The organism is Citrobacter sp. GW821-FHT07H02 (assembly GCF_059418505.1).
In genome coordinates, this window is record NZ_JBWKPZ010000006.1 from 1 (window position 1) to 115,343 (window position 115,343).

107 protein-coding genes and 1 other annotated feature are annotated in these 115,343 nt (G+C 51.7%); of the genes, 60 read left to right on the forward strand and 47 right to left on the reverse strand.

The features are described from left to right. Positions 1-88 precede the first annotated feature (88 nt). Positions 89-412 carry a tail fiber assembly protein gene (locus tag AC07NP_RS09020; RefSeq protein ID WP_494660228.1) on the forward strand — a complete coding sequence of 108 codons (324 nt, stop codon included), beginning with the start codon at positions 89-91 and terminating at the stop codon, positions 410-412. Between the two features lie 53 nt (positions 413-465). Here the strand turns inward: AC07NP_RS09020 and AC07NP_RS09025 are convergent, their stop codons facing one another. Next, on the reverse strand, positions 466-1,050 hold the full coding sequence (locus AC07NP_RS09025; protein WP_097757213.1) for a serine acetyltransferase: 585 nt from the start codon (positions 1,048-1,050) through the stop codon (positions 466-468). 225 nt (positions 1,051-1,275) lie between these two features. On the opposite strand from AC07NP_RS09025, the gene AC07NP_RS09030 reads away from it, so the two are divergent. The 8 genes from AC07NP_RS09030 to AC07NP_RS09065 all read left to right on the forward strand — a co-directional run bounded on the left by AC07NP_RS09030 (position 1,276) and on the right by AC07NP_RS09065 (position 7,883). Then, positions 1,276-2,469, forward strand: a complete 1,194-nt coding sequence (locus AC07NP_RS09030) for a phage tail sheath protein (RefSeq protein WP_494660229.1) — start codon at positions 1,276-1,278, stop codon at positions 2,467-2,469. 12 nt (positions 2,470-2,481) lie between these two features. After that, complete coding sequence (locus AC07NP_RS09035; protein WP_041327772.1) at positions 2,482-3,000, forward strand: phage major tail tube protein; 519 nt, start codon at positions 2,482-2,484, stop codon at positions 2,998-3,000. Between the two features lie 53 nt (positions 3,001-3,053). Beyond that, complete coding sequence (locus AC07NP_RS09040) at positions 3,054-3,368, forward strand: phage tail assembly protein (protein WP_032942881.1); 315 nt, start codon at positions 3,054-3,056, stop codon at positions 3,366-3,368. Continuing rightward, positions 3,365-3,523 carry a GpE family phage tail protein gene (locus AC07NP_RS09045; protein WP_306308100.1) on the forward strand — a complete coding sequence of 53 codons (159 nt, stop codon included), beginning with the start codon at positions 3,365-3,367 and terminating at the stop codon, positions 3,521-3,523. The genes AC07NP_RS09040 and AC07NP_RS09045 overlap by 4 nt, the downstream gene beginning before the upstream one ends. After that, a complete protein-coding gene (locus tag AC07NP_RS09050) occupies positions 3,513-5,942 on the forward strand; it encodes a phage tail tape measure protein (protein ID WP_494660230.1) in 2,430 nt (809 codons plus the stop codon). The genes AC07NP_RS09045 and AC07NP_RS09050 overlap by 11 nt, the downstream gene beginning before the upstream one ends. 13 nt (positions 5,943-5,955) lie before the next feature. Then, a complete protein-coding gene (locus AC07NP_RS09055) occupies positions 5,956-6,420 on the forward strand; it encodes a phage tail protein (protein ID WP_135911792.1) in 465 nt (154 codons plus the stop codon). Then, positions 6,417-7,586 carry a phage late control D family protein gene (locus AC07NP_RS09060; protein WP_494660231.1) on the forward strand — a complete coding sequence of 390 codons (1,170 nt, stop codon included), beginning with the start codon at positions 6,417-6,419 and terminating at the stop codon, positions 7,584-7,586. Before AC07NP_RS09055 ends, AC07NP_RS09060 begins: the two co-directional genes overlap by 4 nt. A gap of 75 nt (positions 7,587-7,661) precedes the next feature. Then, positions 7,662-7,883, forward strand: a complete 222-nt coding sequence (locus AC07NP_RS09065) for a DNA-binding transcriptional regulator (protein ID WP_047090157.1) — start codon at positions 7,662-7,664, stop codon at positions 7,881-7,883. 81 nt (positions 7,884-7,964) lie between these two features. Here the strand turns inward: AC07NP_RS09065 and AC07NP_RS09070 are convergent, their stop codons facing one another. The 12 genes from AC07NP_RS09070 to AC07NP_RS09125 form a co-directional block, all read right to left on the reverse strand. Next, positions 7,965-9,278, reverse strand: coding sequence for a hypothetical protein (locus AC07NP_RS09070; protein ID WP_494660232.1), 1,314 nt, complete (start codon positions 9,276-9,278; stop codon positions 7,965-7,967). 633 nt (positions 9,279-9,911) lie between these two features. Continuing rightward, on the reverse strand, positions 9,912-11,273 hold the full coding sequence (gene trhP / locus AC07NP_RS09075; RefSeq protein WP_203360695.1) for a prephenate-dependent tRNA uridine(34) hydroxylase TrhP: 1,362 nt from the start codon (positions 11,271-11,273) through the stop codon (positions 9,912-9,914). Between the two features lie 113 nt (positions 11,274-11,386). Next, positions 11,387-13,498 (reverse strand): DUF4034 domain-containing protein, encoded by a 2,112-nt coding sequence (locus tag AC07NP_RS09080; protein ID WP_494660233.1) that lies wholly within the window; start codon positions 13,496-13,498, stop codon positions 11,387-11,389. Between the two features lie 11 nt (positions 13,499-13,509). Further along, positions 13,510-14,229 carry a DUF1266 domain-containing protein gene (locus AC07NP_RS09085; protein WP_494660234.1) on the reverse strand — a complete coding sequence of 240 codons (720 nt, stop codon included), beginning with the start codon at positions 14,227-14,229 and terminating at the stop codon, positions 13,510-13,512. Continuing rightward, a complete protein-coding gene (locus AC07NP_RS09090; RefSeq protein ID WP_494660235.1) occupies positions 14,226-15,425 on the reverse strand; it encodes a cytoplasmic protein in 1,200 nt (399 codons plus the stop codon). The genes AC07NP_RS09085 and AC07NP_RS09090 overlap by 4 nt, the downstream gene beginning before the upstream one ends. A 26-nt stretch (positions 15,426-15,451) precedes the next feature. Beyond that, positions 15,452-16,162: a tetratricopeptide repeat protein gene (locus AC07NP_RS09095; protein ID WP_494660236.1), complete on the reverse strand. Its 711-nt coding sequence runs from the start codon at positions 16,160-16,162 to the stop codon at positions 15,452-15,454. A gap of 28 nt (positions 16,163-16,190) precedes the next feature. Then, the gene (gene baeR, locus AC07NP_RS09100; protein ID WP_203360700.1) at positions 16,191-16,913 is read right to left on the reverse strand and encodes an envelope stress response regulator BaeR; all 723 of its coding nucleotides are present in this window, start codon (positions 16,911-16,913) and stop codon (positions 16,191-16,193) included. Beyond that, entirely contained in the window at positions 16,910-18,313 is a 1,404-nt protein-coding gene (baeS, locus tag AC07NP_RS09105; RefSeq protein ID WP_494660237.1) for an envelope stress sensor histidine kinase BaeS, read from the reverse strand. Before baeS ends, baeR begins: the two co-directional genes overlap by 4 nt. Continuing rightward, positions 18,313-19,725, reverse strand: coding sequence for an MFS transporter (locus AC07NP_RS09110; RefSeq protein ID WP_494660238.1), 1,413 nt, complete (start codon positions 19,723-19,725; stop codon positions 18,313-18,315). The genes baeS and AC07NP_RS09110 overlap by 1 nt, the downstream gene beginning before the upstream one ends. A 3-nt stretch (positions 19,726-19,728) precedes the next feature. Next, complete coding sequence (gene mdtC / locus AC07NP_RS09115; protein WP_494660239.1) at positions 19,729-22,806, reverse strand: multidrug efflux RND transporter permease subunit MdtC; 3,078 nt, start codon at positions 22,804-22,806, stop codon at positions 19,729-19,731. Then, on the reverse strand, positions 22,807-25,929 hold the full coding sequence (locus AC07NP_RS09120) for an MdtB/MuxB family multidrug efflux RND transporter permease subunit (protein ID WP_494660240.1): 3,123 nt from the start codon (positions 25,927-25,929) through the stop codon (positions 22,807-22,809). Beyond that, positions 25,929-27,176 (reverse strand): MdtA/MuxA family multidrug efflux RND transporter periplasmic adaptor subunit, encoded by a 1,248-nt coding sequence (locus tag AC07NP_RS09125; RefSeq protein WP_494660241.1) that lies wholly within the window; start codon positions 27,174-27,176, stop codon positions 25,929-25,931. Before AC07NP_RS09125 ends, AC07NP_RS09120 begins: the two co-directional genes overlap by 1 nt. A gap of 277 nt (positions 27,177-27,453) precedes the next feature. Here AC07NP_RS09125 and AC07NP_RS09130 point away from each other — a divergent pair, with 277 nt between their 5' ends. After that, positions 27,454-27,513, forward strand: coding sequence for a type I toxin-antitoxin system Ibs family toxin (locus tag AC07NP_RS09130; protein ID WP_203361243.1), 60 nt, complete (start codon positions 27,454-27,456; stop codon positions 27,511-27,513). A 101-nt stretch (positions 27,514-27,614) separates the two neighbouring features. Here the strand turns inward: AC07NP_RS09130 and yegD are convergent, their stop codons facing one another. Continuing rightward, positions 27,615-28,967, reverse strand: coding sequence for a molecular chaperone (yegD, locus tag AC07NP_RS09135; protein WP_494660242.1), 1,353 nt, complete (start codon positions 28,965-28,967; stop codon positions 27,615-27,617). A gap of 134 nt (positions 28,968-29,101) precedes the next feature. Between yegD and alkA the strand changes: the two genes are divergently transcribed. Then, positions 29,102-29,971: a DNA-3-methyladenine glycosylase 2 gene (gene alkA, locus AC07NP_RS09140; RefSeq protein WP_494660243.1), complete on the forward strand. Its 870-nt coding sequence runs from the start codon at positions 29,102-29,104 to the stop codon at positions 29,969-29,971. Here alkA and AC07NP_RS09145 read toward each other — a convergent pair. Then, positions 29,939-33,268, reverse strand: coding sequence for a diguanylate cyclase (locus AC07NP_RS09145; protein WP_494660244.1), 3,330 nt, complete (start codon positions 33,266-33,268; stop codon positions 29,939-29,941). The two genes, alkA and AC07NP_RS09145, sit on opposite strands and share 33 nt — an antisense overlap. 340 nt (positions 33,269-33,608) lie before the next feature. Here AC07NP_RS09145 and udk point away from each other — a divergent pair, with 340 nt between their 5' ends. The 3 genes from udk to asmA all read left to right on the forward strand — a co-directional run bounded on the left by udk (position 33,609) and on the right by asmA (position 36,803). Next, positions 33,609-34,250, forward strand: coding sequence for a uridine kinase (gene udk, locus AC07NP_RS09150; RefSeq protein WP_192612745.1), 642 nt, complete (start codon positions 33,609-33,611; stop codon positions 34,248-34,250). A 91-nt stretch (positions 34,251-34,341) separates the two neighbouring features. Continuing rightward, positions 34,342-34,923 (forward strand): dCTP deaminase, encoded by a 582-nt coding sequence (gene dcd / locus AC07NP_RS09155; protein WP_162379963.1) that lies wholly within the window; start codon positions 34,342-34,344, stop codon positions 34,921-34,923. 26 nt (positions 34,924-34,949) lie between these two features. Next, positions 34,950-36,803 (forward strand): outer membrane assembly protein AsmA, encoded by a 1,854-nt coding sequence (gene asmA / locus AC07NP_RS09160; RefSeq protein WP_494660245.1) that lies wholly within the window; start codon positions 34,950-34,952, stop codon positions 36,801-36,803. A gap of 45 nt (positions 36,804-36,848) precedes the next feature. Here the strand turns inward: asmA and AC07NP_RS09165 are convergent, their stop codons facing one another. After that, the gene (locus AC07NP_RS09165) at positions 36,849-38,435 is read right to left on the reverse strand and encodes a TerC family protein (RefSeq protein ID WP_494660246.1); all 1,587 of its coding nucleotides are present in this window, start codon (positions 38,433-38,435) and stop codon (positions 36,849-36,851) included. 687 nt (positions 38,436-39,122) lie between these two features. Here AC07NP_RS09165 and AC07NP_RS09170 point away from each other — a divergent pair. From AC07NP_RS09170 to wzzB, 35 genes are all read left to right on the forward strand, one after another. Then, positions 39,123-40,262 carry a polysaccharide export protein gene (locus tag AC07NP_RS09170; RefSeq protein WP_494660247.1) on the forward strand — a complete coding sequence of 380 codons (1,140 nt, stop codon included), beginning with the start codon at positions 39,123-39,125 and terminating at the stop codon, positions 40,260-40,262. Between the two features lie 5 nt (positions 40,263-40,267). Continuing rightward, complete coding sequence (wzb, locus tag AC07NP_RS09175) at positions 40,268-40,717, forward strand: low molecular weight protein-tyrosine-phosphatase Wzb (RefSeq protein ID WP_494660248.1); 450 nt, start codon at positions 40,268-40,270, stop codon at positions 40,715-40,717. Further along, positions 40,714-42,876, forward strand: a complete 2,163-nt coding sequence (gene wzc / locus AC07NP_RS09180; protein WP_494660249.1) for a tyrosine-protein kinase Wzc — start codon at positions 40,714-40,716, stop codon at positions 42,874-42,876. The genes wzb and wzc overlap by 4 nt, the downstream gene beginning before the upstream one ends. 135 nt (positions 42,877-43,011) lie before the next feature. Further along, entirely contained in the window at positions 43,012-43,854 is an 843-nt protein-coding gene (gene wcaA, locus AC07NP_RS09185) for a colanic acid biosynthesis glycosyltransferase WcaA (protein ID WP_494660250.1), read from the forward strand. 2 nt (positions 43,855-43,856) lie between these two features. Then, positions 43,857-44,345, forward strand: a complete 489-nt coding sequence (gene wcaB, locus AC07NP_RS09190) for a colanic acid biosynthesis acetyltransferase WcaB (RefSeq protein WP_276294673.1) — start codon at positions 43,857-43,859, stop codon at positions 44,343-44,345. Beyond that, positions 44,342-45,559: a colanic acid biosynthesis glycosyltransferase WcaC gene (gene wcaC, locus AC07NP_RS09195; RefSeq protein WP_494660251.1), complete on the forward strand. Its 1,218-nt coding sequence runs from the start codon at positions 44,342-44,344 to the stop codon at positions 45,557-45,559. The genes wcaB and wcaC overlap by 4 nt, the downstream gene beginning before the upstream one ends. Continuing rightward, positions 45,534-46,745, forward strand: coding sequence for a colanic acid polymerase WcaD (wcaD, locus tag AC07NP_RS09200; RefSeq protein ID WP_494660351.1), 1,212 nt, complete (start codon positions 45,534-45,536; stop codon positions 46,743-46,745). Before wcaC ends, wcaD begins: the two co-directional genes overlap by 26 nt. A 32-nt stretch (positions 46,746-46,777) precedes the next feature. Then, on the forward strand, positions 46,778-47,524 hold the full coding sequence (gene wcaE, locus AC07NP_RS09205) for a colanic acid biosynthesis glycosyltransferase WcaE (RefSeq protein ID WP_494660252.1): 747 nt from the start codon (positions 46,778-46,780) through the stop codon (positions 47,522-47,524). 15 nt (positions 47,525-47,539) lie between these two features. Beyond that, positions 47,540-48,088 (forward strand): colanic acid biosynthesis acetyltransferase WcaF, encoded by a 549-nt coding sequence (gene wcaF / locus AC07NP_RS09210; protein WP_494660253.1) that lies wholly within the window; start codon positions 47,540-47,542, stop codon positions 48,086-48,088. 29 nt (positions 48,089-48,117) lie between these two features. Next, the gene (gmd, locus tag AC07NP_RS09215; RefSeq protein ID WP_494660254.1) at positions 48,118-49,239 is read left to right on the forward strand and encodes a GDP-mannose 4,6-dehydratase; all 1,122 of its coding nucleotides are present in this window, start codon (positions 48,118-48,120) and stop codon (positions 49,237-49,239) included. 2 nt (positions 49,240-49,241) lie between these two features. Further along, entirely contained in the window at positions 49,242-50,207 is a 966-nt protein-coding gene (gene fcl, locus AC07NP_RS09220) for a GDP-L-fucose synthase (RefSeq protein ID WP_494660255.1), read from the forward strand. Between the two features lie 2 nt (positions 50,208-50,209). Next, positions 50,210-50,689 (forward strand): GDP-mannose mannosyl hydrolase, encoded by a 480-nt coding sequence (locus tag AC07NP_RS09225; RefSeq protein WP_494660256.1) that lies wholly within the window; start codon positions 50,210-50,212, stop codon positions 50,687-50,689. Beyond that, a complete protein-coding gene (gene wcaI / locus AC07NP_RS09230) occupies positions 50,686-51,909 on the forward strand; it encodes a colanic acid biosynthesis fucosyltransferase WcaI (protein WP_494660257.1) in 1,224 nt (407 codons plus the stop codon). Before AC07NP_RS09225 ends, wcaI begins: the two co-directional genes overlap by 4 nt. Before the next feature lie 3 nt (positions 51,910-51,912). Next, complete coding sequence (cpsB, locus tag AC07NP_RS09235; protein ID WP_494660258.1) at positions 51,913-53,349, forward strand: mannose-1-phosphate guanyltransferase; 1,437 nt, start codon at positions 51,913-51,915, stop codon at positions 53,347-53,349. Positions 53,350-53,498: 149 nt separating this feature from the next. Then, the gene (gene cpsG, locus AC07NP_RS09240) at positions 53,499-54,869 is read left to right on the forward strand and encodes a colanic acid biosynthesis phosphomannomutase CpsG (protein WP_494660259.1); all 1,371 of its coding nucleotides are present in this window, start codon (positions 53,499-53,501) and stop codon (positions 54,867-54,869) included. Positions 54,870-54,931: 62 nt separating this feature from the next. Next, positions 54,932-56,326, forward strand: a complete 1,395-nt coding sequence (gene wcaJ / locus AC07NP_RS09245; RefSeq protein WP_494660260.1) for an undecaprenyl-phosphate glucose phosphotransferase — start codon at positions 54,932-54,934, stop codon at positions 56,324-56,326. An 8-nt stretch (positions 56,327-56,334) separates the two neighbouring features. Beyond that, positions 56,335-57,813, forward strand: coding sequence for a colanic acid undecaprenyl disphosphate flippase WzxC (wzxC, locus tag AC07NP_RS09250; protein WP_494660261.1), 1,479 nt, complete (start codon positions 56,335-56,337; stop codon positions 57,811-57,813). A 109-nt stretch (positions 57,814-57,922) separates the two neighbouring features. Continuing rightward, a complete protein-coding gene (gene wcaK / locus AC07NP_RS09255) occupies positions 57,923-59,203 on the forward strand; it encodes a colanic acid biosynthesis pyruvyl transferase WcaK (protein WP_494660262.1) in 1,281 nt (426 codons plus the stop codon). Beyond that, positions 59,200-60,420, forward strand: a complete 1,221-nt coding sequence (gene wcaL, locus AC07NP_RS09260) for a colanic acid biosynthesis glycosyltransferase WcaL (protein ID WP_494660263.1) — start codon at positions 59,200-59,202, stop codon at positions 60,418-60,420. The genes wcaK and wcaL overlap by 4 nt, the downstream gene beginning before the upstream one ends. A gap of 11 nt (positions 60,421-60,431) precedes the next feature. Continuing rightward, complete coding sequence (gene wcaM / locus AC07NP_RS09265) at positions 60,432-61,835, forward strand: colanic acid biosynthesis protein WcaM (RefSeq protein ID WP_494660264.1); 1,404 nt, start codon at positions 60,432-60,434, stop codon at positions 61,833-61,835. Between the two features lie 165 nt (positions 61,836-62,000). Beyond that, positions 62,001-62,894, forward strand: coding sequence for a GalU regulator GalF (gene galF, locus AC07NP_RS09270; protein ID WP_203360729.1), 894 nt, complete (start codon positions 62,001-62,003; stop codon positions 62,892-62,894). A gap of 379 nt (positions 62,895-63,273) precedes the next feature. Then, positions 63,274-64,350 (forward strand): dTDP-glucose 4,6-dehydratase, encoded by a 1,077-nt coding sequence (gene rfbB / locus AC07NP_RS09275; RefSeq protein WP_494660265.1) that lies wholly within the window; start codon positions 63,274-63,276, stop codon positions 64,348-64,350. Then, positions 64,347-65,213: a glucose-1-phosphate thymidylyltransferase RfbA gene (gene rfbA, locus AC07NP_RS09280; protein ID WP_494660266.1), complete on the forward strand. Its 867-nt coding sequence runs from the start codon at positions 64,347-64,349 to the stop codon at positions 65,211-65,213. Before rfbB ends, rfbA begins: the two co-directional genes overlap by 4 nt. 6 nt (positions 65,214-65,219) lie before the next feature. Next, on the forward strand, positions 65,220-66,647 hold the full coding sequence (locus AC07NP_RS09285; protein WP_494660267.1) for a lipopolysaccharide biosynthesis protein: 1,428 nt from the start codon (positions 65,220-65,222) through the stop codon (positions 66,645-66,647). Positions 66,648-66,657: 10 nt separating this feature from the next. Next, complete coding sequence (vioA, locus tag AC07NP_RS09290; protein WP_494660268.1) at positions 66,658-67,758, forward strand: dTDP-4-amino-4,6-dideoxy-D-glucose aminotransferase VioA; 1,101 nt, start codon at positions 66,658-66,660, stop codon at positions 67,756-67,758. A gap of 1 nt (position 67,759) precedes the next feature. After that, positions 67,760-68,335, forward strand: coding sequence for an acyltransferase (locus tag AC07NP_RS09295; protein ID WP_494660269.1), 576 nt, complete (start codon positions 67,760-67,762; stop codon positions 68,333-68,335). Between the two features lie 7 nt (positions 68,336-68,342). Beyond that, complete coding sequence (locus tag AC07NP_RS09300) at positions 68,343-68,735, forward strand: FAD synthase family protein (protein WP_301698410.1); 393 nt, start codon at positions 68,343-68,345, stop codon at positions 68,733-68,735. Between the two features lies 1 nt (position 68,736). Further along, on the forward strand, positions 68,737-69,708 hold the full coding sequence (locus tag AC07NP_RS09305; protein WP_494660270.1) for a glycosyltransferase: 972 nt from the start codon (positions 68,737-68,739) through the stop codon (positions 69,706-69,708). A 1-nt stretch (position 69,709) separates the two neighbouring features. Beyond that, positions 69,710-70,891: an oligosaccharide repeat unit polymerase gene (gene wzy, locus AC07NP_RS09310; RefSeq protein ID WP_494660271.1), complete on the forward strand. Its 1,182-nt coding sequence runs from the start codon at positions 69,710-69,712 to the stop codon at positions 70,889-70,891. Between the two features lie 112 nt (positions 70,892-71,003). Beyond that, entirely contained in the window at positions 71,004-71,876 is an 873-nt protein-coding gene (locus AC07NP_RS09315) for a glycosyltransferase family A protein (protein ID WP_494660272.1), read from the forward strand. Next, positions 71,873-73,060, forward strand: a complete 1,188-nt coding sequence (locus tag AC07NP_RS09320) for a CDP-glycerol glycerophosphotransferase family protein (RefSeq protein WP_494660273.1) — start codon at positions 71,873-71,875, stop codon at positions 73,058-73,060. Before AC07NP_RS09315 ends, AC07NP_RS09320 begins: the two co-directional genes overlap by 4 nt. A 21-nt stretch (positions 73,061-73,081) precedes the next feature. Continuing rightward, positions 73,082-73,930, forward strand: a complete 849-nt coding sequence (locus tag AC07NP_RS09325) for a glycosyltransferase (RefSeq protein WP_494660274.1) — start codon at positions 73,082-73,084, stop codon at positions 73,928-73,930. A gap of 164 nt (positions 73,931-74,094) precedes the next feature. Further along, the gene (gene gnd / locus AC07NP_RS09330) at positions 74,095-75,501 is read left to right on the forward strand and encodes an NADP-dependent phosphogluconate dehydrogenase (protein WP_494660275.1); all 1,407 of its coding nucleotides are present in this window, start codon (positions 74,095-74,097) and stop codon (positions 75,499-75,501) included. A gap of 239 nt (positions 75,502-75,740) precedes the next feature. Next, entirely contained in the window at positions 75,741-76,907 is a 1,167-nt protein-coding gene (ugd, locus tag AC07NP_RS09335; protein WP_494660276.1) for a UDP-glucose 6-dehydrogenase, read from the forward strand. A 145-nt stretch (positions 76,908-77,052) separates the two neighbouring features. Beyond that, a complete protein-coding gene (wzzB, locus tag AC07NP_RS09340) occupies positions 77,053-78,036 on the forward strand; it encodes an LPS O-antigen chain length determinant protein WzzB (RefSeq protein WP_494660352.1) in 984 nt (327 codons plus the stop codon). A gap of 79 nt (positions 78,037-78,115) precedes the next feature. Here wzzB and hisIE read toward each other — a convergent pair whose 3' ends face one another. The 9 genes from hisIE to hisL all read right to left on the reverse strand — a co-directional run bounded on the left by hisIE (position 78,116) and on the right by hisL (position 85,350). Next, positions 78,116-78,727 carry a bifunctional phosphoribosyl-AMP cyclohydrolase/phosphoribosyl-ATP diphosphatase HisIE gene (hisIE, locus tag AC07NP_RS09345; RefSeq protein WP_494660277.1) on the reverse strand — a complete coding sequence of 204 codons (612 nt, stop codon included), beginning with the start codon at positions 78,725-78,727 and terminating at the stop codon, positions 78,116-78,118. Further along, the gene (gene hisF / locus AC07NP_RS09350; protein WP_494660278.1) at positions 78,721-79,497 is read right to left on the reverse strand and encodes an imidazole glycerol phosphate synthase subunit HisF; all 777 of its coding nucleotides are present in this window, start codon (positions 79,495-79,497) and stop codon (positions 78,721-78,723) included. The genes hisIE and hisF overlap by 7 nt, the downstream gene beginning before the upstream one ends. Beyond that, positions 79,479-80,216 (reverse strand): 1-(5-phosphoribosyl)-5-[(5-phosphoribosylamino)methylideneamino]imidazole-4-carboxamide isomerase, encoded by a 738-nt coding sequence (gene hisA, locus AC07NP_RS09355; protein WP_494660279.1) that lies wholly within the window; start codon positions 80,214-80,216, stop codon positions 79,479-79,481. The genes hisF and hisA overlap by 19 nt, the downstream gene beginning before the upstream one ends. Continuing rightward, complete coding sequence (gene hisH, locus AC07NP_RS09360) at positions 80,216-80,806, reverse strand: imidazole glycerol phosphate synthase subunit HisH (protein ID WP_494660280.1); 591 nt, start codon at positions 80,804-80,806, stop codon at positions 80,216-80,218. Before hisH ends, hisA begins: the two co-directional genes overlap by 1 nt. Then, on the reverse strand, positions 80,806-81,873 hold the full coding sequence (hisB, locus tag AC07NP_RS09365) for a bifunctional histidinol-phosphatase/imidazoleglycerol-phosphate dehydratase HisB (protein WP_494660281.1): 1,068 nt from the start codon (positions 81,871-81,873) through the stop codon (positions 80,806-80,808). The genes hisH and hisB overlap by 1 nt, the downstream gene beginning before the upstream one ends. Continuing rightward, the gene (hisC, locus tag AC07NP_RS09370; RefSeq protein ID WP_494660282.1) at positions 81,870-82,949 is read right to left on the reverse strand and encodes a histidinol-phosphate transaminase; all 1,080 of its coding nucleotides are present in this window, start codon (positions 82,947-82,949) and stop codon (positions 81,870-81,872) included. The genes hisB and hisC overlap by 4 nt, the downstream gene beginning before the upstream one ends. After that, positions 82,946-84,250 carry a histidinol dehydrogenase gene (hisD, locus tag AC07NP_RS09375; protein ID WP_494660283.1) on the reverse strand — a complete coding sequence of 435 codons (1,305 nt, stop codon included), beginning with the start codon at positions 84,248-84,250 and terminating at the stop codon, positions 82,946-82,948. The genes hisC and hisD overlap by 4 nt, the downstream gene beginning before the upstream one ends. Positions 84,251-84,256: 6 nt before the next feature. Further along, entirely contained in the window at positions 84,257-85,156 is a 900-nt protein-coding gene (gene hisG / locus AC07NP_RS09380; protein WP_162379918.1) for an ATP phosphoribosyltransferase, read from the reverse strand. Between the two features lie 45 nt (positions 85,157-85,201). Then, positions 85,202-85,324 (reverse strand) — a sequence feature (His leader region). Next, positions 85,300-85,350, reverse strand: coding sequence for a his operon leader peptide (gene hisL, locus AC07NP_RS09385; RefSeq protein WP_001364200.1), 51 nt, complete (start codon positions 85,348-85,350; stop codon positions 85,300-85,302). Its footprint overlaps the feature before it by 25 nt. A gap of 174 nt (positions 85,351-85,524) precedes the next feature. Between hisL and AC07NP_RS09390 the strand changes: the two genes are divergently transcribed. From AC07NP_RS09390 to plaP, 4 genes are all read left to right on the forward strand, one after another. Further along, positions 85,525-86,349 (forward strand): SDR family oxidoreductase, encoded by an 825-nt coding sequence (locus AC07NP_RS09390; RefSeq protein WP_203360748.1) that lies wholly within the window; start codon positions 85,525-85,527, stop codon positions 86,347-86,349. Positions 86,350-86,395: 46 nt separating this feature from the next. Further along, on the forward strand, positions 86,396-87,319 hold the full coding sequence (locus AC07NP_RS09395; RefSeq protein WP_494660284.1) for a LysR substrate-binding domain-containing protein: 924 nt from the start codon (positions 86,396-86,398) through the stop codon (positions 87,317-87,319). Between the two features lie 215 nt (positions 87,320-87,534). Further along, positions 87,535-87,597 carry a membrane protein YoeI gene (gene yoeI, locus AC07NP_RS09400; protein WP_181684280.1) on the forward strand — a complete coding sequence of 21 codons (63 nt, stop codon included), beginning with the start codon at positions 87,535-87,537 and terminating at the stop codon, positions 87,595-87,597. Further along, the gene (gene plaP / locus AC07NP_RS09405) at positions 87,587-88,945 is read left to right on the forward strand and encodes a putrescine/proton symporter PlaP (protein ID WP_494660285.1); all 1,359 of its coding nucleotides are present in this window, start codon (positions 87,587-87,589) and stop codon (positions 88,943-88,945) included. The genes yoeI and plaP overlap by 11 nt, the downstream gene beginning before the upstream one ends. Positions 88,946-89,051: 106 nt before the next feature. Here the strand turns inward: plaP and sbcB are convergent, their stop codons facing one another. Then, a complete protein-coding gene (gene sbcB / locus AC07NP_RS09410) occupies positions 89,052-90,476 on the reverse strand; it encodes an exodeoxyribonuclease I (RefSeq protein WP_494660286.1) in 1,425 nt (474 codons plus the stop codon). Positions 90,477-90,874: 398 nt separating this feature from the next. Here sbcB and phsA point away from each other — a divergent pair, with 398 nt between their 5' ends. From phsA to AC07NP_RS09445, 7 genes are all read left to right on the forward strand, one after another. Beyond that, positions 90,875-93,151 (forward strand): thiosulfate reductase PhsA, encoded by a 2,277-nt coding sequence (phsA, locus tag AC07NP_RS09415; protein WP_494660287.1) that lies wholly within the window; start codon positions 90,875-90,877, stop codon positions 93,149-93,151. A gap of 14 nt (positions 93,152-93,165) precedes the next feature. Continuing rightward, positions 93,166-93,744: a thiosulfate reductase electron transport protein PhsB gene (gene phsB / locus AC07NP_RS09420; RefSeq protein WP_494660288.1), complete on the forward strand. Its 579-nt coding sequence runs from the start codon at positions 93,166-93,168 to the stop codon at positions 93,742-93,744. Continuing rightward, complete coding sequence (phsC, locus tag AC07NP_RS09425; protein WP_494660289.1) at positions 93,741-94,508, forward strand: thiosulfate reductase cytochrome B subunit; 768 nt, start codon at positions 93,741-93,743, stop codon at positions 94,506-94,508. The genes phsB and phsC overlap by 4 nt, the downstream gene beginning before the upstream one ends. A 151-nt stretch (positions 94,509-94,659) precedes the next feature. After that, complete coding sequence (gene dacD, locus AC07NP_RS09430) at positions 94,660-95,832, forward strand: serine-type D-Ala-D-Ala carboxypeptidase DacD (protein ID WP_494660290.1); 1,173 nt, start codon at positions 94,660-94,662, stop codon at positions 95,830-95,832. Between the two features lie 122 nt (positions 95,833-95,954). Further along, positions 95,955-96,425 (forward strand): DNA gyrase inhibitor SbmC, encoded by a 471-nt coding sequence (gene sbmC, locus AC07NP_RS09435; RefSeq protein WP_494660291.1) that lies wholly within the window; start codon positions 95,955-95,957, stop codon positions 96,423-96,425. 136 nt (positions 96,426-96,561) lie between these two features. Next, the gene (locus AC07NP_RS09440) at positions 96,562-97,620 is read left to right on the forward strand and encodes an FUSC family protein (protein ID WP_494660292.1); all 1,059 of its coding nucleotides are present in this window, start codon (positions 96,562-96,564) and stop codon (positions 97,618-97,620) included. Positions 97,621-97,792: 172 nt separating this feature from the next. Then, on the forward strand, positions 97,793-98,128 hold the full coding sequence (locus tag AC07NP_RS09445) for a DUF496 family protein (RefSeq protein ID WP_162379907.1): 336 nt from the start codon (positions 97,793-97,795) through the stop codon (positions 98,126-98,128). A gap of 33 nt (positions 98,129-98,161) precedes the next feature. On the opposite strand, the gene AC07NP_RS09450 is transcribed toward AC07NP_RS09445, so the two are convergent. From AC07NP_RS09450 to pduA, 21 genes are all read right to left on the reverse strand, one after another. After that, complete coding sequence (locus AC07NP_RS09450; RefSeq protein ID WP_494660293.1) at positions 98,162-99,028, reverse strand: L-threonine kinase; 867 nt, start codon at positions 99,026-99,028, stop codon at positions 98,162-98,164. A gap of 92 nt (positions 99,029-99,120) precedes the next feature. Further along, the gene (locus tag AC07NP_RS09455; RefSeq protein WP_494660294.1) at positions 99,121-100,335 is read right to left on the reverse strand and encodes an acetate/propionate family kinase; all 1,215 of its coding nucleotides are present in this window, start codon (positions 100,333-100,335) and stop codon (positions 99,121-99,123) included. Then, positions 100,320-100,772, reverse strand: a complete 453-nt coding sequence (pduV, locus tag AC07NP_RS09460) for a propanediol utilization protein PduV (protein ID WP_494660295.1) — start codon at positions 100,770-100,772, stop codon at positions 100,320-100,322. Before pduV ends, AC07NP_RS09455 begins: the two co-directional genes overlap by 16 nt. Positions 100,773-100,776: 4 nt before the next feature. Then, complete coding sequence (gene pduU, locus AC07NP_RS09465; protein ID WP_192612689.1) at positions 100,777-101,127, reverse strand: propanediol utilization microcompartment protein PduU; 351 nt, start codon at positions 101,125-101,127, stop codon at positions 100,777-100,779. Then, complete coding sequence (pduT, locus tag AC07NP_RS09470; RefSeq protein ID WP_494660296.1) at positions 101,127-101,681, reverse strand: propanediol utilization microcompartment protein PduT; 555 nt, start codon at positions 101,679-101,681, stop codon at positions 101,127-101,129. The genes pduU and pduT overlap by 1 nt, the downstream gene beginning before the upstream one ends. A gap of 2 nt (positions 101,682-101,683) precedes the next feature. Then, positions 101,684-103,051: a 4Fe-4S dicluster domain-containing protein gene (locus AC07NP_RS09475; RefSeq protein ID WP_494660297.1), complete on the reverse strand. Its 1,368-nt coding sequence runs from the start codon at positions 103,049-103,051 to the stop codon at positions 101,684-101,686. Then, positions 103,048-104,160: a 1-propanol dehydrogenase PduQ gene (locus AC07NP_RS09480; protein WP_494660298.1), complete on the reverse strand. Its 1,113-nt coding sequence runs from the start codon at positions 104,158-104,160 to the stop codon at positions 103,048-103,050. Before AC07NP_RS09480 ends, AC07NP_RS09475 begins: the two co-directional genes overlap by 4 nt. 10 nt (positions 104,161-104,170) lie before the next feature. After that, a complete protein-coding gene (pduP, locus tag AC07NP_RS09485; protein WP_494660299.1) occupies positions 104,171-105,556 on the reverse strand; it encodes a CoA-acylating propionaldehyde dehydrogenase PduP in 1,386 nt (461 codons plus the stop codon). Then, a complete protein-coding gene (gene pduO, locus AC07NP_RS09490) occupies positions 105,553-106,560 on the reverse strand; it encodes a two-domain cob(I)yrinic acid a,c-diamide adenosyltransferase PduO (protein ID WP_494660353.1) in 1,008 nt (335 codons plus the stop codon). The genes pduP and pduO overlap by 4 nt, the downstream gene beginning before the upstream one ends. Positions 106,561-106,569: 9 nt before the next feature. After that, positions 106,570-106,845: a EutN/CcmL family microcompartment protein gene (locus AC07NP_RS09495; RefSeq protein ID WP_494660300.1), complete on the reverse strand. Its 276-nt coding sequence runs from the start codon at positions 106,843-106,845 to the stop codon at positions 106,570-106,572. A 3-nt stretch (positions 106,846-106,848) separates the two neighbouring features. Next, entirely contained in the window at positions 106,849-107,340 is a 492-nt protein-coding gene (gene pduM / locus AC07NP_RS09500; protein ID WP_494660301.1) for a microcompartment protein PduM, read from the reverse strand. Beyond that, on the reverse strand, positions 107,337-107,969 hold the full coding sequence (locus AC07NP_RS09505) for a phosphate propanoyltransferase (protein ID WP_494660302.1): 633 nt from the start codon (positions 107,967-107,969) through the stop codon (positions 107,337-107,339). The genes pduM and AC07NP_RS09505 overlap by 4 nt, the downstream gene beginning before the upstream one ends. Next, positions 107,969-108,433 carry a BMC domain-containing protein gene (locus AC07NP_RS09510; RefSeq protein WP_494660303.1) on the reverse strand — a complete coding sequence of 155 codons (465 nt, stop codon included), beginning with the start codon at positions 108,431-108,433 and terminating at the stop codon, positions 107,969-107,971. The genes AC07NP_RS09505 and AC07NP_RS09510 overlap by 1 nt, the downstream gene beginning before the upstream one ends. Before the next feature lie 24 nt (positions 108,434-108,457). After that, positions 108,458-108,733: a propanediol utilization microcompartment protein PduJ gene (gene pduJ, locus AC07NP_RS09515; protein ID WP_162379893.1), complete on the reverse strand. Its 276-nt coding sequence runs from the start codon at positions 108,731-108,733 to the stop codon at positions 108,458-108,460. Between the two features lie 19 nt (positions 108,734-108,752). Then, positions 108,753-109,103 carry a glycerol dehydratase reactivase beta/small subunit family protein gene (locus AC07NP_RS09520; RefSeq protein ID WP_494660304.1) on the reverse strand — a complete coding sequence of 117 codons (351 nt, stop codon included), beginning with the start codon at positions 109,101-109,103 and terminating at the stop codon, positions 108,753-108,755. Then, entirely contained in the window at positions 109,093-110,925 is a 1,833-nt protein-coding gene (locus AC07NP_RS09525) for a diol dehydratase reactivase subunit alpha (protein ID WP_494660305.1), read from the reverse strand. Before AC07NP_RS09525 ends, AC07NP_RS09520 begins: the two co-directional genes overlap by 11 nt. A gap of 13 nt (positions 110,926-110,938) precedes the next feature. Continuing rightward, on the reverse strand, positions 110,939-111,457 hold the full coding sequence (gene pduE / locus AC07NP_RS09530) for a propanediol dehydratase small subunit PduE (RefSeq protein ID WP_494660306.1): 519 nt from the start codon (positions 111,455-111,457) through the stop codon (positions 110,939-110,941). Positions 111,458-111,471: 14 nt separating this feature from the next. Next, the gene (locus AC07NP_RS09535; RefSeq protein WP_203360772.1) at positions 111,472-112,134 is read right to left on the reverse strand and encodes a propanediol/glycerol family dehydratase medium subunit; all 663 of its coding nucleotides are present in this window, start codon (positions 112,132-112,134) and stop codon (positions 111,472-111,474) included. A 10-nt stretch (positions 112,135-112,144) separates the two neighbouring features. Next, on the reverse strand, positions 112,145-113,809 hold the full coding sequence (gene pduC, locus AC07NP_RS09540) for a propanediol dehydratase large subunit PduC (RefSeq protein ID WP_192612675.1): 1,665 nt from the start codon (positions 113,807-113,809) through the stop codon (positions 112,145-112,147). An 18-nt stretch (positions 113,810-113,827) separates the two neighbouring features. Next, complete coding sequence (gene pduB, locus AC07NP_RS09545) at positions 113,828-114,640, reverse strand: propanediol utilization microcompartment protein PduB (protein WP_192612674.1); 813 nt, start codon at positions 114,638-114,640, stop codon at positions 113,828-113,830. After that, complete coding sequence (gene pduA / locus AC07NP_RS09550; RefSeq protein WP_001183618.1) at positions 114,637-114,921, reverse strand: propanediol utilization microcompartment protein PduA; 285 nt, start codon at positions 114,919-114,921, stop codon at positions 114,637-114,639. The genes pduB and pduA overlap by 4 nt, the downstream gene beginning before the upstream one ends. Positions 114,922-115,343: the final 422 nt, after the last annotated feature.

The window sequence follows — 115,343 nt, forward strand, 5'->3', positions numbered from 1 at the left end:
ACTGGTTTTGTCATGAGTCACCTCTGATTGAGAGTTTACTCACTTAGTCGCGTGTCCACTATTCGCGGGTAAGATCACAGGTCACCAGGTGGAGATAACCGAACCGGGTAAATATCCGACAGGGACGACAACCGCTGCACCTGAAAATCAGTGGCAAAAATGGAATGGTAAAGCATGGGTTGATGATGCGGTTGCAAAGCAAAATGCACAGATTGAGGATGCGAAGAATTTAAAAAATACACTTTTAAAAAATGCAAACGAGAATATTGCGACTTTACAGGACGCTGTCGATTTTGACATGGCAACAGAGAGTGAAATCTCGCAATTAAAGGCATGGAAACAATACAGGGTACGACTAAACCGTGTTGATCCTTACGAGGCACCGGAAATCATCTGGCCGGATGAAATTTAACATTCGCATCAAGGGTAGTCATGATGATTAGGCTACCCTTTATGACACCGTTGTTATGATATGTTGTTATGGCTAATGAATCGGGTCGTTTTAGTCGTAACAAGCGTACAATCATCCGGGATGTCACAGTTAACGAATGACATCGCTCCAATTTTCACATTATTTCCAATTGTATGATTCAGTCCGACAATACATGTGTTTGCACCGATATCAACATTATCCCCAATGTGCAATTTGAATGATTTGCCATCGCTGTCTTTTTGACCGATTGTTGTGTTTTGGCGTATGACTAAGTTTTCACCTATGTCTACCAAATGATGAATTACAATTCCATGATGGTGTGGGATTTTTAATCCTTTTCCAATATTTGCACCAAGTGATATTTCGCAGCCAAATTTTTCCATCAGGTGAGCATTGATTTGCTTAGCCGCTTTTTTTTGTAATTTCCCACCGTTCAAATACATCTCATTTGCGAGACGCCACCAAAAAATAAAATTTCTGCCCCGGTGTTTTTTCTCTCTTAAAAGACGGTGCAATGAAAATTTCTCTCTTCTGATAACCTCCGCTTTCCAGTAATTCAGCAGGTTGTGTGTATTGCCAAAAAAAATAAAATTTAAAGCTAAAACGTACTTAAACATGACCAGCCCTGAACAGTAATTTTCTGTATTACATTATGTTTTTGCATCATCCCGATGCACCCTCGCAACATATGATTACATAAAATCATCCAGATTAACTGACAAATATCGTGACTGCCCGAATATTCACCGCTGTTGTGCCAGACCTTAGCCAACCCTGACAAATAGCCCCTCCTCACCACACAACAGAAAATACACTCACCCCTTAACCACGGAGTTAAACGGATGAGTGACTATCATCATGGCGTCGAGGTCATCGAGATTAACGATGGCGTGCGCACCATTTCCACCGTTTCGACGGCCATTATCGGCATGGTCTGTACAGCCAGCGATGCTGACGAAAAAACATTTCCCCTCAATGAGCCGGTGCTCATTACGAACGTGCAGAGCGCTATCGGTAAAGCCGGTAAACAGGGCACGCTGTCGACGTCCCTGCAGGCTATCGCTGACCAGTGCAAGCCGGTCATCGTGGCCGTGCGTGTGGCCGAAGGTATTGAAGACCCGGAGAACCCCGAGGCGGCGCACAAACAGACCATTTCCAATATCATCGGCACCACCGACGAAAACGGCAAATATACCGGCCTGAAAGCGCTGCTGACGGCGCAGACCGTCACCGGTGTGAAGCCGCGCATTCTCGGCGTGCCGGGTCTGGACCCGCAGGAAGTGGCGACGGCACTCGCGTCCACCTGCCAGAGCCTGCGCGCCTTTGGCTATGCCAGCGCGTGGGGCTGCAAAACCATTTCTGACGCCATTAACTACCGCGAGAATTTCAGCCAGCGTGAGATGATGGTTATCTTCCCTGATTTTCTGGCATGGGACACCACGGCGAATGAGACTGCGACAGCCTGGGCAACGGCGCGTGCGCTCGGTCTGCGCGCCAAAATTGACCAGACCGTCGGCTGGCATAAAACCCTGTCAAACGTCGGCGTGAATGGCGTCACCGGCGTCAGCGCCTCTGTGTCGTGGGATTTGCAGGAGCCCGCGACCGACGCCAACCTGCTTAACAAAGCCGGTGTTACGACGCTTATCCGCAATGACGGTTTCAAGTTTTGGGGAAACCGCACCTGCTCGGATGACCCGCTTTTCCTGTATGAGAACTACACCCGCACCGCGCAGGTACTGGCCGACACGATGGCGGAGGCGCACGCGTGGGCGATGGATAAACCCATTACCCCGACCCTCATTCGTGACATCGTTTCGGGCATCAATGCCAAATTCCGCGAGCTGAAAAATAACGGGTATATCGTTGACGGCTCCTGCTGGTATGACCCGGAGTCAAACGAGACTGCGACCCTGAAAGTCGGGAAACTGTATATCGATTATGACTACACCCCCGTCCCGCCGATGGAGAACCTGACCCTGCGCCAGCGCATCACCGATACCTATCTGGCGAATCTGTCGGACTCGGTCAACAGCTAAGGAGCTCAGAGCATGGCGTTACCCCGCAAACTTAAATATCTGAATATGTTCAACGATGGCCTCAGCTACATGGGCGTCGTTGAGTCCGTCACCCTGCCAAAACTGACCCGCAAGCTGGAGAAATATCGCGGAGGCGGGATGCCGGGCGCGGTATCAATTGACCTCGGCCTCGATGACGACGCGCTGTCGCTGGAATGGACGCTCGGCGGTCTGCCTGACGTTGAACTGTGGGCGCAGTATGCCTCGCCGGGGGCTGACAGTGTGCCGCTGCGCTTTACCGGCTCTTTCCAGCGTGATGACACCGGCGCGATTTCTGCCGTCGAGGTGGTGATGCGTGGCCGTCACAAAGAATATGACGGCGGTGAGAACAAGCAGGGCGAAAGCGGCACGACCAAAATGTCGACCGAGTGCGCCTATTACCAGCTCACGATTGATGGCCGCGAAGTCATCGAGATTGACGTCGTTAACATGGTGCTGAAAGTCGACGGCGTCGACCGTCTGGCAGAGCACCGCAGGGCGATTGGCCTGTAATCCCTTACCCGGTCAGTGAGGCTGGCCGGCCACTTTTCCTGATGAGAATACCCATGAAAAATATCAATGAAACTGCCGTTGCTGACACTGAAACCGTCAATCCGAATGTGGTGATTTTTGATACCCCGCTGATGCGCGGTGAGCAGAAAATTGAACAGGTCACGCTGACCAAACCGAATGCCGGAACCCTGCGCGGGGTGTCGCTGGCCTCGCTGGCGAATTCTGACGTTGATGCGCTGATTAAAGTGCTGCCACGTATGACGTATCCCGCCCTGACCGAGCACGAGGTCACGCGTCTCGATGCGTCTGATCTGATTTCGCTGGCCGGGAAGGTGGTCGGTTTTTTGTCGCCAGCTTCGGGTCGCTGACCTTTCCGAAAAACCTGTCGGTCGATGACCTGATGGCGGATATCGCGGTGATTTTCCACTGGCCGCCATCAGAGTTACATTCCCTGAGCGTGACCGAGCTCCTGACATGGCGCGACAAGGCGCTGCAACGAAGCGGAAACCATCATGAGCAATAACGTCAGAATCGAGGTGCTGCTGAATGCCGTCGACCGGGCAAGCCGCCCGCTCAAAGCCATTCAGAACGCCAGCAAATCCCTGTCCGGTGATATCCGCACCTCACAGAAAAGCCTGCGCGAGCTGAATGCGCAGGCATCCCGTATCGACGGATTCCGAAAAGCCAGCGCACAGCTTGCCGTGACCGGTCACGCGCTTGATAAAGCGAAACAGGAAGCCGAAGCGCTCGCCACGCAGTTTAAAAATACGGAGCGCCCGACGCGTGCGCAGGCACAGGTGCTTGAATCCGCAAAGCGCGCCGCCGAAGGGCTGCAGACGAAATACAACAGCCTCACGGAGTCAGTAAAGCGCCAGCAGCGCGAGCTCGGTGCGGCGGGAATTAATACCCGTAATCTGGCAAATGATGAGCGGGGGCTTAAATCCCGCATCAGTGAAACCACCGCGCAGCTCAACCGTCAGCGTGAGGCACTGGCGAAAGTCAGCGCACAGCAGGCGAAGTTAAGCCGGGTGAAAGAACGATATCAGGCCGGTAAATCACTGGCCGGTAACGCGGCGGCGGCGGGCGCTGCCGGTGTCGGCATTGCGACGGCGGGAACGATGACCGGGGTTAAACTGCTGATGCCGGGCTATGAATTTGCGCAGAAGAACTCAGAGCTGCAGGCGGTGCTCGGTGTCGACAAACAGTCACCCGAAATGCAGGCGCTGCGCAAACAGGCGCGCCAGCTCGGGGACAATACGGCGGCCTCTGCCGATGATGCGGCGGGGGCGCAGATTATTATCGCCAAAAGCGGCGGAGATGCGGCGGCGATTCAGGCGGCGACGCCGGTCACGCTGAATATGGCGCTGTCCAACAAGCGCACAATGGAAGAGAACGCCGCGCTGCTGACCGGGATGAAATCAGCGTTTCAGCTCTCAAATGACAAGGTCGCGCATATTGGTGATGTTCTCTCGATGACGATGAACAAAACCGCCGCCGATTTTGACGGGATGAGCGATGCGCTGACCTATGCCGCACCGGTGGCGAAAAATGCCGGGGTGAGTATCGAAGAAACCGCCGCGATGGTGGGGGCGCTGCACGACTCTAAAATCACCGGCTCGATGGCGGGAACGGGAAGCCGTGCTGTTATGAGTCGCCTGCAGGCACCGACCGGCAAAGCCTACGACGCCATCAAAGAGCTAGGGGTGAAAACCTCCGACAGCAAGGGCAACACGCGCCCGATATTTTCCATCCTGAAAGAAATGCAGCGCAGTTTTGAGAAAAATAATCTCGGAACCGGCCAGAAAGCCGAATACATGAAAACCATTTTCGGGGAGGAAGCCAGCTCAGCGGCCGCCGTGCTGATGACGGCGGCCTCAACCGGCAAGCTCGATAAGCTCACCGCCGCGTTTAAAGCCTCGGACGGCAAGACTGAGGAGCTGGTTAAGGTTATGCAGGATAACCTCGGCGGCGACTTCAAAGAATTTCAGTCAGCCTATGAGGCGGTCGGGACTGACCTGTTTGACCAGCAGGAGGGCTCACTGCGTAAGCTGACGCAGACGGCCACGCAGTATGTGCTCAGACTCGACGGCTGGATCCAGAAAAATAAGGGGCTGGCGACCACTATCGGCGTGGTGGTCGGGGGCGCGCTGGCACTAATCGGGGTGATGGGCGGGATTGGCCTTATCGCATGGCCGGTGGTAATGGGGATAAATGCCATCATTGCGGCGGCTGGTGTGCTTGGTGTGGTTTTCAGTACGGTCGGCGGCGCGATTGTCACGGCCATTGGCGCAATCAGCCTGCCGGTGCTGGCGGTGGTGGCTGGTGCGCTGCTCATCCGCAAATACTGGGAGCCGATTGGTGCATTCTTCTCGGGCATGGTGGAGGGGCTTAAAGCTGCCTTTGCCCCGGTGGGGGCGATGTTTACCCCGCTCGCGCCGGTGTTTGATGCCATTGCGGAAAAGCTGGGCGTTGTCTGCCAGTGGTTTAAAGACCTGCTTGCGCCGGTGAAAGCCACGCAGGACACGCTCGACAGTTGCAAAAATGTCGGCGTGGCGTTTGGTCAGGCGCTGGCTGATGCGCTGATGACGCCGCTCAACCTATTTAACAGCTTGGGTGGCAAGGTTGACTGGCTGCTGGAGAAACTCGGCGTTATCAAAAAAGAATCGACCGACCTCGACCAGACTGCAGCCAAAGCGGATAAGGCTTCACCGGGTGGCGGGTATATCCCTGCGACCGCAGGCTATGGCGGCTATCAGGCGTATCAGCCGGTCACTGCGCCTGCAGGTCGCTCTTATATCGACCAGAGCAAAAGCGAATACAACATCACCCTGCAGGGTGGCGCTGTGCCGGGTGGAGACCTTGACCGCCAGCTCCGCGACGCCGTCGACAAACTTGACCGTGAAAAGCGTGCGCGTCAGCGATCCGATATGAGACTCGACTGAGAGAGGGGGCAAAATGTTAATGGTGCTGGGCTTTTTTGTGTTTGAACGGCGCACTCTGCCGCATCAGTCGATGCAGTATTCGAAGGACTACCGCTGGGTGTCCAATGACCGTATCGGCAAACGACCGGCTTATCAGTTTCTCGGGGAGGGTGAGACCTCGCGCACCCTGTCGGGGACGCTGTACCCTGAAATCACCGGCGGGCGTCTGTCGCTGCTGGCGATTGAGCTGATGGCCGACGAGGGGCGTGCATGGCCGCTGATTGACGGAACCGGCATGATCCACGGGATGTACATTATCGATAAAGTGACCCACAACCACACCGAGCTTTTCAGCGACGGTGCGGCGAAAAAAATCGAATTCAGTCTGTCCCTGAAACGCGTCGACGAGTCGCTCGCGGCCATGTATGGCGACCTGAAAACGCAGGCGGATAATCTGGTCACGTCTGCCAGTGAATGGGCGGGAGGGCTGGCAGGATGATAACAGGGATGAATATTCAGGCCGGGGCGCGTGTGGCCCCTGCGTATATGCTCACGCTGGATGGGGAGGATATCACGCAGAATTTCAGCGACCGGCTCATCGGCCTGACCATGACCGACAATCGCGGATTTGAGGCTGACCAGCTCGATATCGCGCTCGATGATACCGACGGGCTGGTCGAGTTGCCGCCGCGCGGGGCATCGCTGACGTTGTGGCTGGGCTGGCAGGGTTCCGCACTGGTCAATAAGGGGAGTTTTACGGTCGATGAAATCGAGCACCGGGGCGCGCCTGATACGCTGACCATCCGGGGACGCAGCGCGGATTTTCGCGGGTCGCTGAACTCGCGGCGCGAGCAGTCATGGCACGACACCACGCTCGGGGTGATTGTGGAGACCATCGCGCAGCGTAATAAGCTGACGGCCAGTGTTGCTAACTCTCTGAAAGCCATCGCCATTCCCCATATCGACCAGACGCAGGAATCCGACGCGGCGTTTTTGTCCCGCCTTGCTGAGCGTAACGGTGCATCCGTGTCGGTGAAAGCCGGGAAATTATTATTCCTGAAAGCCGGTAGTGCGATGACGGCCAGTGGTAAGCCGATCCCTCAAATGACTGTTGAACGTGGCGACGGCGACCGCCATCAGTTCGCCATTGCAGACAGGGAGGCTTACACCGGCGTGACGGCGAAATGGCTACATACCAAAGACCCGAAACCACAAAAGCAAAAGGTGAAGCTCAAACGTAAACCCAAAGAGCAGCATCTGCGTGCGCTGCAGCACCCGAAAGCCACTAAAACATCGACAAAGGCCAAAGAGAAAAAGGCGCAGGAAGCACAGGAAGGTGAGTATATGGCCGGAGAGTCTGACAACGTTCTTGAGCTCACGACCATCTATGCAACAAAGGCGCAGGCCATGCGCGCGGCTCAGGCAAAGTGGGACAGGATACAGCGAGGCGTGGCGGAATTTTCCATTACGCTTGCCACTGGCCGGGCTGATTTATTTCCCGAAACGCCGGTGGCCGTGAAAGGCTTTAAGCGCGTGATAGACGAGCAGGCATGGATAATCAGCCGTGTGGTGCACAACCTTAACGGGAGTGGCTTCACGACGGGCTTAGAGCTTGAGGTTAAGGTTTCTGATGTAGAGTATGAGAGCGAAGAAATAGCGCAGTAATTTACTATATGTGTTTGTTTTATAAGATTAAAATGAGTAAAATCACTGTATTGAAAACGCTCAGAGGTGCTCATCATGTTTCATTGCCCGAAATGCCATTACGCCGCCCATGCCCGCACGAGTCGCTATTTTTCTGACACCACAAAAGAGCGGTATCATCAGTGCACAAACATCAACTGCAGTTGTACTTTTGTCACGACAGAAACCGTTGAGCGTTTCATCGTTTCGCCGGGAGAAGTCGTACCGGCTCCACCGCACCCGACGATGACCGGTCAGCATCAAATGCCCTGGCTGTGAGCCAAAAGAAAAGCCCCGCAATTGCGGGGCTTTGTGTATGGCAAAGCTAATTACACTACTGATAGTAAAAACTGTAAGGAGTTATTCGTAATCGTCTAAAGTCCCTGATATATGACCTTCTTCAATTTGTCCAAGGCCAAATTTACCAACCACAACGTTACTCTTCATTTGTATTAAAACTGACATGCTACGACCAGAAACTCCTTCTTCTTTGTAATGATAGCCACTCGCACTTGCTGATAGATCTGCATAAAAACCATTATCAAACTCAAACTGCTCAATACTAATATCGTCAACTTCATCAAAAGTCGTATCTGATTCTGCCATTGCACCTGAAAGTCCATCAGATTGGAATATGTCATATCGATTGTTTTCAAAGTGTTCTCTGCATCTTTCCGCAAGTTCATCGCCAGGGATTAACTTGAAAGGTAAACCATCAAAGATTAGTTCAAAATGATTAAATATCATATCTGCAGTTAAGTCTTCATTGTCAGAGTTTTCAGCTAAAACTATTTTTTCTAGGCGCTTGGCTAACTCATCATCGTAATAAACAAATTCTACTTTGTCTAAATTCTCATTGTTAAAATCTTTATCTGCTAGCAACTCATTAAAGCTCTCATAACCGAAAAGTGCAGCAACAATATCGCCTAATGAACGTAATGATATTTTAATATCATCTTCATTTAAACTTTCTTCTATTTTCAGCATTAGAAAGTACGCCGAAGGAAATCGGTGTGATGCTAAGGTTGCCCTGGCTTTTGCAGTGCTACTCTCAAATCGAACTCTCTCTAAATCAGCTTGCTTAATTTTTCTCTCTAAATCTAATGCTGACTGTTTTTCTCTGTTTTCTGCATCTTGTGTTATTGCTTCTTGTTCTTTAGCTTTTAGATTTGCTTCCAAAGTTTTGGCTGCTAAACGAGAACTTCTTTGTCTTAAATGCTCTTGTACTTCATTTCTTTTGTCAATATCTAACTGGACTAGTTGCTCAAGGAACTGTTTATTTGGGTCTGCTCTAAGCCTTTCTTTATTGAGTTCCTTTTGCTGATTGATCTTAGCTAATTCAATATTTACAGCCTGCCCATGTAATCTCTCACTAGCCCATCGTTGGATGAAGTTAATTGCTATAGATACCCAAGGAAATGCTAAAAGATAAAATAGGGTGATTAGGAATGGGATTGTAAATAAATAGTTTATTTTAAAAAGAGGAGTTTCGTGTAGATAATTATAGAAAATATTGATGCGTTCGGTAACTTTTCCCTCTCCCCAAAAGAGTATAGATAACTGATACCAGTTACAAGCAATCCAAGTACAAAAAAAGGTTCCAATAAATGGGTCATTTATTCTTGTTTTAGCATTTCCGGCTATTGATGAGAAGATATCGTCTAGAAATTTCATCTTATTTCCATAGTACAGTAATTGAACATTCATGTTACTGAAAAATCAAAACTACTCTCTGTCGTTACTGACGTTATTAGAACCAGTATCGTAGAGTTCCTACTCTGATGATAGCCTGCTTCAGGGGCATTATCACCTTCTTTACTAATACAGAGTGAAAGGATACCACATGTAAGTAAAATGTAATGTTTTTGGTCGTTGGTGAGTATTGATGTGGTGAGTTTCTGTAGAAAAATGGGATAGGAGAGATAATCTGAACTATGGATCTTGACTTTTCTAATCACGTGCAAAGTGAGTTTACTTGGCTGAGTAAATAATCAACAAATTGGTGGGGTTAAGCAATGTCTAAATCGATGTATCAATAAAAAACTAAAGCCCCGCATGGCGAGGCTTTTAGTATCGATGTGGTCAACGTGTGGACATTTGAAGAAATAAATCCATTTATTTCAGTAGATTACAGGCAAAAAAATACGCCTGCGTAAGGGAGATTACGCAGGCTAAGGAGGTGGTTCCTGGTACAGCTAGCATTTATGGGTTATGTTTTTCAGCGGATGGATAATACCCTCAATAAACGAAGCGGTATGTGATCGGTTTCTAAAAATCATTCCATCATGAAAAAATAACATGAATTAATTACTTAGCATGCGGGTTACGCGTGGATTCACCGGCAAAATTACGCATTAACAATGCATAGTTAAGGTCGATATCCTGTGGGATTGGCATCCAGACTGTGTAACCGTCACCCGGTGCAACAGGCATTGCTTCGCCTTTGGCATTTTCCATCTGCTCCAGGGTAAAGTTCACATTGCCTTGCGGCGTCATCAGTTCGAGGCTGTCGCCGACGGTGAATTTATTCTTCACGATTACCGCAGCCAGTTCACCTTTACGCTCGCCGGTAAACTCACCGACAAATTGCTGACGCTCTGAGACGGAGAATCCATACTCGTAATTCTGGTAATCGTCATGGGTGTGGCGACGCAGGAAACCTTCGGTGTAACCGCGGTGCGCCAGCCCTTCCAGTGTTTCCAGCAGTTGCGGGTCAAACGGTCGACCCGCTGCGGCATCATCAATCGCTTTGCGGTACACCTGCGCGGTGCGTGCGCAGTAGTAGTAAGACTTGGTACGACCTTCGATTTTCAGAGAATGTACGCCCATCTGCGTCAGACGTTCAACGTGGGCGATGGCACGCAGATCCTTCGAGTTCATGATGTAGGTGCCGTGCTCGTCTTCAAACGCAGTCATGTACTCGCCCGGACGCTGGGCTTCTTCGATCATGAACACTTTGTCAGTGGGCGCGCCAATACCCAGCGTTGGTTCAACGTTCTGGACAGGGATCGGTTCATATTTGTGGACGATATTACCGACCGCATCCTCTTTCCCTTCCTGCACGTTGTATTCCCAACGACAGGCGTTGGTGCAGGTTCCCTGATTTGGGTCGCGCTTGTTTATGTAACCGGAAAGCAGGCAGCGGCCGGAGTAGGCCATGCACAGCGCGCCATGAACGAAGATTTCAATCTCCATTTCGGGCACCTGGTTGCGGATCTCTTCAATCTCTTCCAGCGACAGCTCGCGGGAGAGGATCACGCGCGTCAGCCCCATTTGCTGCCAGAATTTTACCGTCGCCCAGTTGACGGCGTTCGCCTGTACCGAGAGGTGAATAGCCATTTCCGGGAAGTGCTCACGAACCAGCATGATGAGCCCAGGATCGGACATGATCAGGGCATCCGGACCCATTTCCACCACCGGCTTCAGGTCGCGGATAAAGGTTTTCAGTTTCGCGTTATGGGGGGCGATGTTAACAACCACGTAGAATTTTTTGCCAAGCGCATGGGCTTCATTGATGCCGAGCTGCAAATTTTCGTGGTTGAATTCATTGTTGCGCACGCGCAGTGAATAACGCGGTTGGCCCGCATAAACAGCATCTGCGCCATAAGCGAAAGCGTAACGCATATTTTTCAGCGTTCCCGCCGGGGAAAGGAGTTCCGGTTTAAACATAGTTTTCTCGTTCTGATGACAGGTCAGATCCGTCCCAACGGGTGGGACGGTTAGGGGAGTGCCCCCACTTTAAGGGCGGGCATTGTAGCGCTAGCGGGCCTGTGAGTAAACGGCTACACCATCGGGTTGACCTGGCCGGGTAATTCCGAGGCCGGGATACGCACGGTATGCCAGGTATAACGCATGCGTTTCCAGCGCGTATCGAAATGCAGCTTGTAAAGACAATCTCTGACCAGCTCATTGTCGGGGTACAGCGTGTCGGCAAAGTGGGTCCAGCGAGCACTTTTCTTTATATTAAATAACTGCTTATCTTGCTTGTTACCGTACAATCGCGCGAGTGTCACCATCGCCTGAAGCGTGCCTTTGTTCGCTTCCTCCTCGAGCAGCGCTAAATGAGCATGTGCCAGCGTCAGATCGGAAACTTCAAAAATGTTGAGCAGGAATAAATCCTTAGCCTGTTCGTGACCCAACTGATGCGCCTGCCAGAGACTATCGAGGAGATTTTTTTCGTAGCCTGCCCATTTTGCAGGATCGCTTTCTTCTATGCACAGTCGCTGATTGCAGATAGCGAGACTGAAATAAATATCGCGTAAATCCGCTTCGTACCCGCTATAGCCGCCATTGGCGATAAGAGGCCAGGGCGTGTTGTCGCGCTGGGCGATGTGGTCACGCAGAATCTGTGCGGCATGCTGATAATAGTTCAGCGCGGTGGCGGTTTGATAAGGCACAAGGGTGCCATTGTCCCGATTGTTATATTCATCCGCCAGCCAGTGTAGTGCGCCGGGAATATTACGCTCTGCGCCAACCTCGGCCAACGGTACGCAATACTCAGAACGGTTGAGCCAGCCGAAAGAGCGAATGGTCCATTTCCAGGTCGCGCTGTGTTGTATAGCTGAAACGCGGTCCAGCCAGGCATTGCCCCGTTCGGTATTTTTCTCAAAGCCAAACAGTCCCGCGAGCTGGAAATAACCGCGATAAATTACCGCTGCCCAACCTTCAGCGCGCTCTGAATTTTGACAAATAAAATTATAGATCCAGTGGCTGTCGGGGAAATCACGTAGCGCAAACTTGATGGCCTGATAAGTGAAGTAATTGTCTAACTTCTTTTTCTCCATCACTGCATGTTGAATGCAGCCCCAGAGAGCCTCTTCATCGTCTACATCGTCATAGCAGTTAAGCAGCCACCCCAGCGCATTGTGGCGATCTTCCTGATTCCGGGCATGGCAGGCAATGGCTTGCGCTTTCGCGATGGTTTTGATTCTGATCTCAGGTTCGTCAATCTCTTTGACGCTCAGGTCGCGATACTCATCCCACCAAATCAGTAGCTCCAGGTGTTCGCGTTCGCTATCAGAGAGATGAGCACAGGCCCCGGATGCCAGAAACGCATTAATCTCTTGATGGGTGCCGTTCCAGCGCGGCATGCGAAACGGAAGATACTCGCCCAGTGCAGAGTATGCCGTTGGGAAAATCCTCAGACATACTGTGAGCCAGTAATTGGGGCTGAAGTCATCCTCAGTGGTCAGCAACACAGACGGCAGCGGCAGGGAAGGGCAAACGGCGTTTTCCAGCGACAAACCGGAATGAGCCATCAGTGCATTGATTTCCTGCGGCGAACGCTGGTGGTAATCGGCAAGTTTCGGCACGCCTGCGGTGCCGGCGGTGTCATTGCCTTCAAGAAAATCTGCCATCCAGTCGGGAAATCCAAATACCTGCGCGTTGGTGTTGGCGAGTGAAGCGGCCATCCACTGGCGCGGATCGCAGTCGATAGCGTTGATGGCGGCGATCATCATCTGTTCATTACAGGCGCTGGCGCAAATCCACATGGCGTGCGACGTGTCGCGCGCCCAGCCGTAGCTACGGTACAACCATGCGCGATGGTTCCAGTACTGCACTTCGGCAAGCCAGGCGTGTGTGGAGCGCGGACGCGCGTTTTGCCAGGCTTTAATAAGCGCCAGGCCCTCTGGTCCGGCTTCAACGAGCTGCTCCAGATCATAGAGGGGGTTACACATCTGCGTCCAGGCGAGGAAATAGCGTTTTTCCGCTTCCCGACTGGTGAAACTTTCCGTCAGCGCATGGTTAAACAACTCGTCCAGCTCGTCATAGCGAGCCTGACGCAGAAAACTGGCGATATCGGCGATGAACCACTCCCGTTGCCCGCTGTTTTCCGCCATTTTGTGGTTGCACATTGTCGCGGTAGCATTGAGTACGCGATCGTTCAATTCCATATGTTCGTCTCTCAATTGAGTTCAAAAATTTTAAAGTCATTCCACGGCAATTCTCGCCAGTGGCTGAGTGGATCTTCCAGATACTGCATGACTTCCTGGAGATCGCGCCCGGTGATTGTCGTCGGTGTGTGGTGGAGTTCCAGCCATGTCTGGCGGGCGCGAACGTAAGCAGTAGCGTAATCTTCCCAACTGTGAAAGCAGTCCTGAGCACGCTGGGCGTTGAGGAGTAAAACCAGCCATGCCTGATCGTCGCGACACCAGCCTAATCCGGCGATGCAACGCGTTAAAAAGGCGGTACGCGCGCAGTCGAAAGCCAGCGCGTCACGCACCTGTCCCCGGGCGGCTAACTGCTCATAAAACCCCTGCGGCGTCTTACCGACGCCGGCAGGCCAGCGCTGCAAAATATCCGCAACCTGCTGGCGTAGCGTCTCCTCGTGAAGATCTTCCGCCAGCCCCAGCTCTTTTTTCACCTGTTGCGCCAGCTGTTGACGTTTATGCTCATCAATGGGCAACGCCAGCGTGACGTTTTCCGTTTTCAACCCGTTGCGCAAAATGAGAATATCCGCCAGCGCCAGTGCCCATTTGCGCCGACGGGTGTCGCGGCGTCGTTCTGCCAGCCGCTCTTGTTCTTGTTCCTGCGCAGTGGGTGTTTTTCTTCGCGCCGCTTTTTTGCATTTCCAGATAATCAATACGATGGCGACCAGCAGTGAAAGGAGCAGATGCAATGTCATTTCCTCTCATCAGCGGTTAAATAGCGGGTGGTTTGCAGCGTGACGCTTTCAATTTCAAACGGTTCGCAGGTGGTGTTTTTTCCGGCAACGGTGGGATGCCACAGTTGCTGTGGGTATAACATTTCGGCTGCCGTGGCGACCGTGGGGTCGATCGTCTGTAGCTGGTGTAGTTCACCCGGCGAGCTATGTAGTAGCAGCCACTGTAGCGCAACGGGCGGATCTGTGACGTGTCGCAGCAGATGAAAATTGTTGTGCAGCACGCTAAGCAGAAAACTTTCATCAAAGATATCGGTAATGAATTTCCAGCCCTCGTGCTCCGGTGTTTTTTCGTAAACAATTCCCATACCTTCACAGTCGGCATGGCGCGTCGGTTGTGGCGCGATGTGGCGCAGTAAATGCAAAACATCGGTGGCGTATTTTTTCACCGGATAACGGTTTTGTTTGCCTTTGATCTGCTCGATTTCCAGCCCGTTAGACTTTACCTGCATGCTAATGGTGACGTGAGGAATGTTATTTTCGTCGCGCAGGCTGAACAGGCGCATTGCCCCCTGTTCAATTTGTCTGGCGTAGTAGTCACCGTAGCCGCCTGCCAGGGCGTTGTTATCCTGAAATTGCCCCACGCAGTGCTGCATGTGCCAGGACTCATAGGCCATTTCGCAGCGCAGCGCCGGATGCGTGGCGTCAAATTCAACCAGCGTCCCGCAGGTCACGCTGAGCACCCTTTTTAGTACCTCCTGGGTGGCGGGTTGCCAGCCTTGTTGACGGCGGCGCTGCATTTTTTTATGTTCCGCTTCACGCATCGCCAGGGCGGTAAAACAGTTGATACGCTGCAGTTTACCCGCCAGCCGGGTGTCATTTTGACGGGAGAGAAACTCCACCAGATTGCGCTCCGTGGCGTGCAATTCCGGATGCTGCGGATCGAGATAGTAGAACGTTGTGCCGCCGGTGAGTTTTGGCGGCAACCATCCGGGCATTTCAGTTTGCGCGCCGAACCAGGTGGCATAATCAAGCGCGTTTCGAATGGGGGAAACGAGAGGAAAACTACCGATAGCCCAGCGATAAAAGTGGTTGGTCAACCAGCGGCGAATGTCTTCGCCGTCGCCGCGCTGTTCACTGCGCGACGTAATGGTTGCCATGACATCGGTGGAATTGATGACATTGCGGGGCTGGTATGTCTTAATGCTATCTTCACTCATGGCTTTCCCTGCCGGGTTGGTAAACGTCAGTCAACGCGTAGATAACGCCCGTCGGCGCTGACGTTAGCACCAAAGCCGCATTGGGAGGGATCATCTGTTTTCACATCGATAGCGTCGGGCGAGACGGTTAACGAGATATCACAATGGATGTAATCGCCTTCTCTGAGTGCGATAACACCGGCATTGTCTTTTAGCGTGACCTTCTCAGAAAACTCGCCCATGTTGGGACCGTAATATATCGCCATCATGCCTAAATAATAGCCCTGAAAATCTACCTGGTAGTCGGATTTATTTTCCAGCGGTTTTATGATAAGCGTTTCCCACGTGCCCATCCCTGCGTAATTCCAGTATTCGCCCGCAGCAGTTGAGGGGGCGGGCAACGCCGCGAGTTTATCTTTGATCAGTCCCAGATTGTAGACAGACTTGCGATCGTCTGGTTTGATCATCAGCCAGGCGCGGGCTTTACGCCACTCGCCCTCGCGCATCCAGGTGAGGGCAACATTGTTGTACGCCGTGGCGATGGCCTTGCTGTCAAGTCGACAGCTTTCGCTCCAGGTCACCTGTTTTTCAAACGCTTCACGCGCGCCGGCGTAGTTTTTCGCTTTGTAGAGTTGCTCCCCCTGACGGGCGTAGTCAGGGATTTTTGCGCAGTCGGCGACAAATTGTTGCTCAGAGATTTCTGCGTGAACGGTGCCTGAGATCAGCAGAAGCAGTAGCGCGCTATTTCGTAAATCCATGACAATCCCTTGGTCCTTTTGAATGACGTTAAACAATCCGACAGGCATCGGCTTCCCAGCGATACCCAACACCATAGACGGCACGAATAAATGACTGCTCGGCGTCCAGGGATTCCAGCTTACGGCGCAAATTTTTAATGTGGCTGTCGATGGTGCGATCGGTCACCACACGATAATCATCGTAGAGGTGATTGAGCAGTTGCTCGCGAGAAAAGACCTTACCTGGCTCGTGCGAAAGGGTTTTCAATAAGCGGAATTCGGCAGGCGTTAAATCGAGCATCTTACCGCACCAGGAGGCCTGAAAGCGGCCTTCATCGACAATCAGCGGGCTGTCGGCGTCCAGTTGTTGCAGTTCTTTGTGGGGGCGACAACGGCGAAGAATGGTTTTGACACGGGCGACCACTTCTCGCGGGCTGTACGGTTTGCAGATGTAATCATCGGCGCCTATTTCCAGCCCCAGCAATCTGTCTATCTCTTCAATTTTGGCCGTCACCATGACGATCGGGATTTCAGAAAAACGGCGGATTTCCCGACACAGGGTTAAACCGTCGGTGCCGGGTAGCATGAGATCCAGCAGGATCAGATCGGGCGGTGTTTGACGCACGTAAGGCAGCACCTGATCACCGTGACCGATCAGGGTCGGCGCATAACTCGCGGCGCGCAGATAGTCGATAAGCAGTTGTCCCAGTTTGGGTTCATCTTCCACAATCAAAATACGTGGTGTGTTTTCATCAATGGGTAACTCTGTCATACATCTCTCTGTAAATCGCGTTCCAGCGGTAACTCTACTGTAATGCTAACCCCGCCAAAAGGCGAATGGGCTGCGCGGATGTGGCCATTATGCGCCTGCACAATGTTGACGCAAATCGCCAGCCCCAGCCCGGAGCCGCCACTGGCGCGGTTGCGGGAGCCTTCCGTTCGGTAAAAACGTTCAAACAGTTTCTGTAGCTGTTCGTCGCTGACGCCGGGCGCGGAATCAGCGAAGGTCAACAGCAACGATTTGTCGCGTTGTTCTGCGGAAATATGCAGACCGCCACCGCTATCGGTGTAACGCAGACTGTTTTCCAGCAGATTATTGAACAACTGCATCAGACGATCCCGGTCGCCAAATACGCAGACGCTGTCGGGCAAAGACAGCTGTAGCGTCAGCCCCCGACTGGTGAAACGCTCGCGAAACGCACCACCGGCAACTTCCAGAAGCGGAATAAGATCGACCGAGGTTTTTTGGTACGCCAGCGCCCCCTCATCAGACATCGACAACTGATGCAGGTCGTTTACCAGCTTGGTCAGTGTGCCGACTTCGGCCTGTAGTGAGGCCACGGATTCCGGCGTGAATTGCCGCACGCCATCCTGAATCGCCTCCAGTTCACCGCGCAGAACGGCCAACGGCGTGCGCAGTTCGTGCGAGATGTCAGCCATAAAATCGCGGCGCATTTGCTGATTTTTTTCCAGCGTACTGGCGAGCTGGTTAAAGTCCTGTGCCAGTTTGCCCAGCTCATCTGTGCTGGTGGAGGCGACGCGGGTGGTGAAATCACCGGCTGCCAGCTTGTGCGTACCTTCCACCAGGCGTTTTACGGGCGCCAGCAGTCCACGCGCCAGTGAAAACGTCGCCAGCGCGGCCAGCAGCGTGGATAACGCCACAATCAGCCAACTGGTTCGCCGCTGCTGTTTATCAAAATTAATGTCGGTATTGCGCGTTAAGCGCTCGACAGGGGAGGCGATGACTGCGCCGACTTCCATGCCATTCACGAGGATAGCCCGCCGCGTGCCGTCGTGCGGAACGGGGGCTCTGGGGCCCACCAGGACGCGGGCATTTTGGTCGACGACCCAAAACTGGGTGCGCCAGCCGTGCGGAGGCATCCCCGGGCCGGGTTTGTCATCGTCATTATCATGTTCTAAAGAACGCAGGATCTGGAATACAAAACGATCGTTGTTGCGTAAAAAACGCCAGTTGCCATGTAGCTGGTACTGCTCGCCCAACGCGTCGCTCAGCAGTTGCAAACGCTGCTCGTTGCCCTGTTTGATGTAGTCAATGAATCCGCGCTCGAAGCTAATGCGTACGGCCCAGTGCATGGTGATGAGCAAAACAATGCAGGTGGCAAAAATAGCCAGGAACAGTTTGCCGGTGATACCGGGTCGCCAGAATTTCATTACAGGCTCCTTTTTCGCCGCGAAATGACCGTGTTTTTGTGTGTGTCGTTAGGGACCCGGGAAAAAATGATCGCCGGGAGTGCAATGATGAACGCCATACAAAGCCAGCTGTACATAAAGACGGTTTGCGTTGCGCCTGCCCCAGCGGTGAGGTGTTGTTGACCAAACATCCCCAGCAATAATCCGGCAACGGTCACGCCAATACTCATCGACAACTGCATGATCATCGACAGCAAACTGTTGCCGCTGCTGGCTAGGTCGTCCGGAAGGTCCTTCAGCGTCAGGGTGTTCATCGAGGAGAAACGGGTTGAGTTCACCATCCCCAGCAGGAACAGTACAAAAGGCAGGAGGTAATACCAGCCCAGCAGCGCCGTGACCATAAGCAGCAGACTGACCAGCGCCAGGCCGAGGGTGGTGGCGACCAGTACCCGGCGATAGCCAAACCGGTTGACCACCTGCACCACTACCCGTTTCATCCCCATACTGCCCAGCACCATTGGGATCATCATCAATCCGGCATGGAAGGGCGAGAAGCCCAGGCCAATCTGCAAAAATACCGGGGTCATGAAGGGGAGCATGCCACTGCCGATGCGTCCGGTGAAACTGCCAAGCAGACCGAGCGAAAAGGTGTGAGTACGGAACAAGTCCAGGCTAAACAGGGCGCGCGCATTGTTCTTCGCATGCCGGAGATACAGCAGGATTGCAACGCAGCCGCTGGCGATGAGTACCGCCAGCGCAGCGTGAGAGATCCCTGACCCTTTGCCGCCATCAAGCGCCAGCGTGAGGACCGCCATGCCGACCGCCAGCAGAAGAAATCCGGACAGATCAAAACGCCGCGTTTGCATCGTGTAGTTTGGCATCAGCAGCAATGTGGCGATAGCCCCGACGATCCCAACGGGAATGTTGATCAGGAAAATCCAGTGCCAGGAGGCGTACTCCACCAGAATTCCCCCTAATGCCGGGCCGAGCAGCGGACCAACCTGACCGGGCAACGTCACGAATGTCATTGCCGCCATATACTGTTCGCGTGGGACGATTTTCATCACTGTTAGCCTGCCGACGGGCACCATCATTGCACCGCCAATACCTTGTAGCACGCGCGCCATCACCAGTTCATTGAGCGTGTTGGAACCTGCGCAGAACAGCGATCCCAGCGTAAACAGGATGATGGCGGAAAAGAAAATGTTACGCACGCCGATTTTGTCCGCCAGCCACCCGCTGGCGGGGAGCATCACGGCCACGGTCAGCACATACGACACGATAACCATGTGCATATGCAGCGGGCTTTCCCCAAGGCTTTTCGCCATCGAGGGCAGCGCGGTGTTCACAATCGTGGTATCCAGCGACTGCATAAAGAAGCCGAATGCCACAATCCAAAGTTGCCAGCGGGTGCTGTCGGGAAGTTCTGTCATTTTCTATACCGGGACGGTTTTGCTGTTTTTACGTGAAAAACGTAGCCGCAGACGGTCAAAAAAGAGATACACCACCGGGGTGGTATAGAGCGTCAGGAGTTGGCTCATGACCAGCCCTCCGACAATGGTAATCCCCAGAGGCTGGCGTAACTCTGAGCCGTCTCCGCTTGATAACACCAGCGGCAGCGCGCCAAACAATGCTGCCAGCGTGGTCATCATGATGGGGCGAAAACGCAGTAAACAGGCCTGAAATATCGCCTGTTCCGGCGTCAGATTGCCTGTTCTCTGCGCCTCCAGCGCAAAATCGACCATCATGATGGCGTTTTTTTTCACAATGCCAATTAATAGCATGATCCCTATCAGGGCAATTAGGCTGAACGGGGCATCAAAAAGTTCCAGCGCCAGTAGCGCGCCGACGCCAGCAGAGGGGAGCGTGGAGAGGATGGTCAGCGGGTGAACATAGCTTTCGTATAACATCCCCAACACGATGTAGACCGTGGCGATCGCCGCCAGAATCAGAATCACCTGGGCGTTCATGGTGTCCTGGAACACCTGCGCGGTACCGGCAAAACTCCCGCGAACCGTGGAGGGCACCCCAAGCTGTGTCATGGCGCGGTTGATCGCGTCGGTTGCCTGGGAAAGCGATGTTCCGGTCGGCAGGTTAAAGGCGATGGTCGAGGCGGCAGATAAGCCCTGATGGTTTACCGACAACGGCGCGTTAGCGGGCTGCCATTTCGCAAAGCTCGAGAGCGGAATGGCTTTCCCGTCATTGTTAATCACGAACATTTTATCCAGCGCGCTGATGTCCTGGGTATAACGCGGATCCACTTCCATCACCACTTTGTACTGGTTCATCGGCTGATAAATGGTCGAAATCTGCCGCTGACCAAAGGCATTGTTCAGTAAACTGTTCGCCGCCTGAACGTCGATACCCAACCGTGACAGGGTGTCGCGATCGTAAATCAGATCCATCTCCGCGCCGTTGTCCTGTTGGTCGGAGTTAACATCGGCCAGTTGCGAAAGTGAGGAGAGCGATTTGCGAATTTTGGGCTCCCATTCGCGTAGCGCCGCAAGGTCATCTGACAGCAGCGTGTACTGATAGCTGGCGTTGGCCTGGCGTCCACCGACGCGGATATCCTGCACCGCCATCAGAAACAGATTGGCGCCGGGCTCTTTTGCCAGCTTTACCCGCAGCCTGTCGATGACCTGCTGAGCGGTTTCGTGCCGCTCATCGCGTGACTTCAGGGTGATAAACATCATGCCGCTGTTGACCCTCGAACCGCCGGTAAACCCGGTGACGTTATTCACCGCCGGATCGTCACGGATGATTTTCATAAAGTCTTCGAGTTTACCGCGCATCGCCTGGAACGAAATGCTCTGATCGGCCTGAATGCCGCCCATCAACACCCCGGTATCCTGTTCAGGGAAAAAAGTTTTCGGGATCGAAATATAAAGCCAGATATTCAGCGCGATGGTGCCAAGCAGGACAACGCCCACCAGACGGGTATGTTTTAACACCCATTTCAGTGAGTTGCCGTAACCTTGTTGCAATGCGACCAGCAGGCGTCCAAAACCCCGCTTGCGCGTCTGCTCGCGCGGTTTGCCGGATTTGAGCATCCAGCCGCACATCATCGGGGTTAAGGTCAGCGAGACGAGCAGTGAAATCCCTATCGCAACCGACAACGTAACGGCAAATTCGCGCAGCAGCCTGCCGGGTAATCCCCCCATCAGCAGCAACGGCAGAAATACCGCCACCAGCGAAAGACTCATCGAGAGCACCGTGAAACCGACTTCCCGCGTTCCCTGTAGCGCCGCCTGTAAGGGTTTCATTCCCGTCTCAAGGTGGCGGGATATGTTTTCCAGCACCACGATGGCGTCATCGACGACAAAACCGGTCGCAATAGTTAACGCCATCAGCGACAGGTTATTCAGGCTAAAGCCGCACAAATACATGGCGGCGAAAGTACCAATCAGTGAAACCGGTACGGCGACGGCAGGGATCAAGGTTGCACGCCCGGAACGCAGGAATAAAAACACTACCAGCACCACCAGGGCGACGGAAATGATCAGCGTCTGTTCGACCTCTTCCAGCGAGGCCCGAATCGTCGGAGAGCGATCCTGGGCGATTTGTAAATCAATGGAGGCCGGGATCAGCGTTTGCAGGTCAGGGATCTTCGCCCGAATACCGTCCACCGTCTGAATAATATTGGCTTCCGGCAGCTTGCGGATCATCAACAAGATCGCCGGTTTCGCGTTGGTCATCCCGGCATTACGCACATCCTGTACCGAGTCGGTGGCCGTGGCGACATCGCCCAGGCGTACGGCCGCGCCGTTGTTGTAATGAATGATCAGCGGCTGGTATTCCGCAGCGGTTTTCAGTTCATCATTGGTCTGTATCTGCCAGCGCTGGCGCTGATCTTCGAGCGCGCCCTGGGGTTTTCGCACATTGGCATCGCTGATGGCGGTACGCACATCGTCCAGCGAAACGCCCTGGTTAAACAGCGCCTGTGGATTCAGCCCAACGCGCACGGCGGGTAACGAACTGCCGCCGACGTCCACATCGCCCACGCCGTCGATTTGGGCGATGGTCTGGGCAAGCTGCGTTGAGGCAAAGTCATACAGCTCGCCCTGAGTCCAGGTATCCGATGTCAGCGTCAGGATCATGACCGGCGCATCAGACGGATTGGCCTTACGGTAGGTAGGGCGGCTGGGCATTCCGCTGGGGAGCAAACTTTGTGCGGCGTTGATCGCCGCCTGCACGTCACGCGCGGCACCGTTGATATCGCGGTCAAAATTAAACTCAAGAATAATGCGCGTGCTACCCAGTGAACTACTGGAGGTCATTTCAGTGATGCCGGCAATCCGCCCCAGCGCGCGTTCCAGCGGCGTGGCGACCGAAGAGGCCATTGTTTCCGGCGAAGCACCTGGCAACGAGGCGCTGATCATGATCACCGGGAAATCTACCTGCGGCAACGGCGCGACCGGCAACAGCCGGAAGCCCAGCACGCCGCAGAGCGTAATCGCGAGAGCGATCAAAATGGTGGCGACCGGACGATAAATGAAAAGGGCGAAAAATTTCATTTACGCTTCCTCTTCCCGGCGCGAAAAGTGGTTTTTCATCGACAGCGATAAGCGGTCAAACAGCAGATAAATGACTGGCGTGGTGAACAGCGTCAATACCTGGCTGACCAGCAGACCGCCGACCATGCCAATACCCAGCGGACGGCGCAATTCAGCGCCTACGCCGGTACTTAGCATCAACGGTAATGCCCCCAGTAATGCTGCCAGGGTCGTCATCAGGATCGGGCGAAAACGCAGCAAACAGGCCTGGAAGATGGCTTCCTGCGGCGCCATGCCCTGTTCGCGCTCAGCGGCAAGGGCAAAGTCGATCATCATGATGGCATTTTTCTTGACGATACCAATCAACAGAATGATGCCGATGATGGCGATAACATCCAGTTCACTGCCTGCAATCATCAAGGCCAGTAGCGCGCCGACGCCTGCCGTTGGCAACGTGGAGAGAATGGTGATGGGGTGAATAAAGCTTTCGTACAGCACGCCGAGCACGATGTACATCGCCACCACCGCCGCCACGATAAGCCAGACGGTGTTGCCGAGAGCGGCCTGGAAGGCGAGGGTGCTACCCTGGAACTGGGTCGTGATATCCGCAGGTAGATTGAGCGTTTTTTCGGTGTCCAGAATCGCCTGTACCGCATCGCCGAGCGCGTAGTCCTCCGGTACGTTAAAGGAGATAGTCGTGACCGGGAACTGATCGAGGTGGTTAATGGAAAGCGGGGCAAAACGCTGGCCGATGCTGGCGATAGCGCTGAGCGGCACTATGCCGCCATCGCGACCGGTGAGGCGCACGGAATCTAATGCCGCCAGCCCCGGCGTGTTTTCCGTGTTGTGTTCAAGGACCACGCGATACTGGTTTGCCTGGGTATAAATCGTCGAAATCAGCCGCTGGCCGAACGCGTTATACAGGGCGTTATCGACATCAGCCATGCTGATCCCCAACCGGCTGGCGCTGTCGCGATCGACATTGACATACGCCACCAGACCTTTGTCCTGCCAGTCGCTGCTCACGTCAGAAAGCTGCGGCAACTGCTGCAGTTTCTCCACCAGTTGCGGCACCCAGGTACTTAGCGCATCCAGCGATGTCGCCTGCAGCGTGAACTGATACTGCGTGCGGCTCACCTGGGTATCGATGGTGAGATCCTGCGTCGGCTGAAGATAGAGATCCACGCCCGGCACGGTGTCTACCGCTTGCTGCAGGCGCGAAATCACCTGCGAAACGCGATCGTCGCGCTCATCAAGGGGCTTCAGGTTGATTTGCAATCGGGCGCTGTTCAGTGCCGGATTAGTGCCATCCACGCCGACAAACGCGGTCAGGCTTTCGACGGCAGGGTCTTTGAGAATAAGGTCGGAGACCTGACGCTGACGCTGCGCCATGTTGGCGAACGAGCTGGATTGCGGCGCCTGCAGCGTTCCCTGAATAATGCCGTTATCCTGGATTGGAAAGAAACCTTTCGGAATAAATATCCACAGCATCACGCTCAGGAGCAGCGTGCCCAGCGCGACGCTGAGTGTCAGCCAGGGATGATTGAGCACTTTCGCCAACAGATGACCATAACCGGCGATAATGCGTTCAAACATTCTTTCCGAGGCGCGGGAGAAACGGTTTTGCTTGCGCAGTGATTCCTGACTCAGCATCCGGGCGCACATCATTGGGGTCAGCGTCAGTGACACCACGGCAGAAATCAGAATGGCAACCGCCAGCGTCACGGCAAATTCGCGAAACAGTCGTCCGACAATATCGCCCATAAACAGCAGCGGGATAAGCACCGCAATCAATGAGAATGTTAACGAGATAATGGTAAAGCCGATCTCGCCCGCCCCTTTGAGCGCGGCCGCCAGCGGTTTCTCGCCTTTTTCGATATAACGCGAAATGTTTTCAATGACCACAATGGCGTCATCCACCACAAAACCGGTGGCGATGGTGAGCGCCATCAACGTCAGGTTATTGATGGAGAAATCGAGAAATACCATCACGGCAAAGGTGCCGATCAGCGACAGCGGTACGGCGACGCCGGGAATTATCGTGGCGGGAATATTGCGCAAGAACAGGTAGATAATCATCACGACCAGCGCAATAGCCAGCATCAGTTCGAACTGGGTGTCTGTCACCGAGGCGCGAATATTGGTGGTGCGATCGGAAAGTACCGTCACCTTGACCGATTTCGGCAAACTGTCGGTCAGTTGCGGCAACATCTGGCGAATACTGTCTGCGGTAGAGATAATATTCGCGCCGGGCTGGCGCTGCACATTCATCACGATGGCTTGTTCTTTATTGGCCCAGGCACCTAGCCAACGGTTTTCTGCACCTTGTTCAACGGTGGCGACATCGCCCAGGCGAACAGGCGCGCCGTTTTGATATGCCACGATCAACTGGCGATATTCATCCACGGACTGCATCTGATCGTTGGCGGAGAGCGTGACCGCGCGCGTGGGACCGTCGAGGCTGCCTTTTGCTGAATTGACGTTCGCGCCGGTGATAGCGGTACGGATGGTTTCGCTGGTAAGACCCAACGCAGCGATGGCCTGCGCATTCAGCTTCACGCGTACTGCCGGGCGTTGTCCCCCCGAAAGCGTCACTAAGCCGACGCCGGAAACCTGCGAAATTTTTTGCGCCACCCGTGTTTCGACCATATCTTCTACCTGCGTCATCGGAAGGGCACCAGAGGTGACGGCGAGCGTCATAATGGGCGGATCAGCCGGGTTAACTTTGCTGTAAACCGGTGGGTTCGGGAGATCGTCCGGTAGCAGATTGGTGGCGGCATTAATGGCGGCCTGCACTTCCTGCTCGGCGACATCCAACGGCAGTGAAAGCTGGAACTGTAGCGTCACCACCGATGCGCCGCCTGAGCTCTGCGACGACATCTGTTTCAGACCTGACATTTGTCCAAACTGGCGCTCAAGCGGGGCGGTGACGGCGGAGGTCATCACATCGGGGCTGGCGCCAGGATAGAGCGTCACCACCTGAATCGTCGGATAGTCCACTTCGGGCAATGCGGCAACGGGCAGGAACCGATAGCCGATAATCCCGGCCAACAGAATTGCCACCATCAATAGCGTTGTGGCAACAGGGCGCAGAATAAACAGGCGGGAAGGGCCGCCCGTTCTGCCTGGTGGTAACACCTGCATCAGGAGTTCGCTCCTTTTTTGCCATATTCTCGCGTAGTGGCTTTACCGTCAGTTGGGGTTGCGGATTGCGCCTCCACCACTTCAACTTTCGCCCCTTCCGTCAGACGGTCAATACCGTCGGTGACGACACGATCACCAACGGATAATCCGGCGCTAATCACCACTTTCTGGCTGTCCTGAATACCGGGTTTCACCTGATGTTTGCTGACCCTGTTTTCGTCATTCAATACCCAGACAAAATGGCCTTCGTTACCCATTTGTACGGCGGCAGTCGGAATTACAACGGCATTGTGCTCGGTATCAACCAGCATTCGCGCATTGACGAACTGATTTGGGAACAACGTATCATCCTGATTATTAAAGCGCGCTTTGATCTTAATGGTGCCGGTAGTGGCATCAATCTGGTTGTCCAGGCTCAGCAATACCCCTTCGCTCAGCTTTTGCGCGTTGGTGCGATCCCAGGCCTCAACCGTGACGGTTTTCCCCGCTTTTTGTGCCTGTATCACCGTGGCGATATCGCTTTCCGGCAGAGTAAAAATGAGATCGATAGGGTGTGTCTGAGTGATAACGACGATCCCGGTGGTGTCGCTACTGGCGATCTGATTACCGATATCCACCTGTTTCAAACCGACGCGACCGTCAACCGGTGCGGTAATGCGGCTCCAGTCAAGCTGGAGCTGCGCGCTGGCGACGCTGGCCTCATCAGCTTTAATCGTGCCCTGGGTTTCGCTGACCAGCGCCTGCTGGGCGTCCAGCTCCTGACGAGAAACGAGATTGGTTTTCGCCAGCTGTTGAAAGCGGGCTAAATCACGGCGGGCATTCGCCAGTGTGGCGTTGTCTTTGGCTAATTGTCCCTGGGCCTGCGCTAACGCGACCCTGAACTGGCTGGGATCAATCTCCGCCAACAGATCGCCTGCTTTGACCTGTTGTCCTTCCTGAAAGTGCAGCGCCATCAGTTGACCGTCCACGCGGCTGCGCACCGTCACCGTATTGGCCGCCGTCACGGTTCCCAGCCCGGTCAGATAGCGCGGCACTGCTTGTTCTACGGCAGTCGCCGCCTGCACCGGCGCTAACGGGCCGGAGCGCATACCGCGTCGACCTTGCCCGGCGGGGTGTTGTGCATGCGCGGTTGCGCCTGGCGTTGTTCCCTGTGTTTCACCACGATTATGCCAGAACCAGACTGCGGAAATGGCCGCCGCAGCGACCACAATAGCGAGCACCCAGCGGGATTTGTTACTGCCTTTCATCGTTATAAGTTTCTCATCCTGAAACGTTTCGCGGAATGATACTAGTTTAGCCAGCGAACAAGGGAGAATAATGGAGGAATTATGAAACACTGTCTGGATTCGTCTGAATGGCGACGGGCTTTGCGAGGCGTTACGCAACAATTATCGACAAAAAGAGAGGGCGCTGGGTATTACGTTAAAGTGACGACACGGCGAAGGAGGTAAGCCACTCATTTCAGCAGGACGCTGAAACGGGAAAGCCCCTCCCGAGGAAGGGGCCTTAAATAAGGAAAGGGTTATGATGAGGTTAGTCATCATACTGGTGATACTCTTAGTCATTAGCTTCCAGGCTTACTAAGACACCAGGGGGAGGGGGAAACCTCTCCCTTACCCTCACTCCTGACGTTAAGCGTTGGCAACGATAAAGTCAATCCACACGCTATTCAGCTTGCGAGGTGATTAGCGAAAAACCACGTCCGCCCAGCGCGCCAGACCGGCGGTCACGGAACCAAAATCATCACCCCCGGCAATCGGAATTCCCGGTAGCTGTTCGGCCAGCGCTTTTTTGAGCAGCGGTGAACGCGCGCTGCCGCCGGTCAGGTAAATCACATCCGGGTTTTCCTGTGCGTTATCCAGCGCCAGTTGAACCTGTTCCAGAATTCTTGCCAGTGGCTGGTTCAGCGCTGCTTCCAGCCCCTGCTGACTGATTGCCGCCGCGAGTTCGTCACTGATGAAAGGCAGCGACGTGGTGACATGGGGCTGTTCGGAAAGAGCAATTTTGCTCTCTTCCGCACTGCGCACCAGGCGATAGCTCAGGCGTTGACGCCAGACTTTGAGCAGCAGCGCGACTTTGTCTGCGTCACGCGCGTCACGCACCAGATCGTTAAGCAAGCGACCGTTGGCGGTGCTGTAAAAATCACTTTGCGCAGGGACATCGTTTATCGCGACGGCATTCCACCACGGCAGGATTGGCAGCGCGATGCCTTTTTCTGTTTCGCCCCCCATGCCGAGCAGCGGCATCAGGTTTTTAAACGCCAGAGCGATATCAAGATCGTTACCGCCGACGCGACATCCGCTGTGTCCGAGCAGACTGGTTTCGCGGTCAGCGCGTTGATGCCACTGGGGGCCCATCAACAGCAAGGAGCAGTCCGTAGTACCGCCGCCAATGTCGACAACCAGAACCCGTTTTTCTTCTGTCAGCGTGGCTTCATAATCCAGCCCTGCAGCAACCGGTTCATACTGAAATACCACCTCCGCAAACCCCGCGCGTTTTGCCGCACGTTCCAGAATCCCTTGCGCCTGGGCATTGGCGTCGTCTCCGCCTAATCCCTGAAAGTTGATCGGGCGACCAATGACCGCCTGGCTTATCGATTCTGGTAACTGACTCTGTGCCTGAAGACGGATGTGCAGCATCATGGCGCACACCAAATCCTCGAACAGCGCAACCTGCTGCGGCTTAAGTCCGCTGGCACCTAAGAAAGATTTGGGCGATTTAACGAAGTAAACCTCTTCGGGATCGTCAATGTACTGGGCCAGAGAGGCGAGTCCAAACTGTACGCTGCCCGCGTTGACATCAATGTCTTCTTCACGGTTGTAGCGCATCGCGCGACGCAACAACGCCTGCGTTTCTGCATCCGTTGCCGGAACATCGTGATGGCGGTACAACCATTCACTCACCGCTTCGCGCGTGGGAGCGCACAGCATAGAAGGCAACAACGTGCTGTTATTTTCCATTCGGAGCAGGCGTGGTTGCCCGTCCTGCATAACGGCCACTGAACAGTTCGCCGTACCGTAATCAAAACCAATAAACACTGAAAAATCCCCATGCCAGTGAAGAAGGGGCGTGACTTTAACGAAATGTTGCCGCCCCGACAACTGGAATATGAAAGCAAGGCGTAACGTGGATAAACCGTTTATGCTGAAGATTCACCGTTCAAGGAGTCGCAATGTATACCCTGAGCTGGCAACCGCCGTATGACTGGTCCTGGATGTTGGGTTTTCTCGCCGCGCGTGCGGTTGATGGTGTGGAGACCGTGGGGGTGTCGTCCTATGTGCGAAGTCTGGCTATCGGGGAGCATCGGGGACTGCTGACCGTGGTGCCAGACCCGCAGATGCATTCGTTGCAGGTTACCCTGAGTCCTGGTTTACAGCCCGTGGCAGCGGAATGTCTGGCGAAAATCGAGCGGCTCTTCGATCTTCGCTGTGATCCGTTGCAGGTGAGCGATGCGCTTGGCGAACTGGGGGCTGCGCGCCCGGGGTTACGTCTGCCGGGCGCTGTTGATGCGTTTGAACAGGGCGTGCGGGCGATTCTGGGGCAACTGGTCAGCGTGGCGATGGCCGCTAAACTGACCGCGAAGGTGGCTCGCCGCTATGGCGAGACCCTGGAAGATGCCGAGGAATATGTCTGTTTCCCCGGTCCTGAAACGCTGGCCGCTGCGGACCCGGTTGAGCTTAAAGCCCTGGGGATGCCGCTCAAACGCGGTGAGGCGCTGATCCATCTGGCTCAGGCAACGCTCAATGGCGCATTGTCGGTCACGCCGCCCCCTGACATTGAGCTAGGCGTCAAAGCGCTGCAAACGTTTCCCGGTATTGGTCGCTGGACTGCCAATTACTTCGCGCTGCGCGGCTGGCAGGCAAAGGACATTTTTTTGCCAGACGATTATCTGATTAAACAGCGCTTTCCCGGCATGACGCCCGCGCAGATTCGGCGCTATGCCGAACGCTGGAAGCCCTGGCGCTCCTACGCGTTGTTGCATATCTGGTATACGGAAGGCTGGCAGCCGTCAGTTGATGGCGAAATAGCTGGTGCTAAGTAGCAGATCCAACGGCTGAGCGTCGGCAATGATATCGCCATAAATCAGGTCAACCCCGATGCCCGAAAGCGCATCCATGATAACCGGCGTTTGCACCGGACCGACCAGCGTTTTGATCCCCAGTCGCTGTGCATTGCCCTGGATGATTGAAACCAGCATTTCGTCCATCAAATTCCCGTGCAGTCTGGTGGCGAGTTCACTTTCAAGCAGCAGATAGTCAGCCATGTGTGGGGTCAGATGGCTGAAGAGTTCCAGATCGCGACCGACCTGGCTGAAAATCATTCGGCATCCCGCCTGGCGCAGTTTTTGAATGGCAGAAGCGGTCTCTGTGGGATGTGTGATCATGACATCGGCTGGCACCACCAGGTGCAGCAGACGTGCCGGAAGCGGGCTGAGTTCAAGGTGAGTGAGCAACTCATCGATCAGGGTCGCGCTGATTAACCCAGCGGCGGAGAGGGGGAGGGCGACGCTCAGCCCCTTGCTGGCAACCGACGGGGCCGCATGGTGGAAAAACTCATGCAATACACGGCGGTCAAGCGCATGATTGAGCGCCGGATCCACCAATCCCGCGCGGAAGGCTTGCTCTTCCACGACGTCGCCTTCACGGGTCCACAGGCGTAATGAAATCAACCAGAAACTGCATGTTTCAGGGATCCTCGGTGATGCCACCCCCCGTGCCATCATCAGCAAATGATGGTCTTTAATCATATGCCACTGCTCATCCAGCGACATCATTCCCCGTTCTTTGTGAGTCTCTTCTTGCTGAGGTTCATACACGGTGACGCGACCACGGCCATTGTTTTTGGAGGCGTAACAGGCGATGTCAGCCTGTGACATGACGTCCGTTGCCAGATAATTGCGTTCGTCAATCCGCGTTATCCCGGCGCTGGCGCCAATCCGGTGCAGGCGTCCTTCCCACATAAAGTGATAATCGTTGATAGCGTTAATCATTCGCGTTGCGATGAAACGGGCGCTTTCGATATTACAGTCTGGCAGTAACAACCCAAACTCGTCTCCGCCCAGCCGCGCCAGCACGTCGCTGGAGCGGATCATACTGAGCATAAGCGCTGAGATCTCGCGCAACAGCGCGTCACCGGCGGCATGGCCTGCGCTGTCGTTGACAGCTTTGAAACGGTCAAGGTCAATAAAGATTAGGGCATGGCGTTGGTGGGCGTCGTGAACGGTTTGCAGCAAACGCTTCAGGTGGTTTTCGAAACTGACCCGGTTAGCCAGGTGGGTCAGGGCGTCATGGGATGCGCTGTAACTGAGCTGGCGCAGCATTTTACGCGATTCAGTGACGTCCTGGATAACCAATACTGACCCAATATTGCCCCCGTCCAGCGTACTGAGCGGGGTAATGCTGTAATGGATATCGTAGTTGCCGCCAGTACGGCAATGCAGTACCACATCCTGCTCAATCGCGGAGCGGGACATGTCCGCGCTGTAGATATTTTCCATTAACGGACCGTTGTCGCCAAAGGTAATGCGCAGCACGGTCAGTAGCGGTACCCCCATTGCGTCTTTTTGCTGCCAGCCACTCATCTTTTCCGCCACCGGGTTCATAAAGGTGACGTTCATGTCGACATCAATACAGACCACGGCTTCCCCGATGGAGTCCAGCGTAATGTGCAGACGCTCTTTCTCCTGGTATAGCGCTTCGTTCAACTGCTTCACTTCGGTCATGTCCATATTGATGCCGAGTAAGCGTTCCACTTCGCCGTCTTTATTTAATACCCGGTTTGCCAGCGAGCGGATATGGCGGATGCCGCCTTTTACCGCAATACGAAACTCCAGTTTGAAGGGGCGGCGGGCGGTAAGTGCGTCCCGGATCACTCGTTCTGCGTGATCGCGATCTTCTGGCAACACACAGTCATACCAGACTTGCCACGAGGGTTTGATATTCGGCGGGAGCTCGTAGAGATCGAACATGCGCTTATCCCAACTGAACACGTCAGGCTCCAGTTCCCACTCCCAGATGCCAATGCCGCCGGCTTCATTTGCCAGCGTGATCCGCTCCATCAGGCGTTTATTTACCCATTCGGTTTGCTTCAGGTCGTTGATATCTTCAATCTGCGCAATAAAGTAGAGCGGAGTGGCATCGCTATGGCGCACCAGCGAGACGGTCAGCAGCGCCCAGACGACTTCTCCGTCCCGGGTGTAGTAGCGTTTTTCCATCGAGTAACTGTTGATATTGCCGCTAATCAGCATATTGAGCTGTTCAAGATCGTTATTGAGATCTTCCGGCCAGGTCAGTTGCTGGAACGTGAGCGCGCGTAGCTCATCCTGGCTATAGCCAAGAAACTGGCACAACGCCTTGTTCGCTTGCAGCCACTGGCCTTCGGTACCGACCAGCGCCATGCCGATGGCGGAGTATTCCATGGCGTTGCGAAAGCGCGCCTCGCTTTCAGAAATGTGTTTACGCTCAGTCCGAAACGCATACATCACCATGGTCATCACGTTGGCGGGCAGCAGAATCATTAAAAACGGCAGCCAGGGGACGTTCGCCATGATGTGGGTTTTGGGCGTTGAGAGCAGCGAGGGGTCGACAGCCATCATTAATGACACCATCATCACGGTCGCGAGGAAGATTAAAAAGGCTTCCACTCGTGGCAGACGTACCGCGCTCCACATCAGTAACACGATGACGCTGGTAAACGGCCACGGCAGATATTGCATTGAGAGCCAACTCAGCACCAGCGTGACGGCCAGCGTCAGCAGCGTCTCAAGCAATAAACGCGGGTCACGGTGGCGCAACAAATAATGCGGTTTAAACAGCAACCCCAGGGGAACCAGCGCCAGCGCGCCGATAGATTCAGAAAGAACCCAAATAAGAAAGGCTTTTAACTGCGTGCCTTCAGGCACCAGCAGCCAGATAAGGAGTCCGCCCATCAGAGGCGGAACCACCGCGCTGCCAATCGCCAGACGGATCCAGTCGCTCAAATTTTGTAATGGGTTATACCAGGGCAGGAGTTTACGCAGCAATAGTGCGCCGATGACGGCTTCGAAAATATTAATGGCGGTATAGGTAAAGTTCAGCGAGGTGTCAGGGAAAAGCAGTAACGCCGCGCCGAGACTGCCCAGCGAGCAGAAGAGCGCAATACCTGGCCACATGCGACCCGCGTGACGGTAAAACGCCACCATCATAATGGAGGTCGGGAACCACAAAGGCGCCAGCTGTGTACCAAAACGCGATAATTCGAGCGAAAACAGCGTAAAGATAAAGGCCACCAGGCTTAAACTGACAAGACGCAGTAAAGGGTGGGGGAGGGTAACTAAAACATGTTGGAATTGTTTACTCATTACCGCGTTATCCGAATAGCCCGTACCGTCACGGAACACCCGGACGCGTCAGTTTTTATCTGTGGTTATGCTAGTACAAACAATTTACAATTTATACGCCAACTGCTCATAAAATGACACGATTAGGTTAATAATTCCTTACGATTGGAAATAAGCTTCCTGCCTGCTTCAAAGTTGACCATTTTAATTTGCGAAAGGGAAATATTGGGGCGTAATTTAGCAGGCGCTGCGCCATCTGCTATCTCGACTGGTATCGCGCGCCTGAAATCCCTATAATTGCCGCGTTTGGCGTTTCTACGCCGCCCTCCCTAACATCCAGGTTAATCAGGTCGCTAAATTTATGACTGATCAGTCTCATCAGTGCGTCATTATCGGTATCGCTGGCGCGTCCGCTTCCGGCAAAAGTCTTATTGCCAGTACCCTTTATCGTGAGTTGCGTGAACAAGTCGGTGATGCACATATTGGCGTTATTCCCGAAGACAGCTATTACAAAGATCAAAGCCATCTGTCGATGGAAGAGCGCGTAAAAACCAACTATGACCATCCTAATGCGATGGATCACAGCTTGCTGTTTCAACATCTGCAAACGCTCAAACGCGGCACTGCGATTGAACTGCCGGTGTATAGCTATGTTGAACATACCCGTATGAAAGAAACGGTTCGTGTGGAACCGAAAAAAGTCATCATCCTGGAAGGCATTTTGCTGCTGACGGATGCGCGGTTACGTGAAGAGATGAACTTCTCTATTTTTGTTGATACCCCGCTGGATATCTGCCTGATGCGTCGCATCAAACGCGACGTCAATGAGCGTGGCCGTTCTATGGATTCGGTCATGGCGCAGTATCAGAAAACCGTCCGTCCGATGTTCCTGCAGTTTATCGAACCCTCTAAACAGTATGCGGATATTATCGTGCCGCGCGGCGGTAAGAACCGCATCGCTATCGATATTCTGAAAGCGAAAATCAGTCAGTTCTTTGAATAAGTTCAGCGAATTGTGTACCGTTCAGTGATAACCTGGTTCGCCCTTGACGCACCATGCGTCAAGGGATTGATGCTCAAAAGGAGAAAGTACCATGCGTTTGTGTGACCGAGATATTGAAGCCTGGCTGGATGAAGGCCGTTTGTCGATCAACCCGCGTCCTCCTGTCGAGCGCATCAACGGCGCGACAGTCGATGTGCGCCTGGGCAATAAGTTTCGCACCTTCAGTGGCCACACGGCCGCATTTATCGACCTGAGTGGTCCTAAAGCGGAAGTGAGCGCCGCGCTGGATCGCGTGATGAGCGATGAAATCGTGCTGGATGAAGGCGAGGCCTTTTTCCTGCATCCTGGCGAACTGGCGCTGGCTGTGACCTATGAATCTGTTACGCTGCCGCCGGATCTGGTGGGATGGCTGGACGGTCGTTCTTCGCTGGCGCGTCTGGGGTTGATGGTGCACGTGACTGCGCACCGTATCGATCCCGGCTGGTCGGGGTGTATTGTGCTGGAGTTCTACAATTCCGGGAAATTACCGCTGGCGCTGCGCCCTGGCATGTTGATTGGCGCGCTGAGCTTCGAGCCGCTTTCCGGCCCCGCAGCGCGTCCTTACAATCGTCGTGAAGATGCGAAGTATCGCGATCAACAAGGCGCGGTTGCCAGTCGGATTGATAAAGACTAAGCCTTTTCCGATCCATTGAGGATAGCATGAGACGATTTCTGACGACGCTGATGATCTTACTGGTCGTGCTGGTGGCCGGTTTTTCTGCGTTAGTTATGTTGGTCAATCCAAATGATTTCCGCGCATATATGGTGCAGCAGGTTGCTGCGCGTAGCGGATATCAACTCGAACTGGATGGGTCACTGCGTTGGCATGTCTGGCCACAGCTTAGCATCCTCTCCGGGCGGATGACCTTGACGGCGCAAGGTGCAAGTGAGCCGTTAATTCGCGCAGACAACATGCGTCTTGACGTCTCCTTGTGGCCGCTTCTGAGTCATCAACTCAAGGTTGAGCAGGTGATGCTGAAAGGGGCGGTGATCCAACTGACCCCGCAATCGGAAGCGAAGCTCGGTAAAGATGCCCCGGTTGCGCCAAAAGACAATACATTACCGGATATCGCCGAAGATCGCGGCTGGTCGTTTGATATCGCCAGTCTACGCGTGGCAGACAGCGTGCTGGTTTTCCAGCATGAGAACGATGAGCAGGTCACGGTTCGCGATATCCACCTGCAAATGGAGCAGGATACCCAACATCGCGGTTCGTTCGAGTTTTCCGGACGCGTCAACCGTGACCAGCGCGATCTCAATCTTGCCCTGAATGGTACGGTTGATGCTTCTGATTACCCGCATAATCTGGAGGCCTCGATTCAACAGTTCACCTGGCAATTGCAGGGGGCCGATCTACCTAAACAAGGGATTCAGGGACAAGGACAATTACAGGCACAGTGGCAGGAAGAAGACAAAAAACTCTCTTTTAGCCAGCTTAATTTAACGGCCAATGACAGCACGCTCACCGGAAAAACAGAGATAACGCTCAATGATAAACCGGAATGGGTGATTGACCTCCAGTTTGGCAAGCTCAATCTTGATAATCTTCTCCCACGCACTGAAGAGGCGCCAGGCGCAAACGGTATTGCGCAGCAGGGGCAGAGCCAGCCAACGCTCGCGAGACCGGTGATCTCATCGCGGATTGATGAACCGGCTTACAGCGGCTTGCACAGTTTTTCTGCGGATATCTCGTTGCAGGCTGCCGATGTTCGTTGGCGGGGGATGGAATTTACCGATGTTGCCGCCAAAATGTCGAATCAGTCAGGGCTGCTGAATATCGATCAGCTAGAGGGGAAACTTGATGGCGGTCTGGTTTCGCTGCCGGGTGAACTGGATGCTAGGGCGCAGGAGCCGCAGGCGGTATTTCATCCCCGTCTTGAGAATGTTGAGATTGGTACCATTCTTAAAGCCTTTAATTACCCCATCTCTCTGACCGGGAAGATGTCGCTGACCGGGGAATTCTCTGGCGCGGATATTGATGCGTGGGCGTTTCGCCATAGCTGGCAGGGTCAGGCGCGTGTTGAAATGAACGACACGCAGATGGAAGGGATGAACTTCCAACAGCTGGTGCAACAGGCTGTGGAACGTAGCGGCGGCGATGTGCAATCACAACAAAGCTTCGATAACGCCACGCGTCTGGATCACTTTGAGAGCGATGTCACGCTCAGCAAAGGCGAGCTGACGCTCAACGATATGCAGGGGCAATCCTCGCTGCTGGCGCTTTCCGGTAAAGGGACGTTGGATCTTATCGATCAGACCTGTGACACCGAGTTTAATATTCAGGTACTCGACGGCTGGACAGGGGACAGTAAGCTGGTCACTTTCCTGCAAGAGACGCCGGTTCCGCTCAGGGTTTACGGGAGCTGGGATTCACTGAATTACACCCTAAAAGTAGACCAGGTCTTGCGTAAACATATGCAGGATGAAGCGAAACGTCGTCTCAACAACTGGGCAGATCGCAATAAAGATAGCCGCAACGGTAAAGACGTGAAGCAGTTGCTTGATAAGATGTAAGCATTAACCGGATGGCCACCCATTTTGCGGGCCATCCGGTTACCATCACACCTCGTAGTCCAGATCTTCCTCATCATGACGCAGCGGAATCAACTGCACCTTTTGCACCCGGTGGCTTTCGACCTCTAGCGTTTTTAACAGATAATCGCCGATCTGAACTTCTTCACCGGGTTTCGGTACCCGCTGTAGATATTCCATCAGTAGCCCGGCGATAGTGTGGTATTCACGTTTCTCGTCCAGCGGCAACGGGACATATTGCACAAGGTCTTCCAGCGGCATATGGCCATTGGCGGTCCAGGAGCCATCCGGGTTCTTCTGAATGTCGTGACGGGCGTCGATCTCCTCGATTTCGTTGGGCAGGTTCCCGGCAATCGTCTCCATCACATCACTGAGCGTGACAATCCCTTCAACAGAACCAAACTCATCCACCACAAAGGCAAAGTGGGTGCGGGCGTTACGGAACTGCTCCAGGGCGGGAAGCAACGGCAGCGTTTCCGGGAACACCAGCGGCTGGCGGATCAGCGCCCGCAGGTCGAGCGGCTCGCCGCGCAGCGATTGTTGCAACAGGTCGATGACGTGCACCACGCCAAGCAAATCTTCTTGCTCATTTTCTGCGGTGACCACCAGACGGGTATGCTGATTTTTCTCCAGCAAGGCACGCACATCTGCTTCGGGAGCGCTGAGATCGATATGTTCAATATCGTGGCGCGAGGTCATGATACTGCTAACCGTACGTTGATTCAGATTCAGCACCCGCTCAATCATCCGTCGTTCTTGCGGATTGAAGATCTGGCGATTGTCGTGATCCGCCAGCATTGAGGCGGTTTGTGCATCCAGTTCTGCATCTTCTTTTTGCCCGCTCAACAGGCGCATGACCGCTTCTGTGGTGCGCTGGCGCAAGGTATGGTTCGCGGACAGAAAGCGACGACGATTAAATATAGCCAGTTGGTTAAGGGCTTCAATCATCACTGAGAACCCGATGGCGGCGTACAGATACCCTTTCGGAATGTGGAACCCAAACCCGTCAGCCACAAGGCTGAACCCGATCATCAGCAAGAAGCTAAGACACAGAATAACGATAGTCGGGTGGCTGTTAACAAAGCGCGTCAGGGACTTGCTGGCAAGCAGCATCAGGCTAATGGCGATAATCACGGCTGCCATCATAACGGCAAGGTGATCGACCATCCCCACGGCGGTAATGACCGAATCGAGCGAGAAGATGGCGTCCAGTACCACAATTTGCGTCACTACCCCCCAGAACTTCGCCCCCTTCCGCTGAGTGGGATTATCGCTGTCTTTCCCTTCCAGCCTCTCGTTCAGCTCCATGGTGGCTTTAAACAGTAAGAAGAAGCCACCAAACAGCATAATCAGGTCACGCGCGCTGAAGCTAAGCTCATGTATGCTGAAAAGAGGGGTGGTCAATGTGACCAGCCATGAGATTGACGCCAGCAGCAGCAGGCGCATGGTCATTGCTAACAACAGCCCGATGATACGCGCGCGGTCACGCTGCGCAGGAGGCAGTTTTTCTGCGAGGATAGCAATAAAGACGAGGTTATCAATGCCGAGGACTAACTCAATCACAATAAGCGTGACAAGTCCGGCCCAGATTGACGGATCGGCAATCCATTCCATAGTAAAAGTAATACCCCTGGTTATATGACAATTGTCACAATTCGATCATGGATAAAGCTGGGCCAAATTGCAATGCCGTAACGCGATTTCTCTTCCTTTTATATCAACGGGCGGCAGCGGAAAATTGACGTCAAAATAACCACACTATTTTTACAGGGAAAGCATAGAGTACAGAATTATATTTAGGATATATCGCAGATGGTTGGTTGAAATGAATATTGTCAACATCAATAAAATCCTAAAATTATAAATAAACAGGTCTTAATATTAATCTTAAAAAGAGTGAAGTACGGACTTGTTACCTTGCCTGCTATTACGTTAGCTGCAACAATTCTGGCAGCATTACCACCAGGCAATAAAAATATTCTTCCGCGACGAAGCAGATACGGTCTGCGCTTTATTATTTTCTGCAATGTTGCTCCGTTGGCAAGAATATGAAAATAGAGAGGGTTGCAAAAACATAAGTGAATCAGTGTATTGGTAGCTAGAAAGCCAAGGGCGGTAGCGTGCCTGGCTGCCTGAAGATGAGCCTCAATTATTCTGTCAATAGCCTGTGGACGAAAGCCGATATTTTAGGACTGATGCCAGTTAAATTCCTGGTCAATTAACTGCAAGGTAAATATGAACAGGTGAAGTCGCTATTTAAATTGCACAGGATAATTACTCTACCAAAGTGATAAATAATCAATGATGAAATCCAAAATGAAATTGATGCCATTATTGGTGTCGGTAGCCCTGATCAGTGGGTGCACAGTACTTCCGGGCAGCAATATGTCTACGATGGGAAAAGATGTCATCAAACAACAGGGCGCTGATTTTGATCTCGACCGAATGGTGAATGTCTATCCGTTAACCCCACGTTTGGTTGAACAATTACGCCCGCGACCCAACGTGGCGCAGCCCAATATGTCGCTAGACCAGGAGATCGCCAGCTACCAGTACCGGGTCGGTGCAGGCGACGTGCTGAATGTGACCGTCTGGGACCACCCGGAACTGACCACGCCAGCGGGGCAATATCGCAGCTCCAGCGACGCCGGTAACTGGGTACAACCCGATGGCACCATGTTTTATCCCTACATTGGCAAAGTCAGCGTGGTCGGAAAAACGCTGGGTGAAATCCGTAGTGATATTACCGGGCGCTTAGCGAAGTACATTGCTGACCCGCAGGTGGACGTTAATATCGCCGCTTTCCGCTCGCAGAAGGCCTATGTCTCCGGGCAGGTGAATAAATCGGGCCAGCAGGCGATCACCAACGTTCCTCTGACCGTCCTCGACGCCATCAATGCCGCAGGCGGTCTGACGGACGCCGCCGACTGGCGCAATGTGGTGCTGACCCATAAAGGGCAGGAGCAGCGCATTTCTCTGCAGGCGCTGATGCAAAACGGCGATCTCAGTCAAAACCGACTGCTGTACCCCGGGGACATTCTGTTTGTGCCGCGCAATGACGATCTGAAAGTCTTCGTAATGGGCGAAGTGAAGAAACAGAGCACCCTCAAAATGGACTTCAGCGGTATGACGCTGACCGAAGCGCTGGGTACGGCGGAAGGCATCGACCTGACGACCTCCAACGCCAGCGGCATCTTTGTGATCCGTCCGCTGAAAGGCGAGGGCGGGCGTAACGGCAAGATTGCCAATATCTATCAGCTTGATATGTCCGATGCCACCTCTCTGGTGATGGCGACGGAATTCCGTCTGCAACCTTACGACGTGGTGTATGTCACGACCGCGCCGGTGGCTCGCTGGAACCGTCTGATCAATCAGTTGCTGCCGACCATTAGCGGTGTCCGTTACATGACGGATACGGCCAGCGACATTCACACCTGGTAATCGTCATGTTTAACAAAATCTTAGTTGTCTGCGTGGGGAACATTTGCCGTTCCCCAACGGCAGAACGTTTGCTGAAAAGTTATCACCCCGCGCTGACGGTGGAATCCGCCGGTTTGGGGGCGCTGTCTGGTCATGGGGCCGACCCGGCGGCATTCAGCGTCGCGGCGGCGCATAACCTCTCTCTGGAAGGGCACTGCGCGCGTCAGATTTCCGGCCGTATGTGCCGCGACTATGACCTGATTCTGGCCATGGAGAAACGCCATATTGCCCGGTTGTGCGAGATGGCGCCGGAGATGCGCGGCAAAGTGATGTTGTTTGGTCATTGGGATAGTGAACGTGAAATACCCGATCCGTATCGCAAAAGTCGTGATGCGTTTGAAGCGGTGTACTCACTCCTTGAACGGTCTGCCCGCCAGTGGGCGCAGGCACTGAATGCAGGGCAGGGAAAACAATGACAGAAAAAGTAAAACAGTCTGCGGCACCGGTAACGGGCAATGATGAGATTGATATCGGTCGTCTGGTGGGGACCGTGATTGAGGCGCGCTGGTGGGTGCTTGGCATCACGGCGGCGTTTGCGCTGTGCGCCAGTATCTACACCCTCTTCGCCACGCCTATCTACAGTGCCGATGCGCTGGTGCAGATTGAGCAAAATAACGGTAACTCACTGGTCCAGGATATTGGCTCGGCGCTGTCGAATAAACCGCCAGCATCAGATGCAGAAATCCAGCTTATTCAGTCACGCCTGGTGCTGGGAAAGACGGTGGACGATTTGGATCTGGATATCGCCGTCACCAAAAACAGCTTTCCGCTGTTTGGCTCCGGGTGGGATCGCCTGATGGGGCGTCAGAATGACACGGTAAAAGTGACCACGTTCACCCGCCCGAAAGCGATGAATGAGCAGGTGTTTACCTTGCACGTGCTGACCGACAAAAGCTACGAACTGACCAGCGACGGCGGTTTTAGCGCTCGGGGTCAGGTGGGACAGTCGCTGAGCAAAGAGGGGGTGACCCTGAACGTTAGCGCGATTCATGCCGCGCCAGACAGCGAATTCACGGTGACGAAATTCTCCACCCTGGGGATGATCAACACGTTGCAAAACAACCTGACGGTGACGGAAAACGGGAAAGATACGGGCGTATTAAGCCTCAGTTTTACCGGGGAAGACAGAGAGCAGATCCGCGACATTCTCAACAGCATCACCCGCAACTATCTGCAGCAAAATGTTGCGCGCAAATCTGAAGAGGCGGCAAAAAGCCTGGCGTTCCTGGCGAAACAGTTGCCTGAAGTGCGTGACCGTCTGGACATCGCAGAGAACAAACTGAACGCCTTCCGTCAGGATAAAGACTCGGTCGATTTGCCGCTGGAAGCGAAAGCGGTGCTGGATTCGATGGTTAACATCGACGCCCAGTTGAACGAACTGACCTTCAAAGAGGCGGAAATCTCCAAGCTGTACACCAAAGTGCATCCGGCTTACCGCACATTGCTGGAAAAACGCAAGGCGCTGGAAGAGGAAAAAAACAAGCTGAATGGCCGCGTGACGGCGATGCCGAAAACGCAGCAGGAAATTGTCCGTCTGACGCGTGACGTGGAATCCGGCCAGCAGGTCTATATGCAACTGCTGAATAAACAGCAGGAGCTGAAAATCACGGAGGCCAGCACGGTAGGTGATGTCAGGATTGTCGACCCGGCCATTGCACAGCCCGGCGTGTTGAAGCCGAAGAAAGCGCTGATTATTCTCGGCAGCATTATTCTCGGCCTGATGCTTTCTATCGTTGGCGTTCTGCTGCGCGCCTTGCTTAATCGGGGGATTGAAAGCCCGCAGGTGCTGGAAGAGAACGGGATCAGCGTTTATGCCAGCATTCCGCTGTCGGAGTGGCAAAAAGCGCACGATAACGTCAAAACCGTTAAAGGCATTAAGCGCTATAAGCAGAGTCAGTTGCTGGCGGTGGGTAATCCCACTGACCTGGCCGTTGAAGCGGTGCGTAGCCTGCGCACCAGTCTGCACTTCGCCATGATGCAGGCGCAAAACAATGTGCTGATGCTCACCGGCGTGAGTCCTTCCATCGGCAAAACGTTTGTCTGCGCCAACCTTGCGGCGGTCATCAGCCAGACCCATAAACGGGTACTGCTGATCGACTGTGACATGCGCAAGGGCTACACCCATGAGCTGCTCGGCACCAATAACGTGAATGGTCTGTCCGATATTCTGGCGGGAAAAGGGGAGGTTGCCAGCAGTGCGAAGCCGACCTCTATCCCGAATTTCGACCTTGTTCCGCGTGGGCAAGTCCCGCCGAACCCTTCCGAGCTGTTGATGAACGAACGTTTTGGCGAGCTGATTCGCTGGGCCAGCGCCAACTATGACCTGGTGCTGATTGACACACCGCCGATCCTGGCGGTGACTGACGCCGCCATTGTAGGGCGTCATGCCGGTACCACGCTGATGGTGGCGCGTTACGCCGTCAACACGCTGAAAGAGGTGGAAACCAGCCTGAGCCGCTTTGAACAAAATGGGGTTCCGGTCAAAGGCGTGATCCTCAACTCCATATTCCGCCGGGCATCCGGGTACCAGGATTACGGCTACTACGAATACGAGTACACGTCGGATTCAAAATAAAAAATCGTGAGTGGCCTGCTAATTCAGTAGGCCTGATAAGCAAAGCGCCATCAGGCATAGCTGCCGGATGGCGGCGTAAACGCCTTATCCGGCCTACACGCTGTGCCATCAGGCAAAACTTCCCTGGAAACGAGCATGAAAACAGACAACCCATTGATTTCAATTTATATGCCAACCTGGAACCGGCAACAGCTCGCCATTCGGGCGATTAAATCGGTATTGCGCCAGGATTATCGTCACTGGGAGATGATCATCGTGGATGATTGTTCCACCTCGTGGGAACAGTTGCAGAAATTTGTTGAAGGGCTGAACGATCCTCGGGTGCGCTATATTCACAACGACGTCAACTCCGGTGCCTGCGCCGTGCGCAACCAGGCCATCATGCAGGCCAATGGCGCCTACATCACCGGAATTGATGATGATGATGAATGGACGCCGAACCGTCTGAGTGTCTTCCTTGAACACGCGCATCAACTGGTGACGCACGCCTTTTTATATGCCAACGACTATGTCTGTGAGGGCGAGGTCTACTCGCAGCCTGCCAGTTTGCCGCTGTACCCTAAATCGCCGTACTCGCGTCGTTTGTTCTACAAACGCAACATTATTGGTAATCAGGTGTTTACCGGAGCATGGCGTTTTAAAGAGTGCCTGTTCGATACGTCGCTTTCGGCGGCGCAGGATTATGACATTTTTCTGCGCATGGTCGTCGAATACGGCGAGCCGTGGAAAGTGGAAGAGGCGACGCAAATTCTGCACATCAATCACGGCGAGATGCAGATCACCTCATCGCCGAAAAAATTCTCCGGCTACTTTCATTTTTACCGCAAGCATAAAGACAAATTCGACCGGGCCAGCAAAAAGTACCAGCTGTTTACGTTGTATCAGATCCGCAACAAGCGCATGACATGGCGCACGTTGTTGACGCTTTTATCTGTACGTAACGGCAAACGGCTGGCCGACGGACTACGGGGGCGCTAAGCATGCTGGAAGATCTACGCGCAAACAGCTGGAGCCTGCGTCCGTGCTGCATGGTACTGGCGTACCGTGTCGCCCATTTCTGCTCCGTCTGGCGCAAAAAGAATGTACTGAACAATCTGTGGGCGGCACCGGTACTGGTGCTGTATCGCATCATCACTGAAGGCTTTTTCGGTTATGAGATACAAGCCGCGGCCACCATTGGCCGCCGATTCACCATCCACCACGGTTATGCGGTGGTGATTAACAAACATGTGGTGGCGGGCGACGATTTTACCCTTCGTCACGGCGTCACTATCGGTAATCGCGGCGCTGACAATATGGCCTGTCCGGTGATTGGCAACGGCGTGGACCTGGGCGCCAATGTCATCCTGCTCGGCGGCATCACCATTGGTCATAACGTGACGATTGGCGCAGGCAGCGTCGTGCTCGACACCATCCCGGACAATGCCCTGGTGGTGGGTGAGAAAGCGCGCGTGAGGATCATTAAATGAACATTCTGCAATTTAATGTGCGGCTGGCGGAAGGCGGCGCGGCAGGCGTGGCGTTAGATCTTCACCAGCGCGCGCTGCAAAAAGGGCTGACCTCTCGCTTTGTGTACGGCTATGGCAAAGGCGGCAAGAAAAGCGTTAGCCACCACAACTATCCGCACGTCATCAAGCACACTCCGCGTCTGACCTCGATGGCGAACATTGCGCTGTTTCGTGTATTCAATCGCGATCTGTTCGGCAATCTGAATAATGTATACCGCAGCGTAACCCGCACTTCTGGCCCCGTGGTGCTGCATTTTCATGTGTTGCACAGTTACTGGCTGAATCTTGCTGAGGTGGTGGCGTTCTGCGAAAAGGTCACTAACCACAAGCCCGACGTGACGCTGGTGTGGACGCTGCACGATCACTGGAGCGTTACCGGCCGCTGCGCCTTTACCGACGGCTGCGAGGGGTGGAAGTCGGGCTGTCAGAAATGCCCAACGCTGAGTAACTATCCGCCGGTTAAGGTGGATCGCGCGCATGATCTGGTGGATGAAAAGCGCCAGCTGTTTCGTGAAATGCTGGCGCTGGGCTGCCAGTTTATCTCTCCCAGCCAGCATGTGGCAGAGGCCTTCAATAGTCTGTATGGCGCAGGACGTTGCCGGGTCATCAATAACGGTATTGATGTGGCAACCGAAGCGATTCTCTCAACGTTGTCTCCGGTCGTTGAAACCCAGGGGCGTCCGAAAATTGCTATTGTCGCGCACGACTTACGTTATGACGGCAAAACAAATCAACGGTTGGTACGCGAGCTGATAGCGCTGGGCGACAAGGTGGAACTGCACACCTTCGGTAAGTTTTCGCCGTTTGCAGGGGCAAACGTCATCAACCACGGTTTTGAAACGGATAAAGGGACGCTGATGAGCGCCCTTAACCAGATGGATGCGTTGCTGTTCAGCTCCCGGGTCGACAACTATCCGCTGATCCTCTGCGAGGCGCTGTCCATCGGCGTCCCGGTTATCGCGACCCACAGCGAGGCCGCGCGGGAAGTCTTGCAAAAATCAGGGGGAAAAACCTTCGCCGAAGAGGAGGTGGCGCAACTCGCGCAGTTGAGCAAATCAGCAATCGCGAAGGCGGTATTCGGGAGCACACTGGACGCGTTTCGTGAACGCAGCCGTGCGGCGTACAGTGGGGATCAGATGCTGGAGGAGTATGTCTCGTTCTATCAGAATCTGTAGTTATCTGCTGCTGCCGCTTATCTATCTGTTGGTTAACGTTAAAATTGCGCAGCTGGGCGAAAGTTTTCCCATCACCATCGTCACCTTTCTGCCGGTTCTGCTGTTGTTATTTGTAGAACGCATCAACATAAAAAAACTGATGATCGCGTTAGGTGTAGGAGCAGGGTTGACGGCGTTTAACTATCTGTTTGGTCAGTCGCTGGATGCCAGCAAGTACGTGACATCAACCCTGCTGTTTGTCTATATCGTCATCATTATTGGCATGGTCTGGAGCATTCGCTTCAAAACGATTTCACCGCACAACTACCGTAAGATCCTGCGCTTTTTCTACCTGGTGGTGGCGCTGGTGGTGTTGCTCGCTGCGGCTGAAATGGCGCAGATCATTCTCACCGGCGGCAGCAGTTTAATGGAAGGAATTTCGAAATATCTTATTTACAGTAATAGCTATGTTCTGAATTTTATTAAATTCGGTGGTAAGCGAACAACGGCATTGTATTTTGAACCCGCATTTTTTGCTCTGGCCTTAATCTCAATTTGGCTCAGTATCAAACAGTTTGGTATCAAAACACCTAAAACTGATGCTATGATTCTGGCAGGGATAATATTGTCAGGATCGTTTTCAGGGGTGATGACATTTATTCTGTTTTACTTACTGGAGTGGGCGTTTCAATATCTGAATAAGGACGCGATAAAGAAAAAATTACCACTGGCGATAATCTCATTAGCCGTATTTTTGGTCGGTTTGATATTTGCATTTCCTTACATCTCGACCCGCCTCGGTGATTTAGGTACTGAAGGCTCATCATCCTATTATCGTATTATCGGTCCGTTAGTGATGGTGGGTTATTCGTTGAGCCATATTGATGGTGTTATCAGATTTGGCTCGCTTTATGAATATGTTGCATCATTCGGAATTTTTAACGGTGCAGATGTCGGTAAAACAATAGACAATGGGTTGTATCTGCTGATTATTTATTTTTCCTGGTTCGCAGTGTTATTGACGCTGTGGTACATGTGGAAAGTCTTAAAAATGACATTAAATGCGTTTGGCGATAATCAGAATTTTCGGGTGCAGCTTTATCTTTTTACGCCGGTGTCGCTGTTTTTTACCGGTTCGATATTTAGTCCGGAATATGCATTTTTAATTGTGTGTCCGTTTATTTTGCGCAAAGCGCTTAGTGTCTGAGTCATCAGGCGCAATGTTACGAGGTCATTCACATGTTGCTCAGTATTATCACCGTCGCCTTTCGTAATCGGGAAGGTATCGTCAGAACGCATGCGTCGTTAGCGCATCTGGCACAGGCGAAGGAGCTCAGCTTCGAGTGGATCGTGGTGGATGGTGGGTCAAACGATGGAACCCGTGAATTTCTCGAAAATCTGAACGGGGATTACCACTTACGCTTTGTCAGCGAGCCGGATAACGGTATCTATGATGCGATGAACAAAGGGATTGAGATGGCGCGCGGTCGCTTTGCGCTGTTCCTCAACTCTGGCGATATTTTTCATCCACAGGCTGCCCGTTTCGTCCGCCAGCTGCAATCGCAAAAAGATGACCGGATGATTACCGGCGACGCGCTGCTGGATTTTGGCGATGGTCATAAAATAAAACGTAGCGCGAAACCCGGTTGGTATATTTATCACAGCTTACCGGCGAGCCATCAGGCGATATTTTTTCCGGTGAGCGGTCTGAAAGTTTGCCGATATGATCTGCAATATAAGGTTTCTTCCGATTATGCCCTGGCCGCCAGAATGTATAAGGGCGGATACGCCTTTAAAAAACTGAACGGTCTGGTGTCTGAATTTTCAATGGGTGGGGTGTCTACGACGAATAATCTGGAATTATGCCAGGACGCGAAAAAAGTGCAGCGCCAGATACTACGCGTGCCGGGTTTTTGGGCTGAATTGTCATGGCACTTACGCCTGCGCACAACAGGTAAAACGAAGACCTTATATAACAAAACGTAAATATAAGGAGATGTGATGCAGGATCTCAGTGGTTTTTCTGTGCCAAAAGGGTTCCGGGGCGGCAATGCCATCAAAGTGCAATTATGGTGGGCAGTACAGGCGACATTATTTGCGTGGTCGCCACAGGTGATGTATCGCTGGCGTGCATTTTTATTACGCTTATTTGGCGCAAAAATCGGAAAAAACGCAGTAATTAGACCGTCAGTAAAAATTACCTACCCGTGGAAATTAACCCTGGGAGATTACGCCTGGGTCGGGGATGACGCGGTTTTATATACGCTGGGTGATATTACGATAGGTGCGCATTCTGTTATTTCACAGAAAAGTTATTTGTGCACCGGTAGTCACGATCACCGCAGTCAACATTTTGATATTAACGCCACACCGATTGTGATTGGCGAGAAATGCTGGCTGGCGACGGATGTTTTCGTTGCCCCTGGCATCACCATCGGCGATGGCACCGTGGTTGGTGCGCGCAGCAGTGTTTTTAAGTCGCTACCGGCAAACGTGATTTGTCGTGGCAATCCGGCAGTGGTGATACGCGAACGCGTTCAGGCTGAATAATTTCTAATAAGTACAGAAGGAAAACAGACATGTCAAAAGTCGCTCTCATTACTGGCGTCACCGGGCAGGACGGTTCTTACCTGGCGGAGCTTCTCCTGGAGAAAGGTTACGAAGTGCACGGTATCAAGCGCCGCGCTTCGTCGTTCAACACCGAGCGTGTGGATCACATCTATCAGGACCCACACGCCAGCAACCCAAAATTCCATCTGCACTACGGCGATCTGACGGACTCCTCCAACCTGACGCGCATTCTGCAGGAAGTGCAGCCTGATGAAGTCTACAACCTGGGGGCGATGAGCCACGTCGCGGTGTCCTTTGAATCGCCGGAATACACCGCTGACGTCGATGCGATGGGGACGCTGCGCCTGCTGGAAGCAATCCGCTTCCTCGGTCTGGAAAAGAAAACGCGTTTCTATCAGGCCTCCACCTCTGAGCTGTATGGCCTGGTGCAGGAAATCCCGCAGAAAGAGACCACGCCGTTCTATCCGCGTTCTCCGTACGCGGTGGCCAAACTGTACGCCTACTGGATAACCGTAAACTACCGTGAATCCTACGGGATCTACGCCTGTAACGGCATTTTGTTTAACCATGAATCGCCGCGCCGTGGCGAAACCTTCGTGACCCGCAAAATTACCCGCGCGATCGCCAATATCGCTCAGGGTCTGGAGTCGTGCCTGTACCTCGGCAATATGGACTCTCTGCGTGACTGGGGCCATGCCAAAGACTACGTCAAAATGCAGTGGATGATGCTGCAGCAGGAGAAACCGGAAGACTTCGTGATCGCCACCGGTGTGCAGTACTCCGTACGTCAGTTTGTTGAAATGGCGGCAGGACAACTGGGGATCAAACTGCGTTTCGAAGGGGAAGGTGTGGACGAGAAAGGCATCGTTGTCTCGGTGACCGGTCATGATGCGCCGGGCGTTAAAGTCGGTGATGTGATTGTGGCGGTTGACCCGCGTTATTTCCGCCCTGCGGAAGTGGAAACCCTGCTGGGCGATCCTTCCCGCGCGCACCAAAAACTGGGCTGGAAGCCGGAGATTACCCTGCAGCAGATGGTGTCAGAGATGGTCGCAAACGATCTGGAAGCAGCGAAGAAGCACTCACTGCTGAAATCTCATGGTTACGAGGTTGCCATCGCGCTGGAGTCCTGAGGATGATGAAACAACGTATTTTTGTGGCGGGCCATCGCGGGATGGTGGGCTCTGCCATTGTCAGACAACTGGAACAGCGCGGCGATGTGGAACTGGTATTGCGCACCCGCGACGAGCTGAATCTGCTGGATAGCAAAGCGGTGCAGGCGTTCTTTGCCGACGCGCGCCTCGATCAGGTGTATCTGGCGGCGGCAAAGGTGGGCGGTATTGTGGCGAACAACACGTACCCGGCTGATTTCATTTATGAAAACATGATGATAGAGAGCAATATCATCCACGCCGCGCATTTGCATAACGTCAATAAACTGCTGTTCCTCGGCTCATCCTGCATTTATCCAAAACTGGCGACACAGCCGATGGCGGAGAGCGAACTGTTGCAGGGAACGCTTGAGCCGACCAACGAGCCGTACGCCATCGCCAAGATTGCCGGGATCAAGCTGTGCGAATCCTATAACCGCCAGTATCACCGCGACTATCGTTCGGTGATGCCGACCAATCTGTACGGTTCGCATGACAACTTCCATCCGAGCAATTCGCACGTGATCCCGGCGCTGCTACGTCGTTTCCATGAGGCGACGGTACAGAATGCGGCGGATGTGGTGGTGTGGGGCAGCGGTACGCCGATGCGCGAATTTCTGCACGTGGATGATATGGCGGCTGCCAGCATCCATGTTATGGAACTCGACCGCGAAGTCTGGCAGGAGAATACCCAGCCGATGCTGTCGCACATCAACGTCGGTACCGGCGTGGATTGCACCATTCGCGAACTGGCGCAAACCATCGCGAAGGTGGTGGGCTACAAAGGTCGCGTGGTATTTGACGCCACGCAACCGGATGGCACCCCGCGCAAACTGCTCGATGTAACCCGTCTGCACCAGCTTGGTTGGTATCACGAGATTTCGCTGGAAGCGGGCCTTGCCAGCACGTACCAGTGGTTCCTTGAGAACCAGCACCGGTTTCGGGGGTAAGCATGTTTTTACGTCAGGACGATTTTGCCACCGTGGTGCGCTCCACACCGTTGATTTCCATTGATCTGATCGTGGAAAACGCGCGGGGAGAATGTCTGCTGGGCAAACGCCTCAACCGGCCCGCACAGGGCGACTGGTTTGTGCCCGGCGGTCGGGTGCAAAAAGATGAGCCGCTGCACGCGGCCTTCGAACGCCTGACGCAGGCTGAACTGGGCTTACGTTTGCCGATGTCCGCTGGCGAATTTTATGGTGTCTGGCAGCACTTCTATGACGATAACTTCTCGGAAGAGACATTCTCGACGCATTACGTTGTGCTCGGTTTTCGACTGCGCGTTCAGGAAGCCGACCTTCAGTTACCGGATGCCCAGCACGATGCATACCGTTGGATGACGCCAGCGGCGCTGCTGGCAAGCGACGACGTGCATGACAACACTCGCGCCTATTTTATGCCGGAACGCCAGGCTGGGGTGCCGGGCTTATGAAAATTTTGGTGTATGGCATCAACTACTCACCAGAACTGACCGGCATTGGTAAGTACACCAGCGAGATGGTGGAGTGGATGGCGCGTGAAGGCCATGAGGTTCGGGTGATTACCGCGCCGCCTTACTACCCGCAATGGAAAGTCGGCGAGCGCTACTCCAGCTGGCGTTACCGCCGGGAAGAGGGCGATGCCACCGTCTGGCGCTGCCCGCTGTACGTACCAGCGCAACCGTCAACGCTGAAGCGCCTGCTGCATTTGGGCAGCTTTGCGCTGAGCAGCTTTTTCCCGTTACTGGCGCAACGTCGCTGGAAGCCGGATCGCATCATTGGCGTGGTGCCCACGCTGTTTTGCACGCCGGGGATGCGTCTGCTGGCGAAACTCTCCGGCGCACGCACGCTGCTGCATATTCAGGATTACGAAGTGGACGCGATGCTCGGCCTGGGGCTGGCCGGGAAAGGCAAGCGCGGTAAGGTTGCCAGACTGGCAACGGCGTTTGAACGTAGCGGCCTGCATCACGTTGACAACGTCTCCACCATTTCCCGCTCAATGATGAATAAAGCGCAGGAGAAAGGGGTGGCGGCAGAGAAGATCATTTTCTTTCCAAACTGGTCGGAAGTTGCCCGTTTTCGCGACGTTTGCGACGACGATGTCCGCACACTGCGCGCACAGCTTGAACTGCCGCTTGATCGCAAAATCATTCTTTACTCCGGCAACATTGGCGAAAAACAGGGGCTGGAAAACGTGATTGCTGCGGCGGAACAACTGCGTGAGCTGCCGCTGTTGTTTGCGATTGTCGGTCAGGGTGGCGGCAAAGCGCGGCTGGAAAAAATGGCCCGCGAACGCGGCCTGGAAAACATCAAATTCTTCCCGCTGCAGCCTTACGCCGCGTTACCTGCGCTGCTGAAAATGGGCGACTGCCATCTGGTGGTGCAAAAGCGCGGCGCGGCGGACGCAGTTCTGCCCTCCAAGCTGACCAATATTCTGGCGGTGGGCGGCAATGCGGTGATTACCGCAGAAGCGGGGACCGAGCTGGGGCAGCTCTGCGACAGCTATCCGGGCATCGCCGTTTGCGTAGAGCCCGAATCGGTCGACGCGCTGGTGAGCGGTATTACGCAAGCGCTCGCCATGCCTGAAAACAACACGGTGGCACGTGACTATGCCGAACGCACGCTCGATAAAGAGAACGTGTTACGTCAATTTATTGCAGATATTCGGGATTAAATAATGAATCAGACCAAACTCTATCCGGTCGTGATGGCGGGTGGCTCCGGTAGCCGCTTATGGCCGCTTTCCCGCGTACTTTATCCAAAACAGTTTTTATGCCTGAAGGGCGATCTCACGATGTTGCAAACGACCATTTGTCGTCTGAACGGCGTGGAGTGCGAAAGCCCGGTGGTGATTTGTAATGAACAACACCGCTTTATCGTCGCGGAACAACTGCGACAGCTGAACAAGCTGACCGAGAATATCATTCTCGAACCGGCAGGGCGTAATACCGCCCCTGCAATTGCGCTGGCGGCGCTGGCGGCAACCCGTCACAGCCCGGAGAACGACCCGTTGATGCTGGTGCTGGCGGCCGATCATGTGATTGCCGATGAAGAGGCGTTCCGCACGGCGGTGCGCAACGCGATGCCGTATGCCGACGCGGGCAAACTGGTGACGTTTGGGATCGTGCCGGATCTGCCGGAAACCGGCTATGGCTATATTCGTCGCGGCAATGTCACTCCTGGTAAGCACGATGCCGTGGCTTTTGACGTCGCGCAATTTGTCGAGAAACCCGATCTCGAGACCGCGCAGTCGTGGGTGGCAAGCGGCGACTACTACTGGAACAGCGGGATGTTCCTGTTTCGCGCCGGGCGTTATCTGGAGGAGTTGAAAAAATACCGTCCCGATATTTTTGACGCCTGTGAGAAAGCGATGAGCGCCGTTGACCCCGATCTTGATTTTATCCGCGTGGAGGAAGAGGCGTTTCTCGCCTGCCCGGAAGAGTCGGTCGATTACGCGGTGATGGAACACACGGCGGATGCCGTTGTTCTCCCGATGGACGCGGGCTGGAGCGATGTGGGGTCGTGGTCTTCGCTGTGGGAAATCAGCGCGCATACGGCGGAAGGCAATGTCCACCATGGCGATGTGATCAGCCACAAAACCGAGAACAGCTATGTGTATGCCGAATCCGGTCTGGTCACCACGGTGGGTGTGAAGGATTTGGTGGTTGTGCAGACCAAAGATGCTGTGCTGATTGCTGACCGTAACGCGGTACAGGATGTGAAAAAAGTGGTGGAACAGATCAAAGCTGACGGACGCCACGAGCACCATATTCACCGCGAAGTGTACCGTCCGTGGGGCAAATACGATTCCATCGACGCGGGCGACCGCTACCAGGTGAAACGGATCACCGTGAAGCCGGGCGAAGGGCTTTCCGTTCAGATGCACCATCACCGCGCCGAACACTGGGTTGTGGTGGCAGGTACCGCAAAAGTCACCATTGATGGTGATATCAAACTGCTCGGTGAAAACGAGTCTGTCTACATTCCTCTGGGGGCGACCCACTGCCTGGAGAATCCGGGAAAAATTCCGCTCGATTTAATCGAAGTGCGCTCCGGCTCGTATCTCGAAGAGGACGACGTGGTGCGGTTTGAGGATCGCTACGGGCGGATGTAGCGCCTTTATTGTGCCCGGTGGCGCTGCGCTTACCGGGCCTACAGTTCGGTAGGCCGGATAAGCGAAGCGCCATCCGGCAAATAACGACAAAGCTAATTTTTGGCCATTAACGGGTCAGGGCTAACTGTTGCCTGAAGAAGGGTAAAAACATGACGAAATTAACCTGTTTCAAAGCCTACGACATTCGCGGCAGGCTGGGCGAAGAGCTTAACGACGAGATCGCATGGTGCATTGGTCGCGCGTATGGCGAATTTCTGAAACCGAAAACGGTCGTGCTGGGCGGCGACGTCCGTCTGACAAGTCAGGCACTAAAACTGGCGCTGGCGAACGGGTTGCAGGATGCCGGCGTTGACGTGCTGGACATTGGCCTTGCCGGCACCGAAGAGATCTATTTTGCCACTTTCCACCTCGGCGTGGATGGCGGTATCGAAGTGACGGCCAGCCACAACCCGATGGACTACAACGGCATGAAGCTGGTGCGCGAGGGCGCCCGGCCGATCAGCGGCGACACGGGGCTGCGCGATATCCAGCGTCTGGCCGAGAGCAATGACTTCCCGCCGGTGAATGACGCCAAGCGCGGCAGCTACAAACAGATCTCCCTGCGTGACGCCTATATCGATCATCTGTTCGGCTACATCAACGTCAACAACATCACCCCGCTGAAACTGGTGATTAACTCCGGCAACGGTGCGGCGGGTCCGGTGGTGGATGCCATCGAAGCCCGTTTTAAAACGCTCGGCGTGCCGGTTGAGTTCATCAAAGTCCACAACACGCCGGACGGCAATTTCCCGAACGGGATACCGAATCCGCTGCTGCCAGAGTGTCGTGCAGATACCCGCAACGCGGTGATTGAGCATGGCGCAGATATGGGCATTGCGTTTGACGGCGATTTCGACCGCTGCTTCTTCTTCGACCAAACCGGACAGTTTATCGAGGGCTACTACATCGTTGGCCTGCTGGCAGAGGCGTTTCTTGAGAAGCATCCGGGCGCGAAGATCATCCACGACCCGCGTCTTTCCTGGAACACCGTTGATGTGGTGACGGCGGCGGGCGGCACGCCGGTGATGTCGAAAACCGGTCACGCGTTCATCAAAGAACGGATGCGTCAGGAAGATGCCATCTACGGTGGCGAGATGAGCGCCCATCACTATTTCCGTGATTTTGCCTATTGCGACAGCGGGATGATCCCGTGGCTGTTGGTGGCTGAACTGGTGTGTCTTAAAGGACAGTCGCTGGGCGAAATGGTGCGCGACCGGATGGTGGCGTTTCCGGCAAGCGGGGAGATCAACAGCCAACTGGCAGAGCCGGTATCGGCGATTGGCCGCGTTGAGCAGCACTTTGCGGACGAGGCGCTGGCGGTGGACAGAACCGACGGCATCAGCATGTCGTTTACCGACTGGCGTTTCAATTTGCGCTCGTCAAACACCGAGCCGGTGGTGCGTCTTAACGTTGAATCGCGTGGCGATATTCCGCTGATGGAAGCGCGAACGCGCACTCTGCTGGCGTTGTTGAATCAGTAATGTCAGTGCTTCTCTTATCCAGTCAGGGAATGGCTGGATAAGGGCTAAGAACAGGAACAACGATGACAAATCTAAAAAAGCGCGAGCGAGCCAAAACCAATGCATCGTTAATCTCTATGGTGCAACGCTTTTCAGATATCACCCTCATGTTTGGCGGGCTGTGGGTCGTCTGCCAGGTGAGCGGCTTGCCATTTCTGTATATGCACCTGTTGGTGGCCTTAATTACGCTGGTGGTGTTCCAGATGCTGGGAGGCATCACGGATTTTTACCGCTCCTGGCGCGGGGTCAAAATTTCGACGGAACTGGCGCTGCTGCTGCGTAACTGGACGCTGAGCCTGGTGTTTAGCGCGGGTTTAATCGCTTTCAATAACGACGTTGAGAACCGTCCTGCCGTCTGGATGGCGTGGTATCTGCTCTCAAGCGTTGGACTGGTGGTCTGTCGTTCGTTGATTCGCTACGGGGCAGGCTGGTTGCGCCATCGTGGGTACAACAAACGGCGGGTGGCGGTGGCGGGTGATTTGCCCGCCGGTCAGGTGTTGCTGGAGAGTTTTCGCAATGAACCGTGGCTGGGTTTTGAGGTGGTCGGTGTGTATCACGACGCGAAACCGGGCGGCGTGTCATCGGACTGGGCGGGCAATCTTCGACAGCTGGTGGACGATGCCAAAGCGTCACGCATTCATAACGTTTATATCGCTATGTCGATGTGTGACGGCGCACGGGTGAAAAAGCTGGTGCGAGAACTGGCTGACACCACCTGCTCGGTGATCCTTATCCCTGACGTTTTCACCTTCAATATTTTGCACTCCCGCATCGAAGAGGTGAGTGGCGTGCCGGTGGTGCCGCTGTATGACACGCCGCTCTCAGGCATCAATCGTCTGCTTAAACGTGCCGAAGACATTGTGCTGGCGTCGCTGATTCTGTTGCTGATTTCTCCGGTGCTGTGCTGCATTGCACTGTCGGTCAAGCTGACGTCCCCCGGCCCGGTTATTTTCCGCCAGACGCGCTACGGCATGGATGGCAAACCAATCAAAGTGTGGAAATTTCGATCCATGAAAGTGATGGAAAACGACGCTGTGGTCACCCAGGCGACGCAAAACGACCCCCGCGTCACCCCCGTGGGTAACTTTCTGCGCCGCACATCGCTGGACGAGTTACCGCAGTTTATCAACGTGTTGACGGGCGGCATGTCTATCGTGGGGCCGCGTCCCCATGCGGTGGCGCACAACGAGCAGTATCGCCAGCTTATCGAGGGTTACATGCTGCGCCACAAGGTGAAACCGGGCATTACCGGCTGGGCGCAAATAAACGGCTGGCGCGGTGAGACTGACACCTTAGAGAAGATGGAAAAGCGGGTTGAGTTTGATCTTGAGTATATCCGCGAATGGAGTCTGTGGTTCGACATCAAGATCGTCTTCCTTACCGTGTTTAAGGGCTTTGTGAACAAAGCGGCTTACTGAGGAACGAAATGAGTTTACGCGAAAAAACCCTCAGCGGCGCCAAGTGGTCGGCGATGGCCACCGTGGTTATCATCGGTCTGGGACTGATTCAGATGACGGTGCTGGCGCGGATTATCGACAACCATCAGTTTGGTCTGTTAACCGTCTCGCTGGTGATTATTGCGCTGGCCGACACTCTCTCGGACTTTGGCATCGCCAACTCGATTATCCAGCGTAAAGAGATAAGTCACCTCGAACTGACCACTCTGTACTGGCTCAACGTCGGTCTGGGAATAGTGGTGTGCGTGGCGGTGTTTCTGCTTAGCGACGTGATTAGCAATGTGCTGAATAACCCCGATCTGGCGCCATTAATCAAAACCCTGTCGCTGGCATTTGTGGTTACCCCCCATGGGCAGCAGTTCCGTGCGCTGATGCAAAAGGAGCTGGAGTTCAACAAGATTGGCATGATCGAGATCAGTTCGGTGCTGGCGGGGTTTACCTTTACGGTGGTCAGCGCCCATTTCTGGCCGTGGGCGTTAACCGCGATCCTTGGTTATCTGGTCAACAGCGCGGTCCGTACGCTGCTGTTTGGCTATTTTGGCCGCAAAATCTATCGTCCCGGACTGCACTTTTCGCTGGCATCCGTCTCGTCGAACTTACGTTTTGGCGCCTGGCTGACGGCAGACAGCATCATCAACTATGTGAATACCAATCTCTCAACCCTGGTGCTGGCGCGCATTCTTGGCGCAGGCGTGGCGGGGGGATACAACCTGGCGTACAACGTGGCGGTTGTTCCGCCGATGAAACTCAATCCCATCATCACCCGCGTGTTGTTTCCCGCGTTTGCCAAAATTCAGGACGATACCGAAAAGCTGCGAATTAACTTCTATAAGCTGCTGTCGGTGGTGGGGATCATTAACTTCCCTGCGCTGCTTGGCCTGATGGTGGTGTCGAACAATTTTGTGCCACTGGTTTTTGGCGAGAAATGGCGCGGCATTGTTCCGGTACTGCAGCTGTTGTGCGTGGTAGGACTGCTGCGCTCCGTTGGTAACCCGATTGGCTCGCTGCTGATGGCGAAAGCGCGCGTCGATATCAGCTTCAAATTCAATGTGTTCAAAACGTGCCTGTTTATTCCGGCCATTCTCATCGGCGGTCATCTGGCGGGCGTCATCGGCGTCACGCTGGGTTTTCTGCTGGTGCAAATCATCAATACGGTGCTGAGTTATTTCGTGATGATCAAACCGGTGCTGGGCTCCAGTTATCGTCAGTACATCCTGAGCCTGTGGTTACCGTTTTATCTCTCTTTACCGACGCTGGCGCTGAGTTATGGCCTGGGCGTTGCGTTGCAAGGGCATCTGCCGCTCGGCGTATTGCTGGCAACGCAAATTGCTGCGGGCGCGCTGGCCTTTGTCGTGATGATCGTGGCGTCGCGCCATCCGTTAGTGGTGGAAATAAAGCGCCAGTTTTGTCGCAGCGAAAAAATGAAAACACTGCTACGCGCAGGGTGAATATTGCCGGATGGCGACGTTTACACGTCTTATCCGGCCTACGAATTGACGTGCTGTAGGCCGGGTAAGGCAAGAACCGACATCCGGCAATGAATATTTGAGGTAACAAATGAAATTATTAATTTTGGGCAACCATACTTGCGGCAACCGTGGCGACAGTGCGATTTTACGCGGCCTGTTGGATGCCGTTCATCGCCTGGAGCCCGACGCGGACGTCGACGTGATGAGCCGTTATCCGGTGAGCTCTTCCTGGTTACTCAATCGTCCGGTGATGGGCGATCCTATCTGGCTGCAAATGAAGCAGCACAACAGTGCGGCAGGGATGATGGGACGGGTGAAAAAAGTGCTGCGCCGCCGCTATCAACATCAGGTTCTGCTTTCGCGCGTCACGGATACCGGCAAGCTGCGTAACATTGCGATTGCCCAGGGTTTTACGGACTTTGTCCGTCTGCTGTCGGGTTACGACGCGATTATTCAGGTTGGCGGATCGTTTTTTGTCGACCTCTACGGTGTACCGCAATTCGAGCATGCGCTGTGTACGTTCATGGCGAAAAAACCGCTGTACATGATGGGTCACAGCGTCGGCCCGTTCCAGGACGATCAGTTCAACCGACTGGCGAACTATGTTTTTGGACAGTGTGATGCGTTGATCCTGCGCGAAGCGGTAAGCCTTGAACTGATGAAGCGTAGCGACATTACGACGGCAAAAGTGGAATCTGGCGTGGACACCGCGTGGCTGGTGGAACGTCACCATGACGATTTTGAACCGGCCTACACGGTGCAACACTGGCTGGATGTTGCTGCGACGCAGAAGACCGTGGCTATCACGCTGCGCGAACTGGCGCCGTTTGATAAACGTCTGGGCACCACTCAGCAGGCCTATGAGCAGGCGTTCGCCGGGGTCGTGAATCGCATTCTGGAGGAAGGGCATCAGGTGATTGCCCTCTCAACCTGTACCGGGATCGACAGCTATAACAAAGATGACCGTATGGTGGCACTGAACTTACGCCAGTATGTCAGCGATCCGTCACGCTACCATGTGGTAATGGACGAACTGAACGATCTGGAGATGGGAAAAATTCTTGCCGCCTGCGAATTGACCGTGGGAACACGTCTGCACTCCGCGATTATCTCAATGAACTTTGACACCCCGGCCATTGCCATCAACTACGAACATAAGTCGGCGGGGATCATGCAGCAACTGGGGTTGCCAGAGATGGCCATCGATATTCGCCATCTCCTGGATGGAAGCCTGGAAACCCGGGTAGCCGATACGCTGGGGCAGTTGCCGGAACTGAACACGCGCGTTTCTGCCGCCGTGGCGCGTGAGCGTGAGCAGGGGTTACGCATGGTTGAATCGGTGTTAAACCGCATCAGGGAGGGAAAATGAAGGTCAGCTTCTTTTTACTCAAATTCCCGTTGTCCTCGGAGACTTTTGTGCTTAACCAAATCACCGCGTTTATCGACATGGGGTTTGAGGTAGAGATTGTCGCGCTACAGAAGGGCGATTTGCACAATACCCACGCGTCATGGACGAAATACGGTCTGGAAGCCAAAACCCGCTGGTTGCAGGATGAGCCGACGGGACGCCTCGCAAAACTGCGCTATCGCGCAATCAAAACGCTGACGGGACTGCATCGTGCGCCGACATGGAAAGCGTTAAACGTTTCCCGCTACGGTGCTGAGTCGCGCAACATGATCCTTTCATCTATTTGCGCTCAGGTCATGACACCGTTTGATGCCGATGTCTTTATCGCCCATTTTGGGCCTGCCGGGGTAACGGCGGCGAAACTGCGGGAACTTGGGGTACTCAAAGGCAAGATCGCCACTATTTTCCACGGCATTGATATCTCGAGTCGGGAAGTGCTCAGCCACTATACGCCCGAGTACCAGCAGCTGTTTCGGCGCGGTGATTTAATGCTGCCCATCAGCGATCTCTGGGCCGCGCGCCTGAAAGGGATGGGCTGTCCGCCGGAGAAGATCGCGGTTTCACGCATGGGCGTGGATATGGCGCGGTTTACCCATCGGCCGCTTAAAACGCCCGCCACGCCGCTGGAGATTATCTCTGTTGCCCGCCTCACCGAGAAAAAAGGGCTGCATGTCGCCATTGAAGCCTGCCGCCTGCTTAAAGCGCGCGGCGTGGATTTCCGTTATCGCATTCTGGGTATCGGTCCGTGGGAAAGACGCCTGCGCACGCTGATCGAGCAGTACCAACTGGAGGATGTAATTGAAATGCCCGGCTTTAAACCCAGTCACGACGTAAAAATAATGCTCGATCAGGCCGATGTATTTCTGCTGCCTTCGGTCACGGGGGCGGACGGGGATATGGAAGGTATTCCTGTGGCGTTGATGGAAGCGATGGCGGTCGGTATTCCGGTTATCTCGACGGTGCATAGCGGGATCCCGGAACTGGTGGAGGCCGGGAAATCCGGCTGGCTGGTGCCCGAAAACGATGCTCCGGCGCTGGCCGAACAACTGGCTGCATTCAGTCGAATCGACGGCGATGCACTCCGACCCGTGGTGCAACGCGCCCGTGAAAAAATTGAGTCTGATTTTAACCAGCAGGTGATCAATCTCCAGCTCTCCAGCCTGCTGCAAACGATGTAAATTGAGGTTGTATGCCAGAGAAGACACTCTCCCGACGTACCTTTCTGACGGCAGGCTCCGTCCTTGCCGCACTCCCCATTCTCCATACTTCGCTCGCCCGCGCCGTTGAACCCCGAAAGACCGTCAATATCCAGGCGTACAATCCGCAGGACTGGGTCGCTTCGTTCAGACGCGCGTTCGATGACGCGCAAACTGTCGTGGTGCCTGCCGGAGTGGTCTGCAAAAACATCAATACGGGGATTTTCATCCCTGCCGGTAAAACACTGCACGTGCTTGGTCGGCTAAGCGGCAACGGCAGAGGCCGGTTTGTACTACAGGACGGCTGCCAGGTCACAGGGGAGGGGGGCGGTAGCCTGCATAACATCACGCTGGATGTGCGCGGTTCGGACTGCGTGATCAAAGGGATTGCCATGAGCGGTTTTGCCCCGGTAACCCAGATCTATATCGGCGGCAAAAAACCGCGGATTATGCGCAATCTGATCATTGATGACATCACGGTGACTCAGGCGAACTATGCCATTCTGCGCCAGGGATTCCATAACCAGGTCGACGGTGCGCGGATCACCCATTGCCGCTTCAGTGACCTACAGGGCGATGCGATTGAATGGAATGTAGCGATTAACGATCGCAATATTCTGATTTCGGATCATGTCATTGAACGTATCAACTGTACTAACGGCAAGATTAACTGGGGGATCGGCATTGGGTTAGCGGGAAGCACCTACGACAATCGCTATCCGGAAGAGCAAACGGTGAAAAACTTTGTGGTGGCAAACATCACCGGCTCTGATTGTCGGCAACTGGTTCATGTTGAGAATGGCAAGCACTTTATCATTCGCAATGTGAAGGCCCGGAATATCACACCGGATTTCAGTAAGAAAGCAGGGATAGATAATGCCACGGTGGCAATATATGGTTGTGATAATTTTGTGATCGATAATATTCACATGGTGAATAGTGCTGGAATGCTAATTGGCTACGGTGTGGTTAAAGGTCGATATTTATCCATCCCGCAAAATTTCAAATTGAATGATATTCATCTCGATAATACTCATCTTGCCTGGAAGTTACGCGGCATCCAAATCTCTTCCGGAAACACGACCTCGTTTGTGGCGCTCACTAACATTGAGATGAAGCGGGCGACGCTGGAACTGCATAATAAGCCGCAGCATCTTTTTTTACGTAATATCAATGTGATGCAGGCGTCCACCACCGGGCCGGCGCTGAAAATGCACTTTGACCTACGCAAAGACGTGAGAGGGAAGTTTATGGCCAAACAGGATACGCTGTTGTCTCTGGCCAACGTGCATGCGGTGAATGAGAAGGGACAGAGTTCGGTAGATATCGACAGCGTCGATCATCAGGTCGTCAATGTTGAGGATATCAATTTCAGATTGCCGGAGAAGGCGCGGTAGTTTTATGTACATTCCTGAAAACACATCTCTATTCTTCAGATTATGGCTACTGCATTCTCTGGATAAGCGGCGTAACATCTTCAACAGAGCCGCTATGTAATTCATGCTGGCTAAAACATGTCAAAGAGCTATAATTCAGCAACCATTTTACAGGTGGATGAAATAATGATTAATTTGAAAGCAGTTATTCCGGTAGCGGGTCTGGGTATGCACATGTTGCCTGCCACCAAGGCAATCCCCAAAGAGATGCTGCCGATTGTCGACAAACCTATGATTCAGTACATTGTCGACGAGATTGTGGCTGCTGGGATCAAAGAAATCCTCCTGGTCACTCACGCGTCCAAAAACGCGGTCGAAAACCACTTCGACACTTCCTACGAACTAGAATCTCTCCTCGAGCAGCGTGTAAAACGCCAGCTGCTGGCGGAAGTTCAGTCCATCTGCCCTCCGGGCGTGACGATCATGAACGTGCGCCAGGCTCAACCTCTCGGTTTGGGTCATTCCATTTTGTGCGCACGCCCGGTTATCGGTGATAACCCGTTTGTCGTTGTATTACCTGACATTATTATCGATAACGCCAGCGCTGACCCACTGCGTTATAACCTTGCTGCCATGGTGGCCCGCTTCAATGAAACCGGTCGTAGTCAAGTACTGGCGAAGCGCATGAGAGGCGACCTTTCAGAGTATTCTGTTATCCAGACGAAAGAAGCACTGGATAATGAAGGTAAAGTGAGTCGCATCGTCGAGTTCATCGAAAAACCGGATCAGCCGCAAACGCTCGACTCTGATCTGATGGCTGTGGGTCGCTATGTCCTCTCTGCGGATATCTGGGCGGAACTCGAAAAAACTGAACGAGGTGCCTGGGGTCGCATCCAGTTGACAGACGCCATTGCAGAACTGGCGAAAAAACAGTCTGTTGACGCAATGCTGATGACGGGTGACAGCTACGACTGCGGTAAAAAAATGGGTTATATGCAGGCATTTGTGAAGTATGGACTGCGCAACCTGAAGGAAGGGCCGAAGTTCCGTAAGAGCATTGAGAAGTTGCTGAGCGAATAAAACGCGTCGATCTTTTGTGCGTTGTTGACAGTAAAAAATGATAACGGCAGAGAATATCCAGGGTAATGCTACTTATGCCAAATGGATGTTTCTGCCGTTTTGCTTTATGAAAACAAAGTAAAATCAATGAGTTAGATGGTAAAAAATCATCGGGAATTTGTTGAATTTTCCTTGTTTCCGAAAGCGTTTGGTAAGACAATTAGTGTTTAAGTTTTTGAGAGCTATGCCTGAAACGGCGCGGCTTATAAACATCATTTTGAATGTACGCAGTGCGCTGGTAGCTGTTAAGCCAGGGGCGGTAGCGTGCATAAATACCTCGCAATTTAATCCTGGGTCAGCAAATTGAATGCGGATCTACAAATGCAATTCGGAATAAAACGTGAAAATACTTGTTACTGGTGGCGCAGGTTTCATTGGATCTGCCGTTGTTCGTCATATAATTAAAAATACGCAGGATACCGTCGTTAATATTGATAAGTTGACCTATGCCGGTAATCTCGAATCACTTATTGATGTTTCAGATAGTGAGCGTTATTTTTTTGAACATGCGGATATTTGCGACTCAGTTAAGATGGAGCGTATATTTGCGGAGCATCAGCCCGACGCCGTAATGCATTTGGCTGCAGAAAGTCATGTTGACCGCTCTATTACAGGCCCGGCTGCATTTATTGAAACGAATATCGTGGGTACCTATACATTATTGGAAGCCGCGAGAAAATATTGGTCTTCATTAACCAGTGAGAAAAAAGCGGCTTTCCGTTTTCATCATATATCTACTGATGAGGTGTATGGCGATCTTCCGCACTCGGATGAGTTAGCTCACAATGAGAAACTTCCACTGTTTACGGAAACGACGGCCTACGCGCCAAGCAGTCCTTATTCTGCATCGAAAGCCTCCAGCGATCATTTGGTTCGTGCGTGGATGAGAACCTATGGCCTGCCGACTGTTGTCACTAATTGCTCAAATAATTATGGTCCTTATCATTTTCCGGAAAAATTGATTCCGTTAGTCATATTAAACGCCCTGGAAGGTAAATCTCTTCCGATTTATGGCAAAGGTGATCAGATTCGTGACTGGCTGTATGTAGAAGATCACGCCCGCGCGCTCTATACCGTGGTGACTGAAGGTAAAGCAGGGGAGACCTATAATATCGGGGGGCACAATGAGAAGAAAAACCTTGATGTTGTACATACCATCTGCGACCTGCTGGATGAAATAGTACCGAAGGCAGCGTCCTATCGTGAACAAATCACCTATGTTGCCGACAGACCAGGTCATGATCGTCGTTATGCTATTGATGCGGACAAAATTAGTCGCGAATTAGGCTGGAAACCAGAAGAGACGTTTGAGTCGGGTATCCGTAAAACAATTATGTGGTATTTAAATCATCTTGAATGGTGTAAACGCGTTCAGGACGGAAGCTATCAACGCGAACGTTTGGGGTTAGTAAAATGAAAGGGATAATCTTAGCAGGCGGTTCTGGTACACGGTTGTATCCAATCACGATGGGAGTCTCTAAGCAACTCCTTCCTATCTATGATAAACCGATGATCTACTACCCTCTTTCCGTTTTGATGCTTGCGGGTATTAGGGATATCTTAATTATAACAACTCCTGAAGACGAAGAAGGCTTCAAACGACTACTTAAAGATGGATCGCAGTTAGGCATTAATCTGCAATATGCAACTCAACCATCGCCTGATGGTCTTGCTCAGGCTTTTATCATAGGGGAGAACTTTATTGGGGAAGATTCGGTATGTCTTGTCCTTGGTGATAATATTTTTTACGGGCAAGGCTTTTCACCAAAACTTCTTGGCGCGGTTTCTCGAGCCAACAATAAAGCTACAGTTTTTGGATACCAGGTAAAAGATCCAGAGCGATTTGGGGTTGTTGAATTTGATGAAAACAGAAATGTTCTTTCTATAGAAGAAAAACCACATAAGCCTAAGAGCAACTACGCTGTTACGGGGTTGTATTTCTACACAAACAAAGTTGTAGAATATGCAAAAAAGGTGAAACCATCTGAGCGGGGCGAACTCGAAATAACATCTATCAACCAGATGTATTTAGAATCGGGTGATCTAGTGGTTGAAATGCTAGGCCGTGGATTTGCTTGGCTGGATACAGGAACACATGAGAGCTTACTTCAGGCTTCACAGTTCGTTGAAACTATTGAGGTTCGCCAGGGATTCAAAGTCGCGTGTCTTGAGGAGATATCGTATAACAACGGCTGGCTAACAAAAAATGATTTGCTTAAACTGGCAAAATTAATGTCCAAAAATGGATATGGTCAGTATTTATCTCAACTGATAAAGTAAGATATTGTGTCTGATTTGAAAAGCAAAACGGTTAATGGGTTAAAATGGAGTGCCTTCGAGAGAATATTTTCGCAAGGCATTCAATTTATATTAATACTTATACTGGCAAAGCTTCTTGGGCCGAAGGCATTTGGCCTAATCGGTATGGTGGCAATATTTATTGCGATTGGGCAAGTTCTTGTTGATAGTGGTTTTAGTTCTGCTCTGATAAGAAAAGTAGATAGAACCGATGTCGATTATTCTACGGCATTATATTTTAATGTTAGTGTTTCTGTCGCTTTTTATTTTCTTTTGTATGCCTGCGCCCCCTATATTGCTAAGTTTTACGAACAGCCTGAGCTCGAATTATTAACAAGAGTCATTGGCATAAGCTTAGTAGTAAATAGTTTTTGCGTAGTACCAAGAACTATTTTAACCGTAGAGATGAATTTTAAAGCACTGGCTAAATCATCAATTACCTCAGTAGTGATTGGCGGATGTGTTGCGTTAGTGCTGGCATACAATAAATTTGGTGTTTGGGCCCTGGTTGGACAAACTTTGGTTATTGCAATATGTAATGCTATCTTTATTAACGTTATTATAAAGTGGATTCCTCCTGCAAAATTCGATCGTAAATCCTTTAATTATCTATTTGGATTCGGTGGAAGATTATTGATTTCTGGGATTTTAGATACTGTATACAATAATATATACCAAATAATCATTGGTAAAAAGTTTAGCGCATTTTTTGTTGGTCAGTATACACAGGCAAATCAAATATCTAGTATACCTGCGATGACTATGACAAGCATTATTCAAAGGGTAACGTACCCAATGTTTTGTCATATGCAGCATGATATTAATAAAATGGAAGAATACTATCTTCTGACAATGAAAGTCGCTTCGCTATTCATTTTTCCCATTATGGCTGGTATCGCGATAATAGCAAAACCATCCATTACTTTGTTATTAGGTGAGCAATGGAGTGAGGCCGCCAAGTTTATCGCTATTTTGTCATTGGCGTATATGATTTACCCTATACACGCTATCAATCTTAATATACTCCAGGTTAAGGGGCGAAGTGATTTATTTTTAAAAGTCGAAATTATAAAAAAAATTCTTGGAGTTATTATTGTGGCCGTAACGATGCGATATGGCATCATGGCTATGTGCATTGGACTTTTAATCCACTCATATTTATCCCTGTTCATAAATATTATTTATACTGCAAAAATAACAACATTAGGAATATGGAAACAGCTAGTGGAAATTTCTCCTATATGGTTAACTGCTATTTTTTCATGCTTCATTGCATGGGGATGTGCAATATATTTTACTGCAAACAATTTTTATCAAATTGTCATAATGTTAGTAGAAGCACCGACTATTTATTTTGCACTTGTGTTTTTGACACAACGGAAAATTGTGAGCTTGGTGTTATCTATTAGAAAATAGAGATTTTTTAATGAAAAAAATACCTGTTACGCAACCATTTCTACCAGAATTAGATGAATTTGTGCCATACTTGGAAAAAATATGGGATAATAAATGGCTAACAAATAATGGGCCATTTCATCAACAGTTAGAGGAAGAACTCTGCGAATATTTAGATGTCGAACATATATCCTTATTCAATAATGCTACAATTGCACTTATTACGGCACTTCAGGCATTACGAATTAATGGCGAAGTCATTACAACACCATATTCCTTTGTGGCGACAAGTCATTCAATTTTGTGGAATGGATTAAAACCAGTATTCGTCGATATTGATCCTAATACATTTAATATCGACCCTAAAAAAATTGAAGCAGCAATAACACCGAACACCACTGCAATCATGCCAGTTCACTGCTATTCAAGCCCATGTGATGTGGAGGCGATTCAGATGATTGCTGATAACTACGGGTTACGTGTTATTTATGACGCGGCACATGCCTTTGGCGTTAATTATAAAGACCGTAGCATATTACGCTATGGAGATATGTCTGTATTGAGTTTTCATGCCACAAAAGTGTTCAATACATTTGAAGGTGGAGCGATAATTTGCCAAGATGCAAAAACTAAACAACGTATTGATCGTCTAAAAAATTTTGGTATCGCGGATGAACTCACTGTTACCGCTCCAGGTATCAATGGAAAAATGAGCGAAATTAATGCAGCGTTTGGTTTAGTACAGTTGAAACATATCTCTACCGCAATAGAACAGCGTAAGAAAATTGACTCAATATACAGAGAAGAATTAAGTACTATTAAAGGTATCACAGTGCCAAAGGCATCAGAGTATGCCAACAGTAACTATTCATATTTTCCAGTTCTTATCGAGAAAGAATTTAGGCTAACTCGTGACGAACTATACGAAGAGTTAAAAAACAATGGCATTCTTTCCAGAAAGTACTTTTATCCACTAATTAGCAATATGCCCATGTATCGCGGTATTGAATCTGCTTCTTGTGAGAATTTACCTTTCGCAAATACAACATCCGATAAAGTTCTTTGCCTGCCGATATTTGTAGATCTAACTGAGGATGAATTAACTCTCATAATCAATCGCATTCGAGGTTAATATGGCCCTATTAAACGCAGGGGAAATAGCACAGCTTGGATTTGCCTCTTGTGGTGAAAATGTATATATATCAGATAAGGTATCATTTTATGGTGCCGAGAATATTCATATAGGAAATAACGTTCGGATCGATGATTTTTGCGTTTTGTCTGCTGGAAAGGGGGGGATTGTTATTGGGAATCATGTCCACATAGCTGTTTACTCCTCTTTAATCGGAGCGGAGAAAATAACTTTGAGAAACTATAGTAATATATCATCTAGAGTTACTATTTACTCCAGTTCGGATGATTTTTCAGGTAGCTTCATGACGAATCCGATGGTGCCTGAAAAATATACTAACGTCATTAAAAAACCAACTGTAATAGGTGAGCATGTCATTATTGGTTGTGGTAGCGTTATTTTGCCTGGTGTTGATCTGCAAAAAGGTTGTGCAGTAGGGGCGTTATCTTTGGTAAAAGATTCGTTTCCGGAATTTATAAAAATTGCTGGTGTACCAGCAAAAGCAATTTCGAAGCGTTTACGAGAAATAGAAAAATTGCAAATACAATTCGAAAACTCAAAAAAAATTAGCGAGTGAAATGTTAATGAAGAAAGTTATAACATTTGGTACCTTCGATGTTTTTCATGTTGGCCATGTTAATATTTTGGAAAGAGCCAGAGCATATGGGGATGAACTTATTGTAGGTGTTTCCTCAGATGAGCTGAACTTTAGCAAAAAAGGGCGTTATCCAATCTATAATGAAAAAGAACGAATGAAAATCATCTCGTCTCTAAAATTCGTTGATCAAGTATTCCTTGAACAATCACTGGAACTGAAAAAAGAATATATCACAACTTATAATGCTGATATCCTCATCATGGGGGATGATTGGTTGGGGCGTTTCGATTGGGTCTCTGATGTTTGTGAAGTGATTTACTTACCGCGTACTCCTTCAATCTCGACCACAGAAATTATAGAAATTGTGAAGTCTATATAACATGATAAAAATATCTGTATGTGTTATTTCATATAATCAAGAAGATTATATTACGGAATGCATTGAAAGTATCGCAATCCAGAAAGGTGATTTTTTTCTGGAAATAGTTATTAGAGATGACCTCAGTACTGATTCAACATACGAGCGCTGTCAGAATTTCATTGATAAGTTTTCAAGGCCAAACGTTGAATTTAAATTGTTAAAAGCGGCTAAGAATTTAGGAGCTAATAAAAACATACTAGAGGTTCTCAATAATTGTACAGGGGAGTTTATCGCACTGTGCGAAGGGGATGATTATTGGTGTGATGAGAATAAGTTAAAAATACAATTAGAACATGCTTCCCTTCACCCAAATATAGATTTCTTTGTTCATCCTGCATTTTATTTGCACTCTGATGGGAAATTAACTGAAGAGAAATGGCCCCTACAGGAAAAGACAGTCTTAACACAAGCCGATATACTTAAGGCATCATGGCAATTTGCTCCAACAGCTTCCTATTTTGTCCGGGCTACAGCACTTAAAAGATTACCTGTTTGGTTTGGTGATGCCACGATTGGTGATATTTATATCGAGATATATGCTGCGGAAAATAAAATTGCGTCGTTAGATAAATATATGTCAGTTTATCGATATTTATCGCCTACATCCTGGTCAATGTCACAGAGTAAAAAATCTGATGATGTCTACTATAAGAAAATAAAACATTATCAAAATTTTATCGATTGCCTGAAACTTGTCGAGCTTGATTATTTACATTTAAAAGATAATATCGAATATAAAATGGCTGGCATAAAGTTTCAGTTAGTTAAGCTTTACATTTTGACTAATCAAAAAAAACTAGCTCAGCAAGTTGCTAGAGAAATGTTGATTTCACAAAATTTCATATCGGCTAAGAAAAAAATATTTTTGAAATTAATACTATCATCATTCATTTTTTATTTTACTAAAAAATTTAAAATTCTATTGAGGTGATATGAGATTATCTCTCGCCACTATATTTATTTCTATTTACCTACTTGCAAACATAATACTTGGTGCCTATTATGGCGTTTATGGTTCACTGGGGGGGGATTTTAAAAATACGATCATTAATGATTATGATGTGTATGCATCGGTATATGCTGCTGAAATTATTTTAATGGTTATATTTTTGCTAACTCTTCGCTTGGTGCACTCATATGTAGGTGTAAAGAGCACCATTATAACTAACAATAAGCTACTTTCGATATTTGTGATGTGTATACAAGTATCTTTTTTGGCATACAGTTACTATACCGGCGTAGGTCGGTTATCTGATGACTTCTATAATGTATCGGTTGATAACCCATTAAAGTACATATTCACCTTCTTTAATGCGGACTATTTATTTTTGGCATACTTTTGTATATCTAAAAAAACCAGCAAAGTAAATGTTGTTTTATATTTGCTCTCTAATATTTATAGAGGTTGGTTTGCTGGCGCCTTAGTAAATATTGCATTTATTCTGGCTGTCAAGATATTTAAAGATCGTGGGGTAAAATTTAAATATGTCCTCATAAGTATTATCATGTTTATGATCATGGCTCCTGGAATATATTACATTAAATATGTTACTAGAGGGGCTGAAAACATTGAATCTACAGGGGTCAGCGCATATTATAGTGGTGAGATGTATAATGAATTAATTAACGCTGCATTTTCTAGATTTCAGCATATTTCAGAGACATATAGTGTTGTCAATGATATTAACATCATAAGAGATGGGATGGAAAAGAAAGAATTTGTTCCGTTCTATTTTGAAAACCCGGCCAAAAAACAATTAGTTAATCTTTTTGGATACCAGGATAGTATAACTATAACTCAGTATGCTGCTGAAAATATTCTTCATAAAATTCCTGGAAATATACATGTTGGGATCTTGACGTGGCTCTTAGTGAGCCCTTTACTATCTGTATTATATATAATGTTTCTGATCTCTTCGTTTATCGTGCTGGTATTATTACTTAAAAAAATGACCAGCGAAAATATCTGGCCATATTGTGTATGGATTACAATATTATTGGCGATGCATGGCTGGTTCACGTCGTACTTTATGTTCCTTTGGAGTCTGCTTGTCATTTACATATTGAAAAGCCTATCGCTCTTTATTGGGAGCAATAATCGCCGTGCTCAATAAAATAGAGAAGCAACTGGTTGAATGAAAAGGTGAAGAGTATAGTAATTTTTTGATTTAAACTTTAACTAATGCTGCTTCCGAAATAATTAAGTAGAAAAACTGAGAATAATACATGATAAGTATCATTATTACTGTTTTTAATCGACAGAATACGGTCGAAGCCGCGATTGAAAGTTGCCTTTCACAAAACTTTTCAGAATACGAAATTGTAATAATAGACGATGGCTCCACAGACCAATCTGCTGACAAGATTAAAAAATATCTCGGCAAAAATGTAAAATATTTCTATCAAGAGAATCAGGGGGCAGCTGCAGCAAAGAATAAGGGGGTGCATGAAGCTAACTATGAATATGTCACATTTTTAGATAGCGACGATATTTATTTTTCAGAAAATACTCTGAGAAACATTTTTGTCCTTCTTGAGAAAGAACCTGATTTTATTTGTACTAAAAATATTCTTATAAGAAAGAGTGATAGCGACATTATTGCCGATAACAAACAAATTAGTAGCGACGTCGACTTTTATAAATTTATGCTTTCCTCTCCATTAAATTATGCGGGGCATAATCCATATGTGTTCAAAAAGACACTCTTTCTTCAGGCCGGTGGATTCGATGTCAATTCCAAATGGGGGGACGCATTAATTTTCTGGCGTCGATTCTTCAAACTAAATCCTAAGTTTGCGATAGTCACAGAACCAGGCTATATTTACAATCAAATAGATAATAATAGCGTTAGTAGGAAAAGAAGCCCGGAGTATTATTCGACGGCATTGGATGTAATGTTACGTTGTTATTCAGAAAATCATAAAGATATTCATCTCTTTAAGGTTGAGAAAAGCTGGCACCTTATTTTCATGCTGTATGCAATAAAATCTAAATCACTAAGGAAGGTCATTAAAATGGCCATGCTTTTGTGTTCTGGTCGATTCTATTTTATACCCAGTGCTATAAGGTATTTATTGGAAACAAAGGTCATGAAATGAACTTGCTCAATGCTTTATTACATATTTTGGTAGATAACGCTCTTCATTTTTTTTTGTATTTTTCGAAGTTAAATAAAAAAATATTCATATTCAATTCCACTGGGAATAATAACTTCAATTTTAATTCTAGATTTCTATATGAATATATGACTGAGATTCAGGATGATGAAATACAATGTTATTTTGTTGTTAATGATAATTTCAAGCGGAAATCACTTTTAGAGTCTGGCGTCAAAAATGTTATATCCGGAAAAAACATTAAGAATAAAGTTTTGATCTTAAGTGCAAAAACATGGATTTGTTCTACCATAGAGACTCCACTCACTAGTGTCTTTAAGAAGAAGAACAGAATTGTCTACCACCTTGGACATGGAGTTCCTCTCAAAAATATAGGCATGGCTGAAAATAAGATACCATTGTTAAAAAGGATTAACCGCTATTCAAAGCTACGAGTATTTACTCATGTGACATGCTATTCAGATTTCTTCCAAGATGTATTATACAAGGCATTCAATAAGAATAACAAAATCAGTTATATGAAACTTGGGCAACCTAGAAATGATTCTATTTTATGGGGGGGGGAGAGAGAGAAAAAAATTATAGAACGGTTATGTTTGGATGTGGTGAGTGAGAGCCAATTCATCAGTGCAAAAAAAATACTCTACTGCCCAACATGGCGAAATTATGCTACTACAAGATTTTTTCCATTTCATGATTTTGATGCTTCAACACTTAATAACTATTTAGAAGAAAATAATGTTTTTATTTTTACGCGCGAACATCCGTATTATAAATTTCATTTACCTGCTGGTATTGAGCATGTTCGCAGGATTATCCCGCTGAACTCAAATATATTAAGTGATATCACGCCGCATCTGTCTTTTTTTGACTTATTGTTAACTGATTACTCAAGTATTTTCATTGATTTTCTTGTTACAGGTAAATCGGTTATTTTTGTTCCGTATGACTTAGAACGCTACGATAATATGGTTGGGTTTTCTAAACCATACTCTCAAATTGCCGTTGGGAATTACGTTAATAGCTTTTCGGATTTTTTGACTTGTATTAGTGATAATTCTTTTGAGGGTTACAGCCTAGAGTATTTGAATAAATTCAATATCAAATCGACAGGGAATTGTCTGGAGCATTATAACAACATCAAACGCTTGGTAAATTTAGCATAACTCATTTTGTGGATTTTTATTATGTGTGTACGGCAAATACCTGCTGTTGCTGTAATCATGAGCGTCTATAAGTCGGATACGCTTGAAAATGTAGAGAAAGCTGTATTTAGCATCGCTAGTCAGGATTATGAGAATTTCAGCATTTTTATATTTAAAGATGGTGCATTAAGTTCCGATGTGGATTCATTTTTGAATAAGTACAGTTGTGCTCGCAATGTTGTCACTATAAATAGTGATAAAAACTTAGGACTGGCTGTTGCACTAAATACTTTAATAGATAAAGCATTGCTTGGGTCTGAATATGAATTTATTGCTCGTATGGATTCTGATGATATTTCAAGACCTTCCAGACTAAGTACCCAAGTTCAGTTTATGAAGTTGCATGAACACGTCGATGTGTGTGGTACTTCTTGTCATGAGTTTGGCGCTGATTTTGCTTTAGATGAAAAACATTTGCCTGAGAATCACGCAGATCTTTTAGATTTCAGTATTTCCAGATGTCCTTTTATCCATCCGACTGTAATGTTCCGTCGCAGGGTTTTTGAATCAGGGGTTCGCTATCCGACCTCTACTAATCTTACTGAAGATATGGCCCTATGGTTTGAATTACTTTCTATGGGATATGTTTTTTCAAATATAAATGAGGTTCTGCTGGATTATAGATTGAACCAAAATACATTGAAGCGTCGGCATGGAGTTAAAAAAGCTTTAAGTGAAATAAAAATTAGACTGGCCTACATGTTTAAACTTCGCAGGGTGACAGCAAAGAATGTTTTTTTAATTATTTCACGTCTTTTCTTTCATCTCATGCCCGAACGATTGATGTCAGTTGTATATAAAAACGCCAGAAAAAAATACAAGCGTACTTAATGTGGATACTCTGTCGTCACTCAACTACCTGTGCAGAACCGTCAATTTGCGGTTCAATTCAGGGCATAAATGGTTATCCACTTTTATTAATATCTGCGTTACTATTTGAGTGTTCACTTTGACTGTTTATCTGAAACAGCCACCACACCTGACAGGAGTATGTAATGTCTAAGCAGCAGATCGGCGTCGTCGGTATGGCAGTGATGGGGCGCAACCTGGCGCTCAACATCGAAAGCCGTGGTTATACCGTCTCCGTTTTCAACCGCTCCCGTGAAAAGACCGAAGAAGTAATTGCCGAGAACCCAGGCAAGAAACTGGCGCCTTACTACACGGTGAAAGAGTTTGTTGAATCCCTTGAAACGCCTCGTCGTATCCTGTTAATGGTGAAAGCCGGCGCGGGTACCGATGCCGCTATCGATTCACTGAAGCCGTATCTGGATAAGGGCGACATCATCATTGATGGTGGCAACACCTTCTTCCAGGACACCATTCGTCGTAACCGCGAACTTTCTGCCGAAGGTTTCAACTTCATCGGTACTGGTGTTTCCGGTGGTGAGGAAGGCGCGCTGAAAGGGCCTTCTATCATGCCAGGTGGTCAGAAAGAAGCCTACGAACTGGTTGCACCGATTCTGACAAAGATCGCAGCCATTGCTGAAGATGGTGAGCCTTGTGTAACTTATATCGGTGCTGATGGTGCGGGTCATTATGTGAAGATGGTGCATAACGGCATTGAATATGGCGACATGCAGCTGATCGCTGAAGCCTATTCCCTGCTGAAAGGCGGTCTGAACCTCAGCAATGAAGAACTGGCGAGCACCTTTACCGAGTGGAACAATGGTGAGCTCAGCAGCTACCTGATCGACATTACGAAAGACATCTTCACCAAAAAAGATGAAGAAGGTAAATACCTGGTCGATGTGATCCTCGACGAAGCGGCTAACAAAGGTACCGGCAAATGGACCAGCCAGAGCTCTCTCGACCTCGGCGAACCGCTGTCTCTGATCACCGAGTCCGTATTTGCACGTTACATCTCCTCGCTGAAAGATCAGCGTGTGGCGGCGTCTAAGGTTCTGACAGGACCGAAAGCGCAACTGGCTGGTGAGAAAGCGGAATTTATCGAGAAAGTTCGTCGTGCACTGTATTTGGGTAAAATCGTTTCCTACGCTCAGGGCTTCTCTCAGCTGCGTGCTGCCTCTGACGAATACAACTGGGATCTGAATTACGGTGAGATTGCGAAAATCTTCCGCGCAGGTTGTATCATTCGTGCCCAGTTCCTGCAGAAGATCACTGATGCCTATGCAGAGAATGCGGACATTGCAAACCTGCTGCTGGCTCCATACTTCAAAAATATTGCTGATGAATACCAGCAAGCGCTGCGTGACGTCGTAGCTTATGCGGTTCAGAACGGTATTCCTGTTCCGACCTTCTCCGCAGCTGTTGCCTACTACGACAGCTATCGTGCCGCTGTTTTGCCTGCTAACCTGATCCAGGCTCAGCGTGACTACTTTGGTGCGCATACGTATAAACGCACTGATAAAGAAGGTGTTTTCCATACCGAATGGCTGGAATAATACTGAAACTATGTATGCGTGAGCCCGGTTTATAACCGGGCTTTTTTTTGTCTTTAATCTGATTGATTTCTTTTCACTCCTTAATACTAACTTAATAAATATCGTTTATTCTGATAAAGAAAATCCGAAATGTTTTCGCCTTCATTGACACAATATTCACTCAGGCGTTAAAACTTTTAAATCTTATCAGGGTGTCAAACATCGTGATTAATATATTAAGTTAATTCTGAGAGTATGAAATGAATATCACCATTTCTGGTACCGGATATGTTGGCCTGTCTAATGGTCTACTTATCGCCCAGCATCATCAGGTAATCGCACTAGACATTATCCCTTCACGTGTTGAAATGCTAAATGATCGGATATCTCCTATTGTTGATAAAGAAATTCAACAATTTTTGCAGTCTGCTGATATTCAATTCGAATCTACGCTGAATAAAAAATATGCCTACCAAAATGCTGATTATGTCATTATTGCCACGCCGACCGATTATGATCCAAAAACCAACTATTTTAATACATCCAGTGTAGAGTCTGTTATCCAGGATGTCTTAGACATTAACCCGGATGCAGTAATGGTTATTAAATCAACAGTACCTGTTGGTTTTACGGCGGCAATGTCTAAAAAATTTAATACTCAAAATATCATTTTCTCTCCCGAATTCCTGCGCGAAGGTAAAGCTCTCTACGATAACCTGCATCCCTCACGGATTGTGATCGGTGAACGCTCAGAACGTGCAGAACGATTTGCCGCGTTGTTACAGGAAGGGGCGATTAAACAGGATATCTCCACGCTTTTTACCGATTCTACCGAAGCAGAGGCAATTAAGCTGTTCGCCAATACCTATCTGGCTATGCGTGTGGCTTACTTTAATGAGCTCGACAGTTATGCAGAAAGTTTAGGCCTTAACACGCGGCAGATTATTGAAGGGGTGTGCCTGGACCCTCGGATTGGCAACCATTACAACAATCCATCATTTGGTTATGGTGGCTATTGCTTGCCGAAAGATACCAAACAACTTTTGGCGAATTACCAGTCGGTGCCAAACAATATTATTTCTGCCATTGTGGATGCCAACCGCACACGTAAAGATTTTATCGCTGAGGCGATCCTGGCAAGGAAACCGAAGGTGGTGGGTATTTATCGACTGATAATGAAGAGTGGTTCCGACAATTTCCGGGCATCCTCTATTCAGGGGATCATGAAGCGCATCAAGGCCAAAGGGGTTGACGTCATTATTTACGAACCGGTCATGCAGGAAGACGCATTTTTCAACTCCCGACTTGAGCGAAACTTAACCACTTTTAAGCAGGAAGCTGATGTGATTATTTCTAATCGCATGGCAACTGAACTTCAGGATGTCGCAGACAAAGTGTATACCCGAGATCTTTTCGGCAGCGATTAACTCAATTTAATCAGGGCTAAAACAGCCCTGATTACCTATCAAAGACATTCAAATAATATGTAATTTTTATCAATTATCCTATGGCTTTCACGATGTTTATGACTACACTATTTCGAGCTTAAGCCTTTTTCTCGTTAGGATATTGATAAGAGTGGATAATCACAACCTCGCTGGGCGCAGTAACGATCCGGAACAAATTGATTTAATTGACTTAGTGATGCAATTGTGGCGCGGGAAGGTAACAATCATCGTTTGTGTGATTGCTGCTATTGCGCTGGCTGCGGGTTATCTGGCCGTAGCGAAGGAGAAATGGACGTCGACAGCGATTGTGACTCAACCCGAAGTGGGGCAAATTGCCAGTTATAACAATGCGATGAACGTGTTGTATGGTAATAACGCACCTAAAGTCAGTGAAATTCAGACCGGATTTATCGGTCGTTTTAACACGACTTTTTCAGCATTGGCAGAAACTTTGGAAAACCAAGAAAAACCTGAAAAACTGACCATTGAGCCGTCGGTAAAAGGTCAATCGTTGCCACTGGTTGTCTCTTATGTGAGTGATTCTGCCGAAGGTGCCCAACGTCAACTGGCGGAGTATATCCAGCAGGTTGATGAGAAGGTCGCGAAAGAGCTGGATGCTGACCTGAAAGATAATATTAAATTGCAGACAACGACGCTTCAGGACTCGCTGAAGACACTGGAAGTGGTGTCTCAGGAGCAAAAAGAGTTACGTATTCAGCAAATTCAGGAAGCGCTCAAGTTTGCGACTCAGGCTAATATCGCCAAACCGCAAATCCAACAGACTCAGGATGTCACACAAGACACCCTGTTCCTGCTGGGCAGTGATGCGCTGAAGTCAATGATTGAGCATGAAGCGACACGCCCGCTGGTCTTTTCAGCAAACTATTATCAGACGAAGCAGAACCTGCTGGATATTGAAAAGCTGAAGGTAGACACTTCCGCAATTCATGCCTATCGCTATGTGATGAAACCGACGCTGCCGATTCGTCGCGACAGCCCGAAAAAAGCGATTACGCTGGTGTTGGCCGTGTTGCTGGGTGGAATGATTGGTGCGGGTGTGGTTCTGGGGCGTAATGCGCTGCGTAACTATAAGCCAAAAGCACAATAGTTTATCTCTACATCGGATGGCGTTGCGCTTATCCGACCGACAAAAAACCGGGCATTGCCCGGTTTTTTACTTTCTGAATCTATTGATGCCGCTGACGTAAATTCTCAATGACTGTCGTCAGGTCGAGATCCTGATCCTGTAGCAGTACCAGCAGGTGGTACATCAAATCTGACGTTTCATTAGTCAGTTCAGCACGATCGTGAACCGTTGCGGCCAGCGCCGTTTCGACGCCTTCTTCACCGACTTTTTGCGCGATGCGCTTGGTACCACTGGCGTAAAGCTTCGCGGTGTAGGAGCTTGCCGGGTCGGCAGTCTTACGCTCAGCCAGCAGTTGTTCAAGCTGGTAGAGGAACAACCACTGGTGGCTGGTTTCGCCAAAACAACTGCTGCTGCCTTTGTGGCAGGTTGGCCCAACCGGATTGACCAGCACCAGCAGGGTGTCGTTATCGCAATCCGGTGCAATGCTGACCACGTTGAGGAAGTGACCGGATGTTTCACCTTTGGTCCACAGACGCTGTTTGGTGCGTGAGAAGAAGGTGACTTTGCCGCTTTCTATCGTTTTATCCAGCGCTTGCGGGTTCATATATCCCAGCATCAACACTTCACCGGATACCGCATGCTGTACAACGACAGGTATCAGTCCGTCGGTTTTTTCCCAGTCCAGTTGGTTGCGCTGTTGCTCTGTTAACATATCCTGATCTCCACGCCCTGGGTTGCCAGGTACGTTTTTAATTCACCAATATTAATGATCTGTTTGTGAAAGACGGAAGCGGCAAGCGCGCCGTCAACATCGGTATCGCGGAAGGCTTCCAGGAAGTGTTCCATGGTGCCTGCACCGCCAGAGGCGATCAGCGGTACGCGGCAAACCTCACGCACTTTCTTAAGCTGCACCAGATCGTAACCATTACGCACACCGTCCTGATTCATCATATTGAGGACGATTTCGCCGGCACCGCGTTTTTGTACTTCCTGAACCCAGTCGAGGGTTTCCCATTGGGTGACGCGGGTACGGCTCTCATCGCCGGTATACTGGTTAACGTGGTATTTGCCGGTTTCAGCGTCAAACCATGTGTCAATTCCTACCACGATACACTGCACGCCAAAGCGATCGGCCAGGCGGGTGATCAGCTCCGGGTCGGCGAGCGCCGGAGAGTTGATGGATATTTTATCCGCACCGAAGGAGAGAATTTTCGCGGCGTCTTCTGCCGACTTAATCCCACCCGCCACGCAGAACGGAATGTCGATGACTTCCGCTACGCGGGAGACCCAACTCTTGTCGACGACACGGCCATCGCTGGAGGCGGTGATATCGTAGAACACCAGCTCATCTGCACCTTCTTCGGCATAGCGCTTCGCAAGGGGCACGATGTCGCCGATGATTTCATGGTTGCGAAATTGTACGCCTTTGACGACCTGACCATCACGAACGTCCAGGCAAGGGATTATGCGTTTTGCCAGCATTGGATAGCCTCCTTAACGGTAAATTTTCCTTCCAGCAACGCGCGCCCGACGATAACGCCGCGTACGCCGGTTCCGCGAAGCGCGGCAACGTCATTGATGTCGCCAATCCCGCCAGAGGACTGAAATGCCACCTGCGGGTATTTGGCGCACACTTCCTCATACAATGAGACGTTGGAGCCTGCCAGCGTACCGTCGCGAGAAATATCGGTGCACAGCACATGCTTCAGGCCGACCGGCAGATACATTTCGACCAGCTGTTCCAAAGAGACGCCGGAGTTTTCCTGCCAACCGCTGACGGCCACCTGCTTATTGCCCTGATCGTCAATGCGCACATCCAGCGCCAGCACCAGTGCGTCGGCACCAAAGCGTTTGAACCAACGTTTAACTACGTCAGGGGATTTTACCGCCGTGGAGCCGACCACCACGCGCGCGACGCCAGCTTCAAGCAATGCCGCCACGTCGTCTTCGCTGCGTACGCCGCCGCCAACCTGTACAGGCACGTTAACGCCGGCCACCAGGGCTTTAATCAGCGGAATTTGTCTTTTTGCCGGATCTTTTGCGCCGGTCAGATCGACCAGATGCAGCACTTCTGCTCCCTGGGCCGCGTAATCCTGCAAACGGGGCAGGGGATCGCTTCCGTAATCGCGCTGTTGGGCGTAATCGCCCTGATGGAGACGTACCACGGTGCCGTCGATTAAATCTAATGCTGGAATAATCATCACATCTCCAGGAAGTTTTTCAGCAACTGTGCGCCAGCGGCACCCGAACGTTCCGGGTGGAATTGCACGCCAAAGAAATTATCTTTTTGCACGGCGGCAGTGAACGGTTCGCCGTAATGACACTGAGCGATGGTCCACGGGTTCACCGGCATCGCGTAGCTGTGCACGAAGTAAAAATACGCGCCGTCTTCAATGCCCTGGAACAGACGATTCCCGGCCTGTGGGTAGACGCGGTTCCAGCCCATATGCGGTAACGGCAGACCAAAGTCGGTCATTTTAGGGACGTCCTGGTCGATAATGCCCAGCAGGTCGACACCGCGGGTTTCTTCGCTGCGGCGACCCAGAAGCTGCATGCCTAAGCAAATACCCAACACCGGTTGCGTACAGGCTTTGATAAGCTCAATCAGTTCTCGCTGGCGCAACTGGTCCATCGCCGCTTGCGCGGTACCCACACCCGGCAGAAACAATTTGTCTGCCCGCAGAACAATATCAGGGTCGCGACTGACCACCGGATCGTATCCGTGGCGCACCACGGCGGATTTCACCGAGTTCAGGTTGGCGCAGCCTGTGTCGAGGATCACCACGTTCATCACAGCACTCCTTTCGAGGAAGGAAGCGTGTCACCCTCCACGCGAATCGCCTGACGCAGCGTACGACCAAACGCTTTAAACAGGCTTTCCACGCGGTGGTGATCGTTTTTGCCTTTGGTTTTCAGGTGCAACGTCACGCCCATGGTGTAGGAGAGCGAGCGGAAGAAGTGCTCAATCATCTCGGTGCTCAGATCGCCGACACGCTGGTAGGTAAACTCGGCGCGGTATTCCAGGTGCGGACGCCCGGAGATGTCCAGCGCGCAGCGCGCCAGGCATTCGTCCATCGGCAGAACAAAACCAAAACGGTTGATGCCGCGCTTGTCGCCCAGCGCCAGTTTTAACGCTTCGCCCAGCGCCAGACCGGTATCTTCGACCGTGTGGTGATCGTCGATGTAGAGGTCGCCCTTAACGGCAATCTCCATACGAAAGCCGCCGTGGGTGGCGATTTGATCCAGCATGTGGTCAAAGAAGCCGACGCCCGTGTTGATCTTGCTGCTGCCTTCGCGGTCGAGCCACACCTTGACGTCAATCTGCGTCTCTTTGGTGTTGCGCTCAACGTGGGCGTAACGGTCGCGTTTCGTCAGCTGTTCGCCAATCATCGCCCAGTTCAGATTTTCGCGGTGGTAGCGTAGGCCGGTGATCCCCATGTTTTCAGCCAACTGGATATCAGTGACACGATCGCCAATGACATAGCTGTTAACGCTGTCGATTGCCTGTTCGGCCAGATAGTGTTCAACCAGTTTGACCTTCGGTTTACGGCAGTCGCACGCATCCGCGGGCAGGTGTGGGCAGATCAGAACTTCATCAAACAGCACGCCCTGAGAGGTAAAAATCTGCATCATCAGGTTGTGCGGACCCTCAAAATCCGCCTGCGGGAAGCTCTGTGTTCCCAGCCCATCCTGGTTGGTTATCATCACCAGTTTAAAGCCTGCTTTTTGCAGCTTTAGCAGAACGGGGACAACGTCAGGCTCAAACGCCAGTTTGTCGAAGCGATCGACCTGAAAATCACTCGGCGGTTCAGAAATCAGGGTTCCATCACGGTCAATAAAAAGATACTTCTGGCTCATACTTGCTCCGCACGTAAGGCGTCGATGACGCGCTGGCTTTCTTCGCGGGTTCCCACAGTTACCCGCAGACAGCCGCTTAAAGAAGGTTGTTTATTCTGATCCCGTAAGATAATGCCCTGATCCCACAACGATTTAAACACGCTGCTGGAGGCGGCGAACCGCGCCAGAACGTAGTTGGTTTCGGAGTCGAAGACCTGTTCTACGCAGGCTATCTCTTTCAGAGCATTGACCAGATACTGACGCTCGACCAGGATCTGCGCCACGCGCTCGCGCATCGTGGTAATGCCCTGCGGACTTAAGGCCTGGGCGGCGATGTCGGCAACCGGTGTGGAGAGCGGATAGGGGGCGATGACTTTCAGTAGCAGAGTGATGACCTCTTCGCTGGCCAGCGTAAACCCGCAGCGTAATCCGGCAAGGGCAAACGCTTTAGACAGTGTCCGTAAGATAACCAGGTTGGGGTATTCATCGAGCCAGCCAGCAAGCGTTGCCTGCGGGCAAAACTCAATATACGCCTCATCGGCAACTACAATGGCTTTTCCGCGGGTCAGCTCCAGCAATGTCCGCAGATCCTGCGGGTTGATCAACTGCCCGGTCGGGTTGTTCGGACTACAGACGTACACCACTTTCACGCCTTCAAGCTTGTCCGAAATGCCCTGCATATCCAGCTGCCAGTTTTCAAGCGTAGGCACGGTACGGCACTCCACGCCGATCGTTTCAGCGCTGACGCTATACATACCGTAGGTGGGTGGGCAGTAAAGAATCGCATCTTTGCCCGGCTCACAAAACGCGCGGACCAGTAATTCGATACCTTCATCTGCGCCACGGCTGACCAGTACCTGCTCTGGCTTCACCCCCGCATACTGGGCATAGTTGGCAATGACCGCTTTTGGCTGACATTCCGGGTAACGATTGAGCGTCTGCTGGGTAAGCTGAAAATTGACCGCCGTGGGAAATTCATTGGCGTTCAGCCAGACATCGCCGTTACCACCCAGACGGCGTGCCGACTGGTACGGTATCAGTTTGCGGACGTTTTCACGGGCTAAGTCGGTGACGCTGAGGGTGTTTTCGGTGCTCATGCTTGCTCCTTCAGGGCGTTAACACGCAGGGTAACGGCATTTTTATGGGCGCTCAGGCGTTCGGCTGCCGCCAGCGTCTCGATGGTAGAGGCCAGGGCGGAGAAACCTTCTCGTGATAGTTCCTGCACGGTCATACGTTTCTGGAAATCAGCCAGCCCAAGGCTGGAACAGGTCGCCGTGTAGCCATAGGTCGGCAACACGTGGTTGGTGCCGGACGCGTAGTCGCCAGCGGATTCCGGTGACCAGTCGCCCAGGAATACGGAGCCTGCGCTGGTGATTTCATCGACCAGTTCGCGCGCATTGCGGGTTTGAATGATCAGGTGCTCCGGGCCGTACAGGTTAGAAATGGCCACACATTGTGCCAAATCGTTCATCACAATCAGTCGACTGGCGCTCAGCGCCTGACGCGCCGTTTCCGCGCGCGGCAGTTCGGCTAACTGGCGTTCAACGGCGTCAGCGACCCGACGGGCGAGATCGGCATCTGGCGTTAACAGAATCACCTGCGAGTCAGGGCCATGTTCCGCCTGGGAGAGCAGGTCGGAGGCAACGAAATCTGGCGTCGCGCCGCTGTCGGCAATCACCAGTACCTCTGACGGTCCCGCAGGCATATCGATGGCCGCACCGTCGAGACGTTGGCTGACCTGACGTTTAGCCTCGGTGACAAAGGCATTACCGGGACCAAAGATTTTATCCACTTTAGGGACAGATTCGCTGCCGAAGGCCAGCGCGGCAATCGCCTGCGCACCGCCAACGTTGAAGACCTCCTGTACGCCGCACAGCTTTGCCGCGTAGAGAATTTCGTCGGCAATTGGCGGAGGTGAGCAAAGCACCACTTTTTTGCAGCCAGCAATGCGTGCTGGTGTGGCAAGCATCAATACCGTCGAGAAGAGTGGGGCGGAGCCGCCGGGGATATACAGGCCGACAGAGCTCACCGGGCGGGTCACCTGTTGGCAGCGTACGCCTGGCAGGGTTTCCACATCCACCGTTGGCAGTTTTTGCGCGGTGTGGAACGTCTCAATATTTTTTACCGCAACCGCCATGGCCTGTTTGAGTTCGTCGCTTAGTCTGTCGCTGGCTGCGGCGATCTCATCGGCAGTGACTTTCATTGCGCCGACGTTCGTTTTGTCAAATTTGGCGCTGTATTCCCGAAGGGCGTCGTCACCGCGTGATTTCACGTTGTCCAGAATATCCGCAACGATACGGGTAATGCTGTCAGAAGCGGAAATGGCCGGGCGCATCAGCAAATCACGCTGCTGCTCAGGGCTACAGGAATTCCAGTCAATGATAGTATTAAAGCTCATGGCGATTTACTCCATCATCTTCTCAATGGGCAGCACCAGAATCGAACTGGCGCCCAGCGCTTTCAGTTTTTCCATGGTTTCCCAGAACAGGGTTTCGCTACTGACCATGTGCATCGCGACGCGTTGCTGATCGCCTGCCAGCGGCAGAATGGTCGGGCGCTCGGCGCCCGGCAGCAGGGCAATGACTTCATCCAGACGCTCGCTTGGCGCGTGCATCATGATGTATTTGGATTCACGGGCCTGAATAACGCCCTGAATACGGGTCAGTAATTTATCAACCAGCAGTTGTTTGGCATCGGCCAGTTCGCCGTCTCGCTGAATCAGACACGCTTTAGAGCGGTAGATAACCTCAACTTCACGCAGGCCATTGGCTTCAAGCGTCGCGCCGGTTGACACCAGATCGCAGATTGCATCAGCCAGACCGGCACGCGGGGCGACTTCAACAGAGCCATTAAGCAGACAGGATTTAAACGAAACGCCTTTCTGATCCAGATAACGTTTCAACAGGTGTGGATAAGAGGTGGCAATGCGTTTGCCATCCAGCCCGGCAGGGCCATCCCACGCTTCGTCGACAGGGGTCGCCAGCGAGAGACGGCAACCGCCGAAGTCGAGACGACGCAGCGTAAAATAGCGTGGGTCTTCACCCTGCGCACGACGGTTCAGCAGTTCCTCTTCGAGGACGTTTTCACCGATAATACCCAGATCAACAACGCCGTCCATGACCAGGCCCGGGATGTCGTCGTCACGCACGCGCAGAATATCGATAGGCATATTCTCCGCCATCGCAATCAAACGCTGAGTATGTAAATTAATTTTAATCCCACAGCGGGCCAGGAGTTCGCGTGAATCGTCGCTTAAACGGCCTGATTTTTGAATAGCTATGCGTAAACGAGTGTTATCTAACATCTTTTAATCCTCTTTATCCTGTCTGAACCGAGCTGAGTCACGCACAAAAAAAAGCCCCCGGAAGAGATCTTCCGGGGGCTTTTTCATACGTTCATGCACCACTGGAAGATCTGAATGTCTTCCAGCACACATCGCCTGAAAGACTAGTCAGGATGATGGTGATGATGGTGGTGTTTAAATTGAACGCGTGTCATAAAATTCTCGATGAATGCTTATTCATTTGATGTCTTTTAACCTAAACCACTTTAGAGCCGGAAAGCAAGGGCTTTTTATGTACATTAATTCATTTCATATTGGTGGTATGAATTGTCAGTCACACCATGCTGGCGTAGCCTTATATAAATGGTGCCAGATTCAGGAGAAAAGGGATGAAAAAGGTCGCGATTGTCGGTTTAGGTTGGTTAGGCATGCCCCTGGCGATGTCTCTGGCCGCGAAAGGCTGGCAGGTTATCGGCAGCAAAACCACTCAGGATGGGGTGGACGCGGCCCGCATGAGCGGTATTGAAAGCTATCCGCTGCGTCTGGAGCCGGAGCTGATTTGTGAAACGGATGACCTTGATGCATTGATGGATGTGGATGCATTGGTGGTAACGCTACCCGCGCGTCGTAGTGGTCCCGGTGAGGATTTTTACCTGCAGGCGATGCAGGAGCTGGTGGATAGCGCGCTGGCGCATCGTATCCCGCGTATTCTTTTTACCAGTTCTACATCGGTCTATGGCGATGTGCAGGGGACGGTAAAAGAGAACATGGCGCGCAATCCGGTGACGGCGAGTGGGCGTGTACTGAAGGAACTTGAAGACTGGCTGCATAACTTGCCTGGCACCTCAGTGGATATTCTTCGCCTGGCGGGGCTGGTGGGACCTGGAAGACATCCAGGGCGTTTCTTTGCCGGTAAAATGGCGCCTGACGGCGAGCAGGGGGTGAATCTGGTGCATCTGGAGGATGTGATCGCTGCCATCACCCTTCTGTTACAGGCACCTAAAGGAGGACACATCTATAATATATGTGCGCCCGCGCACCCGGCGCGTAATGTGTTCTATCCACAGATGGCCCGTTTATTGGGAATGGAACCGCCGAAATTCCGGGAAGGCCCGGAAAAGGGAAGAGGTAAAATTATTGATGGCAGCCGGATTTGTAATGAGCTTGGATTTGAGTATCAGTATCCTGATCCGCTGGTGATGCCAATGGAATGACGCGAACGGCCAGCAGGTGATCGCCATACACCCTGAGGGGGCGAGCATGAAACCACTGCTGGACGTTCTGATCATTCTTGATGCTTTAGAGAAAGAGGGCAGTTTTGCGGCGGCGTCGGCAAAATTATTTAAGACGCCTTCTGCTCTCAGCTATACCGTCCACAAACTCGAAAGCGATCTGAATATTCAGTTACTCGATCGCAGCGGTCATCGGGCCAAATTCACTCGCACCGGCCAAATGCTGTTGGAAAAAGGCCGGGAAGTCCTGCACACCGTACGCGAGCTGGAAAAACAGGCTATCAAACTTCACGAAGGCTGGGAAAACGAACTGGTCATCGGTGTGGATGACACATTCCCTTTTTCACTTTTGGCACCACTCATCGAATCTTTCTATCAACATCACAGCGTTACCCGCCTTAAATTTATCAACGGCGTACTGGGCGGCTCCTGGGAAGCGCTCACGCAGGGACGGGCGGATATCATTGTGGGGGCAACGCATGAACCGCCGCCTTTAAGCGGTTTCGGTTTTGTGCAGTTGGGGTATCTTGAGCAAGTCTTTGCGGTCGCACCGCACCACCCCTTAGTGCAGGAACAAGAGCCATTGAGCCGCCGTATCATTAAACGCTTCCGCGCCATTGTGGTTGGCGACATTACTCATCCGGCGTCCTCATCTCAGCTTCTTGAAGACCAGGAAGCGATAACCGTGTTTGATTTTAAAACCAAACTGGAATTGCAAATCAGTGGGCTGGGATGCGGCTATTTACCGCGCTATCTGGCGCAGCGATTTCTGGAAAGTGGCGCGCTGGTTGAGAAGAAGGTGGTGGCGCAAATCTTCTTTGAACCGGTATGGATTGGCTGGAACGAGCAGACTGCCGGACTGGCCAGCGCATGGTGGCGAGATGAGATTTTAGCAAATAGTGCTATTGCTGGTGTCTACTCAAAAGATGCTGTTGATAAATCAATCGTTTAGGCAAATTAATTTGGGGCAGGGGTCTCATTCTCTTGTCATTTCTCCTCAATCTAGTGCAAAATACGCCGCTTGCAAAAAATGACATTAACCGACGTTTTAATACGCGTCGGTTATTTTTTTGCATCAAACCAATCATTCATAAAAGAGGCCGGGCTTCGTACCGGATAGATACTTACTAAAAACCGACAGTTGTTGTCGCTGAGGAATCCATAGAAATGGGGCAATTTTTTGCTTACGCGACGGTATTCGCCGTAAAGGGGAATGACCATGTCGCATAACGTTACTCCAAACACCTCTCGCGTGGAATTACGTAAGACGCTTACGTTAGTTCCGGTTGTTATGATGGGCCTTGCCTATATGCAGCCGATGACGCTGTTCGATACATTTGGTATCGTTTCAGGCCTCACAGACGGTCACGTACCGACGGCATATGCCTTCGCGCTGATCGCTATTCTGTTTACGGCGCTGAGTTACGGGAAGCTGGTGCGTCGTTACCCTTCTGCAGGCTCTGCGTATACCTATGCCCAGAAATCCATTAGCCCTACCGTTGGTTTTATGGTGGGTTGGTCTTCTCTGCTCGACTATCTGTTCGCGCCGATGATCAACATTCTGTTGGCGAAAATTTACTTTGAAGCCCTTGTGCCTTCGATCCCGTCGTGGGTGTTTGTTATCGCCCTGGTGGCGTTCATGACGGCATTTAACCTGCGCAGTCTCAAATCCGTGGCCAACTTCAATACCGTTATTGTGGTGTTGCAGGTTGTGCTGATCGCGGTCATTTTGGGCATGGTGGTGTACGGTGTATTTGAAGGCGAAGGCGCCGGTACGCTGGCCAGCTCGCGTCCGTTCTGGTCTGGTGATGCGCACGTGATTCCGATGATCACCGGTGCGACGATTCTGTGCTTCTCCTTTACCGGATTTGACGGCATCAGCAACCTGTCGGAAGAAACCAAAGATGCAGAGCGCGTTATTCCGCGTGCTATCTTCCTGACCGCGCTTATCGGCGGCCTGATCTTCATCTTTTCAACCTACTTCCTGCAGCTGTACTTCCCGGATATCTCTCGCTTTAAAGATCCGGATGCCTCTCAGCCAGAAATTATGCTGTATGTTGCGGGTAAAACCTTCCAGGTTGGCGCGTTGATCTTCTCCACCATTACCGTACTGGCTTCTGGTATGGCGGCACATGCGGGCGTAGCACGTCTGATGTACGTGATGGGTCGTGACGGCGTGTTCCCGAAAAGTTTCTTCGGTTACGTTCACCCGAAATGGCGTACCCCGGCGATGAACATCATCCTGGTAGGGGCAATTGCTCTGCTGGCAATCAACTTTGACCTGGTGATGGCGACTGCGCTTATCAACTTCGGTGCGCTGGTGGCCTTTACATTTGTTAACCTGTCGGTGATTTCACAGTTCTGGATCCGTGAAAAGCGCAACAAAACGCTGAAAGACCATTTCCAGTATCTGCTCCTGCCGATGTGTGGTGCGCTGACCGTTGGCGCGCTGTGGGTTAACCTGGAAGAGAGCTCCATGGTGCTGGGCTTGATCTGGGCCGCGATTGGCCTGATTTATCTGGCATGCGTGACCAAAAGCTTCCGCAACCCGGTGCCGCAGTACGAAGACGTTGCATAACCACTGACTTTTCCGCGCCTGTTCGTCAGGCGCATAATAAAAAACCGGAGCGTTGTCTCCGGTTTTTTTATGCCGCAAATTCAGTCAGTAGGGACTTTTTCGGTTCTCAAACAATCTCTTCGGCGTACTGCCACAGTGATTTCAGCAACGTTTGCTTCCCGCTATCATTAGCATACTGCTGGTACAACATCTGCAATTCATCCGCATAGCGTTGCAAAAACTCTGGTGTGAAGACCTGACGGCGGTGCTCCAGCCAGCGCTGCTGCTCGGCTTCATCCAGGGTGCCCGGGAAATTACGGGCGCGATAATTAAACAGCAGTTTTTCTATACGCTTATCGGCGAAGGTGATATCCAGCGCAGGTAAATTGCGCGGCTCCGTTTCCAGAATGATCTTCATGGCTTCACGATCCGCATCGCCGAAAAAGCCATTATAAAGCTGAGCATCAACGTTATCGGAAGGGGTAAACGGCTCTGCTTCTGCAAAGATCGCCACGACTTTATCGCGTACCTGCGGGTTTTCGCGTAACACTTTCAGATTATCGAGACACTGCTGGCGATTAATGCCCAGCCGGTCGGCATCTTCCGGGCGCAGCGTATTGGCCTGCGCCAGAACCGGGCACTTATTGATATGCACCAGTTTGACGGGAACCGCGGCGTTATCGCCCAGATCGGCTTTGGCTGTGTATAACCGCTCGCGCAGGGTATTGCTGTCAAGCTCCAGCAGCGGAGAAATATCGCCCGCCAGATCCACCATGATCACCGCATTCCGATTTTCCGGGTGCCAGGCCAGCGGGGCGACCCAACTGGTATTGCCGCGCCATGCGCCAAACATACCGGAGACATGGACCAGCGGTTTCATCTGAGGGACATCAATCAGCGCGGCCAGCTTATGCTTGTTACGGTGGGTGTAAAGGTACTCAAACAGACGTGGCTGGCGTGACTTCACCAGTTGCGCCATCGCAATGGTCGCATAAACATCGGCCATCGCATCGTGTGCGTTGGCGTGTTCAATCCCGTTGGCTTTAGTTAAATGTTCAAGGCGAAAACTGGGCAGCCCGTCTTCGTTTTCGGGCCAGTTGATCCCTTCCGGTCGCAGTGCGTAACAGGCGCGCATTACATCCAGCAGATCCCAGCGCGAGTTGTCGTGTTGCCAGCTCCATGCGTAGGGATCGTAAAAGTTACGGTACAGAACATTGCGCGTGACTTCATCATCAAAGCGGACGTTGTTGTAGCCAAGGATACAGGTCTTCGGCACGGTAAACAGGGCGTGAATTCGTTGAGCGAAGGCGGCTTCGTTTTCCCCTTTTTCCCGCGCTTCCTGCGGCGTGATGCCGGTGATCAGCACGGCTTGCGGTTGCGGGAGGTAATCATCGGCAGGCTTACAATAAAACACCTCCGGTTCGCCAATAACGTTAAAATCGCTATCGGTGCGAATCGCGGCGAACTGCGCGGGTCTGTCCAGTGCGGGGTGTGTACCAAATGTTTCGTAATCGTGGAACAAAAAGGTAGGAAGCTGCTTGCCGTCATTCATTGTGGAGTTGTACCCGGTTTCAATTTTCGCTCTGGTAAGAGTAACAAAAAACGACCGGGTAATCAGCAAGACCTATGCTTTGCCTGAATCACGAATGCGAATTAATTGGGTTGTTATTAAATTTCAGCGAATACAGAAATAACGTAGCCGATTTGTATCTTTGTTTTAATAGAGTGAACCTGGGCAATGATATAAATTTACGCTAATTTGACGACATCCAATGGGGTTATTTTCTTGCTGACTGTCATTATTTGACTGTATTCGGAATCTTTTGATAAGTAACAATTTTTAGCTATTTATCTATTTTATTGCTCTCTGTTATGAATTGTGAGTAAGGACATAAACTTACGATATATATTCAATATAATTATTGGATATATCTAATAACAGGAGGTTATATGAGCATCAGTCGGCGTAGTTTTTTGCAAGGCGTCGGGTTGAGTTGTTCCGCGTGCGCCATAGGTGGCTTTGCACCCGGAGCACTGGCGCGCAATCCGACAGAGGGGGTGAGCGGTAAAACATCCCTGACGCCCAGTCTGTGCGAAATGTGTTCGTTTCGGTGTCCGATTCAGGCGCAGGTTATTAAAAATAAAACGGTTTTTATTCAAGGTAATCCTCATGCCCCCCAGCAGGGAACGCGGGTTTGCGCCAGGGGCGGCAGCGGTGTCAGCCTGGTCAATGATCCTCATCGTATTGTGAAACCCATGAAGCGTACCGGCCCACGCGGTGGCGGTGAATGGCAAGTCATTAGCTGGCAGCAGGCCTATCAAGAAATTGCTGAAAAAATGACGGAAATTAAAAAGCAACATGGACCAGAAGGGGTCGTATTTTCTTCCAAGTCCGGTTCGCTTTCAGGCCATCTGTTTCATCTGGCTACTGCATTCGGCTCTCCGAATACCTTCACACACGCCTCAACCTGTCCTGCCGGAAAATCCATTGCGGCAAAAGTGATGATGGGGGGAGACCTGGCGATGGACATCGCCAATACCCGCTACATGGTCTCATTTGGGCATAATTTGTATGAGGGGATTGAAGTTGCGGATACCCATGAATTGATGACGGCGCAGGAGAAGGGGGCCAAAATGGTCAGCTTCGATCCGCGTCTTTCCGTTTTCTCCAGCAAAGCAGATGAGTGGCATGCGATTCGTCCCGGCGGTGACTTACCGGTGTTGATGGCAATGTGCCACGTTATGATCAACGAAAATCTCTACGATGCCGCCTTTGTTGAGCGTTACACCAGCGGATTCGCGCAGCTGACGGATGCGGTGAAAGAGACCACACCTGAGTGGGCGCAACAGCATTCCGACGTGCCTGCCGATATCATTGTTCGGGTCACGCGAGAGCTTGCTGCCTGCGCACCGCATGCCATGATCAGCCCCGGTCATCGCGCAACATTCTCTCAAGAAGAGATCGACATGCGGCGCATGATTTTTACCCTGAACGTGCTGCTCGGAAATATTGAGCGCGAGGGCGGGATGTACCAGAAAAAAGGGGCCGCAACGTATAACAAACTGGCAGGCGAAACGGTCGCTCCGGTGCTGGCAAAACCTGACGTCAAAAATATGCCCAAACCGACGGCGCAGCGCATTGATTTAGTGGCGCCGCAATTCAAATTTATCGCGGCAGGCGGTGGTGTCGTCCAAAGCGTGATTGACGCGGTGCTAAAACAGACGCCTTACCCGGTGAAGGGCTGGATTATGTCCCGCCACAATCCTCTGCAAACCGTCACCTGTCGACCGGATCTGGTGAAAACCATGGAGCAGTTGGATCTGGTCGTGAGTTGCGATGTTTACTTAAGTGAAAGCGCGGCTTACGCAGACTATCTGTTACCGGAATGCACTTACCTTGAGCGTGATGAAGAAATCTCCGACATGTCTGGGCTGAATCCCGCTTACGCGTTGCGCCAGCAGGTGGTGGATCCTATCGGCGAGGCGCGTCCGAGCTGGCAAATCTGGAAAGAACTGGCAGTGCAGTTGGGCCTGGGGCATTACTTCCCCTGGCAGGATATGCAGACTCGCCAGCTGTATCAGCTCAATGGCGATCATGGCTTGTCGGCGGAATTGCGCCAGAAAGGGTATAGGGAATGGGGTGTACCGCTGTTGTTGCGTGAGCCCGAATCCGTTCGTCAGTTTGTCACGCATTTTCCCAGTGCGGCAGCGACAGACAGTGAAGGAACCTATGGCGATCAGCTACGTTTCAAATCGCCGTCCGGCAAAATCGAGCTGTACTCTGAAGCGCTGGAAGCCTTGTTGCCTGGTTATGGAGTACCTCAGGCCCGCCATATCGCGCTTAAAAAAGACGACGAACTCTATTTTATTCAGGGCAAGGTTGCCGTACACACCAACGGCGCGACGCAGTATGTCCCGTTACTCAGTGAGTTGATGTGGGATAACGCCGTTTGGATCCACCCGCAAACAGCCCGTGAAAAGGGTATCCGCAACGGGGATGAGGTCTGGCTGGAAAACGCAACCGGCAAAGAAAAAGGGAAAGCGCTGGTCACGGCAGGCATTCGACCCGATACGCTGTTTGTTTATATGGGATTTGGGGCGAAGGCCGGGGCGAAAACCGCCGCGACAACGCACGGCATTCACTGCGGAAACTTGCTGCCGCATGTGACCAGTCCGGTTTCTGGCACGGTGGTGCATACCGCTGGCGTCACGCTTAGCCGGGCATGAGGAGGGAGAAAAGCATGAATCAACCGACGAATTCATATGTCATGTTGCATGACGAGAAACGCTGCATTGGATGCCAGGCGTGCACGGTGGCCTGTAAGGTACTTAATGATGTCCCGGAGGGATTTAGCCGCGTTCAGGTGCAGATCCAAACGCCTGACCCTGAATCTTCCACGCTGGATCATTTTCGTTTTATCCGTGTCTCCTGTCAGCATTGCGAAGACGCCCCCTGCGTCACGGTATGCCCAACCGGTGCCTCATTCCGTGATGAAAACGGCATCGTGCAGGTCGATAAATCACGCTGTATCGGCTGCGATTATTGTGTTGCAGCGTGTCCGTTCCACGTTCGCTTTCTGAATCCCCAAACGGGGATTGCCGAAAAATGTAATTTCTGTGCCGATACGCGTCTGGCATCAGGACAACAACCTGCCTGCGTCTCCGTGTGTCCGACGGATGCGCTGAAATTTGGTCGACTCAATGAACCGGAGATCCAACACTGGATCGGCCAAAAAGAGGTGTACCGGCAGCAGGAAGAACGCAGTGGCGCGGTCAGTTTATACCGACGCAAGGAGATACATCAGGAGGGTAAAGTATGAATACCATCTGGGGAGCCGAACTGAACTACGCGCCGGATTACTGGCCTTTATGGCTCGTCTGTGCGGGGGGCGTGGTGTTGATGCTGCTTGCCGCACTTGGGGCGCATGCGCTGTTGCGCGCCATGTTTGCACCGAAAACGGCGAAGGGGGAAGAGCAACGTGACTACCTCTATTCACTGGCGATCCGCCGCTGGCACTGGGGAAATGCGCTGCTGTTTGTCCTGCTTTTGCTCAGTGGTCTATTTGGCCATTTCACAATCGGACCCGTGGCATTAATGGTGAAACTGCATACCGTGTGCGGATTTGCGCTGGCGGCATGTTGGATTGGCTTCATCCTCATTAATGCGTTCGGTGGCAACGGTCATCACTACAAAGTGAACGTCAGCGGACTGGTCACGCGGTGTCTGCGGCAGACGCGTTTTTACCTGTGCGGCATTATGCATGGCGAAGCGCACCCCTACGCCGCCACGACGGAAAACAAATTTAACCCACTACAGCAACTGGCATATCTGGCCATCATGTATGCGCTCGTGCCTCTGTTGATCATCAGCGGATTTCTGTGTCTGTATCCGCAATTCATGGGGGCGGGTCCGGTCATGCTGGTGTTGCATATGGCGTTAGCCGTCGTTGGGCTGTTGTTTATTTGCGCACATATTTACCTTTGCACGCTCGGTGATACACCCGGGCAAATTTTCCGCAGCATGATAGACGGTTATCACCGCCATCGCAGTCATCATGCGGAATCTTCGCCGCGTAAGGGATAATTTTTCCTCGCGCTGAAACCCGGAAAACAGGCGCGGTGGGTTAAAATCATGCAAGAAAATGTGCTTTTAGTCACATTTTCTTGCAATTTTTTCATGTTTGTTCACCCGAACTTCCGTAAAAAGAACAGCAAATTATTCTCTTTCTGAGGACATGCTGTTGAAATCCCGTTTGTTTATTGTCACGTCTCTGTTTGCGTTGAATCTTACATCTGCCTTTGCTGCTGATACCCCCGACTTTGCCCCCCAACCGCCAGCCATTGACGCAGGGGCGTGGGTGCTGATGGATTACACGACAGGACAGATTCTTACCGCCAATAACGAACATCAGCAGCGTAACCCTGCCAGCCTGACCAAACTGATGACCGGGTATGTGGTTGACCGCGCCATCGACAGCCATCGTATTAGCCGCAACGACATTGTGACTGTCGGACGTGATGCCTGGGCAAAAGACAATCCCGTGTTTGTGGGGTCCTCATTGATGTTCTTAAAAGAGGGCGACCGCGTCACGGTGCATGATTTAAGTCGCGGACTGATCGTTGATTCAGGCAACGATGCTTGCGTTGCGCTGGCGGATTACATTGCCGGAGGACAACCGCAGTTTGTTGCCATGATGAACCGCTATGTGCAAAAGCTAAATTTACAGGATACGCATTTTGAAACGGTACACGGGCTGGATGCGCCGGGTCAGCACAGTTCGGCATATGACCTGGCGGTGCTTTCGCGGGCGATTATTCATGGCGAACCCGAGTTTTATCATATGTATAGCGAAAAGAGCCTCACCTGGAATGGCATTACGCAGCAAAACCGCAACGGCCTGCTGTGGGATAAAACGCTAAACGTTGACGGTCTTAAAACCGGACACACATCGGGTGCCGGATATAACCTTATCGCCTCTGCTGTGGATGGGCAGCGCCGTCTTATCGCTGTGGTGATGGGGGCTGAAAGCCCGAAAGGCCGCGAAGATCAAGCCCGTAAACTGTTGCACTGGGGGCAACAGAACTTCGACACCGTACAAGTTCTTAAAAGTGGGAAGAAAGTCGGTAGCGAGCGTATCTGGTACGGTGACAAAGAGAAAATTGCATTAGGCACTGAGCAGGATTTTTGGTTAGCGCTTCCAAAAGCAGAAATTCCAAATATCAAAGCAAAATATGTGCTTGATAAAAACGAGATTGTCGCCCCCATTGCCTCACATCAGCGGGTTGGTGAAATTGAACTCTACGATCGGGACAAATTGGTTGCGCACTGGCCGCTGGTGACGCTGGAGTCCGTTGAGGAAGGCGGTGTTTTTTCGCGTCTGAGCGATTATTTTCACCATAAGGCATAACGGAATTATTCCAGGGCAGACTGGCGAGAGTGCGAGTCTGCTCACATAATAATCACTATTTCCTTGTGGCTGTTATGTGAAAATTATACTGTATATAATTACAGTATAATGGCGGAGGCATTATGAACTACGAGATCAGACAAGCAGAGAAACGCAGGATTGCCGGTTTTCACATGGTTGGACCATGGGAAAAAACGGTAAAACAAGGTTTTGAACAGTTGATGATGTGGGTTGATGGAAACCAGATCGTGCCGCTGGAATGGATTGCCGTTTACTACGATAACCCTGATGAAGTCCCGGCGGAGAAACTGCGTTGCGATACCGTTGTTTCAGTACCCGCTGATTTCACGCTACCTGAAAACAGCGAAGGCGTGATCCTCACGGAAATTGTGGGCGGTCAATATGCTGTTGCTACCACTCGCGTTGAAAATAACGATTTCGCGACGCCGTGGTATCAGTTTTTCAATAGCGTGCTGCAGGATAGCCGCTACCAGATGTCCGGCAAACCGTGTTTTGAACTCTATCTAAACAATGGGGCAGAAGACGGGTACTGGGATATTGAAATGCATATACCGGTACAACCGAAGTCGTGAAATTGATGTTTTAGGCGTTACTGCGCGGACGATCGCGACATTCGTTCATCCTGGATAAGATCTGTCCGCAGCAGTGATGTTTTCAGTGAAAAAGCAGGTACAATGCGTTCTTTGTGATTTCCAGATGGAGCCGAAAGTGCGTACTGATAAGTCGCTGAGCCCCTTTGAAATTCGTTTGTATCGTCACTACCGCGTCGTGCATGGCATTCGCATTGCGCTGGCATTTATCCTCACGTTTCTGTTCGTTCGTCTGTTCCATATTCCGGAAGGCACGTGGCCGCTTATCACGCTGGTGGTGATTATGGGGCCGATCTCCTTTTGGGGTAACGTGGTGCCCCGGGCCTTTGAACGTATCGGCGGTACGATTCTGGGGGCGGCGTTAGGGCTGGTGGCGCTGCGCCTGGAGCTTTTCTCATTACCGCTGATGATTATCTGGTGCGCGGTGGCGATGTTCCTGTGCGGGTGGTTGGCGCTGGGCAAAAAACCGTATCAGGCGTTGTTGATAGGAATCACCCTGGCCGTGGTGGTGGGTGCGCCGGCAGGTGATATGGAGACGGCATTATGGCGAGGTGGCGATGTGATTCTGGGGTCACTTTTGGCGATGTTGTTTACCGGTATCTGGCCGCAGCGGGCGTTTATACACTGGCGGATCCAACTGGCGCAGTGTGTCACGTCTTATAACCGACTCTATCAGGCGGCGCTTTCCCCTAACTTGCTTGAACGTCCACGGCTGGATAAACACTTACAACAGCTACTTGGGGATGTCGTGAAAATGCGCGGCTTGATTACGCCCGCCAGTAAAGAAAGCCATATTCATAAATCGATATTTGAAGCAATTCAAACGATTAACCGCAATCTGGTCTGCATGCTTGAGCTGCAAATTAATGCACACTGGGCATCGCGCACCAGCCATTTCGTGATGCTGAATGCCCATACGCTGCGCGAAACACAACACCGGATCCAGCAAACGTTACTGACGATTACGCATGCGTTGTATGAAGGAAACCCGCAGCCCGTGCTGGCAAACACCGGGAAGCTGAATGACATTGTGGCGGAACTTCGGCAACTGATTAATGAACAGCATAGCGACAGTGTGGCTGAAATCCCCATTCATGGCTATGTTTGGCTAAGCATGGAAACCGCGCGCCAACTGGAGCTACTCTCGCATTTGATCTGTCGCGCATTGCGCAAATAAAGAGCAGATAAGGTGAATGATTCTACTGCTGCTTCGATTCAGCAAGGAATAAGGGTATGATACGGAAAAAGGATAAAACCATTGTCATCTGCAACGGCTAAAAGTAATGTTGACCCTTACTTGTCGCGGTTGCTTAAACGAATCCGAATCTCACATTATCAGGGGTGTAAAAATGGAAACTACCAAGCCTTCTTTCCAGGACGTGCTGGAATTTGTTCGTCTGTTTCGCCGTAAGAACAAGCTGCAACGTGAAATCCAGGACGTTGAGAAAAAGATCCGTGATAACCAGAAGCGTGTGCTGCTGCTGGACAACCTGAGCGACTACATCAAACCTGGTATGAGCGTTGAAGCGATCCAGGGCATTATCGCCAGCATGAAAACCGACTATGAAGATCGTGTTGATGATTACATCATCAAAAACGCAGAAATCTCCAAAGAACGTCGCGACATTTCTAAAAAGCTCAAAGCAATGGGTGAAATGAAAAACCCTGACGCAAAAGCAGAATAATGCGTTACCGCAGTGAGGATCGTGGTTCGATTCTCACTGCAGTTCAACCCCACCGTTGACCATTCTGAGTAAATGCTGTTCTGGCCAATGGCTCGTCAGTTTTCTTTCTGCAAGCGTCCATTGAATGTAATCGACATCATGACGCTCCCGGTCCAGCATCAAACCGACAACGCTGCCACTGTGCGCCACATTCACGCCATATAAATCGCACTCTTCAACGAGCGATAACAACGCATTGAAGTCGGGTTTTGGCAGTAACATCTGGCTGGCGATGGCGCTCAGGGTCGCGGCTTCTCCCATTCGTCGCGGATTTTGCGTTACGCATGCTTCCTGCACTTTTTCCCAGGCTTGCTGCAAGGCTGCCGCGCCCGCGTGTAAACGGTCAAGGCGGGGAATACGGTGATAATCCGAGGTACGTAACGTCACGGGGCTTTCGAGCACTAAAAGATCGAGCCGCGGTTGCGCTTCGCAGGCGATCTGCGTTGAAGCATCATTATGATCAAAAAGCGTAAGCTGGCGGAAAATGGTGCTGTCGGTCGGTTCGAGTGACACGCAAAGCTGGGCAAGGGTGGATTCATTAAGCGTGTGGCCCAGATGGTGCGCGGTGGCAAGCGCCGTTGCCGCGATGTCTGCCGTGCTGCTGGCCATTCCTTTGGCGACAGGAATGGTGGAATGGACATCCACCCGTATTTCCTGGCTCCAGTGGGCAGGGTAGTTAAAGTGCGCAAGCACCCGATCTACCATCGTGCGTGAAAGCGAACGTTCATCCGTCAAAGGCGAGCCTGAACTCACCTCGACGGTGCTGTACCAGTCGACAGGGCAGGAGACCAGCTTCTCACTGCCAAGAATCCAACCCTGAATAAGTTCACCGCATGACGCCGGGCATTGTGCTACAGCCATGTATTCACCTTTCTGATCAGCAATTCTCGGCGCATAGTGTCATGCTGATCATGCTATTACCTTGATTTGCCGCAACTTGTGGTGATGCTTTATTACGCAGGTACGCAAAAAGCTGCCGTTTCGCTTAAGGCAATTCTCATGACATCTTGCGCGATCATGAGTTCTTCATTGGTATTAATCACCGCCACCTTGACCATCGCGTTGTCTGTTTGAATGAACGTGTTGTTGCGTTGATTTTTTTCTTCATTAATCGCCAGCCCAAGAAAATGCAGGTTATGGCAGATTGCTGACCGGGCGCGGGAGGAGTTTTCGCCAATCCCACCGGTAAACAGGAGAACATCCAGTCCGCCCATCTGCATAATGTAGCTGCCTATCGTGGCGCGGATACGTTCGGCAAACAGGGTGAGTGCCAGTGCTGCCTGTCGATTCCCTGCATCAGCGGCCTGTTCAACATCGCGGTAATCGCTGGATATTCCGGAGACCCCCAGCAAACCTGACTCGTTGTTTAATAAATGATTTAGTTGCTGTGGTGTTTTACCTTCTCGCTGGGCAATCCACGGTAAAATGGACGGATCAATATCGCCACTGCGGGTCCCCATCATTACGCCTGACTGCGGCGTGAATCCCATTGAGGTGTTTACGGACTGGCCTCCCTTGATTGCACAGATACTGCTGCCGTTGCCGAGATGACAACACACAATGCGTAGCGCGCTGAGTGGAACCCCCAGTTTTTCTGCCAGTGTGGCACTGACATATTTATGGCTGGTGCCGTGGAATCCGTAGCGACGAATGCCGAGCTCTGCGTAATAGCGCCAGGGCAGCGGATAGACATAGGCGGGTTCATCCAGCGTCTGATGAAAAGCTGTATCAAAAACGGCCACTGACGGCGTGTTGGGGAGCAATTGACGAAATACTTTAATGCCAATGACATTGACCGGATTGTGCAGCGGGGCCAGTTCCGCGAGATGTTCTATTTGCGCCAGCGTTTCATCAGTGATCAGCGCCGAATCTTTAAACGATTCGCCACCGTGCGCGACACGATGACCGACACCGGTGATGTCATTTAATGAATTGATAATTCGATAATCAATGAGCTTCTCCAGCAGTAACGCAACGGCTTCACGATGATCCGCCATCGGCAATGTTTCTTGCCATTTTTGCGTGGGCGTTTTTATCGTGACCTGCGCATTAACCATACCAATACGCTCGATCAAACCCTGGCAGATAGCCGTGCCTTGCGGCATCGCCAGTAACTGAAATTTTAGCGATGAACTGCCTGCGTTAATGGCCATTATTTTGTGAGACATGAAGCTTCCTTTGCGGTCAGAAAATCAAACATTTCATCGACGCCTGAATTCGTCGCGGCGCTGGTGGTAAAGATGTGTTCAGCCCCGGCCTGGGTCAACCAGCTCTTTACGGTTGAAATACGCGACGCGTTTGCCAAATCGGATTTGGTGACGATGCCAATGACGGGTCTGTTCATCGGCGCTGTGAACCCCGGTGAAAAAGGCGACCAGGGCGCATCGGCGTTCAACACCAGGGCAATCATTTCAGCTTCGCAGGCACTCACCAGCAGCGCGCTGTAGAGACAGCGGTTCTCAAGGTATTCGCCCGGAGTGTCAATCGTGTCAGGAGACCACACGATGGCCTGCGTTTTTTGGTAATGAAGTTTCTCACCACGTAAACATTGTGTGAGTGATGTTTTACCGCACTGGCTGGGGCCAATAAGCATCATGCGCTTCATGGTGTCAGGTCCGGGTGACGGGGCATGAGGTAAAAAGCATCATTTCACTCAATACTCTCGTGACCTGTTTCAGCGCGTATTCAACGGCAGAAACATCGCCCGTCAACACAACGGCTCCCGTGAATCGGTCGAGAAAACCAATCTCTACGGCTCCTGACTTGGTGGCGATATCACAGGCGATAATGGAGGCCTCGCTGGGGGTGATGGTCAGAATACCGATGGCTGATACGGCATCCTGAAGCCCCAGTTTTTTAAATAAATCTTTGCCCGGATTGGCAATCAGATGCGCCAGCGTGACCTGTTTACCAGGGACATATTCCTGGATCATACGATCCGTCGTGGGTTGTCTTTCCATTATCCCTCCACAATCTGTCGCCACATGGCTTCATGTGGACGAGGAATCACTGAGCGGTAGACCAGCAGCCCTTTTTCGCCCGCGCTTTCACTGGCAACGGTAACGGCGTTGTTAACATCAGAAACATCGCCCGCTACCACCATGTAGCATTTACCTCCGATGCCAAACGCCATATGTACCCGAACCAGCGTGACATTTGAGGCTTTGACCGCACGGTCGGCGGCGCTGATGCATGCCGCCACGCTCCACGTTTCCACAATCCCGACGGCCTGACGCTTATCAACACTGTTCAGCCCGCTGATGGCGGGGAGGACGCTGGCATGAATATTGGGTAACACCAGGCTGTCGACGAGCATGTCACCGGCGAGTGATAAACCGGTCTCTATGGCTTGTTGCACAGCCCCCACATCACCGCCGATCATCAGTAAAAATTTGCCTGGGCAGATGGTCTTACTGACCAGAAGATTCACGTTGGCGCTTTTCAGCATGGCATCGCCTGATTCCATTCCTTTAGCGATACTGGTGAGTTCTAAAATACCTATTGCCTGAGACATGGTTAACCTCTTACAACCGTAATGGCCTGGTCAGTGACGTCACAAACGATGCCGTCAATACTGGCGTGAATGGGCGCGCCTAATGCACCCGCGGGGACATCTGCGACGCACTGGCCACGAATGACCCGGTCACCTTTTTGCACCTGTGGGAGGGCATTGGCGCCAATATGCTGGCGCAGAAGCAGAGTGACGGTATCCGTCAGGTGTTCGGTTTCTGATAACGGTGCTTCGTGATACCAGTCGCTAAGACCCAGCTTAGTAATCAGCCGTTTTACCGGCACCAGTCGATATTTCGCCATTTCATCGGCAGGATTCAGTGGCCCTTCATAACGCAGGTTTTGCGCCCGCAACTCACGCTTGAGCATGCGGTTAATACGCATTGGGGAGATACCCACCGGACAGGCGACACTTTCACACACATTACATTCCGAACAGGTCAACGCGCTGAGCAACAGTTGGGGTGTTGCGGCTTGTTGATAGTTCACCGCACGTACCAGCAGGTGTGGCGATAACTCATGGCCTATCAAATGTCGAGGGCACAAATCAGTACATAACCGACACTGTTCGCAGACCGTTTTCGCAATGGAAAGCACCGTGCGTTCATCCTGCATACGCCGCTGGATCAGTGGGTGCTTTTCGGGCAATACCAGCAATCCCCCCGTGGTTTTGGTTACCGGGGTATCCAGCGTGGTGAGCAAATGCCCCATCATTGGGCCGCCATTGATAAACCCGGGGGAATCAATGGTGGCTCCCCCCGCCAGAGAGAGAACCTCACGCAATGACATACCGATGGGGACAGTCAGCGTCTGGGGATGAGCCACGGCGCCATTAACCGTCAGAGTACGGCGTGTGACGGGAAACTGCTGTTCCACCGCTCTGGCGATATTCAGCACGGTCTGCACGTTATTGACGACGACGCCCACGCTGACAGGCAGAGCCGCAGGAGGGACGCGCCGACCTGTCGCCATCCAGATGGTCAGAACCTCATCACCTGCCGGATAGACATCCGGCAAAATGTGCAACCTGATGTCTGAAGGGAGAAGCGGGGTTAAGGCGGCGATGGCAGGTCGGTATTTTTCTTTGAGGGCAATAATGCCTTCACGGGCGCCGGTTGCTTTCATTGCGTATTGCACGCCACGAACCAGACGAGCCGCCTGTTGGGCCATGAGCTGTTGGTCGACCTTCAGCATCGGTTCACATTCTGCGGCGTTGACGAGGAAGATTTCCACCTGCGCCTGCAATTTGACATGGGCGGGAAAACCAGCGCCTCCGGCACCTACCACCCCCGCAGCACGAACTCTTTCACGGATTGCCTGAGCATCGCAAACGATAAGTTCAGTGAATTCGAAGGCATTAGGAGACGTATTCATATCAATTCCTCCAACAACGCTTGAATAGCGCTGGCGTCAGTGGGACGCGGATTAGTTTTTAACGTGACATCTGCCAGTGCAGCCTGAACCATGGCAGGTATTCGCTGGGAATACTCCGTTTTACCATCAGTCAGCACTTCGGAAAAAGAAGGAATGGCGCATTGTCTTATGAGTTGTTCAATACTGCGAATCAGCGCATTCAACCCTGTGATATCGTTCGCATTGTCCGGACATAACTGACAAGCTTTCGCGAATCTTACGTACCGCTTTGCCGCTCGCGGATCCTGTGCATTAAAACGAATGACTGAGGTAAGTAGCAGCGCATTGGCCAGTCCATGAGCGAGGTGAAATTGGCCTCCCAACTGGTGTGCGATGGCATGGTTAAGCCCCAGACCGGCCTGGCTAAACGCCATGCCAGCCAGGGTTGACGCATTGTGCATTTTTCCGCGTGTCGCGAGGCAATCCCCTTTTTTAACGGCTACGGGCAGATACTGAAAAACGATTTGCGCGGCTTTTTCCGCCAGTGCGTCAGTGAAATCACTGGCCCGTGATGAAACATAGGCCTCAAGGGCATGCGTCAATACGTCCATACCGGTGTTGGCGGTGATATTAGCGGGGACGCTGACGACCAGTCGGGGATCGAGGATCGCCATATCCGGATAGAGCGCATTGTTGAACAGCGGGTATTTAATCCCTTTATCGGGATCGCTTATCACACACGCGCTGGTCACTTCAGACCCGGTGCCGCTGGTGGTTGGAATGGCAACACAGGTTTCGATTTCAATACCAAACTGGCGGCTGAACCAGACGATGGCTTTGGCGGCGTCGAGCGCGGAACCGCCCCCAAAACCTATTACGACATCAGGGTGCAGGGATTGCATTTGCGCAATCCCTTGCACGACGGTGCTGATGGTGGGGTCTGGCGTTATCTCGCTAAACACGCTGATGCGATTACTGTCAGGCAACGTTTCTCGCAGCGTGTCGATTAGCGGCGAACGCGCAAGAAAACCATCACAAATAATCCAGATATGCTTATTCGTAAAGCGCTTCAGCACGTCCAGACTGCCCTGGCCACTGTACAAACGGGTTTGTAGTGAAAAGGTATTCATCACACCCTCATTAACGGATTGAAAAACCGTTTGTCAGTACGCAGCGACGAGACCGCGCGAATGTTTTGGCTGAGGTTGTCCCTTCACCCGTTGGCGTGGCAATCGTAAAGGTGGTGAACCCTTCGCCACCAACGCCGATTCCCGCATAGGACGGACCGTTTTTCACAAAAATAGAGGTCTGCAATGTGCGGGCTGCCAGGTTCAGTCGTGAAACATTCTGCGAGTGCATAATGGCGGTATGGTGCAGGCCTTCTTCGACTTTGATGGCCAGCGTCAGTGCGCTGTCGAAGTCCTTCACTTTCACGATCGGCAACATCGGCATCAACTGTTCACTGGTAACCCAGGCATCGTTCGCGTCAACGACCGCGATCAGCAAGCGTGGTTTTTTGGCTGGAACCGCGATACCAGAGGCTTCCAGCATGGTTTCGGGGCTTTTGCCAACCAGTTTTTTATTGGCTTGACCCTCCGGAAGGCAGGTTGCACGGAGCTTATCCGTTTCTGCTGGGGTGAGGAGCATCGCGCCAAAGCTTTGCATTTGTTGGATCAGGTTGTCGGCAACGGACTCCACGACGATCAGGCTCTTTTCTGCAATACAGGGCAGGTTGTAATCGAAGGAAGCGCCATTAATGATATCTTCCGCAGCTTTCACTAAATCCGCGGTTTCATCGACGATGCAGGGGGGATTTCCCGCGCCTGCGCCAATGACTTTTTTGCCGCTTTTCATCCCCATCGCCACGATACCGGGGCCGCCGGTGATCGCCAGCACGGCAATGTGAGGGTGTGCCATCATTTGCTGGGTCGCTTCAAACGTGGGTTCTGCGACAGTAACGACCAGGTTGCGGATCCCACAACTGCGAAACGCAATCTCTTCAATCATGCTGATCAACTTAAGGGAGACGTTTTTGGCCCCAGGATGCGGACTGAAATAAACGCTGTTTCCCGCCGCCAGCATGCTGATGCTGTTATTGATGATGGTTTCGGTGGGGTTGGTGCTGGGGGCGACGGAACCGATAACGCCAAATGGCGAATATTCGAATAGCACCATGCCGCCATCGCCTGTCAATGCCGTGGTGGTGAGATCTTCAATACCCGGCGTGTTTTCCAGGGCGGCTTTATTCTTGAGGAACTTATCCTCTTTATTACCCATTCCGGTTTCTACCGCGCTCTCTTGCGCAAGCGTCGCAAGGTGCGAATTGAGCTCTTCACGAATAGCGCTGATAATGGCGCTTCGGGTTTTTAGCGGGCACTGCTGATAACGTAAGAAGGCCTGGTGTGCGGCGTTGATTGCCTCATCAACGGACTGAAAGATACCATTCCCTTTTTCGTCCGCGCTGGTGGGCGCTAACTGTTCGCTCAGAATGGTTCGGATGAGGGTTTCCAGTTCGGAAGTATTCATTGATGTGTTCTCACGTTAATAGCCGCAATGGCGGTTTGTGCAATTTCCATGTCCTGTTCAACGCTACCGCCGCTGACCCCAAGACCCCCAATCAGTACACCGTCACGCCATAGCGCATATCCGCCGCCAAACGTCACCACTTTGCCTTGCAGATGACTTTCCAGACCATAAAGCGCCGCGCCGGGTTGAACCGCAGCGGAAAGTTCATGGGTCGCTGTTTTCATCGCGACAGCCGTCCATGCTTTCTTCGGTGCCAGTTCACTGCTCACTAATAGAGCATCCGGCATACGCCAGGTCACGGTCTCGACGCCATGAGCGTCAACGATGCTGACGACAACAGGCACCTGTAATTCTTGTGCCCGTTCAACGGCTGAACGGGTTAACTGATGAAGCTCCTGAAATGAGAGGGACATTGCGGATTCCTTCATGGAGGGGGAGTGACCAGAAGCCAGATAACGCTTTGTCACTTCCCGAATAATGTTGCTTTGATGAGCGTCGTTGTCTTCGGCGCGCGCCAGGGCATACAAACAATCTGAGAGTCGGTTGATGTAGCGCATCAGTACATGCCTGACCGCGACGCCTTCAGATAGCTCCACCAGACGTCGCTCTGCGCGACGCGCTAACGTCCGCGCAAAGTGCAATCGGCTTGCCGCTTCGCACCGGCCCGGCAGGATAAAGCTGTGCAAGGGGGGGATGCGGCCCATCGCGGTATCAATAGCGATTTCAAGCGCGGTAATTTCTTCTGAACTGATGTAACGTTGCCCTGATGCCGGTTGTTCGCTTTCACTGGCAAGCTCAGCGCTAAACCAGAAGATCTGCAACTGAATAGACTCCAGCAGCGTGCGATGTTGCGCGCAGGCGCAAGCACATACACACAGACTCAGCGCGGCATTAAGTTCATCCAGCGTTCCGTAAGCTTCAACACGCGGATGGGTTTTACTGACGCGTTGGCCGGTAAACAGGGCGGTTGTTCCGGCATCACCTGTTCGGGTATAAATCGCCATCATTCCCCCTTAACTTGATACCGTGTCGACGATGCCGACAATGGCCAGGTCTATGGCCTCATTGGGACCGCTAAATACATGTCTGGCGCTGGAGCCGCTGCTGAGCAACACTAACTCGCCAATGCCAGCCCCTACGGAATCAACCGCCACTTCATCACCTGTGGTGGGAGGCGAGGGAAGTTCCCCATCGGCACAGACCCGACGAACCAGCAGGAGTTTTTTCCCCACCAGAGAAGGTGATTTTTGTGTGGATACCACCGCGCCTGTAACGCGTGCCAGATGCATGGTTCACTCCTGTTTAATGAGATGAATATTGCGTGTGCCAGCGGCTTCACGAGCCAGTGCGGTAATGACACATTGACGACGCAGCACCAGCGATACACAGGGAAGGCGAGCCACGTCGGCATAACTTAAAAGATTGACCGGGTGCAGGATGACGGTCTGCCCCAGCTCATCACTGAATATCAGAGGCAGGCGTGCCAGCTTTTTCACCGGTAACGCCGGTAACAAACGACGTTGCACTGACAGCTGTACGCGAAGTCCAAATGCCAGCGCCTCGTGAATCATTACCGCCGTTGTGTTTGACGAATCGTTCTGCGCAAGTTGTTCCAGTAATGGCAAGTCAACCTGCTGAACATGCAGATATGAATACTGGCAAAACAGGGTCCGGGCATCGATATCCCGTAGTTGCGCGGCGCTGAGCGTGACCGTACTGTCGGCACGACGCAGCAAACGTGCAACGACCTCCTCGACGATACGCTGCACCATTTCGCCGTTCATCGTGGCGTTACCAGTTTGGCGAATGCGTGCGGGCTATCTGCGCCAGCCGCATTGGCTTCGTCTGTGTCGATGTGCATCTCAAGACGCATATCGGGTGAAACGCGAACGGCAACGTTGTCAAAAATCAACCGCCGTTCATCACCCTCAATGGCCACAGAGACGCTGTCGCCGTGCGAAACACGCAGGATCAGTGCATCCAGCGGTGACATATGAATATGGCGGCGGGCGATAATCACGCCCGACGTGAGATCCAGTTCGGCAAACGGGCTGACAAGGCGGATCCCCGGCGTTTCTTGCAGAGCGCCTGACATACGCAAGGGGGCTGCGACGCCCAATGTTCTGGCGTCGGTACGGGAGATTTCAACCTGACTCGTACTACGCAATGGTCCAAGCAGGCGAACATTTTTTAGCTGACCTTTTGGGCCAACCAAAGTGACGGTTTGCTCGGCGGCGTATTGTCCGGGCTGTAATAGTGCTTTTTTCTCGCTGATCGGTTGGTCAGGAAAAAGACGGGCATAGTCTTCTGCGCAAAGATGGATATGACGATTAGAAACGCCCAGCGGAATAGGGCGCTCACGCATCTCATCCAGGACCTGGCTTACGGTCGTCTCCAGCAGTTGCTTATCCATTACGCGTCACCTCGCTTACCGGAATGCAGACAGAGAGAGCGGGGTTCCCCTTTCTGGCGTTTGCATTGTGGATCGAGGCAAAGATTGCAACTGATAAGCTCAGTTCCCTGTGCGCTCTCGGGTAAAAACGGCTCAACAAGGATCTCTTCCTGAGGCTCTTCGTGAGCAGCGTCGGGAATTGGCTCAGGCGACGTCTCTACGCGGTAAGAAAGAATGCCTTCTCCAGGCCGTGCGATGACTTTATGTGCGACCAGGCCTGCTTGCTGGTCGGCAAAACTGGCGCCAGTGATGATGGCCGCCTGAACAGAGGCCACATCACCGGTAATTTTGAGAACCGTCCAGCCTGAACCGTTGGTCTTTTCGAGGCCAACCAGCGTGATGGAAGCGGCTTTCGCCATGACATCCGCGCAATTGATGGCTAATGCCAGACCACTAACTTCAAGTAATCCCAGTGATTGCTTCACGCTGTGCTCCTTTTTCGAAGTGACTTAGGCAGATTTAGGTAAAATGGCCTCAACGTCGCTGTGCGGGCGTGGGATGACGTGGCAGGATTTGACTTCGCCTACCGCGCTTGCCGCAGCACTTCCTGCGTCTACGGCCGCTTTTACGGCACCGACATCACCGCGAACCATCACGGTCACTAAACCCGAGCCGATCTTTTCATAGCCGACCAACTGCACGTTGGCGGATTTCACCATGGCATCGGCGGCTTCGATCGCGGCTACCAGCCCTTTTGTTTCAACCAGTCCCAGTGCGTTATTCATACTGCGGTTCTCCTGTGGATTATGAGTGACCATCCCGGAAGGGAAGGCCTTTAACCAGCCGCGCGGCGTTGTTACCAATACGTCGACGGGCAGGGTTATCTTGGTGATAGGTCAGCGTAAATAGCGGCGCTGATGCGGGTAAATTCTTGTAATGCACAACCAACGTTTCACTGTCGCAGGCGATGCCTACGAGCAGCGGCGACTGGCGCGCTGCTTGCCAGGCGCCGTGAACGACATCGTCTGAGACCTGCTCCTGGACAACGAAGGGAATACCTTCTTCTTCGATACCCAACAGAACGTCATTCCAGGCGGAGAGTGTGCCGTCAATGGCCGCGACAACAATCGCCGGTGCGATATGGTTACTGTCCATAGGCAAACTCCTTATGCCAGGACAAGATCAATCCTGTTGCGACGGCGTTTCTTGGCCCTTCGCTACCGCGAATGTTTCCTCGCCCGGCCACCAGCCGATAGTGCGCCAGCGCATCGGTGACCAGTTGCGGGACTTCAAAATCCAGGGAAGAACCGCCAACCAGCACCACAAACGGGATGTCGCGGATATTGCCGGTTGGGCTTACCTGACGCAGCGCACGCAGGGCGTTAGTGACAAAGACCCGCTCTTTCGCGCTGCGGCGAATGGCGCGCACTTTCTCCAGAGCCAGGTCGCCAGGAAGAGGAAGCAGTTCATCGGGTTTCACCACGCAGACACGTGCGAACACCGAGGGCGGAAGCGGGGTGGGGAAGAACTGAACGCTGCCGTCCTCATGGCGCAAGTGAAACAAACTTTCCACCTTGGCCAACGGGTACTTTTTGATCTCCTCGGCCAGATAACGATCTTCCAGACCCAGTTCACGAGCGATGATCATCGTGACCATATCGCCAGCACCGGCGAGGTGAGTGGCGATAATTTCGCCTTTAGGGTTGATGATTGAAGCGTCAGTTGAACCCGCGCCCAGATCCAGAATTGCCAGTGGCCGCGTGGTGCCAGGCGTGGTTAAGGCACCCAGAATCGCGGCTTCGGCTTCTGCGCCGCCGACCTGAACGTCAACGTTGAGTTTTTGCTTAATTTCGCGGGCGATCATCGCCATTTGCAGGCGATCTGATTTCACCATTGAGGCGATGCCGACGGCCTGCTCCAGCGAAAACTCTCCGGCTAGCCCACCGGTGACACTCACGGGTACTGACGTATCGACGGCTAACAGGTCCTGGATGAAAACTTCGTTGCTGGGTTTGTTGGTGAGTTCTGCCATTGTCTGGCGCACATGCTCCAGCATGCCGCCAATATTGGTTCCGGCTTCACCGGTGACATTATCCAGTTTGGGGTATTCGCCGACCGCTTTCATGATGGCGTCGGCACCAGCGGCAACATCGACTCGACGCGTGCGTCCCTGCGACAGCAGTTCGATATTTCCGGCTGGTATGGCGCGAGCTTTCACATCACCTGAGGGGGTTTTCACCACCACGGCGGAACGGTTGCCAATCAGCGCGCGCGCCATAGGCACAATGTTTTTGGTCTCGTCGGCACTGAGATTAAAAACCGTAGCGATGCCGTAAGGGTTAGACAGCGTTTCGATCACCTTCCCGGGGACGGCAACCTCAATAGCGGCCAGCATCCCGAGAGGAATTCGGTCGATATACCGAACTTCATCAACAATAGGGACGGGTTTTTCAAGACGATTACTGACCAGTACACCGTCATCCTGTTGCAGAATGACGCCGGTCAATTGATACCCCGCCCGCACGGAGGCGTTAATCATGGTAGCAACATCGGCGAAATCGAACGCTGCTGATACCACCAGGATGTAAGAGACATCAGCCGGGCGAGTCAACAACTCTTCCGGCGTAATGGTTACCCCGACGCCAAGACCGACCCCACCCGGTGTTTTCGGGTTGTGGCCGATCATGGTTGACTCAGTGATGATGGTTTCCGTGATGGTTTCCATCGCCACATCGCCAATCACTGGCGTGGCTTCGTTGATGCGGATGAGCGAAATATCACTGACATTGATGCCGGCGTTTTTTGCCGCCAGCGTAAGCGCCTCCTGAATACCGAACACATTACGTAATGTGCCCTTGATTCCGGTCGTTTCCGCCAGCGCACTGCCGGTGATTGTCAGTACGCCAGACTCATTCAACGTCGCCAGAGCGACTTCTGTTGATGAGTTGCCAATATCAATGCCAGCGATATACCGCATGGATTCTCTCCGCTTAATCGTCGCCTTTAAGTTTTTTGCGCTCGATGTACAGCATGGCCGCTTCACGAACGAAACCTGCGCAAATCTTTGCCTGATAACGATTTTCGAGATCGTCCGCAATGGCCATCAGCTCTTCTTTCGTTGAACGGTAAGGACGCAGTGCGTTGTAGATTTCAAGGATCCGTTCGTCAGGTACAGCAGTCAGTTCCGCTGCGCGTTCAAAGTTCATCGCCAGTCGGTCACGGCCAGCATCTTTGGCGATAGCAGCCTGAAGACGCAGAGTTTCCGGCGTGATACGCATGTCCTGCGCGGTCACTTTATTGCTGAGGACATTCTCAAGCGTGAAGTCATCCAACGTTTTGTTGGTGGCTGTTTTCACCCACTCAGGATGCTTGTTTGCCAGTGGGTAATCGGTCACCTTCGCGGTGTGCGTCGACGTATTCACTGCAGCAGAGGCGGGAGTTTCGCCTTGCAGGCTGTTCATGCGGCTCAACACATCCCGTACCATCGATTCAATTGCTTCGGTATTCATGGCGGTATCCTTTGTTAAAGCGCCACGCGCAGTTCTTGCGCGTTTTTGCCCGTCACGACATGCTTCGTCTCTTTGATATGCAAAATGGCCGATTTCGCCTGATATTTAGGGCGCGCCATTTGATCATTCAGCGTCGGAACAGGTTGCGGAGATTCTCTCTTGGCATAGCGCGCGGCGTTTTTACCAATTTGGCGGTACGTTTCCAGCGTGAGTAACGGGGCCTGAGGGAAAAGCTCCAGGTTGGAAAGCGGAGGTAACCCTTGTTGGTGAATAACCGTCGTCCCTTTAGACTGGATGCCGATAGAGATGCCAGAACCGCTCAGACGATTCCCTTCTACCGCGACGAACGCCACATCGGATGATTTGAAGCAACGAATAACACGTGCCTTGATGCCTTCTTCTTCAATACCCGCGATCACTTCGCGCAGAATGCTCTTGTGCGGCAGACCCACGATATTGACGGTTTGCGACAGACCAAATGCCGGACCAACAGCAATAATGACTTCGTCTTGCTGGGCACCTTGTTTGGCTTCGCCAATTTCAGTCAGAAAGCTTTCACCCTGTGCAGGGGCCGCCTGAACAGCGGGTGTACGCAAGGTCACCGGTTTGTCACTGCTCTGCATTTCGGACAGCACATCTTCAATTATCTGGCGCAACAGCTTTTCATTAATTTCCATTTTTCACCCCTTAGCCAAGTTCGTTGGGATCGAGTGCGCCAGGGATATTTTTTATCTCTTCCCAGCGTTCGCCTTGCAGGCGATAGCCTGTTGCCGGACCGGCATAATCGTTAATGTCATTCACTGCTGAGAGCACTTGTCCATCACCAACGATAATGGCGGAGGTATGCAGATAGTCTCCGGTCAGCTTGGCTTTCTGGATGTTGAGCATGTCCTGAGCAACGTCGGTGAAACCGCCCTGGGCGAGGGCTTTTACCACTTCCAGACCGTTACGGTTCTTACTGATGATCTCCTGCGCGAACTTGAGATCTTCAACGATGTTACGTTCCGGCATGTCTTTCGAACCGTGGGCGTAAGTGGCGGCTTCGACTTCTTCGTCAGTGATTGGTGGAAGACCCATACCGGCAAAGACGGCCTGCAGCGCGCGAGCGGCTTTATTACGAATAGCGATGACGTCTTCTTCACGTACCGGACGTAAACCCCCGTCCACTTTCAGGTCGCGCTGGAGAACGTTGTAGTCGTCAAAATCCTCGGCATCTTCGTTGGAGCCGGCAAACATGTTGTCGTAGTTCGGCACCGCAGAATAACCGGAGGAGATAAAGTCCGTTCCCGGCAGGAACTGCATCAGCAGGCGCGCAGTACGGCGCATGTCGGAGTGGGTGAAGGTCTGGTCGTTACTGGAGGCGCACTCCAGATCCAGCGACGAGCAGATCAGGTTTTCCGCCAGCACGGCGCGAATCCCTGATGGCACCGCAGAAGGCACGCCAATGCAGCTCACCGAACCGTTTTGTAACCCCTGTACGCCAGCGGCTTTCGTGATGTAAATGCAACGCGCTTCCAGGTACAGCATCGACTTGCCTTCGGCGTAACCCATTTGTACTTCAGAGCCAGAGCCAGAGGTAAAGCGCATTTTCAGGCCGCGAGAGGCATAAGACGAGGCCAGAAAGCCTTTTGACCAGGGGGTATCGTCACCGTCAGTAAAGACAGGTTCGGTACCGTAAACGGAGATGGTTTCGGCGTAGCAGGTATGGCCTAACATGCCGAGCTTCAGTTCGGTAGCTTCTTCCAGCGAACACTGGGTTAATACGCCAGGACGACCGACCTGGGAGCCAACGAGCAGAGCGATAGCGTTGAACGGGGCGTAACGCGCAACTGCAACGGTCGTCTCTTGTTCATCAAATCCGCGCCATGCGCCTTCGGCGGCATCGGCAGCGATCTGTACCGGGTTATCTTTGATGTTGGTCACGTGCGCCTGTTGAGAAGGAGTACGACGAGCGCGCATTTTCTGCATCGCCATCATCATCTCAACCACGTTCATGTGTGACACCACTTCAACGATTTTCGCCGGTGTCATCGCGGTGGTGAGCGGTACGATGTCACTGCGTTTTACATTAGGGTCGCAGAGCATATTGGCGAGCTTGACCGAGTCCATCTTCATGACTTCTTCGGCGCGCGCCAGATTGATCCCGTAGCGGGCGATAAAATGGTCAATCAGGTCAAATTCGCTGGCGGCTTTGCCATCCAGTTCGGTCACTGCGCCGTTGACGATTTTAATCGAGGGTTTAGGATCGTTCGGGCTTTCCATTGCAATGAAGCCTTCTTCGATCCACTCCTTAACGAAGCCGTCCTGATTCACAGGGCGTTTCGCCAGTGCTTCAAATCTTTTCGATCTCATGAATCAGCCTCATGGGTATTAGATATAGGACGGACGATCGTTTTTCGGTTCAGAACCGAGGGTCGACAGGACGGTTTTGCCAATTTCACGCGCAGAGATAACCGCCTGACGTACAGCGCCGGAGTCACCGGAAATCACCAGAATGGCTTCATTACTGAAGCTGGTTCCATGTGCCGGAGAGCTGTAGGCCACAACCTCAACGTTGGCGGATTTCAGCGCGGTATCAGCCATTAACACGCCAACAGACGCTGGAGCGCCAACGATGACGCCGCAGGCACGACCGAGTGGTGCGCCGAACGCTTTTTCAAGGGCATAACTGGCACGCGCGGTGTACTGCAGTTCCAGATGGCCCGCTTCATTGGCGTAAACATCGCCAAAGGTACGGTCAAGTTCCTTGAGTGCGACTTCGATGCCGCGTTTTACGTCTGAAACATCGTTGCCGCCCAGAATGATCAGTGAACCATGCCCGGCGCCGCCCTTGGTGTCGCGGGGAAGCTCAATGCTGACCACTTCCGTATTCGTCGCTTTTACGGCTTCATCAGCGGCCATGATGTGTGGACCTGCGCCCGTACGTGCGCCCAGAATGCCAATTGAGCGATAACGCTTCTCAAGCTTCATTGCTTCCAGTAAGGCACTGTCTACGTTCGCGATGACCAGACCAACAGTGTCGCCAATCGCGGTGCCGACAAATTCCGTTAAACTGCAGCTCTTTTCTGCCATAGCCGTCTCTCGTTTTGGATAGGGTTTATCAGGGGTGACCGGTTGAGCGGGGGTTGCCACGCGGGCAATCACCTGCGCCATGATCTGTTCCACCAGCTCATTGCTGCTCATTGGCTAATTCCCTTCGGTAAGATTTTTTCTACATCGGTATGCGGGCGTGGAATAACGTGTACGGCTTTCACTTCTCCCACGTTGCGGGCAGCTGCCGCACCTGCATCGGTAGCCGCTTTGACTGCGCCGACGTCACCACGAACGATAACTGTCACCAGTCCAGAGCCAATTTTTTCGTAACCGACCAGCATGACATTGGCTGATTTCACCATCGCATCAGCGGCTTCGATGGCAGCGGTTAAGCCTTTGGTTTCTACCATTCCTAATGCTTCTTGTTGCATAAAGACCTCGCCTGGGTTGTCCCGATAATCAGGACTATAAAAAGAAGCGAGGAAAAAGAATGGCTGACTTATCTTTGAACGTGAAAAAATAGTGGGTAGTTGATAGTATTAAATTGCTTAAATTAATTGTATCTTGCTGTTTTTAATGGAAAATAAAATAAATTATAATGTAATTATTTTGCTTTTGTTATTTCATTTTTACATTTTACCAGATGACAAAATAAAATTAATTTGCCAGGGGTAAATGAATGTGTGATGTTTGTTGGAAATTTAAATATTGGATTTAGCCATTTTTTATTAATACAACGATCGTGCTTTATTTATCGAATCGCTCGTGGCGTCTGCTCTAGGGGGTAAACGGATAGCAATAATTTGTTATTGCGGCACGATTTTTCAGAGCCAGCCAGCCTTCAGGTTGCCAA

Excerpts from the sequence above, each read along its gene's own strand:
- AC07NP_RS09025 (WP_097757213.1), bottom strand. The coding sequence starts at position 1,050 with ATGTTTAAGTACGTTTTAGCTTTAAATTTTATTTTTTTTGGCAATACA.
- AC07NP_RS09030 (WP_494660229.1), top strand. The coding sequence starts at position 1,276 with ATGAGTGACTATCATCATGGCGTCGAGGTCATCGAGATTAACGATGGC.
- AC07NP_RS09035 (WP_041327772.1), top strand. The coding sequence starts at position 2,482 with ATGGCGTTACCCCGCAAACTTAAATATCTGAATATGTTCAACGATGGC.
- AC07NP_RS09040 (WP_032942881.1), top strand. The coding sequence starts at position 3,054 with ATGAAAAATATCAATGAAACTGCCGTTGCTGACACTGAAACCGTCAAT.
- AC07NP_RS09050 (WP_494660230.1), top strand. The coding sequence starts at position 3,513 with ATGAGCAATAACGTCAGAATCGAGGTGCTGCTGAATGCCGTCGACCGG.
- AC07NP_RS09055 (WP_135911792.1), top strand. The coding sequence starts at position 5,956 with ATGTTAATGGTGCTGGGCTTTTTTGTGTTTGAACGGCGCACTCTGCCG.
- AC07NP_RS09060 (WP_494660231.1), top strand. The coding sequence starts at position 6,417 with ATGATAACAGGGATGAATATTCAGGCCGGGGCGCGTGTGGCCCCTGCG.
- AC07NP_RS09065 (WP_047090157.1), top strand. The coding sequence starts at position 7,662 with ATGTTTCATTGCCCGAAATGCCATTACGCCGCCCATGCCCGCACGAGT.
- AC07NP_RS09070 (WP_494660232.1), bottom strand. The coding sequence starts at position 9,278 with ATGAAATTTCTAGACGATATCTTCTCATCAATAGCCGGAAATGCTAAA.
- trhP (WP_203360695.1), bottom strand. The coding sequence starts at position 11,273 with ATGTTTAAACCGGAACTCCTTTCCCCGGCGGGAACGCTGAAAAATATG.
- AC07NP_RS09080 (WP_494660233.1), bottom strand. The coding sequence starts at position 13,498 with ATGGAATTGAACGATCGCGTACTCAATGCTACCGCGACAATGTGCAAC.
- AC07NP_RS09085 (WP_494660234.1), bottom strand. The coding sequence starts at position 14,229 with ATGACATTGCATCTGCTCCTTTCACTGCTGGTCGCCATCGTATTGATT.
- AC07NP_RS09090 (WP_494660235.1), bottom strand. The coding sequence starts at position 15,425 with ATGAGTGAAGATAGCATTAAGACATACCAGCCCCGCAATGTCATCAAT.
- AC07NP_RS09095 (WP_494660236.1), bottom strand. The coding sequence starts at position 16,162 with ATGGATTTACGAAATAGCGCGCTACTGCTTCTGCTGATCTCAGGCACC.
- baeR (WP_203360700.1), bottom strand. The coding sequence starts at position 16,913 with ATGACAGAGTTACCCATTGATGAAAACACACCACGTATTTTGATTGTG.
- baeS (WP_494660237.1), bottom strand. The coding sequence starts at position 18,313 with ATGAAATTCTGGCGACCCGGTATCACCGGCAAACTGTTCCTGGCTATT.
- AC07NP_RS09110 (WP_494660238.1), bottom strand. The coding sequence starts at position 19,725 with ATGACAGAACTTCCCGACAGCACCCGCTGGCAACTTTGGATTGTGGCA.
- mdtC (WP_494660239.1), bottom strand. The coding sequence starts at position 22,806 with ATGAAATTTTTCGCCCTTTTCATTTATCGTCCGGTCGCCACCATTTTG.
- AC07NP_RS09120 (WP_494660240.1), bottom strand. The coding sequence starts at position 25,929 with ATGCAGGTGTTACCACCAGGCAGAACGGGCGGCCCTTCCCGCCTGTTT.
- AC07NP_RS09125 (WP_494660241.1), bottom strand. The coding sequence starts at position 27,176 with ATGAAAGGCAGTAACAAATCCCGCTGGGTGCTCGCTATTGTGGTCGCT.
- alkA (WP_494660243.1), top strand. The coding sequence starts at position 29,102 with ATGTATACCCTGAGCTGGCAACCGCCGTATGACTGGTCCTGGATGTTG.
- AC07NP_RS09145 (WP_494660244.1), bottom strand. The coding sequence starts at position 33,268 with ATGAGTAAACAATTCCAACATGTTTTAGTTACCCTCCCCCACCCTTTA.
- udk (WP_192612745.1), top strand. The coding sequence starts at position 33,609 with ATGACTGATCAGTCTCATCAGTGCGTCATTATCGGTATCGCTGGCGCG.
- dcd (WP_162379963.1), top strand. The coding sequence starts at position 34,342 with ATGCGTTTGTGTGACCGAGATATTGAAGCCTGGCTGGATGAAGGCCGT.
- asmA (WP_494660245.1), top strand. The coding sequence starts at position 34,950 with ATGAGACGATTTCTGACGACGCTGATGATCTTACTGGTCGTGCTGGTG.
- AC07NP_RS09165 (WP_494660246.1), bottom strand. The coding sequence starts at position 38,435 with ATGGAATGGATTGCCGATCCGTCAATCTGGGCCGGACTTGTCACGCTT.
- AC07NP_RS09170 (WP_494660247.1), top strand. The coding sequence starts at position 39,123 with ATGATGAAATCCAAAATGAAATTGATGCCATTATTGGTGTCGGTAGCC.
- wzb (WP_494660248.1), top strand. The coding sequence starts at position 40,268 with ATGTTTAACAAAATCTTAGTTGTCTGCGTGGGGAACATTTGCCGTTCC.
- wzc (WP_494660249.1), top strand. The coding sequence starts at position 40,714 with ATGACAGAAAAAGTAAAACAGTCTGCGGCACCGGTAACGGGCAATGAT.
- wcaA (WP_494660250.1), top strand. The coding sequence starts at position 43,012 with ATGAAAACAGACAACCCATTGATTTCAATTTATATGCCAACCTGGAAC.
- wcaB (WP_276294673.1), top strand. The coding sequence starts at position 43,857 with ATGCTGGAAGATCTACGCGCAAACAGCTGGAGCCTGCGTCCGTGCTGC.
- wcaC (WP_494660251.1), top strand. The coding sequence starts at position 44,342 with ATGAACATTCTGCAATTTAATGTGCGGCTGGCGGAAGGCGGCGCGGCA.
- wcaD (WP_494660351.1), top strand. The coding sequence starts at position 45,534 with ATGTCTCGTTCTATCAGAATCTGTAGTTATCTGCTGCTGCCGCTTATC.
- wcaE (WP_494660252.1), top strand. The coding sequence starts at position 46,778 with ATGTTGCTCAGTATTATCACCGTCGCCTTTCGTAATCGGGAAGGTATC.
- wcaF (WP_494660253.1), top strand. The coding sequence starts at position 47,540 with ATGCAGGATCTCAGTGGTTTTTCTGTGCCAAAAGGGTTCCGGGGCGGC.
- gmd (WP_494660254.1), top strand. The coding sequence starts at position 48,118 with ATGTCAAAAGTCGCTCTCATTACTGGCGTCACCGGGCAGGACGGTTCT.
- fcl (WP_494660255.1), top strand. The coding sequence starts at position 49,242 with ATGATGAAACAACGTATTTTTGTGGCGGGCCATCGCGGGATGGTGGGC.
- AC07NP_RS09225 (WP_494660256.1), top strand. The coding sequence starts at position 50,210 with ATGTTTTTACGTCAGGACGATTTTGCCACCGTGGTGCGCTCCACACCG.
- wcaI (WP_494660257.1), top strand. The coding sequence starts at position 50,686 with ATGAAAATTTTGGTGTATGGCATCAACTACTCACCAGAACTGACCGGC.
- cpsB (WP_494660258.1), top strand. The coding sequence starts at position 51,913 with ATGAATCAGACCAAACTCTATCCGGTCGTGATGGCGGGTGGCTCCGGT.
- cpsG (WP_494660259.1), top strand. The coding sequence starts at position 53,499 with ATGACGAAATTAACCTGTTTCAAAGCCTACGACATTCGCGGCAGGCTG.
- wcaJ (WP_494660260.1), top strand. The coding sequence starts at position 54,932 with ATGACAAATCTAAAAAAGCGCGAGCGAGCCAAAACCAATGCATCGTTA.
- wzxC (WP_494660261.1), top strand. The coding sequence starts at position 56,335 with ATGAGTTTACGCGAAAAAACCCTCAGCGGCGCCAAGTGGTCGGCGATG.
- wcaK (WP_494660262.1), top strand. The coding sequence starts at position 57,923 with ATGAAATTATTAATTTTGGGCAACCATACTTGCGGCAACCGTGGCGAC.
- wcaL (WP_494660263.1), top strand. The coding sequence starts at position 59,200 with ATGAAGGTCAGCTTCTTTTTACTCAAATTCCCGTTGTCCTCGGAGACT.
- wcaM (WP_494660264.1), top strand. The coding sequence starts at position 60,432 with ATGCCAGAGAAGACACTCTCCCGACGTACCTTTCTGACGGCAGGCTCC.
- galF (WP_203360729.1), top strand. The coding sequence starts at position 62,001 with ATGATTAATTTGAAAGCAGTTATTCCGGTAGCGGGTCTGGGTATGCAC.
- rfbA (WP_494660266.1), top strand. The coding sequence starts at position 64,347 with ATGAAAGGGATAATCTTAGCAGGCGGTTCTGGTACACGGTTGTATCCA.
- vioA (WP_494660268.1), top strand. The coding sequence starts at position 66,658 with ATGAAAAAAATACCTGTTACGCAACCATTTCTACCAGAATTAGATGAA.
- AC07NP_RS09295 (WP_494660269.1), top strand. The coding sequence starts at position 67,760 with ATGGCCCTATTAAACGCAGGGGAAATAGCACAGCTTGGATTTGCCTCT.
- AC07NP_RS09300 (WP_301698410.1), top strand. The coding sequence starts at position 68,343 with ATGAAGAAAGTTATAACATTTGGTACCTTCGATGTTTTTCATGTTGGC.
- AC07NP_RS09305 (WP_494660270.1), top strand. The coding sequence starts at position 68,737 with ATGATAAAAATATCTGTATGTGTTATTTCATATAATCAAGAAGATTAT.
- wzy (WP_494660271.1), top strand. The coding sequence starts at position 69,710 with ATGAGATTATCTCTCGCCACTATATTTATTTCTATTTACCTACTTGCA.
- AC07NP_RS09315 (WP_494660272.1), top strand. The coding sequence starts at position 71,004 with ATGATAAGTATCATTATTACTGTTTTTAATCGACAGAATACGGTCGAA.
- AC07NP_RS09320 (WP_494660273.1), top strand. The coding sequence starts at position 71,873 with ATGAACTTGCTCAATGCTTTATTACATATTTTGGTAGATAACGCTCTT.
- AC07NP_RS09325 (WP_494660274.1), top strand. The coding sequence starts at position 73,082 with ATGTGTGTACGGCAAATACCTGCTGTTGCTGTAATCATGAGCGTCTAT.
- gnd (WP_494660275.1), top strand. The coding sequence starts at position 74,095 with ATGTCTAAGCAGCAGATCGGCGTCGTCGGTATGGCAGTGATGGGGCGC.
- ugd (WP_494660276.1), top strand. The coding sequence starts at position 75,741 with ATGAATATCACCATTTCTGGTACCGGATATGTTGGCCTGTCTAATGGT.
- hisIE (WP_494660277.1), bottom strand. The coding sequence starts at position 78,727 with ATGTTAACAGAGCAACAGCGCAACCAACTGGACTGGGAAAAAACCGAC.
- hisF (WP_494660278.1), bottom strand. The coding sequence starts at position 79,497 with ATGCTGGCAAAACGCATAATCCCTTGCCTGGACGTTCGTGATGGTCAG.
- hisA (WP_494660279.1), bottom strand. The coding sequence starts at position 80,216 with ATGATTATTCCAGCATTAGATTTAATCGACGGCACCGTGGTACGTCTC.
- hisH (WP_494660280.1), bottom strand. The coding sequence starts at position 80,806 with ATGAACGTGGTGATCCTCGACACAGGCTGCGCCAACCTGAACTCGGTG.
- hisB (WP_494660281.1), bottom strand. The coding sequence starts at position 81,873 with ATGAGCCAGAAGTATCTTTTTATTGACCGTGATGGAACCCTGATTTCT.
- hisC (WP_494660282.1), bottom strand. The coding sequence starts at position 82,949 with ATGAGCACCGAAAACACCCTCAGCGTCACCGACTTAGCCCGTGAAAAC.
- hisD (WP_494660283.1), bottom strand. The coding sequence starts at position 84,250 with ATGAGCTTTAATACTATCATTGACTGGAATTCCTGTAGCCCTGAGCAG.
- hisG (WP_162379918.1), bottom strand. The coding sequence starts at position 85,156 with ATGTTAGATAACACTCGTTTACGCATAGCTATTCAAAAATCAGGCCGT.
- AC07NP_RS09390 (WP_203360748.1), top strand. The coding sequence starts at position 85,525 with ATGAAAAAGGTCGCGATTGTCGGTTTAGGTTGGTTAGGCATGCCCCTG.
- AC07NP_RS09395 (WP_494660284.1), top strand. The coding sequence starts at position 86,396 with ATGAAACCACTGCTGGACGTTCTGATCATTCTTGATGCTTTAGAGAAA.
- plaP (WP_494660285.1), top strand. The coding sequence starts at position 87,587 with ATGTCGCATAACGTTACTCCAAACACCTCTCGCGTGGAATTACGTAAG.
- sbcB (WP_494660286.1), bottom strand. The coding sequence starts at position 90,476 with ATGAATGACGGCAAGCAGCTTCCTACCTTTTTGTTCCACGATTACGAA.
- phsA (WP_494660287.1), top strand. The coding sequence starts at position 90,875 with ATGAGCATCAGTCGGCGTAGTTTTTTGCAAGGCGTCGGGTTGAGTTGT.
- phsB (WP_494660288.1), top strand. The coding sequence starts at position 93,166 with ATGAATCAACCGACGAATTCATATGTCATGTTGCATGACGAGAAACGC.
- phsC (WP_494660289.1), top strand. The coding sequence starts at position 93,741 with ATGAATACCATCTGGGGAGCCGAACTGAACTACGCGCCGGATTACTGG.
- dacD (WP_494660290.1), top strand. The coding sequence starts at position 94,660 with ATGCTGTTGAAATCCCGTTTGTTTATTGTCACGTCTCTGTTTGCGTTG.
- sbmC (WP_494660291.1), top strand. The coding sequence starts at position 95,955 with ATGAACTACGAGATCAGACAAGCAGAGAAACGCAGGATTGCCGGTTTT.
- AC07NP_RS09445 (WP_162379907.1), top strand. The coding sequence starts at position 97,793 with ATGGAAACTACCAAGCCTTCTTTCCAGGACGTGCTGGAATTTGTTCGT.
- AC07NP_RS09450 (WP_494660293.1), bottom strand. The coding sequence starts at position 99,028 with ATGGCTGTAGCACAATGCCCGGCGTCATGCGGTGAACTTATTCAGGGT.
- AC07NP_RS09455 (WP_494660294.1), bottom strand. The coding sequence starts at position 100,335 with ATGTCTCACAAAATAATGGCCATTAACGCAGGCAGTTCATCGCTAAAA.
- pduV (WP_494660295.1), bottom strand. The coding sequence starts at position 100,772 with ATGAAGCGCATGATGCTTATTGGCCCCAGCCAGTGCGGTAAAACATCA.
- pduU (WP_192612689.1), bottom strand. The coding sequence starts at position 101,127 with ATGGAAAGACAACCCACGACGGATCGTATGATCCAGGAATATGTCCCT.
- pduT (WP_494660296.1), bottom strand. The coding sequence starts at position 101,681 with ATGTCTCAGGCAATAGGTATTTTAGAACTCACCAGTATCGCTAAAGGA.
- AC07NP_RS09475 (WP_494660297.1), bottom strand. The coding sequence starts at position 103,051 with ATGAATACGTCTCCTAATGCCTTCGAATTCACTGAACTTATCGTTTGC.
- AC07NP_RS09480 (WP_494660298.1), bottom strand. The coding sequence starts at position 104,160 with ATGAATACCTTTTCACTACAAACCCGTTTGTACAGTGGCCAGGGCAGT.
- pduP (WP_494660299.1), bottom strand. The coding sequence starts at position 105,556 with ATGAATACTTCCGAACTGGAAACCCTCATCCGAACCATTCTGAGCGAA.
- pduO (WP_494660353.1), bottom strand. The coding sequence starts at position 106,560 with ATGGCGATTTATACCCGAACAGGTGATGCCGGAACAACCGCCCTGTTT.
- AC07NP_RS09495 (WP_494660300.1), bottom strand. The coding sequence starts at position 106,845 with ATGCATCTGGCACGCGTTACAGGCGCGGTGGTATCCACACAAAAATCA.
- pduM (WP_494660301.1), bottom strand. The coding sequence starts at position 107,340 with ATGAACGGCGAAATGGTGCAGCGTATCGTCGAGGAGGTCGTTGCACGT.
- AC07NP_RS09505 (WP_494660302.1), bottom strand. The coding sequence starts at position 107,969 with ATGGATAAGCAACTGCTGGAGACGACCGTAAGCCAGGTCCTGGATGAG.
- pduJ (WP_162379893.1), bottom strand. The coding sequence starts at position 108,733 with ATGAATAACGCACTGGGACTGGTTGAAACAAAAGGGCTGGTAGCCGCG.
- AC07NP_RS09520 (WP_494660304.1), bottom strand. The coding sequence starts at position 109,103 with ATGGACAGTAACCATATCGCACCGGCGATTGTTGTCGCGGCCATTGAC.
- AC07NP_RS09525 (WP_494660305.1), bottom strand. The coding sequence starts at position 110,925 with ATGCGGTATATCGCTGGCATTGATATTGGCAACTCATCAACAGAAGTC.
- pduE (WP_494660306.1), bottom strand. The coding sequence starts at position 111,457 with ATGAATACCGAAGCAATTGAATCGATGGTACGGGATGTGTTGAGCCGC.
- AC07NP_RS09535 (WP_203360772.1), bottom strand. The coding sequence starts at position 112,134 with ATGGAAATTAATGAAAAGCTGTTGCGCCAGATAATTGAAGATGTGCTG.
- pduC (WP_192612675.1), bottom strand. The coding sequence starts at position 113,809 with ATGAGATCGAAAAGATTTGAAGCACTGGCGAAACGCCCTGTGAATCAG.
- pduB (WP_192612674.1), bottom strand. The coding sequence starts at position 114,640 with ATGAGCAGCAATGAGCTGGTGGAACAGATCATGGCGCAGGTGATTGCC.
- pduA (WP_001183618.1), bottom strand. The coding sequence starts at position 114,921 with ATGCAACAAGAAGCATTAGGAATGGTAGAAACCAAAGGCTTAACCGCT.